Raw genomic sequence first — 99631 nt, 5'->3', positions numbered from 1 at the left:
GAGTTATGGTGATTTCTGGTGTACGAGGGATCTGAAAATTGGGTGGCGTATCCTGTTGGTTGATCACGACCAAGATCACAACCAACAGAAAAGGATACGCCATGAACCAGTCTACTCTTTCGGCGGTAGAGCCGCCAGTTTCTGATCTTTCGGACCCCCTGCACAGCCTGATTCGACAGGGCGCGCGGGAACTGATTGCGGCCGCCGTAGAGTCCGAGCTGGAGGCCATGCTCAAGCACCATCAACATCGATGTGATGACCAAGGGCGTCGGGCGGTGGTGCGCAACGGTTATCTGCCCGAACGCACCATCCAGACCGGCGTCGGCGACGTCGAGGTCCGGGTGCCCAAGGTGCGAGACCGGAGCGGATCCGGGATCAAGTTCAACTCCAGCCTGCTGCCGCCGTATCTCAAGCGTGCACGCAGCCTCGACGAGTTGATTCCGTGGCTCTATCTGCGTGGCGTGTCGACCGGTGACTTCCAGGAAGCGCTGCAGGCACTGGTGGGTGATCAGGCCAAGGGGCTGTCGCCGAACACCGTGGCGCGCCTGAAGGCGGGCTGGCTGGAAGAGCATGTCCAGTGGCGGCGTCAGGATCTGAGCCAGAAGCACTACGTCTACCTGTGGGCGGACGGCGTCTATAGCCGGGTCCGGATGGACGACAAGCTGTGCTTGCTTGTGATCGTCGGGGTCACCGAGCATGGCCGCAAGGAGCTGGTGGCGGTCGAAGACGGCTATCGGGAGTCCGAGGCCAGCTGGCACGAGGTGTTGACCGACCTGCGCAGCCGGGGCCTACAGCGACCACCCAAGCTCGCCATTGGCGATGGTGCGCTGGGCTTCTGGGCAGCGCTGAACAAGGCGTTCCCGGATACTCGTCACCAGCGATGCTGGGTGCACAAGATCGCCAACGTGCTCAACAAGTTGCCCAAAGCGGTCCAGCCGAAGGTCAAGTCCGCGCTGCATGACATCTATCTGGCCGAGACCCGCGAGGCGGCCCACCAGGCTTTCGATCGTGCGCTGGCGCGCTTCGGCACGAAGTACCCCAAGGCCATGATGTGCCTCGAGAAAGATCGCGACGACCTGCTGGCCTTCTACGACTTCCCGGCCAAGCACTGGGTCCATCTGCGGACCACCAATCCGATCGAGTCGACCTTCGCGACGGTGCGGTTGCGAACTCGCAAGTCGCGCAACTGTGGCTCACGCGACACCACGCTGGCCATGGTGTTCAAGTTGTTGCAATCCGCGGGGCGTCGATGGAAACGAATCAAGGGCTTCCAGTTGCTGAGACTGGTCGTCGATAACGTCGAGTTCCGAGATGGAGAACAGGTCGTTGATCAACCAAAGCACGCCGCTGCCTGATCGCTCGTACACCAGATTTGACAATAACTCCGCCACGCTACGCTGAACTGATGATTCAATCGGTCCGCCACAAAGGCCTGACTGAATTTCACGAGACGGGTGCAGTGGCAGGAATTCGGGTGTCCCATGCCAAACGGCTCAGAATGCTTTTGGCAGGTTTGGATGCCGCCGCGTCTGTCCAGGATGTGGGCGTGCCAGGCTTTCGTTTTCATCGGCGCAAGGGAGAGGCCTCTGAATGAAGGTCAGTTCGTGTTCGTGGAAATTGGAGGCTGACTTTTGAGTTTAGAGATGGGCAGGCCCACGTCGTTTATTGCGAGGGCCATCACTAATGGCAATGCATAATCCCCCGCATCCTGGCGAATTCATCCGTGAGGTTTATCTGGAGCCTCACTCCATGACTGGACGCCAGCTGGCCTCGAAGCTGGGTGTCTCACCGTCCACCTTGAATCGTATCGTGCAGGGGCGTAGTGGAATAAGTCCGGAAATGGCGCTTCGCCTTTCCGAAGCTCTTGGCCGTTCGCCCGAGAGGTGGTTGTTGATGCAAGGCAACTACGAGCTCTGGCATGCTCGACAAACAGTAGATCTGGGATCTGTTGAAAAAGTCGGGTTCCGTGCAGCCTGACAAAGGGTTCAACCGGACCCCGGGAAAGCTCAGGGGCGGCAAAGCCGGGCGAATTCGGTGATAGGGCCGGTTAACCCAAACGTCAGGCGCCATAGTCATGCTGCCTTCAAATACAAACCCGCACTTACATGAGTCCGCCAGGTCGCCAAGGACAAGACGTCCATTCCGTGCCTTCGGCGCCCTGTTTATTGCTGTCGCGCTCGTGATTCTTGCCCTCGGACTCTGGACGTACTCTTTTGAGTCCGTATCTGGAAGATTGCTCGATCACCATCATGGTCGGAGCGTGATCGCGGGAGATTATCCAGGCATCCCCCTCGTCGCCAGAGGACAAAGAAGTGTACCGACGCTGTTTGTGAACTATCGATACACGGTGGATGGGCGGCGTTACGAAAGCAGTCGCGTAGGTATGGGCTTTCGATCATGGTCGCTCTCGCCATTCTCGCTGATGGATTGGGAGCGCGATCTTGAATCTCTTCCCGCCAATGTCGAGGTCTGGCACTCTCCTGCAATCCCCGAGATCTCGGTTCTACACCGCGGGCCGGATGTGGTTCTCACGATTTCCTTCGCATTCATGGGGCTGACCTTCCTCAGCCTGTCGAACTGGATTGGCCGTCACAGCAGAGTCTGAAGCGGCAACCGACAAGAAAGACCCGTGCAGGTCGCGCCTCCGATTCGGGTGGGTCGGGCAGCATCGACGCCGACGCCTGTCCCGGTGCGATCAAGGACATCTTGATCCGTGCGGCCCACTGCACGGGCATCGAACGGAGGACCTTTGCCAACCACGCAATCCAGGTCCCACCGGATGGCCACATCCGGCACGAGATCGTCTCGTCGGGTTTCGACGAAGCCGATGACGAAATCGTTCGCCGCTGCAATCCTGGCGACCGAGTGGTGACTGCCGACATCCCGCTGGCCGCCAATGTCATCGAGGAGGGCGGGGCGGTCGTCACCCCGCGCGGCGAGCACTACACGAAAGAGAGCATCAGACCACGGCTGAACATCCGCGGCTTCTTCGCGACTTCATGGGCACGCTTCGATCCAGCGGCGTCCAGACCGGCGGCCCGCCGCGGTAGAGCAACCGGGGCAGGAAGGCCTGTGTCGACCAGCTGGATCGCTGCTGGCGCGTAGCTGGGCTGGGTAGCGCAACACTGTCTCCTTGATTTCTCGAGGCGGCTGCTGCACCCTTCGCCGGGACAGGGGCCGTGTGGCGTTCGGTCTTCGGCTCATGATCCTCCACGATCGGATGTTGGGCTCGAAACTGCGGCTCCGGTCATGCGAGATACCGTTATCGAACGTCGGGCCAACGCCTGGCAATTACCAAGGAAGGTGCCATGCCGAAGATACTGACCATTTCCTTCGCGATCGTTCTTTCGATCGCCGGTCCCGCATCGACCGTTGCCGAAGCGCAGGAGCCGGCCGCCAGCCTGGTCCTGTTCGAGAACGTCCGGATCTTCGACGGTGTCGACGACCGGCTGTCACCGCCGTCCAATGTCCTGGTGCGCGGCAACATCATCGAACGGATCTCGACCGACCCGATTGCGGTCGATCGGTCGGCGCGTGCGCGGATCATCCAGGGTGACGGTCGCACGCTGATGCCGGGCCTGATCGATGCGCACTGGCACGCGATGCTGGCGACGATCTCGGTTCCCGGGTTGTTGACCGGAGATATCGGATACATCAACCTGCGCGCGGGTCGGGAAGCCGAAGCAACGCTGATGCGTGGATTCACCAGCGTCCGCGACCTCAGCGGTCCGGTCTTCGGTCTGAAACGGGCCATCGATGAAGGCATCGTTGCCGGTCCGCGCATCTGGCCGTCCGGCGCGATGATCTCGCAGACCGGTGGCCACGGCGACTTCCGCCTGCCGCACGAAGTGCCGGCGGCCCGGAATGCGCCGCTGAGCCGCGGCGAAGCCCTCAACGGCGGCGTGATCGCCGATGGTGTCGACGAGGTCAGGAAGCGGGTTCGGGAACAGCTGATGCTCGGGGCGTCGCAGATCAAGCTCGCTGCCGGTGGCGGTGTCTCGTCGATGTACGACCCGATCGACGTCGCCCAGTATTCGGAGGAGGAATTCCGGGCCGCCGTCCACGCCGCCGAGAACTGGGGCACCTACGTCACCGTGCATGCCTACACCCCTCGGGCCATCCAGACCGCGATCCGGGGCGGCGTGAAGGTCATCGACCATGCGCAGCTGATGGACGAGGAGACCGCACGAATGATGGCCGAGAACGACATCTGGCTGAGCGGGCAGGCGTTTCTCGACAACCAGTTCTCCAATCCGATGACCGGCGAGGCCAGGGTCAAGCAGCTCGAGGTGAGCGCCGGGACGGACAACGCGTTCCGGCTGGCCAAGGAATACGGGTTGAAGGTCGCATGGGGCAGCGACATCCTGTTCAATCCGACGGCGACAGAGAACCAGGGCGCGATCCTTGCCACGATGACCACCTGGTACTCGCCGGCCGAGGTCCTGCGGATAGCGACCAGCACCAACGCCGAGTTGCTCGCACTGTCCGGACCGCGCAACCCCTATCCCGGTACCCTCGGTGTCGTCGCAGAGGGCGCGCTTGCCGACCTGCTCCTGGTCGACGGCAACCCGTTGGACGATCTCGAGCTGATCGCCGATCCGCACGGCAACTTCCTCGTGATCATGAAGGACGGCGTGGTTGTCAAGGACTCACGCTAGTGGGCCATGCCGCCCATGACGACATCGCACGCCGCTACAGCCCCGGCGACCTGGTCGCGACCGCCGACATGCCGCTGGCCGCCGAGCTCATCGAGAAGGGCGGGGCGGTCGTCACGCCCCGTGGCGAACGCTATACGAAAGAGAGCGTCCGCCAGCGCCCGAACCTCCGCGATTTCATCAACTCGATGCGCGCCAGCGGCGTTCAGACCGGCGGACTCCCGCCGCTGGGCAACCGGGACAGGAAGGCCTTCGCCGACCAGCTGGATCGATGGCTGGCGCAACGCCGAGCAGGGTAGAACCCGCCGCGGCGGGCTTGCCCGCACGCCCGACCTGCGGCATCATCGAGCCAGGCTTGGCAGCTGAGTGGTTCGAACCCGTGACCCCGAAACCCGAGGACTCGATGAGCGATATGCGGCGTTTTCGCCGTGTATTGACGGCGCTGGGTCGGAAAGACTGGCGTCAAAGTAGCCGCTTGACAACATTCCCCTCACCAGGGCGCGCCTTGTTCGTCACTTCCGACGAAATATCCATTACCAGGCGTTTTCGCCTCCTAAATTCTAGTTATGTTTCACTTGGAGGCATAGAGTGGGGATGATGAAGTGGCTGGCGAGAAAGGGCGCGGTCGGCGGCACTGCCAGATGGGCCGCACAAGGCTATGAATCTCTTTCGACCGAAAACCCAGGAATCAGCGGCCCGGAGCTCTATAGGGCGCTAATTCACGTCCGCTTTACAGCACTGCCTAACGCGGACCAAGAGCAGTTTCTAATGAGCATTGCCGACCAGGTTATTGGCCTTAGAGGTTTAGTGGTGGCAATCCTCACCGTGGAAGCTGGGTTCACGGAGAACACACCCCAGAATCAGCGAATGTTCATGGAAATAATCGACGAGGAACTTTTGAAGCACGGCGTTCCTCGCGACATCGCCTTCGGGCAGTCATGAAACATAACAAGTCGCTCAAGTACGTTCCGGCCCTTCGGGCCTCCACCGGACGCGGCTAAAGCCGCGCCGCTTAGCTCAGACGTTGCCCGCAAGGCACAACATGGACGTTAGGCACTATCTTGTAATCAGGGACCACACCAGTGAGTACCCAGAGCCCATTACCTTCGATAAGGGGGCTTCCCTTGTTGTCGGCGAGCGATACGACGGCCCGGAAGGCTGGGACGACTGGCTGTTCTGTGAAGCAAAAGGGCAAAAGGGTGGTTGGGTGCCGGCGCAGATCATCGAAATCGTCAGCGGCACGCACGCTCGCGCGCTCGAAGACTATACAGCGCGGGAACTTGACGTACGAAAAGGCGAGCTGCTTGTCGGTACGAGAGCGCTGAACGGCTGGGCCTGGTGCACGAGGACCGATTGCTCGGAGTCGGGATGGGTTCCGCTCGCGAATCTGCAGCAAGCACATCCGTGAAGTCAGGAATTCCGCCGCAGGCCGACGGCGAGGTCTGCTTCGATGAGTGAGCTGAATGGACACTGAGTGCCAGCCGCCAGGTCCCCGCAAGGGGGTTCGGGGGGTCCTCGATCGGTTCGTGGGCCCCGGCGCCACGCGGGCGGAACTGGTGCTGCAGTTCCTGTTGCCCCTGGTGGCCTCCGGCGCGGCAGTGGCCTATGCGGCCTATGCCGTTGGCGCCTGGTCGGCGGTCCAGTACCTTCTGTGCGCGGTGCTGGCGTTCGATATCGTGGGCGGAATCATCACCAACGCCACTTCTTCGGGCAAGCGCTGGTACCACCGCCCGGGGCAGGGCGTTCGGCAACATTTCGGCTTCGTTCTGGTCCATCTCGCGCATCTCGCCGTCGTGGCGTGGCTGTTTCTCTCCGCGGATTGGCCGTGGCTGGCCACGACAGGGTCGTTCCTGCTGGTCGCGGCCCTGGCGATCCTCGTCTCGCCGCTCTACCTCCAGCGACCGGTGGCGATGGCGATGTATACCGGCAGCGTTGTCCTGGGTCTCTACGTGCTCGCCTCGCCACCGGGCATGGAGTGGTTCCTTCCGCTGTTCTACCTGAAGCTGCTCGTTGCCCACCTGCCGAGGGAAACCGCCTACCGGCCGCACCGGGAAACAGGCAGCGGTATCGATGGAGCCGGGCGAGCGCTGTCGGGTGGCCGCTCGGTACGGGCCGAAGATCACCAGACACGCTGAAGCGCACGGAAGGCCGAGGTCCCGTTACGTCGATGGTTTCGTGTTTCCGATTCCCACTCGCCGTATCGCACGATACCGGTCGATGGCCGAAGCGGTCGCCCGGATCTGGATCGAGCACGGCGCGCTCGCCTACCACGAGTATGCGGGCGACGACATGTCGCTGGAAGGGACGCGCTCGTTCATCGACCTGCTTTCGTCCGGTGAGGACGAGACGATCGGATTCGGCTGGGTGGTCCTGGAGTCGCGCGCGGGCTTCGACGCCGAGCGCATGGCCTACAGGGAGGTACACTGGATACACCTTTCCCGCGAGATCCTTGTCCCCGGTCAGCGCGGCCTTGACCCGGGCGGTGTACCGTTGGCAGGCTCCGAGAATCGCGCGGTCTTCCTGCGCATCGCTCGCTGCCATCCATCCGCAAGCTGCAGGTTCGACATGCAACGATTCAAGGCAATCCTCACGCTCCTGACGGCCGTCGCGTTCCTGGTTTCGCCGGTGCTCAGCAGCGGCTTCAACGGGTTCTCGGCCGGTCAGTTCCCGATTCCGCAGGTCGATCCGCCGGTCCAGCCGGCGGGCTATGCGTTTTCGATCTGGGGTCTGATCTACCTGGCGCTGCTGGCCGGCGCGGTGTTCGGCGTGGTGAAACGCGCGTCGCATCCGGGCTGGGACGCGGCGCGCTGGCCGTTGATCGCCAGCCTTGCGGTCGGCGCGGCGTGGATCCCCGTGGCCAACCGATCGGTGGCGGCCGCGACGGTGCTGATCTGGATCATGCTGGCCACGGCCGTGCTGGCCTTGAGGGCCGCCGGCAAGGACGACCGGGTCGGGCTGCGCTCGCCGATCGCGCTGTACGCCGGCTGGCTGACCGCGGCCAGCTCGGTCGCGTTGGGGCTGATGCTGGCCGGCTACGGGTGGGTCGGCGGCACGACGGCGGCCGTGCTCTGCATTTCCCTGGCGCTGGTGATCGCCGTGTTCGTCCAGCGCGCGCGGCCGGATACGCCGGAATATTCGGCCGCGGTGATCTGGGCGCTGGTCGGCGTCATCGTCTCGAACCTCGATCCGTTGAACGGGGCGGTGCTGGGGCTTTCCGGGGTCGGCATCGCCGTGCTGGGCGGTGTCGCCATCAAGACATACCCACGAGCGGCCGCCGCCTGAACCCGGCCGCCGCCCGATGGACTGCAGGCGTTCGTCGCAGGGCAGGTCTCGAGGGGACGCGGCTTGCCTCGCGCGCGCGTCTGCGGCATGATCAGGTTCGGCTTGGCAGCTGGGGCGTCCGGAACATGACAGTCGATCGAGTGCGACTCACGAAGATTAACCGGCCCATTCGCCGGTTAACGCCGCTTGGTGAAGTTGGTATTGGGTCGAAGATTCAAGTCTCTGCAGTTGCTTGTGGGTTAGCTCCGGACACTATCTGTCATTCTCGACCGAATATCCATTACACGGCATTTCAGCTGCCTAAATTTTAGTTAGGCACATGAACTTGGCGAAGACTGAGATTCCAATTTTTTTGCGACTGTTGGGTGCAGGCTTCTGCCGATTTGCCGCTTTTGCGCCTGGATGGGTTCTCTTCTGGTCTCTCGTCCAACTTGTAGCAGACCCAGCATCACTAAACGCCGTTGCTGTAGTTGTCGTCAGCGCAAGTGCGGGCTTGCTCTACTTTTTCCTTCTTCTGGCCTATCGGTCTCTGACCGGGCGGGGACGTGCTAAGGATGACGGGCTTCTGCCAGCTTGGGTTATGGAGGGGTTCATCCACTCTTTCGGAGCTGTCTCAGTACTCATAATCTGCTTCGGACTTTATGAAAGTCGGATCTTGCCCGTTATCGGCGGAAGTTTGTATCTGTATGTCGCGCACGTTGCATTGCGAGGGCTGAGTGCTCGAGGAGATAGTGAAAGTGCCTAACAAGTCGCTCAAGTACGTTCCGGCCCTTCGGGCCTCCACCGGACGCGGCTAAAGCCGCGCTGCTTAGCTCAGACGTTGGACATGAAAAAACCCCGACGAGCAGGGCTCGCCGGGGCCGGGGTGGGGTGCCTGTGGGCGGTCGTTCAGTCCGCGGCAGGCGTGCCCAGCACGGTGCTGTAGCTGCCGCCGCCCATCTGCGGCGGCAGGCTGCCTTCGACCTTCAGCGTGCGATGCGGTGCCTCGGCGCTGATCCAGTAGGTCTGGTCGCCGCCTTCTCCATCGATGGCGTTGAGGGCGATCCGGAAGGCGTCGAAGGTGCCTTCGGGAACCTCGATGGACTCGGGGCCGGAGACTTCGGCGCGGTAGTAGCGGACGCGCTGCTCGAGGCCGACCACTGCGATCCGGATGTTCGTGCCCAGGCCGTCGCGCAGCGGCAGGCCGGCCAGGGCCAGTTCCAGGCCAGCATCGCCGCCGAAGACCGGGGCGTCGAGTTCGATACTGATCGGGCTCTCGTTGCCGTTCATGTTGATCGCGCCGCTGACTTCACGGTCGTCGAACGCCACGTCGATGGTGGCCGGACCCTGTTCGATCCGGCGGCTGATCGGTCGCAGGGTGGTGCCGTCGAGCACGTAACGATCGCTGGCCTGGCCCATCGGGGAGTTGCTTTCGGTGGTGATGATCAGTACATCGCGGCCGTCCTGGTCGGCTCGCGTTACGGAACGGGTATTGGTGACGACCATTTCCCCCATCGGCGCGGTCAGGGTGGTCGTGTAGGTGAAGTCGCCGGTGGCCACCTGGTCGCCGTTGACGGCCGGCAGCGGCAGCGTTCGCGCGGAATCCAGCGCGTCGGCGACGTCCTCGACCACGACGCTGTCGACGTCCACGGTGATCGCGTCCAGGCGTTCGCGGATGTCGTCGGCCATCTCGGCCTGGTAGCGACCGCCCAGGTGCGTGGCCATGAACTCCTCGCTGCGGGCGTACATCGCCAGCCGGTTCTCGCGGCCGCGGAAGCCGTGGCCCTCGTCGGGCGCGACGATGTACTCGACGTCCAGGTCGCGCTCGCGCATGGCCACGACGATCTGGTCGGCTTCGGCCTGCTTCACGCGCGGGTCGTTGGCGCCGTGGATGACCAGCAGCGGCCGCTGGATCCTGTCGACGTGGTTGATCGGCGACTGGCGCTCCAGCCGGGCGCGGCCTTCCTCGGTGTCGGGATCGCCCATGCGCAGGGTGAACATCTGCCGGGCCGGTCCCCAGTAGGCCGGGATCGAGTTGATCAGGCTGATCAGGTTGGACACGCCGACGATGTTGACGCCGCAGGCGTAGAGCTCGGGCGTGAACACCATGCCGGCCAGGGTGGCGTAGCCGCCGTAGGAGCCGCCCATGATGCAGACCCGCTCCGGATCGGCGATGCCTTGCTCGATCAGGTACTTCACGCCATCGGTGATGTCGTCCTGCATGGCGTCGCCCCATTCCAGGTTGCCCGCGTTCAGGAAGGCCTTGCCGAACCCGGTCGAGGCGCGGAAGTTGGGCTGCAGCACCGCGTAGCCGCGGTTGGCCAGGAACTGCACCAGCGAGCGGTAGCCCCAGGTGTCGCGCGCCCAGGGCCCGCCGTGGATCAGCGCGACCACGGCCAGGTTCTCGGGCTCCACGCCCTTGGGCAGGGTCAGGTAGGCCGGAATCTCCAGGCCGTCGCGCGCGGTATAGCGGATCGGCTGCATCTGCGCCAGCTGATCGCTCGGCAGCTCGGGCCGCGAGCGATAGAGCAGTTCCACCGTGCGCGCCTCGCGATCGAACACGTAGACCGAGCCGGGATCGACGTCCCGGGACAGGCTGACCAGGGCGATCGAGGCGTCCGCGGTCTGCGAGGTCAGGTTGATTTCGCCTTCGGGCAGCGTTTCGCGCAGGAAGTCCAGGTCGGCGCCGAATTCATCGTTCTTCGGATAGATGCGCACGCGGTCGCCGACGTAGACCGTGGCCAGCAGTTCGTTGGTTTCCGGGTGCAGCACCACGCCGCCGAAGTCGACCTCGCCCTCCGGGTCGCGCTCGAACAGCGTCAACTCGTGGCTGTCGAGGTCCATCAGGTACAGACCGGTCAGGTCGTTTTCGTCGCCCTTGTTGGAGATGAACCAGACCTGCTCGCCGTCCGGGTGGAAGCTGGCCGGGCCGCAGGACTCGGTCCAGCTGCACTCGTAGATCACGTCGCCGAGCTCGCCGTCGTCGACGGCCAGGATCTCGGTGCCGCCTTCGCTGTTCATCCGGCTGGCCAGGCGGATGGTCCCCTCCAGATCGGCCGACCAGCCGGCGATGTTCTGGTTGTTCTCGATCAGCAGCTCGCGCTCGCCGGTCGAGATCTGCACGCGGTAGACGTCGTGCAGGGCCGGGTCGCGGTCGTTCAGGCCGATCAGCATGTGGTCGGGCGTGTCCTTCGGCACGCTCAGGATGAACGCGCGCACGCCGTCGTAGTCGGTCAGGTTGCGTGCATCGGGCACACCGGTTTCCGCGTCGCGATCACCGTCCGGATCCACGGCCCAGACGTGGAAGTTCTCGTCGCCGCCCTTGTCCTGGACGTAGAGCACGAAGCGGCTGTCGCGGCTCCAGAAGTAGCCCGGCACGGGCTTGTCGTCGGCGGTCAGCGGGCGGGCGGCATCGAAGTCCTCGTCGATGCCCTTGATCCAGATGTTCCGGACGCCCTCGTAGGGCCGCAGGAAGGTGATGAAGCGACCGTCGGGCGAGAGCTGGGCGCCGGAGATTTCGGGATCGCCGAAGAACAGGTCGCGGTCGAGCAGCGGCGGGAGTTCTTCGAGATAGCCCAGCGGTTCGGCCCGGTCGGCGAGCGCGTTCGAGGCGAGGCCGAGCAACAGCAGGGCGCTCAGCGCGGACTTCAAAAGGGTCATGACCAGATCCTCGGAGCGATATGGGGAGACCACAGGCTATCCGCGTCCGTCGCCGATGACCATAGTCCAGAGGTCACTGGCGGTCAGCGGCAGCTCGGCGCGGCACCGGGTCGGTACGGCCCCACGATGCCGGCGTTGGGGGGGCAGCGGAACAGCCTTCGGACCGTCCATCACGTGCCGGCGACGCAGCCGCGCCTAGATTGCCGCGTCGCAGTTCCGCCCCCTTCTTCTCATGGTGAACCGAGGCCCTGATCGCATGACCGAGTCCAACGAAAGAGCGCGCAGCAGTCTTTTCGAAGTCGTTATCTGGTCGATGGTCGCGCCCATCCTGACGGTCTGGGCGCTGGTCTCCCTGCTGCCGTTCGTCAGCGTGATCCGCGCCTGGGGCGATGTCGCGGCCACGACCGTCGCGCTGTTGTTCCTGGTCACCGGCGCCGTCGGGCTGGCGGCCGTTGCGGTGGCCTACCGGCTCGTCCGCTGGAGCGGCAGCCCGGTCGATGTCGGCACCTCGCAGGAGCGGACGATGCGGGTGGCTGCGCTGTCGGCCTACGCGCTGGTCTGGATGGCGTTCTACGCACTGTAGACGCGCTGCGGGCCAACGGGCCCGGTGGGGGCGAAACGCCGGGCCGGGTCAGCCCCCGAGGAGGTACATCCGGATCGGCATCCACAGGCCCATCAGCATCATGATCAGGTTCTCGGTCAGCGAGACGAAACCCAGCGGCACGTTGCTGTTGCCGCCGACGCAAGCGCACTTGAGTTCGCGCTTCTCCACGTAGACCGCGCGGAAGACCGAGATCGCGCCGACGGTGCCGATGAACAGCGCGATCGGCGCGGCCAGCCAGATCAGCGCGCCGGCGATCATCAGGACGCCGGCCAGCGTTTCGCCGAAGGGATACAGGTAGCCGTAGGGCACCCAGCGGCGCGCCAGCAGGTCGTAGTTCAGGAACATCGTGCTGAAGCTCTCGACGTCCTGCAGCTTCTGGAGGCCGAGCAGGCACATGGCGGTGGCGACGAACAGTTCCGGCATGCGCACGGTCAGCACCGTGCCGAAGGCCATCCAGCTGATCGCCAGGCCGATCAGAAGGGCCGTCGCGAAGATCGCCAGCACGGGGCGGTAGCTGGTCTCCTGCTTGTCCGGCCGGGATTCGCCGAAGTACTCGCGGAGCTCGTCGTAGCCGCCGATCCGCTCGCCGCCGATGAAGGCCTGCGGCGTGGTCGACACGCCGTGCTTCTCCTTGAACGCGTCCGTTTCCTCGCGCGTGGTCAGCCAGTGATCGTCGACCTCGAAGCCGTGCTTGTTCAGCAGGTGCTTGCTCTTCAGGCCGTACGGGCAGACGTGCTTGTCCATCACCATGCGGTGGAGTTCGGCCTGTTTCGCTGTGGAAGTTCCGGACATCTTCGCTGCCCTTCGTTCGAGAGGCCTCCGACCGTAGCATCCATCGGGATCGGTTCGTTAACGAAGATCAATACGGCCCGGCGCAGGGCCGACAGCGGCCGGCCGGGAACGCCCCGGGCCGGCCGTGACGGAGACGTCAGAGGGGTCGGCCGTCGGCATCGACCGCATCGAGCTGTAGATCGTCCGGTGCTTCCTCGGGGGCCGGGGTCCAGCGGCCGTAGCAGGCCGGCTCCAGCAGGCAGGGGTCGGTCAGCGTTTCGAGGAAGGCGACGACGGCGTCGAAGTTTTCCTGGGCGCTGAGTTCGGTCGGGATCGGCGGCATCGCGATGTCCGGCCGCTCGACTCGCTCGTCCTGCATGGTGGCCAGCGCGGCCCGACTGTTGTCGAACGCGACGTCGGCACCGTCTTCGCAATCGGGCTGGGTATCGAACGGCGGAAGGGTGCACCAGGTCCGGCCGATCATCTGGCTGATGACGGTGCCGTCGGGGTTGAAGTAGTGACCCATGACGTTGCCCAGCGAGTTGTACATGCCGCTGTGGCCGTAGGGGGCCGTGCGGTCGATGTTCAGCAGGCTGGGCACGCGGAAGGAGCGATGGTCGGCGGCCTCGCCGGTCTCGCGCTCGCGGCCGAAATCATCATTGACGCCGTCGCCGAACCCGGGACCGACCTGGGGGAAGCCGATCCGACGGTGTTCGAGATTGGTGAACAGGTCGCCCGAGTGGCAGAGGACGCAGTTCATGCCGCCGTCCTCGACGGTACTGAAGAACAGCAGCGCGCCGGTCCTGGCCTGTTCATCGATCGCGTCGAGGTCGCCGCGGACGTAGTGCGACCACGGGCTCTCGACGAACACCGCCGAGCGCTGGTACTCGCCGAGCGCCACGGCGACGTTGTCGAAGGTGATCAGCTCGTCGGCCGGCGCGTCGCTGTCGAAGGCGGCCCGGAACCTTTCCAGCCAGTCCGACGGCGGCAGCAGGCCGGCGCCGTCGCCGTAGTCACCGAGGCGCTCGGCCAGCCACGTATGGACCTCGCCGAGGCTGCGCCCGGGCAGCGCGCCGCCGCGCATCTCGTCGGGCGCGCCGACCGGGAAGCGGGCCTGGGCGGCGAGCAGGTTCGGCCCGGCGTTCGGGTCGGCCTCGCCGAGCGCCGTGGCCGGCGTCCGGATGCCGGCGGGGCTGCCGTCTTCGGCGGTGAGCTGTTCGACGCGCGAATCCCAGAACAGGCCGCGGTCGAACAGGCCGGTGTTGAAGAAGGTCGGCGTGTTGCGGTGCATCGGGATTTCGCCGTCGGCGCGACGGCGGCCGGGGCCGACGACATCGGGATCGACCGCGCCCGGGCCGATCGACAGCGCCAGGCCGTCGGCGCCGGCGAAGGCCGGGTGGTGGCAGGACGCGCAGGCGGCATCGAGCTCGGCCCCGAGGCCCTTGCTGAAGAACAGCAGCTTTCCGAGCTCGGCCAGCGGGGCGTCGATGCCGGGCAGGTCCAGGCCCGCGCTGGGGTCGCCGGTCAGCCCATGCGTCTCGATCAGGCCGGCCAGCCTCTGGTCGAGGCTGCTGGGAGTCACGGGCTCGATCGGGCAGGGCAGGCCCAGCGGTCCGCCGCCGAGCCGGTCCAGGGTCAGGCCGAACGTGACCTTGCCCTCCAGGCGCAGCCGGACCGTCTCGCAGGCCGTGGGATGCAGCGTGGCCAGGCCGGCCGGCGTCCGGACCACGTCGGCCGGGTCGAAGGCGGCACCGAATCGCGCCCCGGAACCCGTGACCAGCGGAATGCGCAGCGGCTGAGCGTCCGGTGCCTCATCGACGGCCGCGAGATCGGCGGCGCCGACGCGCCAGCTCGGATGGCCTTCGTCGTCGAAGGTGAAGTAGTACAGCGTCGCGACGCGCCGGTCGCCGAGCGTTTCGACGGCCAGGAACTGGCCTTCGCCGCCGCGTGCCGGGTCCCACCAGGCGCCGGTGTGCGCGCCGGTCCAGTCGAAGCCGCCGGGTTCGGATCCGGTGCCGTCGCAGGCGCCGCCGGCGTTCGGCCCGACCAGGCGCTCCAGCTCGAACGCCAGGCTGTCGTCGCCCCGCACGTGGCGGAAGCCCATCCGGCCGCAGTCGATGAAGCTCAGTTCGACCCGGCCGGCGTCCTCGGTCACGACGTCGGTCGGGTCGAAGCCCGCTCCGAACCGCGCGCCGCGGGCCGAGATCATCGGCACGTCCAGCGTCGTCGCCCCGTCCTCGAAGTCGACGTTGCCGACCATCCAGTCCGGCCGGCCCTCATCGTCATAGGTGAAGTAGGCGACGATGGCGATGCGTCGATCGCCGCTCTGCTGGATGCCGATGAACTGGCCCTCGCCGTTCCGGTCGGGGTTCCACCAGCTGCCGCTGAGCGCGCCGGTGAATCCATCGGCCCGGGCCGGCGACGTGATGATCGTCAGCAGGGCGGCCAGCAGGGCGGTGCTTCGAATCGTGGTCGTGAACATGGCGCGATTCCAGGTTGGCGTGCCGGCATCTTCGCGTGGAGGGGGCGATAGGTCCTGTGCAAACCCTGAACAAACAATAAAACAGTTCAAGAACATGGGTTTGTGGCCCATCATGAAGTCGGGCCGGCCGGGCTCGCACGCGCAGCGTGTGGCCGGGCGGCCAGCGGCTCGGGCTCACCGGCAAACGCCGGCTTCCTGAACCAGATCAAATTCCGGACGCGGCGCGGTCCGTATACTGGTCGGGAAATCCAGTGGTGCTCCCGTCGAAGCGGGTTCACCGGGAACGGAACCTGTTGTGAATCAAGCACGAGCGTCGACCCGCTTTCGATCGAAAGCAGGACCGCGCTGTGCGCTGGCGAGCCTGCTCGTGCTGGTCGGCGCTTCGGCCCCGGCGGTCGGTCCGCCGGCCCCCGACAGCGAGCTGGTCCTGTCGCTGGAGCGCGCGCTGGACATCGCAGCTCAGGACAATCCGGCGATCGCGATCGGTCGCGCGCGCCGGGCCGGGGCCGCTGGCGCGAGGGTGCGCTCGCGCCAGGGGTTCTCACCCCGGCTGACGCTGGAGGCCTCTCATCTGCGGCTCGATACGTCCACGCTCGACAACATCCCGACCTTCGAGCCACAGCGCCCTCCGGCGATCGTGCGACGCGACGTCGGACCGTTGAACGGCAACGTCGCCAGCCTCGAACTGGTGCAGCCGCTGATCAACGTCGGTGCCTGGAACGCGCGCCGCCAGGCCGGGCGTGCGCTGGAGGCCGCCGAGCTGGATCTGCACCGGGCGCGTCGTGAAGTCGACGTCGCGGTCGTCGAGGCCTATTTCGGTGCACGAACCGCGCGCCGCCAGGTCGAGGCCGAGCGCAAGGGGCTGGCCACCGCACAACGCGCTCTGCGCCAGGCCGAAGCCGGTTTCGAACAGGAACTGGTTGCCCCGGTGGACGTGCTGGTTGCGCGAACGCGGGTCTCGGAAATGGAGGCGCGGGTCGCGGCGGCCCGAGCGAGCGTGATCGGCGCCGACGCCGTTCTGCGCCAGGTGCTGGGCACCGACGAGGACCACGAGTTGATCCTGACCGATCCGGTCCCGCGGCCGAAATCCCCGGCCGCCGACACGCCGGATCGTCGACAGGTTCTCTCCGAACGGCGCGATCTGCGGGCGCTGGAGCAGGGCCTGGAGGCGGCCGAGTTCGGTGTGAAACGTGCCCGCGCAGCGTGGCTTCCCGATCTGAATCTCTACGCCCGCTATGACCGCTTCGACGTCAACGATCCGCTGAATGTCAACGAAACCGGTTGGCTGGTCGCGCTGAACCTGCGCTGGACGCCGTTTCTCGGCTTCGGGCAGGTCGGCGCGCTCGATGAGGCCGAAGCCCTGGCGGCCGAAACGAGGGCGAAGCTGCGCGCCCTGCGCCAGCAGGCCTGGGCCGAAGCACGGACCGAATTCGCCAACTGGGAGGCCGAAGTGCAGGCCTGGCGGACCGCCTCCAGCGGCAAGCTCGACGCCGAGGAAGCGCTGGCGCTGACCGAGGCGCGCTATGCCGAGGGCCTCGACGACATCACCGCGTTGTTGCGCGCCCAGGCCGAGGATCTGGCCGCCCGCACCCGCGAGATCAATGCCCGGTACAACGCAGTGGTCGCCGCTGCGCGCTACCGGCTCGCCGTTTCCGGCGACACGCTGGGCCTACGGCCATGAACGGTTCCTTGATTGCAGCCAGCCGGACGCCTTGCGCTCGCCCGAGCGCATGGCGTTCGATCCTGTCGGCGGTGTTGCTGCTGGTGCTGCTGGCGGGCTGCAGCGGCGAGCCGGAGTCCGACGGACGTTCGGCCGGGCACGGCGACGGCGACGGGCAGGCATCGAGAACCGTCCGGACCGTCATCATCGGTCCACCGGCCGAGGAGGCATCGGTTGTCGCGGCCGGTGTGGTCGCGCCGGTGCGGCGGGCCCGAATGGGAACCCGCCAGGCGGGCAACGTCGAGGAGGTCATGGTCCAGGCCGGCCAGGCGGTGGCGGAAGGGCAGCCGATCCTGCGCGTCGATGCACGCGATCTCGAAGCCGCCCTTCAGGCCGCACGGTTGCAGCGTCAGGCCGCGCGCACCGCCTGGGAGACCGCCCGCCGCAACCGCGAACGGTTCGGCCGGCTCTACGAGGAGCGCCTGATCGCCCGGGCCCGACTGGAAGAGGTGGAGCTTGTCGCCGAGGACGCGCGAGGCCGCCTGGAGCAGGCCGAAGCGGAACTGGCCGCCGTCGAAGTCAATCTCGACTACGCCACGCTGCGCGCTCCGTTCGCCGGTGTGGTCAGCGAAGTACTGGCCGATGTCGGCACGTTCGTCGCACCCGGGCCGCCGCTTGCGGTGTTCGAGGACCGCAGCCGGCTGGAGATCAACGTCGGCATCGGCCAGAAACGGGCGACCGGGTTGGCCGTGGACGATGTGCTGCCGTTCAGGGTCGATGGACTGGAGGACGAGCTGACCGGCCGGGTCGACGCCGTGCTGCCGGCGCTCGAGCCGCCCGGTGTCGGCCAGACGCTTCGGCTGATCGTCGACGCCCCCCCGCCGGCGCTGGCGCCCGGCATGATCGCTGAAGTGCGGCTTCCGGTGAAGGACGCGGCCCCGTCGTTCGTGCTCGTTCCGGCCTCGGCGGTGATCCGGCGCGGTCAGTTGAGCGGCGTGTTCGTGATCGACGAGAGCGATCAGGGCCAGCCACGCGCCCGGCTTCGATGGCTGGCCGTGGCGGCGTCTCCGACCGACGGCGAGGCCGACGACGTCCGGGTCCTGCGCGGGCTGGGGCCCGGGGACCGGGTGATTGTCGGGCCGGCGGTCGGAACGCTGGTCGACGGCCAACCGGTCGCGCCGGTCCGGCCATGAGCGAACTCGGCTTCGCCGGTCGCATCGCCGACCGCCTGATCGATTCGACGCTGGTTCCGTTGATCGTCGTCGGCACCCTGATCGCCGGTGCCTGGGGGCTTGCGCTGATCCCGCGCGAGGATCGCCCGAACATCGAGGTGCCCACCGCACGGATCGTGGTGCCGTCGCCGGGTGCCGGGGTCCAGCGCGTCGATGAATTGATCGCGCGTCCGGTCAGCGCCTGGGCACGGCAGCTCGAGCAGGTCGTGGAGGTCAATTCGGTCGCCTCCAGCGATGCCGCCGTGGTCGAGGTCGAATTCGTCACCGGTCTGAGCGATGCCGAGGCCTACAGCCTCCTGTCCGAGCTTGTTGCAAGCAACGCCCACCGGCTGCCTCGATCGGCCGGGCCGGCCGAGATCCGGACCCTGGGCGACGAGATCCTGACCGGGCTGATGATCACGCTGTCCAGCGGCGAGCTGGACGGTGCGGCGCTTCACCGGATCGGCGACGAGCTGGCGGTGGAACTCGAGCAGGTTCCCGGCGTGCGCAACGTGGAGGTGTTCGGTGGCCAGCCGCGCCAGATCCAGGTTCGACCCGATCCGGTGCTGCTCGCGGCCCGGGGAATCGGTCTGGTCGAGCTGAGCGATGCGATCGAGGCGGCCAGTCTGCGTCTTCCCGCCGAGCCGATCCGCGGCCCCGTCACGCGCAGCGTGCGGGTCGGTACGCTGCCGGCCGCGCCGGCCGACCTCAGGCAGATCCAGGTCGGTGTGGGCCCGGCGGGTATCGTCTACCTGGGCGATGTCGCCGACGTCGTCGACGGCCCGGCTCCGTTCGAGTCGGCCAGCCTGCACTGGCAACGCGACAGGAACGGTGACGGGACGGACGCGGCAATGGGTGAAGTGCCGGCAGTCAGCCTGGCGCTGACCAGTGTCCCCAACGCCAACATCAGCACGGTGACCGAACGCGCGCTGGCCCGTGTCGATCGACTGGCCGGCGAGCTGCTGCCGTCGAGCGTGGAGGTCACGACGGCCTACGACGCCGGGGCCATGGCCACCGACACCGTGATCAGTGTGCTCGAGAACTTCGCGATTGCCGCGTTCACGGTCATCGCGATCATTTTTCTCGGCCTGGGCTGGCGCGCCGCCGCCGGGGTCTCGCTGCAGCTGCCTTCCAGTCTCGCGATCGTTCCGATTGCCTATCTCTGGCTCGATTTCACGCTCAACCCGGTCTCCATCGCCGCGATGATCCTGGCCATCGGCCTGCTGGCCGACGACAACGTCATCATCATGGAGAACATCCGGCGTCACTTCGGCGCGAGCGGGCGACGCAGCCGGGAGGTGGCCGTGCGCGCCGTCGACGAGGTCGGCAACCCGACCATGATCGCTGTTTTCCTGATCATTGCGACGTTCCTGCCGACCGCGTTCATCACCGGCGAAATGGGCCAGTACACTCGCGCCATTCCGATCGGGACGTCTCTGGCCATCGGTTTTTCGCTGGTCATCGCGCTGACCGTGACGCCCTACGTTGCCTATCGCATCCTGCGCCCGCCGTCGAGCCGCAGCCAGGCGTCGGCGGCGAACGGCGACGATGCCGGAGAGCGCGGCGGCGACGACGGAGACAACGACGTACCGACGGGTCGCTGGGCCGATTTCTACCGCGCCATGCTGCGCCCGTTGTTCGACCGAGCGCCGTTGCGCTGGGCGTTCTACCTGGGGCTGCTGGGGCTGTTTCTTGCCAGCATCGCGATGGTGGGCCTGCGCGCGGTGCAGTTGACGCTGGTTCCGACGCTGGACCGGGATGTGTTCGTGATCGAACTGGAACTGCCGCCCGGCAGCCCCCTGGAAGAGACCGTCTCCGCGGCGTCTGCGGTCGGTCGTCAACTGCGCGACGATCCGGACATCGAGGGCTATACCGTGTTTGCAGGCGCCGACGGCCCGCTGTTGCTGCCGCCGCCGGGCCCCCCTGAACTGCCGCGTGCCACTGCCCATCGCGCCAGTCTCTACGTGCAGCTCCACCCCCAGCGGGAGCGGGCGCGGCAAAGCTTCGAAATCAGCCGCGAGCTGGCGTTCTCGACCTTGCCCGGCCTGCTGGAGCGGTGGGGCGCGAGGGCCTGGATCCGCAGTATTCCCTCGGGGCCTTCGAGCGACAACGACCTGCAGGCCGAACTCTTCGGCGACGACGTCGAACGGAGAGACCGGCTGGCCGACACCGTCGCCCGCCTGTTCGAACAGCACGAAGCGGTCGGCGCGATCGAACGGTTTCCGAAACCGGCCGGGCCCGAGCTTCGGCTGGAGGTGGACCTGGCTCGCGCCGCGGCCCGCGGCGTGCCCCCGGCGCGCGTGGCGGCCGCGGTGCAGATTGCCCTGACAGGGCGCGAAGCGACCCGGCTGGACCTGCCCGCGGAGCGCCGGCCGCTGCCGGTGGTGGTCCGTCTCGATCCCGCGCTGCGTGATCGGACCCGGGACCTGGAGGGACTCTACGTCAGGAGCGAATCCGGACAATCGGTGCCGCTGCCGGACCTCGTGACCATGATCGAGCGACCCCGGCAGGCCGCTGTCCATCGTCACGAGCAGTTACCGACCGTGATCGTGGCCGGACGGGTGGACCGTGAACGAAGTCAGCCGATTTCGGTGCAGCGCGATATTGTCCGGCAACTCGAGCGCGAGCCGGTGGTCATGCCCGAAATCCGGTGGATCGGCCTGCCGTCCAGCGATCGGGAAACGACCCTGTACTGGGGCGGCGAATGGGCGATGACGCAGCAGGTCTACCGCGACCTGGCCGTCGCCGGACTGGTGGTCGTGATGCTGATCTACCTCGTGCTGGCCGGCTGGTTCGGCTCTTACAGCGTGCCGCTGTTGATCATGATTCCGATCCCGTTGGTGTTCATCGGGGTGATTCCGGGCCACTGGATCGCGGGACTGGACATTGCGGGACTGGGTGTGCTCGGAGTCATTGCACTGGCCGGGATCGTGGTGCGCAATGCGCTGCTGCTGGTCGATTTCACCCGGCTTCGGCTCGATCAGGGCATGGCGCTGCGCGATGCACTGATCAGCGCCGGCGTGGTGCGCACGCGGCCGATCCTGCTGACTGCCGGCACCGTAGTGCTGGGCAGCGGGGCGCTGGTCTTCGAGCCGGCGCTCAAGCCGCTCGGCGTGACGCTGGTCAGCGGGGTGCTGGTTTCGACCTTGTTGACGCTGGTCCTGATTCCGGCGCTGTACTTCCACATGTACGGCGAGGCGAACGATGCCTGATCGAGCCCTGCGCGGCTGCCCGGCTCGATCGATCGCCGGAGCCGGCGGTTGCGCCCGGTCCATGCCCCCAAGCCCCTTCGCCAGCCGGTGATCGGACGGTCCCGGTCCGAACGGGGAGCCGCAACGGTACACTTCCGAGGATGCCGCCGATGCCCGAGATGCCGATCCGCTACGTCGACCCCGTGTTCCGCCCGCCCAGCGAGGCGCAGTCGCTGATCCTGCCGGTGACCGACGGCTGTTCGTGGAACCAGTGCACGTTCTGCGAGATGTACACCGCTCCGCAGAAGAAGTTCAGGGCGCGCTCCGAGGACGAGGTGCTGGCGATGATCCGCCGCTGCGGCGAGACGTTCGGGCCGGACCGGGTCCGGCGCGTGTTCCTGGCCGACGGCGATGCACTTGTGCTGCCGACGCATCGATTGCTGCGGATCCTGGAGGCCATCGCCGAGCACCTGCCGTCGGTGCAGCGCGTGTCGAGCTACTGCCTGGCGCGCAACCTGAAGCGCAAGTCGGTCGACGACCTGGTGCAGCTGCGCCAGGCCGGGCTGCAGATGGCCTACCTGGGCGCCGAGACCGGCGACGACACGGTGTTCGAGCGCGTCAACAAGGGCGAGACCTACGCGAGCACCCGGGATGCGTTGATCAAGCTCGGCGAGGCCGGGATCCGGCGCTCGGTGATGATCCTCAACGGACTCGGCGGGGTGCGGTTCTCCGAGCAGCATGCGGAGAACTCCGCGCGGCTGGCCAACGAGACGCAGCCGGAGTACCTGGCCACGCTGGTGGTCGGTTTTCCGCAGGGCGAGGAACGGTTCAGGGAACGCTTCCCGGATTTCGAACCGCTGGATCAACCGGGCCTGTTCCGCGAGATGCGTCGTTTCATCGGCGCGCTGGAGCTCGAAGACACCGTGTTCCGCTCCGATCATGCGTCGAACTGGCTGGTGCTGAAGGGCCGGCTCGATCGCGACAAGGACCGGCTGCTGGCCCAGCTCGACGCGGCGATCGCCGACCCGGCCGGCGCGCCGTTGCGCCCCGAGTGGATGCGGGGGCTGTAGTCCGGTGGCACAGCTGCTCGTGATGGCCCACGCGCCTTCGCCGAACCTCGAGCGCCTGCGCGATGCCGCGCTGGACGGTGCCCGCGATCCGTCCATCGAAGGCGTCGACGTGGTCGCGAAGGCCCCACTGGACGCCGGACCCGACGAGGTCCGGGCCGCCGATGCGGTGCTGCTGCTGACGCCGGAGAACCTGGGCTACATGAGCGGTGCGCTGAAGGATTTCTTCGACCGCAGCTTCTACGAACTGCTCGACCGCACCGATGCGCTGCCCTATGCGGTGCTGGTCCGGGCCGGGCAGGACGGCACCGGCACGAAGCGGGCGCTCGAGTCGATCTGCGGCGGCCTGAAGTGGCGGGCGGTCCAGGACCCGCTGATCTGCCGTGGACCGTGGCAGGACGCGTTCGAGGCGCAGGCGCGCGACCTGGGCGCGACGCTGGCCGCCGGGCTGGCCGCCGGGATCTTCTGACCTCTGCGAACCCTGTTGCGGGAACCGGGGCTTGCGTTTGCGGGTCATGTACCGGACGATGGACAGGACCGCGCAGGGTGGCAGCCTGCCCGGACCGTTCGAACCCGAACATGCGATGCCGCGAGTCGGCGCCGAGACGCAACGAGTGCAATGATGAATTCCGGAACATCGTGGACGGGTCGCGCCGCGCTTCGGGATACCGGAGCCGCGGTGCTGGCGTTCGTCCTGAACGTCCATGTGCTGTTCCCGATGTTCGGCGAACTGACGCTGCACCTGGGCCAGGCGGTCAGCCTGCTGGCGCTGCTGCTGTTCGGGGTCCGCGCCGCGCTGATTGCCGCAGTGGCCGCGGGGCTGGGACTGTGGTGGTCGGCCGGGGCCTGGATCATGCCGCTGCTGTTCGTGCTGGAAACCGCGGTGATCGCGGCGCTGGTTGCGCGCGGCCGGGCCATGGTGCCTGCCGCGGTGCTGTTCTGGCTGCTGCTCGGTCTTCCGCTGAACTACCTCATGGCCACGCTCTGGCTGCACCTTCCGGCCGACGTGCTGCACATCAGCGTGATCAAGCAGGCGATCAACGGGCTGCTGAATGCCTCGCTGGCCGCGGGTGCGTTCCAGCTGCTGGTCAACACGGTGATGAAAAGCCCGGCCCACGATCGTCGGCAGACCTCGCTGCTGCGCCAGACCTTCGCGATGAGCGTGACGCTGGTGGTGCTGCCGGCGCTGCTGATCGCGTTGTTCCTGGTCAATCGCGCGGTCGATGCGCTCGGCCAGCAAGTGGAGCGCCGGCTCCAGCAGCAGGCGCAGGGCTATGCCTTGCTGACCGAGATGTATCTCGACCGGCACCAGACGGCGATCCGCCTGCTCGTCGAGCGGTTCCCCGGCGGGCCGGCCTCCTCGCTGAACCAGGCGTTGGACCAGGTCCAGCAGGCCCATCCGGGCTTTCTGACGATGGTCGTGACCGACGCGACCGGGGACGTGGTCCACGGCGCGCCGGCAACGTTCTACGATCGGGTGGCCGACGCTCCGGCGGCCGAGCGCAGCGTTGCCGACCGCGACTGGTTCCGGGTGCCGCGCGAGACCGGGGACGTGTTCCTGTCCGACGGGTTCATCGGGCGAGGCTTCGGCAGCGATCCGATCGTCGCGGTCAGCGCGCCGCTGGTCGCCGACGACGGCCGCTTCCTCGGCGTGGTGGAAGGGTCGCTGAACCTGCCCCGGTTCGCCGATCTCGAAGCGTTCCCGAACAGCGACGACTTCATGCTGATCGTCGACCGGGCCGGTCAGCGGATCCATGCGCCGGATGCCCTGGAGGTTCCGATCCTGGCGCCGGTCGAACTGCCGCCGGCGGCCGATCGGCGGCTGGTCGATATCGCCCAGGTCGAGCTCGGGGGTGATCGCTTCTTCGTTGCCGACGCGTCCACGATCCAGGGCTGGACGGTCTACGCGCTGACCCGCACGCGGGTGCTCGCCGAGCCGGTGGAGCGGTTCGTGGTCGCTTTCGGGCTGGGACTGCTGGGGCTGATCGCGCTGGGCGGCTGGGTCGCCCGGGTCTTCGCCACCGGCGTCACCCGCCCGCTGGCCACGCTCAGCGAGCAGATTCTCGACCCTGAGCTGGAGCGGATCCGGTTGCCGGCCGACCAGCGCATGAGCCCGGAGATCGTGCAGGTCTGCGATGCGCTCGACCGGGCGCGCCAGCTTTCGCTGCGCTTCCAGCACGAGCTGGAAAAGGAGGTCGTCTCGAAGACCGCCGAGCTCCGGGCGCTGAACCGGAAGCTCGGCCGGCTGGCGATCGGCGATCCGCTGACCGGGCTGCTGAACCGGCGCGGGTTCGAGATCAAGGCCGGCGCGATGCTCGATCTCGTCCGTCGCGAATCGCTGGGCCTGGTCGTGGCGATGATCGACATCGATCGCTTCAAGGCAATCAACGACGCACACGGTCATGCAGCCGGCGACGAGTGTCTGCGCAAGCTGGCCGAGCAGTTACGCGAGGCATTCCAGCGCCGCGGCGACCTGATCGCCCGGATCGGCGGCGAGGAATTCGCCGTGCTCGCGGTCACCGACGCGCCGGAGGCACAGTTCGCGCGCCTCGAGCAATTCCGCAGCCGGATCGAGCAGCAACGGGTCGAGCTCGGCGAGCTGATGCTCACCTTCACCGTCAGCATCGGCGCGGTCGCCTCGATCGCGGAGGCCGACAGCGAGATCGACGAATTGCTCGACGCTGCCGACCAGGCGCTGTATGCGAGCAAGCGCGCCGGACGCAATCGCCTGACCGAGGGAAGCGACGGCTGGCCGGCGCGGAGCTGATCCGGCCGTCGCCGCGGCCGGGAGCGGGTATGCTGCCGACTGACGCACCGTGCACCCCGGACGCCCGCATGCCCCGATCGACGCTGCTCGGTACCGCCCGCATTCCCGATACCGATGTCGAACTGAAGCTCCACGAGCACGGTGATCGATTCGCGATCTCGATTCCGGGACGGGGCGAGTTGATGAACACGCGGGTCCACGGCTCGGAGATCGCGCTGGCCGAGCGCACACTCGCGCGGCTGGGCCCGCGCGCAGCCATGCGCATCCTGATCGGCGGGCTCGGCATGGGTTTCACCCTGGCCGCTGCGCTGAAGGCCGTCGATGGCGAGGCCGAAGTCGTTGTTGCCGAACTGGTCCCGGAGGTGGTCGAGTGGATGCGCGGCCCGGTCGGCGAGCCCGCCGGCCATCCGCTGAACGACCCGCGCACGATGGTTCATGTCGGCGACGTGGCCGACGTGGTCCGCGAGCCCGGCGCGGGCTTCGATGCCATCCTGATGGACGTCGACAACGGCCCGGAGGGACTGATCCGGACGGAGAACGACTGGCTGTATGGCGAAGCGGGCCTGCGTGCCGCCTACCGGGCACTGCGCCCGGGCGGCATTCTTGCGGTCTGGTCGGCCTCGCCGAACCCGCGCTTCACCGGCCGGCTGGGCCGCGTGGGCTACCGCGTCGATGCCGAGACCGTTCGCCCGCATCGGCAGGGCCGGGGCGCCCGCCATCATCTCTGGTATGCCTGCCGGCACAACTGAGGGCTCCGGGCTCTGTGCGCGGTTCCGTTCTGCTATGTTCTTGCGGACTGGACTGGGCCGGAACCCGGATGGACCTCGACTTCCAACTGCGTGATATCGCACTGCTCGGCGGCCTGGTGCTCCAACTGGCCGGCCTTGCGGTGGTGATCTATCCGCTTCGCCGAGTGAATCCATCGATTCGCGTCTCGGCGCAGGCCGCCTTGCACCGGCATTCGTCCGGCATCCGGAGCCTGCGGGTCGAACACCCGGAGCCCAGGGCCTATCGGTTCGACGGCGTGGAAATCCGGCCGGACGAGGCCCGGTACTCGCGAGTGCGCACGCTGGCCGAAATGGTGCTCGATGATCTCGAGCCTCTGGTGATCCAGCAGGAATCCCTGCGCCCGGAGGAGCAGGCTGCCCGGAGCCGATTCGTCTGCCGAAGGATCCAGCGCAGACCGATCATGCAGGAACTTCTCCACGAGTGTCCGGAGTCGTACTGCGATGAACTGGTTCGTCTTTGCCACGAAGTCGATCGCGCATCCACGTGAGGGGTCCGAACGCCGAGCGTCGACGCCCGACCGGTCGCATCGACCGCTGGCTGCCATGAGTACCTTGCTGCGCCGCAATCCGTTCATCGTGCTCGGCGTTTCGCTGCCGCTGCTCCTCGTGATACTGGTGCTGGTCGTGCAGACGGTAAAGCGCTGGGGTGGGGAACGGCCGACGACGCCGGTGCTGTATGTCTTTTCGGCCGACCGGGTCGTGCAGCAACACCTGATCGTCGATGTCGCCGACGGGCGCCTGGGCCTCGCGCTCGAGGTCCCCGACAGCGAAGTGCACCGGCGTCGGCGTGCCGGGGCGTCGCTGGAATTGGCAATCCACGACCCGCGCGACGGGTCGCTGCAACGTCATGTGCTCGATGTCGAGGCGCCGGACGATGGCAGCGGACGAACGCCCCTGGTGCTGCCGCCGGCGCTGCGCCGGCTCGAACTGGATCGCTCGCCGATTTCGCCCGGGGGCGCCCGACTGGTCATCGATCGGCGCTCCGGGAGTGGCCTGTTCCGTGACGTGTTCGGCTTTGGCCGCGGCCGGGCTCGCTACCGGCTGGAGCTCGACGGCGTCGGGTTCGACGTGCCGGGTCACCCGCAGCCCTACGGCGCCTGGCCCGGCTTCATCGCCTGGGTGGTCGGCCCATGAGCGCCGGACCCGAGCCAACCGACCGGGCCGAGGCGCTGGCGCGCATCGCCGAGCTGGCCCGACACTTCGAAATCGGCCCGGACGAGATCGGCACGGCCCTGGCCGGCGGACCGCAGGCGCGGGCAGCCGGCGCGCCGGATCGGGTCCGCACGTTGCTGGCGCTGGTTGGCGGGTTGTTCGTGCTGGCCGGTCTGGTCGGCCTGCTGCAGTTGATCTGGTCCGACCTGGCGCCGTTCGCGCGGGTGGTCGCGGTGTTCGGATCCGGCGCGGTGCTGCTGGCGCTCGGCCTGGTCGCCGATCGCGACGAAGCCTTCGAGCGGGCCGCCTCCCCGCTGTTGCTGGTCGCCGGGCTGTTCCAGACCGCCGGCCTGTTCGTGCTGCTTGACGAATACCCGACCGGCTTCGACGATGCGCTGGATGCGATGCTGGTGTTCGGTGCGATGGCCGTGCAGTTCGGCGCGCTGTTCGCCGGCGTCAAGCGCGCCGACCTGCTGTTCCTGCTGTTGGTCGCCGGCACGCTGTTCCTGAGCGCGGCGCTGGCCTGGCTGGATGTGGACGGCGAATGGGTCGCGCTGATGCTGGGCGGTTCGGGGCTGCTGCTGAGCTTCGGGCTGGAGCGTACGCCGTGGCATGGCCTGTGCGGACTGGCCTGGGTGAGCTACGCCGTCATGGCCGCGTTCGGCCTGTTCGAGGTCGTCGAAGGGTCCTTCCCGGCCGACCTGCTGTTGATCGCCTTCGCCGCCCTGATCATCCAGCTCAGCGTCCATGTCGCCCGTCGCGCGCTGCTGGTCGCCGGCGTCGGGATCATGCTGGCCTGCCTCGGGTACTACACCGGCGAATATTTCGCCGACGTGTTCGGCTGGCCGATCGCGCTGATCGCGTTCGGCCTGGTGCTGCTGGCATTGTCGGGCTATGCCTGGCGGGTCGGTCGGCGCATCGCCGCTTCGAATCATGACCGAAGCCACATGCACGGTTCTCCGCCGCGCGAGTAGCATCGTCGAACCCCTGCGTGACGCTGTGGCATGACGATCGTCCGAACCATCAACCGGGAGCGTTGCGGCGTACCGGTCCAGCACGAGGATATCGAGAACATTGAATGAACGAGTCCGGTACCGATTCGCCGGCGCCGAGTTCTGCCCGGCGTCCTGCCATCTGCGCATCGACGGACAGGACGTCGTGCTGGAACAGAAGGTCGCCGACCTGCTGCAGGCCTTCTGCCGGCGGCCGCGTCAGGTGCTGACCAAGAGCTGGCTGCTCGAGGAAATCTGGCCCGGCCGCGTGGTCAACGAGGACAGTCTGTCGGTCGCGGTGAGCAAATTGCGCCGTGCACTCGGTGATCGCGCGGCCGCGCCGCGTTACATCCGCACCGTCACCGGCACCGGCTATCTGTGGTTGCCGGCCGTGAAGCGCGAACCAACGGTCGGACCGCGTGAGCGTCCCGGGCCGCGCGCCTCGTGGCGGCGGAGCCTGCAGCCGGCCGGGGCCGTCGGCGTTGTCGTGGCTGCAGTTGCGCTGGGCGTTGCGATCTGGTGGGCGGCGCCGGACGGCCGGCTTCACGATGCCGGGCCGCCGGCCACCGGTGAGCTGGGCGAACTGGGCGCGCGAGCCGCCCAACGACTGGACAGCGAGGATCCGGCCGAACTGCGCCGGGCCATCGCCGACTTCCGGCTCATCCTGGAGCGACGGCCGGGCGAGGTGTCGGCCTATCTGGGCATCGCCGAGGCCAAGATGCAACTCAGTGCGGCGACCGGTCACCTGGACATCGAACTGTACCGGGACGAGGTGCTGGCGCTGCTCGAGCACGTACTGGACATGGACCCGGACAACGCCCGGGCCTGGATCCGGTTGGCCGAGCTGCGCTTCCTGGCCGACTGGGACATGGTCGGTGCGGAGATGGCGTTCCGCGAGGCGATTCGCGCCGAGCCGGACAACCCGGAACACTACCTGCCGTATACCGAGCTTCTGCTGACGCTGGGCGAGTTCGAGCGGGCCGAGGCCGTGCTGGTGCGGCTGCGTGAGGCCGATCCGGCCTGGTACCGGTTCATCAATATGTCGTTTCTCTACCTGATGCGCGGCGAACTCGAACGTGCGCTGGACGAAACGCGTCGCCTGGCGACGTCCGAAGCCGAATCGGAGTCCACCCACAAGATCCTGCATCGAGTGGCGCTGCTGCTCGGCGACGATCCGCTGGCGTTCCGGCAGCTGCGCATCATCATGCGTGCCGAAGGCGTGGATGCGGCGCGGATTCAGCGCTATGAGGCCCTCTATCGGGAGCAGGGTTTGCAGCGACTGTTCGACGAGCTTCTCGACGATCGTTTCGAAACCAATGTCGGGCACTATCGTCCGCCGATGGCCTGGGCACGCTACGCGGTGACCGCCGGGCGCGAGCAGGAGGCGCTGGACTGGCTGGAGCGCGCCTTCGAAGAGCGCCAGCCCCAGGTCCTGTTGATCGCGGTCGATCCGCACTATGATCCGCTGCGCGAACTGCCCGGGTTCAAGGCGCTGCTGGATCGCCTACCGTGGCAGGTCGACGATCCAGGCAGCGCCTGACCGAGCGGCGCGATATCAGCCGCGCGCGCTGCTGAGGGGAAACTGCTCGGCCGAGAGCACCTGCACCCGCTGGCCGTTTTGCAGCGTTTCGGCGCCGCGGACGATCACGCGCTGGCCTGTCTGCAGCGCACCGGACACCCCGACCCGGTCTCCGTGCTCGGCGACGATGCTCACCGGCACGGCCTGTGCGCGATCGTCGTCATCGAGTACGAAGACATGCGTGGCCGGGCCTTGATCCGCCGGTCGGTCGGATGCCGCCTGGATGATCAGCGCATCGCGCGGCACCACCGGATTGCCGGTCGGCAGGGCGGTGGGCAGGGCCACGCGCACCAGTTGGCCGATCTGCAGCCGCTGGGCGGCATCGACGGGCACTTCGAGAAAGCCGACGAAGGACTGCGACTGCGAATCACTGACCGGAACGGTCGCACGCACCGGCAAGGCCATCGCGTGCCCGTCGGCGGTGACGTCCAGACTGCCGGTCCGGCCGGGCAGGCGGCTGTGCTGCAATGGCCCGTGGAACTTGATTTCCAGCGCGTCGGTGCTCACCAGGCGCGCGACAGGCTGCGTTGCCGAGATCGCTTCGCCGCGCTGCTGCAGTCGTTCGCTGACCACGCCGGAGAACGGTGCGACGATGGTGGTGCGTTCCAGTTCGTCGCGGGCGCGATCGCGCGCGACGCGAAGCAGGGCGAGATCGGTGCGCGCGATGTCCAGCTCGGCGGCAAGTTCGTCCACTTCGCGCGCGGCGATGGAATGCTGCTCGTGAAGTTGCTCGTAGCGCCGAAGGTCCTGCTCCAGTCGGCGGATGCGAATCGAGTTGCGCTCCATCTTCGCGTCCAGCTCTCGCACGGCGTGCTCGAACGGACGTGCGTCCAGGCGCGCGACAGCGTCGCCTTCGGCGATGCGCGTTCCGGGCTCGGCCACCCAGACCAGCGAGCCCGACACGCCGGCCGAGAGCGAAGCGTCGAAACGACTCTGTACGGTGCCCGTGACGCTCAGTGTGGGCGCCAACTGTCTGGATTCCACCGTCCCGACGGACACCACGGGCGCGTCCTGCGCGACGGAGAAGGGCGGGGCGATACACAGCACGGTCAGGACCAGAACGAGGGTCGGCATGGGAAGCGTTTTCATCGTGGATCTCCTTGTGCAACGAGGAATGAAGGAATCAGGACGCGGCAGGCATCGGTTCGAGCGCGCCGCGCCGTACCAGCTGCCGGACCCGCATCCGCAGCCGCAGGGCCGAGGCCATGAACAGACTGGTAAACAGGGTGCTGGCGAGCATGCCGCCGACGATGACCACGGCCAGGCCGCGGTAGATCTCGCTGCCGGCGCCGGGCACGAGGACCAGCGGCAGCATGCCGACCACCGAGGTCAGTGTGCTCATCCAGATCGGACGAACCCGGCTTTCGATGGCCATCCGCAGCGCTTCGTCCTCCGCCAGGCCCTCGGCAACTGCGCGGCGAGCGCGGTCGATCAGCAGGATCGCGTTGTTGACGACCAGCCCCATCAGGATCACGAAGCCGATCATCGTCAGCAGGTCCAGTGACTGGAATGCGAGCAGGTTCAGCGCACGCAGGCCGAGTACGCCTCCGGCCAGTGCCAGCGGCATCGATGCCAGAACCAGCAGGCTGTCCAGCGAGGACCGGAACAGCGCCGTCATGAGAAGGAACAGCACCAGTACCGCGAAGGCGAAATTCCAGGTCATCGTGCGGATGGTCTCGGCCAGGTCGTCGGAGCCGCCGGACAGCGTCAGGTGAACGCCTTCGGACACCGCCTGTCCGGCCTCGGCCATGATGGGACGGATGCGCTCCAGGGCCTCTTCCAGCGACATGTCGTCCGGCGGCGTGATGGCGAGCGTCAGGGCGCGTTCGCCATTGAACCGGCGCAGCTGGGTCGGCCCGGCACCGCGCCGGGTCACGGTCAGCTGGCCCAGGGTCTGTGCGCCGGCCAGCGGCGTGTGGATGGGTACGGCCTGGAGTTCATCGGGCGTTTGCCAGCGCGGCGCCCGCACGATGATGTCACGGCGCTCGCTGCCGTCGAAGAATTCACCGGCGTAGACGCCGCTGGTGACGGCGCGCACCATGGTCCCGACCGTTGCACGATCGACACCGGCCTGCCCCAGCATCCGGTCGTCGGGCAGCAGGACCAATTCCGGCTGTGCTTCGCGCAGACCGGGCAGCGGCCGGATGTTCGCGCCCGGCAGGGCCTCGCCCAGCCGAGTCATGGTGTCGGCGACTACCGCTCGCGAGCCGGGGTCCAGTTCGCCGTTGAAATTCAGGTAGACGCCGCGGCTGCTGCCGGCATTGAGATCGAGCAGCGAGGATTGGAACGAGAAGGCGCGCGTGTCGGGCAGGCCGACGAGGATCTCCTCGCGCAGCAGCCGGAGCACGGCATCGACTTCGCCGGGGTCCTCGGGGTAGACGAACAGGATCTTGCCGCCTTCGGTCATGGCCAGGTTGTAGCCGCGGATGGCGGGGTGGGCCTGGCCGGTGCGGTGCGGCTCCAGCCGCTCGACCAGCGTCCGCCCGATTTCCCGCTCCATGGCCTGGTAACTGGCCCCGGGCGGCATCGAGAACACCGTCATGATGCCTTCCCAGCGAGCTTCGGGCAGAAAGTCCGTGCGCGGGGCGAGCAGCACGATGGCCAGTACCGCACCCGGCCCCAGCAGCAGCAGCCAGGTGACGGCGCGCCGGTCGGTCGCGGTCATGGCCAGGTAGCGCCGCGCCAGCCTGTGCCAGAAGCGCGGCGGCTGCCCGATATCGTCGCTGCGGCGAAGAACCACGCCGGTCACCACGGGAATCAGGAAGAAGGCGGCGGCCATCGACGCGCAGACCGCGACGGCCATGCTCACGGCCAGGTCGTAGAACAGCTGGCCTTCGACGCCCTGCATGAAGACGATCGGCGTGAAGATGGCCACCGTGGTCAGGGTGGATGCGAACAGGGCCGGTGCGACCTGGAGCGTCCCGTTCAGCGCGGCGCGCTTCAGCGGTTGGCCGTGCTGCAACAAGCGCACGATGTTCTCCTGGACCACGATGGCGGCGTCCAGCACCAGGCCGACGGCGAACGCCAGGCCGGCCAGCGAGATGATGTTCAGGCTGCGATCGAGCAGGTCGAGCACCAGCAGCGAGGCAAGCAGCGAGACAGGAATCGTCATCGCGATCAGCAGGGTGGCGCGGAAGCCGCGCAGCATGAGGTAGAGCAGGCCCATGGCCAGCGCGATGCCGAGTCCCAGGTTGCCCTTGACCAGCGCCACGGCGCGCTGGATGTGTTCGGCCGGATCGAAGCTCAGCACCATCGTCATGCCGGCCGGTTCGAGTGTGTCCCGGTTCAGACGGTCGATCCGCCGCCTGACCTCGTCCATGATCGCGACGGTATTGGCATTGGCGGCCGGATAGATCTGGACGTAGAACGCCGGAGTGCCGTCCCGGTAGGCGAACCCTCGCTGCTCCTCGAAGGACTCGCGGACCGTGGCGACATCGGCGAGGTGGACCGGACGGCCGTCGTTCCAGGTCACGATCATGCCGGACCATTCGTCGATGGCGTACTGGCCCTGGAAACGCACCGTGTAATCGCGACGGCCGACCGAGGCGAAACCGCCCGAGACGTTGCCGGCGCTGCGGATTCGAGCAAGAAGGTCGTCCAGCGAAAGACCCAGGGCCGCCATCCGGTAGGGGTCGAACTCGATCAGGAGCTGGGGGCGCCGGAAGCTGTTGAGCTCGACCTTGATCACGCCGGGAATCTCGCGAAGGGCCGGCGCCACGGTCTGCTCGATCAACGACTGTTCAGCGGTGAAGTCGCCGCGGCCGGCCGGGTCGGTCTTGCGGATCATCATGCTGGCCAGCGGCTGCTCGAGTCCGCCGAGGCTGACCATCGGCTCTTCAGCGTCGCGGGGGCGCGAACCGACCTGGTTCAGCGCATTGACCACATCCATGAACTTCGACTGCATGTCGGTGCCGACCGCGAACTCGAGCATCGTGATGCTCATTCCGCCGCGCACCGACGAGCGGATCTCCTCCAGTCCCGGGACATTGCGCAGTTGCTCTTCCTGCGGTTGGACGATTTCCGACTCCAGTTCGGCCGGTGCGGCCGCGCGCCAGAAGTTCAGGATGCTGATCGTCGGACGGTCCAGGTTCGGCGTGAGCTGCACCGGCAGGCGCTGCAGGGCGGCAATGCCGAGAATGCACAGGATGAGGAACGCGACGATGGTCGCGATCGGGTTGGCGTGACTGGCCTTGAAGAGGTTCATGGCGGTGCTTCCCGTGGACGTCGATGAGCCTGGCGGGCAGCATGCGGATCGGGGCCCGAAAGGTCCTGAAGACCGGGCAAAACATTCGGAATCGTTCTGAAGTCGGGCGCAAGAATCGATTCAAGTGCTTGAAAAAATTCAGAAAACCTGTTCCGGACCGTTCCGGGCCGGGGTCTTCGTCCGCGATGGGCTAGTGGGCCATGCGGATCGTTCGCTACCACTCATTGTGTGCGGTGTGGCGAGTCGGAGAGCGTTTGGCTGCAAGGCCTGTCTCGCAGGGAACGGCTGCGTCCTTTCCAGGCGACAGAACGCCGCGGATGAAGGCGCTCGGGCTCGCCCTTCGAGGAGCGCGCCGGAACCGACATTGCGGCCTTGCGTCCCTTGCAGAGGGCTGGCGCTTCACTGCGGGCTACGCCTTGCACTGTCGATTCAGGCGCACTCCGTACGTCACACGACGAGTGGCGGGGTACACTCGCCGGCGCGGCAACGCACTGTCGGCCTCCGGGAATCGAAAATGGACGAGTTGGACTTGCTGTTCGATCTCCACCGCCGCAACCCGCGACAGGGTCCGGGAAGCCGTGCGGCGACGCTTCGGGCCATCGAGCTGGCCGGGCTGACTCCCGATCGGCCGCTCCGGATCGCCGATCTCGGCTGCGGCACCGGCGCGTCGGCGCGGGTGCTGGCCGAAGTCCTTGATGCGTGGGTCACGGCGGTGGATTTCGGCCAGCCGTTCCTCGACGAGCTCGAGCGACACGCTCGCGACGAGGGCGTGGCCGATCGCATCGAGACGGTGAAGGCCTCGATCGACGATCTGCGCGCCGACGATGGACGGTTCCGTGACGGCCGGTTCGATGTGCTGTGGTCGGAAGGCGCGATCTACAACCTCGGCTTCGAGCGCGGCGTGCGGGACTGGCGCCGCCTGCTGAAGCCCGGCGGTGTGCTGGTGGTCAGCGAGATCACCTGGACCACGTCGTCGCGGCCCGACGACCTCCAGGTCTTCTGGGACGAGGTCTATCCCGAGATCGACCTGGCCTCGGCAAAGATCGGCGTGCTCGAGCAGGCCGGGTATTCGCCGATCGGCTACTTCACGCTGCCGCCGGAGTGCTGGCTCGAAGGCTACTACCGACCGCTGGAGAAGGGGTTCGACGCGTTTCTGGAGCGTCACGGCAACTCGCCGGCCGCCCGAGGGATCGTTCAGCGCGAACACGAAGAGATCGAGCGCTATCGGCGCTGCGGCGCGCATTACAGCTACGGAATGTACATCGCCCGTCGCCTGGAGGCGCCCGCGCCGCGATGAAACCGATCCGGATGACCGACAGGAGGACGCGATGACCCCCGAGGCATCGATCGTGCTGGCCGCCGCGGCGCTGGTCTTTTCGACCTTCGCGGTGGCCGCTCGGATGTACATCATGCGCGTCCGGGAGATGAAGGACCGGCGCATCCACCCGCAGGCCGTTGCGCTGTCGGCCGACAGGAGCGCGCGCTTGACCGACACCCGCGCGTCGGACAACTACAACCACCTGTTCGAGCTGCCGGTGCTGTTCTACGCGCTGTGCGCGATCGCGCTGGCGCTCGACCACGTGCCGGCCTGGCTGGCGCTCGGGGCCTGGCTGTTCGTCGCCTCACGCGTCGTGCACAGCGTCATCCAGTGCACGAGCAACCGGGTCATGCATAGACTGGTCGCGTTCGCGTTCGGGCTGGTCGTGCTGTTCGGGGTGTGGATCGGCTTCGTCTGGACCTGGCTGGCCCGCTGAAGCGCGATGCTGGCCGTCCTTTCCCTGCTTGTCGTGCTGGCGATCTCCTTCCTGGTGACCCGGATCGCGTCATCGGCCCTGATCCACACCGGACTGTCGCGGGAGGTGGCACGGTTCCAGGCCCGATCGGCGTTGACCGGCGCCGGCTTCACGACCACCGAGTCGGAACGGGTGGTCAATCACCCGGTTCGCCGGCGCATCCTGATGGTGCTGATGCTGGTCGGCAACGCCGGCATCATCACCGCGGTCTCCTCGCTGCTGCTGGCCTTCATCGGCTCCGAGCAGGATTCGCCGCTGTGGTTGCGCGTCGGCCTGCTCGTGACCGGGCTGGTCGTGCTCCGGGGCGCGGCCAGCAGCCGTTTCGTCGATCGCCACTTGTCGCGCTGGATCGATCGCCTGCTGAAGCGCTACACCACCATCGAGGTGCGCGATTTCGCCAGCCTGCTCGGGCTGTCCGGCGACTATCGCATCGTCGAATCGGCGGTCGACGCCGGCGACTGGCTGGCCGGCCGAACGCTGGAACAGTCGGCGCTGGCCGAGGAGGGCGTCCTGGTGCTCGCCGTCCAGCGCAAGGACGGCACGTTCCGGGGCACCCCGTCCGGCGAGATCGAGATTCACCCCGACGACATGCTGGTGCTCTACGGCCACGTCGAGGCGCTCGAACGCTTGGACGCCCGGCGCAGGGGGCCGGGGGGCGAGCTCGATCATCTCGATGCGGTGGTCGAAGGCGAGCAGCGGCGGTCGGCCGAGGCACGCCGTGACCCCGACGCCGACGCGCCGAACCACTCCGACTGAGTCGCGCCCGGTTCCGGGCCGGATGTAAATCCGCGCGGTTTCGTGCATCCAACCCTCATGAACCCGAACGGAAGCGATCGTGCCCCCCGACTTCGACCAGGTCATCGATGAACACCGAGACCGTCTGACGCGCATCGCGCGCCAGTACGCCGGGCCGAACGATTGGCAGGACCTGCTGCAGGAGATCGCCGTGGCGATCTGGCGGGGCCTGCACGGTTTCGAGGGGCGCTCGACATTGTCGACCTGGATCTACCGGGTGGCCGTCAATACGGCCCTGCAGCATGTTCGCAAGCGTCGGCCCGCCTCGGAAGCGCTGGTCCACGAGCCGGTCGGCGCACTCGGCGCGCAGGACCCGCTCGCGCTGCTCGATGAATTCCTGGCCGCCCTGGACCCGGTCAATCGCGCGGTGCTGCTGCTGGACCTCGAGGGGCTGCATCGCGACGACATCGGCGAGGTGCTCGGCCTGAGTCCGGGCGCCGTCGCGGTGCGTATGACGCGATTGAAGCAACGGTTCTCCGAGACCTACATGGAGGGCGTGTGATGGACTGGAACGAACTCCGCAACGATTGGCAGGCCCGATCCGATCGGGCAGCGCTCGAACTGGACCTGCGGCCGGCTGCGCGCGAGCGACTGTGGCAGCGCGTCCGGGCTCGCGACGGGCTGGAGACGCTGATCGCCGTACTGATGCTGCCGTTCTTCGGCTTCGCCGCGCTGCGCCTGGTCCAGGCGGGGATGTGGGTTCCGGCCCTGTTTGCCGTCGGACTGCTCGCGGCGATTGCCTACGTCCCCTGGCGGCTCTGGCGGGTCCGCCAGAGCATCCCGGAGCCGGACCCGGCCGAGCCGGTGCTGGACTTCCTGCGCGCGGAGCGCAACGCGCTGCTCGGCCAGGCCGACATGCTGCGCTCGGTCGCTCGCTGGTATTCCGGGCCGATCTGTCTCGGTGCGGCCGGCTTCTTCGTCAGCCTGAACGGACCGACGCTCGGCGCCCTGCTGTACGCGCTGCTCGTGGCCGCCGTGTTCGCCGGCATCGAGATCGGCAACCGCGCGGCGGTGCGCAAGAGTTTCGAACCGGCCATCGAGGCCGTCGATCACCAGATTTCCCAACTCGAACAGGAGTCCTGACATGACCTCATCGAGCCTCGCCGCCCCACTTCTCGCCGCCGTGTCGCTGGTCGTTGCCTCGTCCGCCCTGGCGGTCCCCGAGCCGCTGGCCGAACTGGCCGATCGGGCCGTCCGGGACCAACAGGCGCTGTCGGTGGTCGTGGCCTACCGACAGGGCGACGCGACCGAACTCCATGCTGCCGGCACCCGAGCGGTCGATTCGGACCGGGCACCGGACGTCGATACGGCCTACGCGATCGGCTCGATCACCAAGCCGTTCACCCACCTGCTGCTGGCCGAGCAGGTCGACGCCGGCCGGGTCGCCTACGACACCACGCTGGCCGAGTTGCTCGACGGCCAGGTCGAGTTCGCCAATCCCGAGGTCGGCCGGATCACGCTTGAACAGCTGGCCACGCACACCAGCGGTCTTGCGCGGATGCCGGCCAACTTCCAGCCGGCCGATCCGCAGGATCCCTACGTCGACTTCGGCAGCGATGCGCTGCTGCAGGCCGTCGCGGCCACGCGCGAAGGCCAGCCGCTGGGCCGATCCTACGCGTACTCCAATTTCGGCGCGGGGCTGCTCGGCTGGCTGCTCGGCGCACGGGCGGGCACCGGGTACGAGCAGGCGCTGACCGATACGGTACTGGTCCCCCTGGGTCTCGAGGCCACCGGCTTCGTGCCGGGGGACAACCACGCACAGGCCTGGTCGCAGGGCGAGGTCGTGCCGGCCTGGCGTTTCGATGCGCTGGCCGGCGCCGGGGCGCTGTGGAGCACCGCCGGCGACCTGCTGCGCCTGGCCGATGTGCTGCTCGGCGATCGCGACCCTTCGCTGGATCACTCGACGGCCGCCGACTTCGAGCCGGTCGCCGCGGCCGGCGAGTTCGAGGTGACCCGCGTCTGGCACGTCGCTGCGACGGCGCAGGGCCCGCTGTACTGGCACAACGGCGGTACCGCCGGGCATCGAAGCTTCTTCGCGGTCCGTCCGGCGACGGACGAGGCACTGGTGATCCTGGTCGCCGGGGACCTGCAGCCCACCGGGCCGGCCCTGTCGATGTTCGGATTCGATCCACCGGCCGTCGAGCCGGTGGAGATCGACGAGTCGGTGTTCGGCCAGTATCGATTGGAATCGGTGCCGGGCCGCGTGTTCGAGCGCGACGGTGTACTCGTCGCCCAGTTGAGCGGCCAGGCGCCGGTCGTGATGGTGCCTGTCACCGAGGACGTCTATCGACTGGACGTGATCGACGCCAGCCTGCGGGTCGTGCGCGAGGACGACGCGGTAGTGGCCCTGGAGCTCATCCAGAACGGCGCCGTGCAGCGCGCCGAGCGCCTGGGCGATCTTGCCCCGGAGGCCGAGCGCGAGACCGTGGAGCTTGCCGGCGAGGCGCTCGATGCCTACCTCGGCCGGTACGCCCTGACCCCGCAGGTGAAGTTCACCGTGCGCCGCGGCGGCGAGTCCGGGCTGGAAGTCCAGCTGAGCGGCCAGCCGTTCTTCCCGGTCTATCCGAGCGGCGACGACGTGTTCTTCTACAAGGTCGTCGAGGCCGAGCTCCACTTCGAGCGCGATGAGGACGGCGATGTGGTGGCCGTGGTGCTGCACCAGGGCGGCCTGGAACAGCGCGCCGCGCGGGTCGATTCCTGAGACCGTCCTGTCGCAGGGCCTCGACGCGGTGAACGGATCGATGGACCGCCTGGCCCGTGAAGCGCGCGCCTGCCGTGTATGTGCCGAGGCGCTTCCGATGGGGCCTCGGCCCGTTTTCCAGGTCCACCCAACGGCGCGGATCCTGATCGCCAGCCAGGCGCCGGGCCGGATCGCGCACGAGTCCGGCATCCCGTTCCAGGACCCCAGCGGCCGCCGTCTGCGCCACTGGACGGGGCTCGATGAAAAGACCTTCTACGACCCGCGCCTGGTGGCGATCCTGCCGATGGGGCTGTGCTATCCGGGACGGGCTGTCGGCGGCGATGCCCCGCCCCGACCCGAGTGCGCGCCGCTGTGGCGGACCGAGTTCCTGGAGCGGATGTCGAACATCGCGCTGACGCTGGTGATCGGCCGGCACGCCCAGGCCTGGCATCTGCCGGGACCGGTCCGGTCGGTGGCCGAGCGCGCGCGAGACTGGCTCGACGACCCCGGGCCGGTCATCCCGCTGCCGCATCCGAGCCCGCGCAACAACGCCTGGCTCGAGCGCAATCCCTGGTTCGAAGACCACGTCGTGCCCTTGCTGCGTCGTCGAGTGAACCGCGTGCTCGGCAGGCCGCGGTGAGCCCGCGGATCACTCGATCAGGTCGACCTGGAACGACGGCGTGGCCGACTGCAGGCCGAAATGGCCGTAGCCGAACGTGTAGCTGGCCGTTTCGCCGTTGATCCGCGAGCTGTGGATACCGCCGACGGTACACACGCCGGTCGCGCAGACGATCTGATCGGACCAGGACTTGATCGAATAGACCCGGCCGGCCAGCGGTGCGCCGTCCAGCGCGGTCAGAAAGGGGCTGCCCACGGAAAGGCCCCAGTCGCCGCAGGTCGAGGTCCATACGTTCCACGGGTACCGGCCGCAGGACCACAGACCGCGGAACGCACCGGCAATGCCGACGAAGGCGTCGACCGAGGAGGCCAGATCGAACTCGGCCAGCTGCCGGGCCGCCAGCGTGGCGCCCATCGAGTGACCGATGACATCGATCCGTCCGGTGCACGAGGTCTGCAGCGCGTCGGCCAGTGCGATCCGGACCGGCGTCTCCTCGCTGCCCGAATGGTTGTTGCACGCCGCGCAGCCCGATCCCCAGGAGGGAGTGAAGATCTCCGACGAGGCCCAGCCGCGCTGGAGAAGTTCGGCAACGGTGGTGGTCCAGTCCGACGGGCTGCCGGTATTGCCGTGAACCAGCACGACGGCGTCGCGGCAGCCCCAGGCCCCGGAGGCCGCGGTCAACAGCAGCAGCGCGCCCAGCGCGCGAAGCACGGTTCGGTTCATCGACGACGCTCCCTCGTGGTTCGGCGACCAGCCTGACGGCTCGGCCGGCCGCGCGCCACTGGACCAAAGGGAAGGCGGTGCGCCCGCGGTCAGACGCCGAGCGGAATGCCGAGGGTGAAGAAGCCGATCAGCAGCGCCGTCCAGACGGCCAGGAACACCATGGAATACGGCAGCATGATCATCAGCATCTCGCCGAAGCCCATGTCCGGCCTGTACTTGCGCATGAAGGCCAGGATGACACCGGCGTAGGTCATCATCGGGGTGATGATGTTGGTCGAGGAATCGGCCACGCGGTACGCCGCGGCGACCAGGTCCGGGGTCATCGCCGGGTTCACGAAGTAGAGCATCGGCACGAAGATCGGGCCGAGCAGCATCCACTTCGAGGTCAGCCCGCCGATGAAGATGTTGATGATCGCGGTGGTCAGGATGAACCCGATCAGCAGCAGGATCGGGAACTGCTGCAGTCCGAGCGCCTGCAGGGTTTCGGCGCCGAGATAGGTGATGTACGACCCCAGGCCGCTGTAGCCGAGCAGGCCGAGGAAGTTGTAGCAGAAGAAGGTCAGGACCAGGATGTAGCCCATGGTGTTCATCTGGCCGACCATGGCCAGGACCACGTCGAAGACCTTGCGGAACTTGCCCACGGCCACGCCGTAGAACGTGCCGGTGACGACGAAGAACAGCGAGATCAGCAGGATGATGTTGTTCTGCCAGGGGCGCACGACCGTGCCGCTTTCGTCGGTGAACGCGGCCAGCGGGCCCAATGCCAGGCCGAGAATCATCAGCAGGGCGACCAGCGTGCCCAGGCCGGCTGCGCGCAGGCCCCGGCGTTCTTCGTCGGTGACCTGGAACTCGCCGGGTTTCATCTCGGCCGGCACGACGAAGTCCTGACCGTCGAGCCGCGGTTCGATGAACCGCCGGGTGACCCAGAATCCGGTGGCCGACAGCACGAAGGTCGAGGTGATGATGAACCACAGGTGCATGGTCACGGGATTGAGGGCCTGGCCGGCTGCGTCGACGAACGGCACGCCCTGCGCTTCGGCGAAGACCTTCGCGTTCAGGCCGATGATGGCGTCGACCGGGCCGGGAATCAGGTTGGCGCTGAATCCGGCCGAGACACCTGCGAAGGCCGCGGCCATGCCGATCAGCGGGTTGCGGCCGATGCCGGCATACAGCAGGCCGGCCAGCGGGATCAGGACCAGGTAGCCGGCGTCGGTGGCCATCGAACTCATGATGCCGAGGAAGATCAGCAAGAGCGGCAGCACCGACTGTGGCAGGTGGGCGCCCGCGCGCTTGATCAATGCGCCGAACATGCCGGAGTTTTCGGCCACCCCCACCGCCAGCATCACCACCAGGATCACCCCGAGTACGCCACCGCCGAAGCCCAGCCAGTTGGCGAGCAGGGCGTTTTCGAAGATCCAGCGCACGTGTTCGGCATGATGCATCGGCAGAATGCTGTATTCGACCGGCTCGCCGCCGGCGCCGAGGGTTTCGAAGCTGTGGCCGCCCATCAGCACGGTCAGCAGGAAGGCCGCCGGATAGAACGCCATGAAGATGATCACCGGGTCCGGAATCCTGTGTCCGACCCGCTCGACGAAGCTCGCGAAACGCGTGTTGCTGGAAGGCATTGGCTGAAGAGGCGCGGGGTGATCGGCGAGTATACTGATGCAGTCCAGGCATGTCCTCCTTCACGATTCCCGCCGGCCTTGGCCGGCAGTCCCGCTGACAGCGGCCCGATCGCTCTTTGTCATGCCGCTTCAACGCCTTGGGCGGATTCGTCGGGGGCCCGGGCGACTTCAACCCGGGACTCGCTTCGTGGCCGGCCATCCGAACCGCCCACGAGGGAGCACGCGGCTGCGGTACGATCGAGCATCCAATCATGCTGTTCGCGAGGTGCCGACAATGAACCGGAATTCGACCTGCTCCATGATCGCCGCGCTGGCGTTGCTGCTGGCCACGGTGCTGGTGCTCGGCGGTTGCGCGTCGTTGGGCGCCACGCCGGCGGAGAAGCGCGCCACGATTCTGGACATGCGCGATCAGGCCCTGGCGCAGCTGTACCGCGAACGACCGGAGGCCCGCGAGCGGATCGCGTCGGCGGCCGGATACGCGGTGTTCGACGCGGCCAGTCAGAACCTGATCCTTCTGCAGACCGAAGGCGGCTACGGCGTGCTGACCTCGGCCAGCGGCGAAACGACGTTCATGAAGGCCGGCGGTGCCGGGGTCGGTTTCGGGGTCGGGCTGAAGGACTACCGCGAGGTCATCGTGTTCCGCGATGTCGAGGACTTCGAGCGCTTCCGCGACGTCGGATGGGATGCGTCCGGCCGCGCCGAAGCCACGGCCAAGAGCGGCAACATGGGCGGGGCCGCCGCCGGTCGGCAGAGCGTGGATCTCGACGTGGTCACCTACCAGCTGCTGGATTCGGGAATCGCGCTGCAGGCCACCGTCGGTGCGACGCGCTACTGGAAGTGGCGGGCCTTGAACGAAGAGTGATCCACTCGCTGGCGGGGTGCACCCGGGTTCAGGGCTCGGGATCCCGCCGGCCCGAGGCGGAGAGCAGCAGCACCCAGTCGGTCAGCCCGAGCGCGACGGCGGCCACGATCAGCACGCTGAGACCCGGGCCGACCGCATACAGGACGGTGGCCGGCGCAAGCAGCAGCGCGCCGAGCAGGTGATGTCTGCGGATGAATTCCAGCACCATGTCGGACGGCTCGCTCCGTGCCCCTTGTTGCCGTTGCATCCGCGCGCGCATCCAACATCGATGACAGCGAGAATCAAGCCGCTCCGATCGGCCGGACGGGCCGCTCAGGCCGGTTCGGCGAGCGCCACGGCGTGGTGGCGGAGATGGTCTTCGACGAAGCTCTGGATGAAGTAGTAGCCGTGGTCGTAGCCGGCGTGCCGGCGCAGTTCCAGGGCCTGGCCGGCCTCGGCGCACGCGGCCTCGAAACGTTCCGGCTGCAGCTGTTCGTCCAGGAACGGGTCGTCCAGCCCCTGGTCGATGAGAATCGGGCTCGGGTGCGGGCGACGCCGAACCAGCGCGCAGGCATCGTAGCGCGCCCAGTCGTCGCGATCCTCGCCGAGATAGCGGGGCAGGGCCTTGTGGCCCCAGGGCACCCGGCCGGGCGCGACGATCGGCGCGAAGGCCGAGATCGAGCGGTAGCGTTCCGGATTGCGCAGGCCCAGCACCAGCGCGCCGTGGCCGCCCATCGAGTGGCCGAAGATGCCGCAGCGCGCGGGGTCGACCGGGAAGTCGTCCTCGATCAGTGCCGGCAGTTCGCGGGTCACGTAGCTGTACATCCGGAAGCGGGCCGACCACGGCGGCTGGGTCGCGTCGAGGTAGAAGCCGGCGCCCTCGCCGAAGTCCCAGTCCTCGGTCGCGCCCTTGATGCCGGTGTCGCGCGGGCTGGTGTCGGGGCAGACCAGCACCAGGCCCAGCTCGGCCGCCACGCGCTGCGCCCCGGCCTTGATCGGGAACACGTCGGGACCGCAGGTCAGGCCCGACAGGTAGTAGAGCACCGGCAGCCGGTCGCCGGCGGCATGCGGCGGCACGAACACCGAGAAGCGCATGTCGCCGCCGCATTCCGCGGAGCGATGGCGGTAGAAGCCCTGGCGGCCGCCATGGCAGTGATGGAGCTGTTCGAGTTCGATCGGCATGCGGGAGGGTCCGGTCCGGGTCAGTAGACGACGACCGAGCGGATCGACTCGCCGGCGTGCATCAGGTCGAAGCCGTCGTTGATCTTCTCCAGCGGCAGCGTGTGGGTGATCAGGCTGTCGATGTCGATCCGGCCATCCATGTACCAGTCGACGATCTTCGGCACGTCGGTCCGGCCCCGTGCGCCGCCGAAGGCGCTGCCGCGCCAGTTGCGACCGGTGACCAGCTGGAACGGCCGGGTGGCGATCTCCTCGCCGGCACCGGCCACGCCGATGATCACCGAAGTGCCCCAGCCCTTGTGGCAGCACTCCAGCGCCTGGCGCATGACCTCGACATTGCCGATGCACTCGAAACTGTAGTCGGCGCCACCCCCGGTCAGGTGAACGAGATAGGGCACCAGATCGCCGTCGACGTCCTTCGGGTCGACGAAATCGGTCATGCCGAATCGCTCGGCCAGTTCGCGCCGCCGGGGGTTGAGGTCGACCCCGACGATCTGCTCGGCACCGGCCATCCGGGCGCCCTGGATCACGTTCAGGCCGATGCCGCCGAGCCCGAAGACCACGACCTTCGAGCCGGGTTCGACCCCGGCGGTCCAGATCACCGCGCCGATTCCGGTGGTCACGCCGCAGCCGATGTAGCAGACCTTGTCGAACGGCGCGTCGGGATGGATCTTCGCCAGCGCGATCTCGGGCAGCACGGTGTGGTTGGCGAAGGTCGAGGTGCCCATGTAGTGGTACAAGGGCTCGCCGTCGAGGCTGAATCGCGACGAGCCGTCGGGCATCACGCCCTTGCCCTGGGTCTCGCGAATGGACTGGCACAGGTTGGTCTTCGGATTCAGGCAGTACTCGCACTCCCGGCATTCGGGGGTGTAGAGCGGAATGACGTGGTCGCCGGGCTGCAGCGACCTCACGCCGTCGCCGACCTCGAGCACGACCCCGGCGCCTTCATGGCCGAGGATGGCGGGAAACAGGCCTTCGGGATCGCGCCCGGACAGCGTGTAGGCGTCGGTGTGGCACAGGCCGGTGGCCTTGATCTCGACCAGCACCTCGCCGGCGCGCGGGCCGGCCAGGTCGACGGTTTCGATCGAGAGCGGCTGGCCGGGTTCGAAGGCGATTGCGGCACGGGTCTGCATGGTCGGGGCTCCGTAGTACGAGGCCCCGATGATACCGGTCCGGCGAGCCGGGTTCAGGCCGCCTTGCGGCGGCCGCCGCGCTGCGATCGGCCTTGCTGGCCGCGACCGTTGCCGGAACCGCCGCCGCGCTTGCGCGGGCCGCCGCTGCGCGCGGCGCGAGCGTTGCCGCCGCGGTTTCCTGCCTGATTGCCGGTCCGATTGCCGGTCCGCTGGCCGCCACCGCCGCCACCGCCACCTCGCTTCGACTTGGTCGAATGATTCAGCGGCTCGGTCGGCTCGTACCCGTCCATGATCTCGGTCGGAATCTCGACCTTGACCAGCTTGCGCACGGCTTCGAACTTGCCGTGTTCGGAACCGGCGACCAGCGACACGGCCAGGCCGTCGCGGCCGGCGCGGCCGGTGCGGCCGATCCGGTGGACATAGTCTTCGGGCACTTCCGGGATGTCGTAGTTGACCACGTGCGGCAGCTGCTCGATGTCCAGCCCGCGCGCGGCGATGTCGGTGGCCACCAGGGCCCGGATCTTTCCGGACTTGAAGTCGCCCAGGGCCCGGGTGCGTGCTCCCTGGCTCTTGTTGCCGTGGATGGCCGCGGCCGAAACGCCGTCGGATTCCAGCTGCTTGGCCAGGCGGTTGGCGCCGTGCTTGGTGCGGGTGAACACCAGCACCTGGTGCCAGTCGTTGCTGCCGATCATCCACGACAGCAGCTCCCGCTTGCGGTCCTGGTCGACCGGGATCGCTTTCTGTGCGATCGCTTCGACCGTGGAGTTCGGCGGCGCGGTCTCGACGCGCACCGGATCGTTCAGGAACCGGGCGGCCAGGTTCGTGATCTCGGCCGAGAACGTGGCCGAGAACAGCAGCGTCTGGCGGCGGGCGGGCACGGCCTTGAGGATGCGCTGGATCGCCGGCAGGAAGCCCATGTCGAGCATCCGGTCGGCCTCGTCGAGGATCAGCACTTCGAGCTGGTCCAGCTGGACGCAGCGGCGCTCCATCAGGTCGATCAGGCGACCGGGCGTGGCGATCAGGATGTCGACGCCGCGCTTGAGCGTGTTGATCTGCGGGTTGATGTTGACGCCGCCGAAGACCACTGCCGATTTCAGCGGCAGGTGCCGACCGAGGTCGCGGAAGTTCTCGTGGACCTGGGCCGCCAGCTCACGCGTCGGCGCCAGGACCAGGGCGCGAACGGCCGGTCGGCCCGCACCGTTCCGGCTGCGCCCATCGGCCAGCCGCTGCAGCGTCGGCAGCGCGAACGCGGCGGTCTTGCCGGTGCCGGTCTGGGCGCTGGCCATGATGTCGCGCCCCTCCATGATCACCGGAATGGACCGCTGCTGGATCGGGGTCGGAGAGGTAAAGCCCTGCGCGTCGATGGCGCGCAGGAGTTCGGCTCGGAGGCCGAGAGGTTCGAATGTCATCGGATGAAGTTCCTTGAGCACCAAGGCGAAAGGCCATCGAGGTCGACGGCGAACTACGAATCGGGGAGGGCCTTGGTGGGAGTACATCCGCGAAGCGAGCCACCGAGAGTCGATCGGAACGATCCACCCTCAGCGCCGACGGCACTGTATCACGTTTTGCGTCTTCGCGGCGCTCATCGGCGAGTCCCGGCCCGAGACCAGGCTGCCGTTGCGGAGCACCCCGGCGATCTCGCCGAGGGGGCGCCGGTCATCCGCGCTGCGGTCCCGGTCGGGCGCAGGTCCGTGCGGCGATAGAATGCGCTCCATGGCCCTGGTCGAGCTCTATCAGCAGGTGATCCTGGATCACAACCGAACGCCGCGGAATCGGCGCGAGTTGCCCGCAGCGACCCATCGGGCGCGGGGACTGGACGCGCTGTGCGGTGACGACCTCATCGTCGAGCTCACCGTCGAGGACGGCCGCATCGAGGACGCCGGCTGGCACGGCGAGGCCTGTGCCGTGACCACCGCATCGGCGTCGATGCTGACCGAGTGGTTGCGCGGACGGTCGGTCGACGGACTTGCCAACGACGCGGCCAGATTCCGGGCCCTGCTCGAGGATCCCGAGCATCCGGATGATGGCGAGTTCAATGAAATCAACTGCCTGCGAGCGGTATCGAAGTTCCCTTCGAGGGTAAGAAACGCCTTGTTGCCGTGGGAGACGGCGCTCGACGCCGTCTCCCCGCGGCGCTGACCGCCCGCGGCGGTCGTCGGGACTCGCGGGCGGCGCGTCGCGGGGCCCCTAAGGGGCCGGGCTCAGCCGCAGCAGGCGGCCCTCGGCGGCATCGGTCAGCACGTAGACCAGCCCGTCGGGGCCGACCCGTACGTCGCGAAGCCGCTCGCCGAGCTCCTCGAGCATCAGGTGCTGGCCGACGATCTCCTCGCCGTCGAGTTCGACCCGGCGGAGCTGTCGCGCGGCCAGCGCGCTGACCAGCAGGTCGCCGTCCCAGTCGGCGAACGGCTCGCCGCGGTAGATGGCCAGCCCGGCCGGGGCGATCGACGGCGTCCAGACCAGCCGTGGGTCGACCATGCCGGGTCGCTCGGTGTACGGCGAGATCGATGCACCGGAGTAGTCGATGCCGTGGGTGGCGACCGGCCAGCCGTAGTTCGCGCCGGCTTCGATCACGTTGATCTCGTCGCCGCCGCGTGGACCGTGCTCGTGCTGCCACAGCACGCCGCGCCGGTCGTCCCAGGCCAGGCCCTGGACGTTGCGGTGGCCGTAGCTCCAGGTTTTGGGCCGGGCATCGGCTCGGCCGACCAAGGGGTTGTCGGCGGGCACCGAGCCGTCGGCACCGATCCGCACGATGCTGCCCAGGTGGCTGTCCGGCTGCTGGGCCGATTCCCGGAAGTCGAAGCCGTCGCCGAGGCCGAGCACCAGGCTGCCGTCCGGCAGCCAGGCCATCCGGCCGCCGTAGTGGACCGGCGTGTCCTTGGTCGGCCGGGCCGTGAACAGCACTTCGAGATCGACCAGCCGGTTGCCGTCCAGGCGGGCCCGGCTGACGCGAGTGGTGTTCGCCTCCGGCGTGCCGTGCGCGTAGGACAGGTAGACCCAGCCGTTGGTCGCGTGGTCCGGGTGCGGCAGCGCTTCGAACAGCCCGCCCTGGCTGTTGGCGTAGACTTTCGGAAGGCCGGCGACCGGCGCGTCCTGAAGCCGACCGTTGTCGATGATGTGCAGGTCGCCGCCGCGCTCGGTCACCAGCATTCGCCCGTCGGGCAGGAAGGCCAGCGACCACGGCCAGTTCAGCCCGTCGGTCACGGTGTCGATCTGGTAGTCTCGCGCCGAGGCCGCGGTGGCGAGCAGCACCAGCAGCCACGGCAGCAGCGCAATGAACGAGCGGGGAAGGATTCGCATGGGCAGGGACGATCGGGCCGGGTGTACGGCCGAGAATACCAGCGCGACGCGCGCAGAGAAACCATGACGCGGCGCGTCCGTGTGGTGCTGGGCTGGGTACTGGCGGTGGTCGTCGCCGCGCTCGGCGGCACGCTGGTCCAGGTTTGGACGAACGCCGCGGCGCTGGTCGCACTGGGTGTGCCGGTACCGCTCGGCGAGCGGCTGGGGATGCTGGCCCACGACCTGGTCCGGTTCGCGCCGCTCTATGCTGCGTTGATCGCGGCCGGATTCATCGTGGCCTGGCCGGTGGCGGCCGGGCTGGCCCGGCTCCGGCCGGGCTGGCGCAGCGCGCTGTTCCCGCTGGCCGGGTTCACCGCCCTGGCGACGCTGTTGCTGGCCATGCAATGGGCGCTGCCGATCACCGCGATCGCCGCGGCGCGCACGCCGCTGGGTGTCACGCTGCTGTGCCTGGCCGGCGCCCTGGCCGGCCTGGTGTACGTCGTCGTGACCCGTCCTCAGAAGTCCTCGTCGGCGTAGCCCTGTTCGACCAACCAGTCGCGGTCGGAGTCCTCGTTGACGTTCTCGAACAGGAAGGTCGAGAGGTAGCGCTCGCCGGTATCGGCGACGATCGCGACCAGGGACGAGCCCTCGGGAGCCTGCTCGGCCACCTTGACCATGGCCGCCACGGTGCCGCCGCCGGAGATGCCGGTGAAGATGCCTTCCTCGCGGGCCATCCGCTGGGCCATGTCGCGCGCTTCTTCGTCGGTGACCGGAACGATGCGGTCGGCCATGTCGCGGTCGAGCACCTCGGGCACGAAGTCCGGGGTCCAGCCCTGGATCCTGTGCGGCGTCCAGTCCTTGCCCGACAGCAGCGCGGCGCCGGCCGGTTCGGTGGCGATGACCTGGATGTCGGGCCGCCCGGCCTTCAGCACGCGGCCGGCGCCCGACAGCGTGCCGCCGGTGCCCCAGGCGGTGATGAAGTAGTCGAGTCGGCGGCCGGTGAAGTCGCGCAGGATCTCCGGGCCGGTGGTGTTGGCGTGGTACTCGGGGTTGGCCGGGTTCTGGAACTGGCGGGCCAGGAACCAGCCGTTGCGCTCGGCCAGCTCGGCGGCGCGCCGGACCATGCCGGTCCCTTTCTCTTCCTTCGGCGTCAGGATGACCTTCGCGCCCAGCGCCCGCATCAGCTTCCGTCGCTCGACCGAGAAGGTTTCGACCATCAGCGCGACGAACGGATAGCCCCTGGCGGCGCAGACCATGGCCAGCGCGATGCCGGTGTTGCCCGAGGTGGCTTCGACCACCGTCTGGCCCGGCTTCAGCGTTCCGCGCCGCTCGGCGTCTTCGATGATGCCGATCGCCAGGCGGTCCTTGACCGAACTCATCGGGTTGAAGAATTCGAGCTTGGCGTAGAGGTCGACGTGCGACGGGCCGATGCGGTTCAGGCGAACGACCGGGGTGCGGCCGATGGTGGTGAGAATATCGTCGTGAATCATGAGTAGAGCCTCGCGCGCTTGGACGATGGAGGGTTGGGAGTGTAGCTTCGGTCGATCGGTGGCGAAGTCAATGGGGGGGGTGGCAGGAGCGAGGAGAGAGGGTCGAGGGGCCGTCGAGGGCCGGGCCAGGGGCGAGCGCTGGAAGAGGGCGCCGTCCGGGGACGGTCCGGGGGTTCATCGATAGACCAGGCGCGCGGCTTCCACGGCGTCCAGTCCGCCGACGGCGGCCAGCAGTTCGGTGCAGGGTCGCACGCGCCAGCCGGGACCGAGCTTCAGCGTGGCCTCGGCGCGGCCGTTGGTGTAGTGGACGACGACCGGCACGTCGCCGTGCCGGTACGGACGCAGCGCGGCGGCCAGGTCTTCGGACAGGTCCCGGGTCGACCGGCCCGCGGCCAGGCGGAGCTCGAGGTGGTGGGCGAAGCGTTCGCGGGCCTGGTCCAGCGTCTCGACGTGTTCGGCGACCATCCGGTAGCCGCCGTTGAAGTCGTCGATATCGACCTTGCCGCTGACCACCACGACCTCGTCGTTGACCAGCACGTCGCCGGATTCCTGCATGACCCGGTCGAACACCGCGACCTCCATCCGTCCGCTGCCGTCGTCGATTGCGGCGAACACGCCCTTGCCTGGCCGGCGCCGAAGCGCCACGACCAATCCGGCCAGGGTCATCGGCACTCCGACCCGGCGACCGCGCCGGCCTTCGCCGTTGCCGCCGCCGTTGCCATCGAGTCGCTCGCCGACGGCTTCGATCCGGCAGCTGACGAAGCCGCCGAGTTCCTCGACCAGGTCGTCCATCGGGTGACCGGTCAGATACAGGCCCAGCGTTTCGCGCTCGGCGCGCAGCCGCTGGCGGGCATTCCAGGCCGGGACTTCGGGCAGCGGCGGATCGTCGTCGGCAACGGCGGCCGGCCCGCCTCCGCCGCCGAACAGGCTGGCCTGGCCGGCGGCGGAGTCGGCCTGGTGCCGCTCGGCCGCCGCCCAGGCGTCGGGCAGTGCCTGCATCAGCGCGGCGCGGTTGTCGCTGATCGGGTCGAGCACGCCGGCCCGGACCAGCGTTTCCATCGTGCGCTTGTTCAGCTTGCCGAGATCGAGCTCGCGCAGCAGTCCGGTCAGCGAGCGGAACGGCCCGGTGCGCTCGCGGACCTGGACGATGTTCTCGATCACGCCCTCGCCGACGCCCTTGACCGCGCCCAGGCCGTAGCGGATATGCCCGTTCTCGACCTCGAAGCGATAGACCGAGGCGTTGATGTCCGGCGGCAGGATGCTCAGGCCCATGACCCGGCAGTCCTCGATCAGGTTGGCGACCTTGTCGGTCTTGTCCATGTCGGCCGAGAGCACCGCGGCCATGAACTCGGCCGGGTAGTGGGCCTTCAACCAGGCGGTGTGATACGCGACCAGCGCATAGGCCACCGAGTGCGACTTGTTGAAGCCGTAACCGGCGAAGGTCTCGATCAGGTCGAACAGGTGGCCGGCATCGTTGGCGTCGACGCCGTTGTCGGCCGCGCCGGCGCAGAAGATCTCGCGCTGCCTGGCCATCAGCTCGCGGTCCTTCTTGCCCATCGCGCGCCGCAGCAGGTCGGCGCCGCCGAGTGTGTAGCCGGCCACGACCTGGGCGATCTGCATGACCTGCTCCTGGTACAGGATCACCCCGTAGGTCGGCGCCAGGATCGGCTCCGTAAGCGGGTGCGGGTACTTGACCGTGGCACGGCCGTGCTTGCGCTCGACGTAGTCATCGACCATCCCGGCGTCCAGCGGACCGGGCCGGAACAGCGCGACGGCCGCCACGATGTCGTCGAAGCTGTCGGGGACCAGCTTGCGTAGCAGGTCCTTCATGCCGCGCGATTCCAGCTGGAATACCGCCGTCGTGTGGGCCTTCTGGAGCAGCTTGAAGGTCGGTGCGTCGTCCATCGGGAGCCGATCGAGATCGACCTCCGGCTCGCCCTGCGCGCGACGCTGCCGGTTCACCGATTTCAGCGCCCAGTTGATGATGGTGAGGTTGCGCAGGCCGAGGAAGTCGAACTTGACCAGGCCGACCGATTCGACATCGTTCTTGTCGAACTGGGTCACCACCGAGCCGGTGCGCGGATCCGTGTAGAGCGGGGTGAAGTCGGTCAGCGGGCCCGGTGCGATGACCACGCCGCCGGCGTGCTTGCCGGCGTTCCGGGCCACGCCTTCGAGCTGCAGCGCCAGGTCGTAGATGCTGCGGGTGTCGTCCTCGCGCTCGAAGCGCTGATTGAGCTCCGGCTCCTGCTTCAGCGCCTTTTCCAGCGTCATGTTCAGGTCGGGCGGAATGAGCTTGGCGATCGAGTCGACGAAGCCGTAGTTGTAGCCCAGCACGCGGCCGCAGTCGCGCACCGCGGCCTTGGCCGCCAGCGTGCCGTAGGTGATGATCTGGCTGACGCTCTGGCGGCCGTAGTGATCGGCCACGTAGTCGATCACGCGGTCGCGGCCCTCGACGCAGAAATCGATGTCGAAGTCGGGCATCGACACGCGCTCGGGGTTCAGGAATCGCTCGAACAGCAGGTCGTAGCGCAGCGGATCGGGTTCGGTGATGCCGATGCACCAGGCCACCAGCGAGCCGGCGCCGGAGCCTCGTCCGGGCCCGACCGGCACGTCGTTGTTCTTGGCCCAGGCGATGAAGTCGGCAACGATCAGGAAATACCCCGGAAAGCCCATCGAGATGATGACCTCGAGCTCCTGCTCGACGCGCTCGCGGTAGTCGTCCTCGGTATGGCCTTCGGCCGGGCCGTACTGCGCCAAGCGCTGCTCGAGGCCCTCGAAGCTCTTGCGGCGCAGGAACGCGTCGGCGGTTTCGCCCTCCGGCAGCGGAAAGTCGGGCAGGGCGTACTCGCCGAGGGTCAGCTCCAGGTTCAGCCGCTTGGCCAGCTCGACCGTGTTTTCCAGCGCCACCGGCAGGTCGGCGAAGACCTCGCCCATCTCGGCCGGTGATTTCAGGTACTGCTGATCGACGAACTCGCGCGGCCGGTGCTTGTCGTCGAGCAGACGCCCCTGGTGGATGCACACGCGGGCCTCGTGGGCCAGGAACTCCCCGGGCGTCGAGAAGCGCACATCGTTGCTGGCCACCACCGGCACGTCGGCGTCGATTGCCGCGGCGATCAGCCCCGACTCGACCGCCTGTTCGCCGCTGCGGCCGGTGCGCGCCAGCTCCACGTAGAGCCGGTCCGGGAAGCGCGCGGCCCAGGCATCGAGCCGGCGCCGCGCCTCGTTCGGATGACCCAGGGCAAGCGCCTGGCCCACGTCGCCGGCCCAGCCGGTCAGCGCGATCAATCCGCTGCAGGCCTCCGGGGTCAGCCAGTCTTCGTGGACCCGCGGCTGACCCTGGTGACGACCCTCGATGAAACTGCGCGAGATCAGGCGGCACAGGTTCAGATAGCCTTCGCGGTCCATCACCAGAAGCGTGGCGACATGCGGCTCCGGCCGGCTGGGCGTGAGGATGCGCAGGTCGGTACCGACCAGCGGCTTGATCCCGGCCCGGTTGGCCTCGCGGTAGAACTTGACCAGCCCGAACAGGTTGTGCCAGTCGGTCATCGCGATCGCCGGCATGCCCAACTCGCGCGCGCGGGCGACCAGCGCGGCCGGCTTGGCCAGTCCGTCCTCCAGGCTGTACTGGGAGTGGACCCGCAGGTGCACGAAGGACGCGGCCCGGGCGGGCGTCTCCGGCGTGGGCTCGTCGGCGGGCGATTCGGTGGGGTCGGCGGGCATCCGGAAAGTATAGGCAAGCCCGCAGCGGGGCACCGGGGCGCGTTCGATCCGGAGTGAAAAAATTCACCGGAGTGTTGCCAAATTCGGGGCGGTTTGGTATCTTTGCGGGCTTGGCTGTACGGGCGATTAGCTCAGTTGGTTAGAGCGCTGTCTTGACATGGCAGAGGTCGCTGGTTCAAATCCAGCATCGCCCACCAAATTTCCCTCTCAGGCTTCCTTGGGCACACGGCCAGCAGCGCCGTTCGGTGCTCACGATCCTCATGTGCCATATAGGCACACTGCGGTCGCTGCGCTCCGCGCGTCACTGCTGTCCGCGCACCCAAGAAACCCCGAGAAGGAAATTTCATTCCCGTCATAACTGTCTTCTACGCCACCTCCGCCATTTCTCTGGATTCGGGCACGATGGAGAAATCCCTCCGAAGGCCCGTTTCATCGTCTTGTCCAGTTCCGGTTCTTCATGTTCCACGAAAAATTCGAGCAGGTGACTCATGTCCGAGCAAAGCCGTGATTCGCGAGGCTCACCGCTTGGCTCGCTGATCCTCCGGCTCTGTGTTGGACTGATCATCGTGCCTTACGGCCAGGAGTTCGCCGTCGGCGCGATGTCGCCGGTGATTTCGACGCCGGCCGATTTCCAGCTCGATCCGGCCACGGTCGATGGAGTGGCCGCGGTGCGCTGGATGCTCGATGCCGAAGTCATCAGTGCGACGATGGTTCCGCCGGAGCAGGGTATTTTCGCGCAACTGGTGATGTTCCAGCCGCAGGCGGACGGCTCGGTCCTGGCATTCGCCGACGCCGGGAGTTTCGTCCAGGCTGGCCAGTCGCAGGTGCTGGACCGGGTGCTGCTCGAAGCCGAGTTCGGGCTGCCCGGCCAGCACCCCGATTTCCGCGCGGTCGGGCGTCCGATGTCGTTCGGGCTGCAGTTCGGTGCCAGTTATCCATGGGGGGTCCAACCCGATGCGTTCTTCGTCGATGGCCGGATGACCGGAGACAATTGGCGGGTCGAGATCCTCGGCGGTGCGGGCATCTTCGACGACGGTTTCGAGGCGGCCGCACCGGCCACGACGGCGATTGCAGGGTCCGGTGCCTGCAACTGCACGGTGCCGTTCGCAGTCGGGCGTCGAGCGACCGTGGCGCGGCCGGCGTCAGTCGGGCGCGTCGTGGTTCCTGCAGAAGGTTTCGAACGCTTCGACTTCGAGCGGGCGGGCGAACCAGTAGCCCTGGATGGCGTCGCAGCCCTGTTCGCGCAGGAACTCGACCTGGGCGCCGCGCTCGACGCCTTCGGCAACGGTGCGCATGCCGAGGCTGTGAGCCAGCTGGATGATGGCGCGGACGATGGCCCGATCGTCCTGGCTGGATTCGAGGTCCTGGATGAAGGCGGCATCGATCTTCAGGCAGTTCACGGCGAAGCGCTTGAGGTAGTTCATCGACGAGTAGCCGGAACCGAAGTCGTCGATGGCCAGCGAAAAGCCGTTCTCGCTCAGCGCGCCGATCGTCTGTTCGGCGAGCGTCGGGTCCTTCAGCGCGGCAGCCTCGGTCAGCTCCAGCTCGAGGCACTGTGGAGCGATGCCGGCGTGGTCCACGGCGTTGTTCAGTCGGTCGATCAGGTCATGCTGGGTGACTTGTGAGGCCGACAGGTTGATCGCCAGCACCGGCACGTCGAGACCTGCGTCGCGCCAGGCTCGCGCCTGGTGGGTGACCGCGTCGATGACCCAGCCGCCCAGCGTGTTGATCAGGCCGCCCTGTTCGGCCAGCGGAATGAACTCCGACGGCGGAATGTCGCCGAGCTCGGCGTGCCGCCACCGGATCAGGGCCTCTGCGCCGATCAGTCGGCCGTCGGCCAGGTTCATCTGCGGCTGGTAGACCATCCGCATCTCGCCGCGCTGCAGCGCCGGTCCGATGCCGCTGATCAAGCGCAGCGTGCGCTCGCTGACGCTCTGCAGGCGGCGGGAATAGAACCGCAGGTTGTTCCGCCCTTCGCGCTTGGCGTCGTACATGGCCGCTTCTGCGTAGCGCAGCAGCCGATCGACGTTGTCGGCATCGTCCGGCGCCAGTGCTGCACCGACCGAGGCGGTGACCGCCAGTTCCCGCCGGCCGACGCGGGTCGGGGTCTGGATGATGTCCATCAGGCGGTGGGCGCACAGTGCCGAGTCGCTCTGGCTTGCCCGCGGAAGGGCCACCAGGAAGCTGTCGCCGGATTGGCGGCCCAGCAGCGCGTTTTCGTCGAGTTCGACGCGCAATCGGTTGGCCGTTTCGAGCAGGAACAGGTTGCCGACGTCACGGCCGAGGCTCTCGTTGACCAGCTTGAAGTTGTCGAGGTTGATCCAGAGCACGGCCAGCCGCGGATCGGGCGCCGAGAGCAAATGCTCCAGGGTTTCCTCGATCGCGGTCCGGTTGGGCAGGCCGGTCAGCTGGTCGAAGCGGGTCAGCCGGTCGACGCGCGACTCGATTTCGCGCCGCTCGGTGATGTCGCGGATGTGCGCCAGGTAGTGCGTGACCTGGCCGTCGGCGGCGCGGACCGGGTAGATCAGCGCCTGCTCGAGAAAACGCTGGCCGTTCTTCCTCTGATTGATCAGCTCGCCCCGCCAGGGCTGACCGGTCGACAGGGTCTGCCACATGTCCCGATAGGTCGACTCCGGCGTCTGGCCGGACGCGAGGATCGAGGGGTTCTGTCCGATCACCTCCTCGCGGGTATAGCCGGTCACGGCTTCGAACGCGGCATTGACGTACTCGATGCGGGAGCGGGCATCGGTGATCAGGATCGGGTTCGGGCTCTGGTCGACTCCGATCGACAGCAGCCGAAGACGGCCATCCTGCCGCTTGCGCTTGACCGCCGACCAGGCGGCATTGGCCAGCACCTGCAGAGCGAGTACGTCACGATCGCAGTAGGCCGTGTCGCGGTTGCCGACCACCAACAGCAGGCGCGCTTCGTCATCGTCGCTCACCGGCAGGCTGATCCACCGCATCAGCTGACCCAGCGGGTCCGATCCGGCCTCGGGCTCCGGTGCGGGCTGGTTGCTGACGATCGGTCGTTGCTGGCGCAGCCCGTCGGCCCAGACGCCAGCGCGAGCGAGTTCGATCGGCTGCGCAACCGTGGTGTCGCCGGTTCCGGTCTGCGCCGTGCACGGCGTCAATCGGCCATCGGCTCCGATCCGGAACAGGCGCGCGATCGGGCTTCGGGTCAGTTGCTCGGCCATCGACGCCGCCGAGACCAGCAGTTCGTTCTCGCTGGCCGATGCGCTCTGACGGTGCAGTTCCAGCAGCGCTGCGTTGAGCCGCGATGGCGCGCTGCCGGCGTCGGTCGCCGCCGGGGTGCTCGGACGGCCGTCGCTGCGCGCCAGCAGCGTGAAGGTCGGCTCGCCTCCGGCCTGCGGCGTCCGGCGCGAAACCGAAACCTCGATCCGCCGGCGCCCGGCCGGCAGCCCGACTTCGATCGAGGCGCGCTGCGGAATGCCGCTGCGTTCGACCTGCGCGAGTGCTGCGCGACAGGTATCGACGGCCTCGTCGGGCAGGATCTCGTCGAGTCGGCGGCCGCGCAGCGCGTGGGCGGCGCCCGTGAGCACGTCCGGCGGATTGGCCTGCAGGTGCAGGATTCGGGTCGACCGATCGATTTCGGCCAGCAGGTCCGGCAGTTGCTCCGGGCCGGCGGCCGGGTCGCCGGCGACGACGCCGGGCAGCCGCAGCCGCGTCCGCGGGATTTCCAGCAGCAGTGCGCGAATGAGGAACAGCGCGCCGATCACCCGGAAGGCATGTCCGAGCAGTTCGCCGACACCGGGGTCGGCGGGTGCGGTCGCGATGGCGGCCTCGCCGAAGGCCAGGACCACCCCTGCGGCGACGAGGTAAGCATGGCCGCTGGGTGCCGGGCGAAGCAACCACGCCGCGTGCAGCGCGGCCGCCGACAGGTACAGCGCGATCAGCAGCATCGAACCGGGGGTCGGAATAGGCGCGGCCCGGCCGGTGCTTTCGGCGGGTGCAAGCAGGATCAGCGTCAACAACAGCAGCCAGGCCAGCAGCCCGATCAGCAGGACGGCCGGCGGCGAGAGCGCACGGAACCAGCGTTCGGGCAGCGCAGCGGCGATCAGCACCATGCCGGCCAGGGTCCGCGCGGCGCCGAACCAGTACGAGCCATTGGCGTGGCCGCGGGTCGTATCGAGGAGATTGACCTGCAGTGCGTGCACGAGTTCGAACGAGAACACGCCGGCGAACAGTGCACCGAACAGGGCGATGCGGTCCGAGGCGCGGGTCAGGTAATGCAACCATGCGGCGCCGGCGATCATGGCCGAGACGGCCACGGCGATCAGGTCGATGGTGATCCAGGCCAGGGCCGAGGCGGCCAGGCGCGAGATCGGCTGGGAGAGGGGGGTCAGCATCAGGGCTGCAGCGACCAGCACGCACAGCGCCACACCGGTTGCGGCTCGAACGGCGGTACTGCGGTGGATCGGATGGACCACGTGCGTTCGTTCCCCCGTGTTCTTCTTTCCCCGGCTCGACTGTACCCAAGCAAAGCGCCGGAATCCAGTGGAATCTTCGCGGGTAATGGATTGTTTCAACATTAGATTTCCTGAATCAAACGGGTTCCGAACCAATGGCTTCCGAAGGCCGGACCCGCTCGGCCAGGCAGCGCGGGACGACCCCTTCCCGGCGATGCCGGAGGCCGCGCGCGCAACGCCCGGCAACAGCGCCCGCAGGCGCCGCGGCGCGGTACAATGGTGGGTCATTACACGCTCAGGATCACGGCAGAACCGATGCCCGAAATCACGCTCCCGGACGGAAGCCGGAAATCATTCGACGCGCCGGTCACGGTGCATGAAGTGGCCGAGTCGATCGGACCCGGTCTGGCCCGCGCCGCGCTGGCCGGCGAGGTCGACGGCCGGCTGGTCGACACCGACTACCGGATCGAGAACGACACCCGCCTGCGGATCATCACCGGGCGTGACGAGGAGGGCGTGGAGGTCATCCGTCATTCGACGGCCCACCTGATGGCGCAGGCCGTCAAGCGATTGTTTCCGGATACCCAGGTGACCATCGGGCCAACGGTCGAGCACGGGTTCTACTACGATTTCGCCCGCGACACGCCGTTCCATCTCGATGACCTGGAGGCGATCGAGAAGGAAATGGCCAGGATCGTCGACGAGGACCTCCCGGTCGAGCGAAGCGTTCTGCCGCGGGACGAGGCCGTGGCCTTCTTCCGCGACCAGGGCGAGGAGTACAAGGCGAAGATCATCGAGGACATTCCGGCCGACGAGGCGCTTTCGCTGTATCGACAAGGCGATTTCATCGACCTTTGCCGAGGGCCGCACGTGCCGTCGACCGGCAAGCTGGGCGCGTTCAAACTGACCAAGCTGGCCGGTGCCTACTGGCGCGGCGATTCCGACAACGAAATGCTGCAGCGCATCTACGGCACGGCCTGGGGCGACAAGAAGCAGCTCAAGGCCTACCTGAAGCGCCTCGAAGAAGCCGAGAAGCGCGATCATCGCAAGATCGGCAAGAAGCTGGGGCTGTTCCATTCACAGCCCGAAGCGCCGGGCATGGTGTTCTGGCACGACCACGGCTGGCGGATCTACATGCTGATCCAGGACTACATCCGCCAGCGCCTGCGCGACGCCGACTACCAGGAAGTCCACACCCCGCAGATCGTCGACCTGAGCCTGTGGCAGAAGTCGGGCCACTGGGACAATTTCGCCGACAACATGTTCATCACCTCGTCGGAGGACCGCACCTACGCCGTCAAGCCGATGAACTGCCCGTGCCACGTGCAGATCTTCAACCAGGGCCTCCGGAGCTACCGCGACCTGCCGCTGCGCATGGCCGAGTTCGGTTCCTGTCACAGAAACGAGCCGTCGGGCTCGCTGCACGGACTGATGCGGGTGCGCAATTTCGTCCAGGACGATGCGCACATCTTCTGCACGCCCGAGCAGATGCGCGACGAGGTGCTGGCCTTCAACGCGCTGGTCTTCGACGTCTACAAGGATTTCGGCTTCGACGACATCCAGGTCAAGCTCTCGACCCGTCCGGAGCAGCGCGTGGGCTCCGACGAGGTCTGGGACCGCGCCGAGGCCGCACTGAAGGAAGCGCTGGAAGCGGCTGGAATTCCTTACGAAATCCAGCCCGGCGAGGGCGCCTTCTACGGCCCGAAGATCGAATTCTCGCTGACCGACTGCATCGGCCGGGTCTGGCAGTGCGGCACCATGCAGGTCGATTTCTCGATGCCGGGTCGGCTCGGCGCGGCCTATGTCGACGAGAACGGCGAAAAGCAGGTGCCGGTGATGCTCCACCGGGCCATCCTCGGCTCGGTCGAACGCTTCATCGGCGTGCTGATCGAGCATTACGCCGGCAACCTGCCGGTGTGGCTCGCGCCGGTCCAGGTCGTGGTGATGAACATCACCGACGCCCAGGCCGATTACGCCAGCTCGGTGGCGCGCCGGCTCGGAGAGCTCGGTTTTCGCGCTGATGCCGACTTGAGGAACGAAAAGATTGGTTTTAAAATCCGCGAGCAGACCCTGGCCAAAGTGCCGTTCCTGCTCGTGGTCGGCGATCGCGAGGTGCAGGAGGGGACCGTGGCCGTGCGCCAGCGCGACGGCAACGATCTCGGCTCGATGCGGCTCGAGGCCTTCGCCGACAAGCTCGGCCAGTGGGTCGATCAGCGAGGGCGGGCCAGCGCGACGGACTGATCCGGTCCGGGAGCGAACCCTGCCCGATGCAATTCACCGAAAGGAGACATTCACATCGCAACCGACAAGAAGACGCGCCGCAATCAGGACATCACGGCGCCCAAGGTCCGGGTCGTAGGATCCGATGGCGAACAGGTCGGCATCCGCAGCCTGCGCGATGCCATCCAGCTGGCCGAGGACGAGGGCATGGACCTCGTCGAGATCGCGCCGCAGGCCGATCCGCCTGTCTGCCGAATCATGGACTGGGGCAAGTTCCGCTTCGAGGAATCCAAGAAGCAACAGGTCCAGCGCAAGAAACAGAAGCAGATCCAGATCAAGGAGATCAAGTTCCGCCCGGGGACCGACGACCACGATTACGATGTCAAGATGCGCAACCTTCGCCGGTTCATCGATGAAGGCAACAAGGTGAAGGTCACGCTGCGCTTCCGCGGCCGAGAAATGGCGCATCAGGACCTCGGTCGGGATCTCCTCAAGCGGGTCGAGAGCGACATGGAAGGCGAGATCACCGTCGAGCAGTATCCGCGCATGGAAGGGCGGCAGATGGTGATGATGCTCGCGCCGAAGAAGACCTGACGTACGGTCGGGCGGCGGCGGTTCGCCTGGGCCGCGACGGCGTCATGGAAGAAGGGGCCGAACGGCCCCTTTTTCGTGCCCGGACAGTACTGCGGCGGGTTCCGCTGGGGCGGCATCGTGCGATCGACGGCGTGTCCGACGATCATGACGCGCGCCTGGTCGAAGACTGCAGCGGCCGCCGCCGCGGCGCGGGCCATCCACCCATGCGGGCGGGCGAGTGCGACGTGCCAGGCATGAAAAAAGGGGCCGAAGCCCCTTCTTTCCCGGCCGCGGCAGCGGCCGACGGTAGATCGTCGCCTGTTCGCGGTTCAGACCACGTAGACGAACAGGAACAGCACCAGCCAGACCACGTCGACGAAGTGCCAGTACCAGGCCACTGCCTCGAAACCGAAGTGGTGGTCGGGCTTGAAGTGGCCCTTCATGCAGCGAAACGCGATGACCAGCAGCATGATCGAGCCGACCGTCACGTGCAGTCCGTGGAATCCGGTCAGCATGAAGAAGGTCGACCCGTAGATTCCCGAACCCAGCGTCAGGCCCAGGTCGCGGTAGGCGTGGACGTATTCGTAGGACTGCAGGAACAGGAAGATCACGCCCAGCGCCACGGTCGCCAGCATCCAGCCCACCAGGGCCTTGCGCTGCATCTTCTTCAGCGCCCAGTGGGCCATGGTGATCGTCCAGCCGGAGGTCAGCAGGATCAACGTGTTGATCAGCGGCAGTTCGAAGGCGCCGATGGTCTTGAAATCACCGCCGAGTCCGGCCGGACCGTTGGTCGGCCAGGCGGCCTGGAATTCCGGATACAGCAGGCTGTTGGTCATGACTCCGGTGCCCTCGCCGCCGATCCAGGGCACCGCGAAGATCCGGGCGTAGAACAGCGCGCCGAAGAACGCGCCGAAGAACATGACTTCCGAGAAGATGAACCAGATCATGCCCTGACGGAACGAGGCGTCGACCTTGTCGTTGTACAGGCCGGCCTCGGATTCCCGGATCACGTCGGCAAACCAGCCGAACATCATCAGGATGACCGTGGCGGCGCCGGCGATGGCCATCCAGGGGCCGATCGTGCTGCCGTTCATCCAGTTCGCGAAACCCGATACCAGCAGGAACAGACCGATGGATCCGACGATCGGCCATTTCGCGGTATGGGGAACGTAGTAGTTTGCGCTTGCCATGGTGGTGTTGACTCCCGATGGATTCCGGACGTTGAGCCTCAGGGTCCGACGGCGGCGACCCGTTCGGTCTCGTCCTCGTTCTTGTAGATGATGTAGGAAAGGGTGATCAGGTCGATCTTGCCGGGCAGGTGATCGTCGACGAAGAACCGCACCGGCATCTCACGCGACTCGCCCGGACCCAGCAACTGCTTTTCGAAGCAGAAGCACTCGGTCTTGTTGAAGTACAGCGACGCCTGGCCGGGCGCGACGCTCGGCACGGCCGCGGCGACGATGGTCTGGTTCGTCCGGTTGTGGGCGATGTAGGTGGTCTCGTACATCCGGCCGGGCTGGACGTCCATGAATTTTTCGACCGGCTTGAACTCCCAGTCCAGCGCCGAATTGACGTTGGAGTCGAAATGGACCTGCACGGTGCGGTCCGAGTCCGGCGCGTCGACGATTTCGGCGACCGCGTCGCCGGTGCGCCCGCCCAGTCCGGTGACCTCGCAGAACTTGTCGTAGAGGGGGACCAGGGCGTAACCGAACCCGAACATGCCCACGGCGAGCAGCGCGAGCTTGGCTACCGTTCGTGTCGTACTCTGTGGTGCGTCGTTACTCATGCGATTCCTCGATTCAGCCTCCGAACACGCCGCGCCCGATGAACGCCGCATAGATGATTCCGGCAATCACCGCCAGCACGACGGCGGTGCGCCTGGCGCCCCGCCGTCGTGTGACCGGTGCTTCACGATTGCTGTCCTGCCGCGCCATGTCAGCTCGGCAGCCGGTCCTTGTGCTCGAGCGAATCGTCGACGAGCGGCGGCGTGTCGAAGGTGTGCAGCGGGGCCGGCGAGGGCACCGTCCACTCCAGGCCGCGGGCACCTTCCCAGACCTGGGCGGTGGCTTTCTCCCCGCCGCGCACGCACTTGATCACGATGTAGACGAACAGCAGCTGGGCCAGACCGAACGCGAAGCCGCCGATCGACGAGATCATGTTGAATTCGGCGAACTGGACCGCGTAGTCCGGAATCCGTCGTGGCATGCCGGCCAGGCCGAGGTAATGCTGCGGGAAGAACAGCACATTGACCGAAATCGTCGACCACCAGAAATGGATCTTTCCGAGTCGCTCGTCGTACATGTGGCCGGTCCACTTCGGCAGCCAGTAATACGCCGCAGCCATGATCGCGAACACCGCGCCGGTGACCAGGACGTAGTGGAAGTGGGCCACCACGAAGTAGGTGTCGTGGTACTGGAAGTCGGCCGGAACGATGGCCAGCATCACGCCGGACAGGCCGCCGATGGTGAACAGGATGACGAAGGCGATCGCGAACAGCATCGGGGTTTCGAAGGTCATCGAGCCTCGCCACATGGTCGAGACCCAGTTGAAGACCTTGATCCCGGTCGGCACCGCGATGATCATCGTTGCGTACATGAAGAACAGGGATGCACCGAGCGGCATGCCGACGGTGAACATGTGGTGCGCCCAGACGATGAACGACAGGAACGCGATCGAGGCGGTGGCGTAGACCATCGCGGTGTAGCCGAACAGCGGCTTGCGCGAGAAGGTCGGAATGATCTCCGAGATGATCCCGAACGCAGGCAGGATCATGATGTAGACCTCGGGATGGCCGAAGAACCAGAAGATGTGCTGGTACATCACCGGGTCGCCGCCGCCGGCCGCGTTGAAGAAGCTGGTGTCGAAGAAGCGGTCGGTCAGCAGCATGGTGACCGCGCCGGCAAGCACCGGCATCACGGCGATCAGCAGGAACGCGGTGATCAGCCAGGTCCAGACGAACAGCGGCATGCGCAGCAGGGTCATGCCGGGTGCGCGCATGTTCAGGATGGTGGCGATGATGTTGATCGCGCCCATGATCGACGAAATGCCCATCAGGTGAATGGCGAAGATCACGAACGCGAAACTGTTGCCACCCTGCAGCGACAGCGGCGGATACAGCGTCCAGCCCGAGGCCGGCGCGCCCGACGGCATGAACAGCGTCGAGAGCAGCATCAGGAACGCGAAGGGCAGGATCCAGAACGACCAGTTGTTCATTCGTGGAAGGGCCATGTCCGGCGCGCCGATCATCATCGGCACCATCCAGTTGGCCAGGCCGACGAAGGCCGGCATGACGGCGCCGAAGATCATCACCAGCGCGTGCATGGTGGTCATCTGGTTGAAGAATTCGGGGTTGACCAGCTGCAGGCCCGGCGAGAACAGTTCGGCGCGGATGATCATCGCCATCGCACCGCCGACCAGGAACATGGCCAGCGAGAAGATCAGGTACAGCGACCCGATTTCCTTGTGATTGGTCGTGAACAGCCAGCGCGCCAGGCCTTTCGGCGCCTCGTGGTGATGGTCGTCTGCGTGTGCGGTTTGCGTCGTCATTGCCTTCCCTTGCGTAATGCTGCGAGCGTTTCGGGTTCGTCGGAGACGGGTTTCAGAGGCCTGCCGGGCCGGTGTCGGCCACGCCGCCTTCGACAACCCCGTTCTTCAGCTTCAGGATGCGCATCGGCTGGACCATGTCGCCGGTTTCGTTGCCGAATGCGTTGCGCGTGTAGGTCAGCGCCGCGGCGATGTCCTCGGCCGCCAGGCGCTGTCCGAAGCCGGCCATCGCGGTGCCCGGACGGCCGTTCATGATCAGATCGATGTGGTCCTCGATCGCACCCACGGTCACGGCGCTGCCGGCCAGGGCCGGGAAGGCCGGTTCGAGGCCGCTGCCGTCGCCCTGGTGGCAGCTGGCGCACTGCGCGGCATAGACGTCGGCACCCAGCGTCATCAGTTCGTCCCGGGTCCAGGTGCGCTCGGCGGCGTTGTCGTTGGCGGCCATCTCGGCCTTCTGGCTGTCGACCCAGGCGCGGTATTCCTCCGGCGTGACGGCTTCGATGACCACCGGCATGAAACCGTGGTCCTTACCGCACAGCTCGGTGCACTGGCCGCGGTAGATGCCCGGCTCTTCGATCAGCGTCCAGGCCTCGTTGACCATGCCCGGGATCGCGTCGCGCTTCCAGCCGAGGTCCGGCACCCACCAGGAGTGGATGACGTCATTGGAGGTCAGCAGGAAACGGATCCGGGTGTCGGTCGGCAGGACCACGCGCTTGTCGACTTCCAGCAGGTAGTTCTCGACCTCGCGAGGATCGCGGGTCGCGCCGATCTGGCGGGCATAGTTGCTGTCGCGATCCAGCGCCGAATAGAACTGGATCTCGTCTTCGATGTACTCGTATTCCCACAGCCACTGGTAGCCGGTGACCTTGACGTTCAGCTCTGCCCCGCTGGTGTCCTCCATGTCGATCAGGACCTGGGTGGCCGGGACCGCCATCACCACCAGGATCAGGATCGGGATCACGGTCCAGGTGACTTCGGCCTTGGTCGAGTGAGTGAACTGGGCCGCCTTGGCGCCGCGCGATTTGCGGTGCAGGTAGATCGACGTGAACATCGCCGCGAACACCAGCACGCCGATCACGGTCACGATGCCGAGGATGATCATGTGCAGCTGGTAGACGTCCTTGCTGAACGGCGTCACGCCCGGCGTCATGTTGTCGCCGACCGCGAACAGGGCCCAGGTGATCACGGAGATCACCGCGACCATCGCGAGGCCGACGATCATTTCATTGGTTCTCTTCATCCTGAACTCACTCGTTGGTCTTGTGTACGTCGTGGGTGGTCGTGTTGCCGTTCCAGGCCGAACGCGGCGCCAGCGTCCGCTCCAGCCACTGCGCGGCCTCGAGCCGCTCTTCGACCGGCGCGAAGTCACCGAGCTCGACCCGCTCACCGTGGAGCCGGAGCAACAGCCGGGGCTCGCGCCCGCGGCGATCGACTTCGACCCGCACCCAGCCGGTCGGCCAGTGCTGTTCCCGGGTTCCGCGAGCCGAACAGTCGATCAGCGTCACTTCATCATCGGTGACGCAGACATGCTGACGGCGCCAGAACCCGCGCCAGGCGAGCCGGAAACACCAGCCCACGATGGCGAGGTGAACGATCGCGATCACGAAGATCGGCCAGTAGCCCATGAGCGTCGGCAGCAGGGCCACGAGAAGCGTGACCGCGCTGAGGACCAGGAAGATGCCGGCCAGCCTGTCCAGGGTCAGCGACAGATTGGACAACAGTTCCAGGCACTCACCGTCCGGGTTCTGGCAGGAAACCTCCGTGCGAAGCATCGGGATCCGGTCGTTTCACCATCGGCGTATTGTAGCGGAATCGCATTTCCCGGGGAGGTCTGAACCTTCACGCAAATGCATTCTCGAGCGTCCGGTATGGCGCCCGCTTCGCGTTGCGTTACACTGGCGCGCACCGCGTCCGCGCGGGCCCTGAAGCGACGTCTCCGTCCTGGTGCCGTCGTGCGTTCGAACCTGCTTTTTCTGGAGTGGCATCAGCCGGGAGAACCTGAAGCGATGAGCGCGGAGTTTCCGTTCGTGATCCGGGAGCCGTTTCCCGACGAGCCGCTGCGGCGGGCGATGGACCAGGCCTGGGCCGTTCCCGAGGACGACCACGTGCCCCGGATGCTCGCCGCGATCGGGCTCGACGAAGCCGCGCGCGCCGCGATCGGCGACCAGGCGGTCGCGCTGGTCGAGCAGGTTCGCCGGCGCGCCGACGACCAGGGCGCGATGGAAGCCTTCATGCGCGAGTACGACCTCTCCTCCGAGGAGGGCGTGGTGCTGATGTGCCTGGCCGAAGCACTGCTGCGGATCCCCGATTCCGACACCGCCGAGCGCCTGATCGCCGACAAATTGTCCGACGCCGACTGGGAGTCCCATCTCGGCAAGAGCGAGTCGCTGTTCGTCAACGCCTCCACCTGGGGCCTGATGCTGACCGGCCGGCTGGTCCGGGTCGGCCGCTCGACGCGCCGCGATGTCTCCTCGGTGCTGGCCCGGATGGCCAACAAGTCGGGCGAGCCTGTGGTGCGCATGGCGATTCGCCAGGCCATGCGGATCATGGGCCACCAGTACGTCATGGGCCGGACCATCAAGGAGGCGATGGAACGTGCCGGCCGGAAGGGCAATCGGCAGTTCCGCTATTCCTTCGATATGCTCGGCGAGGCCGCGTTGACGGCCGACGACGCCGAGCGGTATCGCCGGGCCTATGCCGATGCGATCGACGCGATCGGCCAGCGCCACGACGGTCGCGACGTGTTCGACGCGCCGAGCATTTCGGTCAAGCTGTCGGCACTGCATCCGCGCTACGAGCCGGCCCAGCGCCAGCGCGTGCTCGCGGAACTGACCCCGGTCCTGCTCGATCTCGCGCAACGGGCCCGGCAGGCCGGCATCGCGCTGACCGTCGATGCCGAGGAGGCCGAGCGCCTGATGCTGTCGCTGGATGTGTTCGCCGCGGTGCTCGAGGACGAATCGCTGGCCGGCTGGGACGGGTTCGGACTGGCCCTGCAGGCCTACCAGAAGCGCGCCTGGACGGCGATCGCCTGGCTGGAGGCGCAGGCCGGGCGGACCGGCCACCGGATTCCGATCCGGCTGGTCAAGGGCGCCTACTGGGACACCGAGATCAAGTTCGCCCAGGTCGAAGGCCACGAAGGCTACCCGGTGTTCAGCCGCAAGCCGAATACCGACGTCAGCTACCTGGCCTGTGCGCGGCGCCTGCTCGAGGCTCGCGACGCGTTCTATCCGCAGTTCGCCACCCACAATGCCCACACCATCTGTGCGATCAACGCGCTGGCCGGCGAGCGGACCGATTTCGAATACCAGCGACTTCACGGCATGGGCCGTGAACTGTATGAAGAGGTGCTCGACAGCGGCCGGTTCAACGGCCACTGCCGGGTCTACGCCCCGGTCGGCAACCACAAGGACCTGCTGCCCTACCTGGTCCGCCGGCTGCTCGAGAACGGGGCCAACACGTCGTTCGTCAATCGCATCGTCGACGAGAAGCTGCCGCCGGCCGAGGTGGTGTCCGACCCGATCGAAGCCGTGCGCGGCTTCGAGACCCTGCGGCATCCGCGGATTCCCCTGCCGGTGGACCTGTTCGGCCGCGAGCGGCGCAATTCCTCCGGAATCAACTTCGCCAGCCAGACCGCGCTGGAGTCGCTGGCCGAGCAGATGCGCGGCGATGGCCGTTCGACCTGGACCGCCATTCCGATGGGCGTCGACGGGCTGCCGTCGGAACCGCCGCGCCGGGTTCGCTCGCCGGCCGACCGCGATGACGAGGTCGGCGAAGTCGCCGTCGCCACGGCCGACGCCGCGACGCCCGCGATCGACGCCGCGCTGGCGGCGCAGCGCGAATGGGACGCCACCCCGGCGATCGAGCGGGCCGAACTTCTCGACCGGATCGCCGACCGGCTCGAGGCGCACCGCGGTGAGCTGATGGCACTGTGCGTGCGCGAGGCCGGAAAGTCGCTGCGAGACGGCGTCGCCGAGGTTCGCGAGGCGGCTGATTTCTGTCGCTATTACGCGATGCAGGCGCGCCAGCAGTTCGCCGAGCCGACGGTGCTGCCGGGGCCGACCGGCGAGCACAACGAGATGTCGCTGCACGGTCGCGGCGTGTTCGTCTGCATCAGTCCATGGAATTTTCCGCTGGCGATCTTCACCGGCCAGGTGGTCGCGGCGCTGGTCGCCGGCAACGCGGTGATCGCCAAGCCGGCCGAGCAGACCCCGCTGATCGCCGCCCGGGCCGTGGAACTGATGTACGAGGCCGGTGTGCCGAAGCCGGTGCTGCAACTGCTGCCCGGCGACGGCGCGCTGGGCGCGGCGCTGACCCGCGATCCGCGCATCGCCGGGGTCGCGTTCACCGGCTCGACGGGGACCGCACGCGCCATCAATCGCACGCTGGCCGAGCGCGACGGGCCGTTGGCCACGCTGATCGCCGAGACCGGCGGTCAGAACGCGATGATCGTCGATTCCTCGGCGCTGGCCGAGCAGGTCGTGCGCGACGTCATCCAGTCGGCGTTCCTTTCGGCCGGTCAGCGCTGCTCGGCGCTGCGCATGCTCTATGTACAGGACGACGTGGCCGACCACGTGTTCCGGATGCTCGCCGGTGCGATGCAGGAACTCCGGGTCGGCTGGCCGGGCACGCTGGACTGCGACATCGGCCCGGTCATCGATGGCGCGCAGCACGACATGCTGCAGCGGCATGCCGACCGGATGGAGCGCGAGGCGAGTTGCCTGGCCCGCGTGCCGATGCACGGCGCCCGCCCGCAGGGGTACTGGTTCGCACCGCGCGCCTACGAGATCCGCGGTATCGAACAGCTCGACGGCGAGGTGTTCGGTCCGATCCTGCACGTGGCCCGCTACCGCGCCCGCGACATCGATCGGGTCGTCGAGGCCATCAACGGCACCGGCTTCGGTCTGACCTTCGGGGTCCACAGCCGGATCGATCGGGTCCAGCAGACGCTCTGTCGCCAGGTCCGGGCCGGCAACGCCTACGTCAACCGCAACATGACCGGCGCGGTCGTCGGCGTGCAGCCGTTCGGCGGCGAAGGGCTGTCCGGTACCGGGCCGAAGGCGGGTGGGCCGCACTACCTGCCGCGGTTCGCGGTCGAGCGCACCCGGACGATCAACACCGCGGCGGTCGGAGGCAACGCTTCGCTGATGGTGCTGTCGGACTGACCATGACGCAACGACCCGGGCGTGAACCCATCTGCCATGTATGAACAGTTCTACGGACTCGAAGAGCGGCCGTTCTCGATCACGCCGGATCCGCGTTTCGTCTATCTGAGCCAGCGCCACCAGGATGCGCTGGCCCACCTGCTGTACGGCATCGGTCGGGGCGGCAGCGGGGGATTCGTCCAGCTGACCGGCGAAGTCGGGACCGGCAAGACCACCTTGTGCCGCCTGCTGCTCGAGCAGGTGCCCGAGAAGACCCACATCGCGCTGGTGCTCAACCCGATGCTGGAGCCGCGCGAACTGCTGCGCGCGGTCTGCCGCGAGCTGGAAGTGCCGCTGGACGACTCCGACGGCAGCCTGGAGGATCTCAACGAGCGGCTCAACCGCCGGCTGCTGGCAATCCACGCCGATGGCGAGCGAGCGGTGCTCATCGTCGACGAGGCCCAGAACATGAGCCGCGAGACGCTGGAGCAGGTGCGCCTGCTGACCAACCTCGAGACGGCCACCGACAAGCTGCTGCAGATCATCCTGCTCGGCCAGCCCGAGCTGCGCGAGCTGCTTTCGCGACCGTCGTTGCGCCAGCTGGCCCAGCGAATCACCGCGCGCTATCACCTGGCGCCGCTGGGGCAGGCCGAGACCGCCGAGTACGTGCGCCACCGGATTCGCATCGCCGGCGCTGCGCGCTGTCCGTTCACGCCGGCCGCCCTGCGCACGCTGCACCACGTTTCGGGCGGCGTGCCGCGCCTGATCAACATCATCGCGGATCGGGCGCTGATGGCCGGCTACGCCGAGGAAACCGACCGGATTTCGCCCAAGCTGGTCAACCGGGCCGCCGGCGAGGTGGTGGTCGGCGACGAGGAGGGCGGCCGGCGGCGCCTGACCGGCACCCTGTCGCTGGTCGCGGTCGTGCTGGTCCTGGCGGTCGCCGCCGGCATGGTCTGGTCGCTGAACCGGATGCCCGAACCCCCGGCCGACGATCCGGTGCCGACCTGGAAACCGGTGCTCGACGCGGCGACGGCCCGGGACGCGTGGCGCGAAACCGCTGCGCTGTGGCCGGACGTCGACGTCGAGCTGGTCCGCCGGGCCTGCGACGAGCAGTTTGCCGAAGGCCTGGCCTGCCACCGGCTGCGCGGCAACCTGGCCTTGATCCGCACGCTCGGCCGGCCGGTGGTGCTGCGCCTGACCGAGCCCGACGATGCGCTGGTGCTGTTGGTGGCGCTCGGTGAGCGCCAGCTGCGCATCCGCCAGTCCGGCCAGGAATTCCGGGTCCCGGCCGATGCGGTCGAGGCCCGGTGGCTCGGCGATTTCCACGTGGTCTGGCCGGATTCCGGCCGGGTCTGGCGCAACGGCGATGTCGATCCGGCCATCGGCGAGATCAAGCAGGCCGCCGCCGCGCTCGCCGACCGGCCGTGGACCGGCGCCGTCGGCCCGGACTACGATGACGAGTTCGAGACCTGGGTGCGCGGCTTCCAGCGCCGCCATGGCCTGCGCGTCGACGGCATGGTCGGCCCGGTCACCCGGCTGTACCTGACCGCGCCGAACGATTCGGCCGGGGGGGACGCCTGATGTCGCTGCTGCTCGATGCCCTGCGCAAGTCCGAACAACGCCGCCAGCGCAGCTCCTCGCCTCCGCTGGGCTTGCCGACCGGGCCCTCGGCCGGGAGATCGGCGCCGCCGCCGGGCCGATTCGGTCGGCGCACCATGCTGCTGCTGCTCGCTGCGCTGGTCGTGGCGGCCGCGGCCTGGTGGATGCTCGGCGCGCCGGGATTGCCGGGCGGCAACGAGCCGGCGCCGGCCAACGGTTCGTCGCTGGCCTCCGCGCCGGCCGTCGTTGCCACCCCGGACGAGCGCGCGCTGCGCGCCGATGCCTACCGTCGCCCGCCGGCGGTCGAAGCCGTGCAGGATCCGGCACCGACGGTCGCGGCGGCGGAAACCATGCGGCGAGCCGCCGAGCCCGACGCTCCGGGTCCGGAAGCCGCCGGCCCGGCACCCGACCGGCTCGCCGGGCGGAACGATTCCGGACCGGGCGTTGTTCCTGCCGGTGCCGCAGAGCCGCCCCCACCCGCCGAGCCCGAGCGCGCCGGGCGCTGGTCGGAGCCGTCGCGGTCCCAGCCGCCCGACCTGTCGCCGGAGTCGGCCGCGCCGGTCGGACCGAACGCATCGGCATCGCCTCCGATACCGGCTGACCCCGCGGTACGGGATCCGCGCGCCAACGCGATCAACCCGTGGGAGCTGCCGGCCGCGCTGCGCGGCGAATTTCCCGATATCGATCTCGCGGTGCATGTCTTCGCCAGCGATCCGGCGGCCCGCTTCGTGCTGATCGGCGGCGAGCGCTACGGCGAGGGCGACACCGTGGCCGAGGGCGTGCGCCTGGCCGAGATCCGCAGGGGCGGTGTGGTCGTCGAGTTCCGCGACTACCGGATCTGGATCGAGTGAACGTGGTCCGCGGTACCGGGGATCGGCGTTCGGACGGCCGATTCCCGGTCAGCGTGATCGGGCTGTCCGTGGTGCTGGTGGCGGTGGCCGTGTTCGATGCCGTACTGCCGGTCGAAGGCGCCGCGACCCGCCAGGCGGCGCTCGGCTTCTCGCCGGTCGATCTGGCCGAGGTGCTGGGCGGGCAGGGTGAACCGCTGCGCGCACTGGGGCTGCTGACGGCCCTGTTCGTGCACGGCAGCGGGCTGCACCTCGGCGGCAATCTTGCCTATCTGTGGGTGTTCGGGATTCCGGTCGAGCGGGCGATCGGGGGCTTCCGTTTCCTGGTCGCCTTCGTGCTGCTCGGTGGCGTGGCCAACCTGTCGGTGGTCGTCGGCACGCCGGAACTCGAGCGCGTGGTGGTCGGTGCCAGCGGCGGTGTCTCGGCAATCATCGGCCTGTACCTGGGGCTGTTCCCGACCCGGCGCCTGGGCGTGTGGCTGCCGCTGGGGCTGTTCTTGCAGTTCGCGCGGATCCCGGCGCTGCTGGTCATCGGTTCGTGGTTCACGCTGCAGTTGCTGTACTGGGTGTTCGGCCCCATGTCGGGTGCCGTGGCGTGGTGGACCCACGTCGCGGGCTTCTTCGCCGGTCTGACCACGGCCGGCCTGTTCCGACTGTTCGGCCGGCGTTGACGCCGGCTCGATCGACCCTGCGAATCCGCATCGGAGACTGTCATGTACAAGATCGTGTTCTTCAATCAGGGCAAGGTCTACGAACTGTTCGCTCAACGCGTCGACAGCGCACACCTGTACGGCTTCATCACTGCCGCCGGGCTGCAGTTCGCCGACAGCGGCGTGGTCGTCGACCCGGTCGAGGAGCGGATGCGCGAGGAATTCCGCGACACCGAGGAGTTGCTGCTGCCGATACAGTCGGTGGTCCGGGTCGAGAAAGTGCGCAAGCGCGGAACCAGCGTGATCCGCGACCGGACCAGCGGCGAGAAGGTCACGCCGTTGCCGCTGGACGGTCCCGGCCGCAAGCGGTAACCCGTCCGTCCGGGCCTGCGGTGGCCCGGGGCGACCGGTTGTGGTAGTTTTTCCGCCGCTCGATGTCGTCCGGCGTCGGGCCCGACCCATCCACAACAACGACTCCACGGGGAACCTGCCGGAATGAATACCACCGAACCCACACCGGCCGATCGGCCCGGTACCAACGACGGCTGGCTGAATCGTGCGCTGAATTTCATCGAAGTCGTCGGCAACAGGCTGCCCGATCCGGCGGTTCTGTTCTTCCTTCTGATGATCGTGGTCTGGATCGCCTCGGCCATCCTGGCTCAATTCACCTTCAACGCGATTCACCCGAGTACCGGCGAACCGATTCAGGTGGTCAACCAGCTCGCCGGCGACCAGATGGTGAATTTCCTGGTCAACATGGTCTCGGTGTTCGTCAACTTCGCACCGCTCGGGATCGTTCTGGTGGCGCTTCTCGGGGTCGGCGTCGCCGAGCACACGGGTTTCGTCAGCGCGGCCCTGCGCAAGCTGCTCGGCTGGACCTCGATTCGGCTGCTGACCCCGATGCTGATCCTGATCGCGATTCTGAGCAATATCGTGGTCGATGCCGGCTACGTGGTGGTCATTCCACTCGGGGCGGTCATGTTCTACGCCGCCGGACGTCATCCCCTGGCCGGGATCGCAGCGGCCTTCGCCGGCGTGTCGGGCGGATTCTCCGCCAATCTGGTGCCCTCCGCGATCGATCCGTTGCTGGCTGGCATCACCCAGGAAGCCGGGCAGGTCCTCGACCCGGATCTCTACATCAATCCACTGGCCAATTGGGGCTTCATGGCCGCATCGTCGCTACTGATCGTCGCGGTCGGTTGGTGGCTGACCGACAAGGTGATCGAACCGCGCCTGGCCAAGGACACGCCGGTCGACGGCGATATGTCCGACATGCCCACACTCGAAGAATTGACGCCCGCCGAGTCGAAAGGCCTGAAATGGGCGACTGCAAGCATCGCGCTTGCCGCGATCCTGGTGACCGTCGCGGTCCTGATCCCCGGGTCACCACTGCGCGATCCGGATCCCGCGCTGACCTTCTTTCAGAGTGTGACCTCGTTCGGCTCGCCGCTGATGCGCTCGATCGTGCCGCTGATCTTCCTGTTCTTCCTGATTCCCGGCGTGGTCTACGGCTACGTCGCCGGAACGATCGATAGCCACAGGGACATCGTCACCGGGATGAGCAAGTCCATGGAATCGATGGGCTACTACATCGTGATGGCGTTCTTCGCCGCCCAGTTCATCGCCGCCTTCACCAATTCGAACCTCGGTCTGCTGCTCGCGATCAACGGCGCCGACTGGTTGGGCAGTCTGGAGCTTCCAGCTCAGTTCACGATCGTCGGCATCATCGGGTTGACCATCATGGTCAATCTGTTCGTTGGCTCCGCCTCGGCCAAGTGGTTGATCATCGCGCCCATCTTCGTGCCGATGCTGATGCGGCTGGGGATTTCCCCGGAGTTGACTCAAGCCGCATACCGCGTCGGGGATTCGAGCTCCAACATCATCACGCCGCTGCTGCCGTACTTTCCGCTGATCGTGGTGTTCTGCACGCGCTATTCCAAGGGCGCGGGCATCGGCACGCTGATCTCCATGATGTTGCCGTACGCGATCGCGCTGGCGGTGCTCTGGACCGCATTCCTGCTGCTGTACTGGGCGCTGGGGCTGCCGCTGGGTCTGCAGGCCGGCTACGTCTACCCGTAACGCAGCGGGGCGAATCAGCGATCCAGCCAGCCGGCCGGGTCGACCGGCTCGCCCTGGTGGCGCAGCTGGAAGTACAGCCCGGTGGCGCCCTCGCCACCGGAGGCCCCGGCCAGGGCGACGGCCTGGCCCGGTTCGACCCAGTCGCCGACATCGGCCAGCAGCGCCTGGTTGTGCCCGTACAGGGTCATCCAGCCGTCGCCGTGGTCGAGGATCAGCATCATTCCGTAGCCGCGCAGCCAGTCGGCGTAGGCCACCCGACCATAGGCGACGGCGCGCACCTCGTCGCCGGTCTCGGCCTCGATCAGCCAGCCCAGCCAGGCGCTGTCGGCGTTGCGACGATCGGCATAGGCGGCCCGGACCGGGCCGTCCAGCGGCATCGGCAGCGCGCCGCGCAGGTCGCCGAACGGGCGTGCGGCGAGTTCCGGCGGGATGTCGGCCAGCACACTGGAAAGTCGCTCGAGCAGGTCCTGCAGTTCGGCCGCGGCCGCCCGGCGCTCGGCCAGCTGTGCCTCGTCGCTGCGGATCCGCCGGGCCAGGTCGGCCAACGCCCGTTCGCGGGCTTCGCGGGCGTCCTGCTGTGCGGCCAGCGCCGCGCGCTGACGTTCGCCGAGCTGCTCGAGTTCGAGCTCACGCTCGCGGGTGGTGGTCAGCACCCGGGCCAGTTCGCGCTCGTTGTCGACCAGCGCGTCGACCAGCTCGGCGCGGGCCCGGCCCAGGTAGCCGTGCATCGCCAGCTGGCGCGAGATCCGGTTCGGGTCCTCGGCATTGAGCAGGGTGCGCAGGCGTGACTGGGAACCCAGCCGGTAGGCGGCCTGCAGCTGGTCGGCCAGTCGCTCGCGCTGGGTTTCGATCGCCGATTGCAGCGATCCGGCCTCGTCCTGCAGGTCCTGGATCTCGCCGCGCACCCGGGTCAGCGCGGTCTCGGTTTCGCGCAGGGTGCGGGCCAGCCCGGCCAGTTCTCGCTCGATCCCGGCCAGCGCGGCCTGCTCGGCCTGTTCGGTTTCGCGCTGTTCGGCGAGCTGGGCGGCGATGGACTCGATCTGGCTGCGCAGTTCGGCCAGCTCGGCTTCGACCTCGGCCGGGTCGCGCGGCTGGGCCAGGGCGAGCCCGGGCAGCGCCAGCGCGGCCACCAGCGCCCACGCGGCGCAGCGCTTCATTCGTCGGGATGGACCAGGGGTCGGCCGGTCATCGCCTCCGGCACCGGCAGGCCGAGCAGGTGCAGCATCGTCGGTGCGATGTCGCGCAGGCTGCCGCGGTCGTCGATGCGCGCGCTGCGGCCGAAGTGGACCAGGGGCACCGGGTTGACGGTGTGAGCGGTATGCGGCTGGCCGGTCTCGGGGTCGGTCATCTGCTCGACGTTGCCGTGATCGGCGGTGACCAGCAGTTCGCCATCGACCTCGCCGATCGCCTCGACGACCCGGCCGAGCAGCCGATCGACCGCCTCGGCCGCCGCCACCGCGGCGTCGAAGATGCCGCTGTGGCCGACCATGTCCGGGTTGGCGACGTTGCAGACGATTACTGCATGGGTCCCGCGGTGGATCGCCTCGACCAGTCGTTCGGTCAGCTCCGGTGCGCTCATCTCGGGCTTCAGGTCGTAGGTAGCCACGTCCGGCGACGGGATCAGCACGCGCTGCTCGCCGTCGAACACCCGCTCCTCGCCGCCGTTGAAGAAGTAGGTGACATGGGCATATTTCTCGGTCTCGGCGATCCGCAGCTGGGCCAGGCCGTGACGAGCGAGTTCCTCGCCGAGCAGGTGGTCCATGCGCGCGGGCGGAAACGCAACGTCGACCGGCAGACCGTCGAGGTAGGCGGTCATCGTGGTCATCGCCGCGAGCGCCGGCCGGCGCGCCTCGAAGCCGTCGAAGCCGGGTTCGACCAGCGCTCGGCAGAACTGGCGGGCCCGGTCGGCGCGGAAGTTGAACCAGATGACCGCGTCGCCGTCGCGGACCGCTGCGCCATCGTCGATCAGCGTCGGCTGGACGAATTCGTCGTTTTCGCCCCGCGAGTAGGCCGACTCCAGTGCGTCGCGTGCCGATCCGGCCTGCTGTTCGGCGCGGCGCTCGACGATCGCATCCCAGGCCCGGCGGACGCGGTCCCAGCGGTTGTCGCGATCCATTGCGAAGTAGCGCCCGCCGACCGTGGCGATGTGTGCCTGCCCGATGCCATCGACGGCCTGCTGCAGGCGCTCCAGCGACGCTGCGGCCGAGCGCGGCGGCGTGTCGCGACCGTCGAGGATGGCGTGGACGGCGATCGGGCCCGGGTGCCGCTCGGCGGCCATGGCCAGAAGCGCGAACAGGTGGTCCTCGTGGCTGTGAACCCCTCCTGGCGACAGCAGACCGACCAGGTGCAGCGTGGTGTCGGGCGCGGCGGTCATTGCCTTGCATAGCGCCGGATTGTCGTGGAAGCTGCCGTCGGCGATCGCCCGGGTGATCCGGGTGAAGTCCTGGTAGACGACCCGGCCGGCGCCGATGTTCATGTGGCCGACTTCGGAATTGCCCATCTGGCCGTCGGGCAGGCCGACCGCCTCGCCCGAGGTGTCGAGCAGCGCGTGCGGACAGGTGGCCCACAGCCGGTCCCAGTTCGGCGTGTCGGCGGTACTGATGGCGTTGTCGGGCGCGGCGTCGCGGACGCCCCAGCCGTCGAGAATCAGGAGCAGCAGCGGAGTCTTGGCAGTCATCCGGAACCGATTCGGGGGGGCTTCAGCGCCGAATTATCCCACAGCGCAGACGAGGTAGCAGGGCCGGCGGGAATGCGAGATAATGGCGGTTTTGCACGGACAGCTGCTTACGCATGGAACAGGTTCTCGTCTTCATCGGTAACCACCCGCTGCTCACCGGCGCGTTCGCGGTCGTGCTGGCCGCCCTGATCGCCACCGAACTGGGCCGCATGGCGCGCCGCTGGAAGGAGCTCGAAACCCACCAGGCGATCCTGTTGATCAATCGTCAGGATCCGCTGATCCTCGATGTTTCGAACAGCAAGGATCACGCCGAAGCGCACATCCTGAACGCCCAGCACATGCCGCCGTCGCGGATCGAGGCCGGCAACCAGGCGCTGCTGAAGGCCCGGCAACGGCCGATCCTGATCTACTGCAAGAACAACCAGGTCGCCCCGCAGATGGCCACCCGGCTGACCAAGCTGGGCTTCGAGCAGGTCCACGTGCTCAAGGGCGGCCTGACCCAGTGGCGCGCCGACAACCAGCCGGTGACCCGCGGCAAGGGCAAGAAGAAGAACCGCGACAAGCAGAAGTCCGCCGATCGCGCCTCCGGCGCGACGCCGAACAGGCCGACCGAAGGATCCACCGGGCCGTCGAAGGACGAATCGGCCGACTGACCGCTCCGCCCGCATCGGAACCCCCGGGGCCGCGGCGCGGAATCCGACCCTTTTTCGAACAAGCGAACCGCTAAGGAAAGAAACGACATGGCAGAACAACCGAGCGACGCCGCGACCGGCGCCGAGAACCAGCAGCAGGCCAGCATGACCGTCCAGCACGTTTTTCTGAAGGATGCCTCCTTCGAAGCGCCGGGCGCGCTGGGCCTGGACGGCGCCGAAGGGCAGCCGGACATGAACCTGAATCTCTCCCAGCGCGTCAACACGCTGGAGGATGGCCGCTACGAGGTCATCCTGACGGTGACCGTGACGGCCAAGCAGGGCGACAGGACCGCGTTCATCGCCGAGGTGCACTATGCCGGCATCTTCCAGCTGGTCGGCTTCAGCGAGCAGCAGCTGCCGTACGTGATCAACGTGCTGTGCCCGAACCTGCTGTTCCCGTATGCGCGCACCCAGGTCGGCCAGATGATCGCCGCCGGGGGCTTCGTCGCCCCGCCGCTGCAGCCGATCAACTTCGAGCAGATCTACGCACAGCGCATGCAGCAGGCTCAGCAGGGCCAGGGCCAGGCGCCGAACGGCGCGGCCGAGTGAACCGCTCGGGGGCGCTGCGGTGACGCCGAACGGGGTCAACGGAGACGGGCAGGCGCAGGGATCGGTCGCGGTGCTGGGGGCCGGTTCCTGGGGCACTGCGCTGGCGATCCAGCTGGCTCGCGTGGGTCGGTCGGTCCGGCTGTGGAGTCGCGACCTCGAGCACGTCCGCGCGATGCGCCGGGCGCGCTGCAATGCCCGCTACCTGCCCGGCGTCGAGCTGGATCCGGCGATCGAGCCGATCGCCGATCCTGCCGCTGCGATGCAGGGCGCGTCTCGCATCCTCGTGGTCACGCCCAGCCACGCCTTCGGTGAAACGCTGGACGCGATCGCCGATCATGTGACGACCGAGACCGGGCTGGCCTGGGCGACCAAGGGCTTCGAGCCCGGCACCGGCCGTTTTCTCAGTGCGCTGGCCCGCGACCGACTGGGCGATGCGATTCCGCTGGCCGCGGTGTCGGGCCCGTCGTTCGCCGGCGAAGTCGCACGCGGACTGCCGACCGCCGTGACGGTCGGCGCATCGACACCGGAGTTCGGCCGGGCCTGGGCGGAACTGCTGCATGGTTCCAGCTTCCGCGCCTACTACACCGCCGACCTGAACGGCGCCCAGCTCGGCGGGGCGGTCAAGAACGTGCTGGCCATTGCCTGCGGCATGGCCGACGGCCTGGGCCTGGGCGACAACACCCGGGCAGCGCTGATCACCCGCGGCCTGGCCGAGATGATGCGCCTGGGTGAAGCACTGGGCTGCCAGGCCCGCACTCTGACCGGCCTGGCCGGCATGGGCGACCTGGTCCTGACCTGCACCGGCGACGCCTCGCGCAACCGGCGTTTCGGCCTTGCGCTCGGGCGCGGCGGCAGCGCCGACCAGGCCCGGGCCGAGATCGGCCAGGTCGTCGAGGGTGTCGATGCGGCCGAGGAAGTGATGCGGGCGGCCGAGCGGGCCGGCGTGGAAATGCCGATCTCCGAGCAGGTCCACGGGATCCTGTTCAAGGGCTGGAACGCGGCCAAGGGCGTGCGCGTGCTGATGGAACGCGAGCCCAAGGCCGAGACCGACTGACGATTCGATGCGGGAATGCTGATGGAAACGCTGGACTACAACGAGCTGGCCGTACCCGGCGTGCGCCGGCTCGAGCCCTACACTCCGGGCAAGCCGATCGACGAACTCGAACGCGAGTACGGCGTCACCGATTCGATCAAGCTGGCGTCCAACGAGAACCCGTTGGGTGCCAGCCCGCTGGCGCTCGAGGCAGTCCGCGGCGCGGCCGAGGACCTGTGGCTGTATCCTGACGCCAACGGTTACCACCTGAAGGCGGCACTGGCGGCCAGGCACGGCGTCGACCCGGCCTGCATCACGCTCGGCAACGGCTCCAACGACGTGCTGGTGTTCCTGGCCCAGGCCTTCCTGCGGCCGGGTCTCAAGGCGGTGTTCTCGCAGTACTGCTTCGCGGTGTATCCGATCGCTACCCGGATGGTGGGCGCCGAAGCCTCGGTGGCGCCGGCGCTGCCGGCCGATCACCCGATGGCATTGGGCCACGATCTGCGCGCGCTCTACGAACGGGTCGATCCGGACACCCGGATCGTGTTCCTGGCCAATCCGAACAATCCGACCGGCACCTGGCTGCCCGGTGAGCGCGTGCGCGATTTCCTCGCCTCGCTGCCCGGCCACGTGATCTGCGTGGTCGACGAGGCCTATACCGAGTACGCCGAGTCCGACGAGCTCGGTGATGCCTCGACCTGGCTGGAGCGGTTTCCGAACCTGGTCGTGACCCGGACCTTCTCCAAGGCCTACGGCCTGGCCGGGTTGCGGGTCGGCTACGCCTTGTCCAATCCCGGCGTGGCCGACCTGCTCAACCGCGTCCGGCCCGCGTTCAACGTCAACTCGCTGGCGCTGGCCGCGGCCGAGGCGGCGCTGAAGGACCAGGCGTTCATCGACGAGTCGCGCAGGATGAACGCCGCTGGCCTGGTCCAGCTGCGCGACGGGCTGGCCGCGCTGGGCGTGGGCGTGGTGCCGTCGGCGGCCAACTTCGTGCTGGCCCGGTTCGACCGCAGCGGCGCCGAGCTCAACGAGGCGCTGCTCCAGCGCGGGATCATCGTTCGCCCGGTCGGCAACTACGGTCTCGACGACTATCTGCGGATCACCGTCGGCACCGAGCGTCAGAACCAGCGCCTGCTCGGCGCACTCGGCGAAATCCTCGGGAGCTGAGCGCATGCGTCTTCGCGTCCATCCGGCGCGCTCCCCGTTGGCGGGCACGATCCGGGCCCCCGGCGACAAGTCGATCTCGCACCGGGCGGTGCTGTTCGGCGGCCTGGCCGAGGGCACGACCGAGGTCAGCGGGTTTCTCGAGGGCGAGGACACACGCGCCACCCTGGCCGCGATGGAAGCGCTCGGTGCCCGCGTGGAACGCGATGGCGCCACCCTGAGGGTTCACGGCGGCGGCCTGCAGGCCCCGCCCGAGGCGCTGGACCTCGGCAATGCCGGCACCGGCATCCGCCTGCTGGCCGGCGCGCTGGTCGGCCACCCGGACCTGCACGGCGGTGTCGTCACGCTGACCGGCGATGCCTCGCTTTCGCGCCGACCGATGGACCGCATCATCGAGCCGCTGGCGCGAATGGGCGCGCGGATCGAGAGCCGGGAAGGGCGGGCCCCGCTGGTCCTGCATCCCGGTCCGCTGCGGCCGGTCGACCTCGAGTTGTCGATTGCCAGCGCGCAGGTCAAATCCGCCGTACTGCTGGCCGGCATGAACGCTCCCGGCACTACGCGCATCACCCTGCCGGCGCCGTCGCGCGATCACACCGAGCGACTGCTGCCGGCCTTCGGCGTCGCGGTACGGGTCGATGGCCTGAGCGTCGAGATCGACGGTCCGGTCCGTCTCGGTGGGGCGCGCGTTGCGGTGCCCGGCGACTTGTCGTCGGCCACGTTCGCGCTGGCCGCGGCGCTGCTGGTTCCGGGCTCCGAGGTCCGGATTGCCGGGGTCGGCATCAATCCGACCCGGGACGGCGTGCTCCGGATCGTCGAGCGGATGGCGCCCGGGAGCGTCGATCGCCGGGCCGCGGCCGACGGCGATGCGGCCGGCGATGAGCCGGTCGCCGACCTGGTCGTGCACCATGCCGGTCGGCCGGTCGGCATCGAGGTGCCGGTCGAGTGGGTTCCGCTGGCCATCGATGAGTTCCCGATGCTGATGGCGCTGGCTGCGGCCAGCGACGGCGTGACCGAGATCCGCGGCGCCGAAGAGCTCCGGGTCAAGGAGTCCGACCGCATCGCGGTGATGACCGAACAGCTGCGCCGGCTGGGCGTGGCGATCGATGAGCGTCCGGACGGCGCACGGATCGTCGGCGGCGGCGTCGCCGGCGGCCGGGTCGATGCCGGCGGGGATCACCGCGTGGCGATGAGCCTGGCGGTGCTGGCGCTGGTTGCCGACGGTCCGGTCGAGATCGACGGTGCGGACTGGATCGCGACCAGCTACCCCGGCTTCGTCGACGATCTGCGCACGCTCGGCGCGGACGTGGAGGAGCAGCAGTGAACGGCGACGTGCCGGTGCTGACCATCGACGGCCCGTCGGGCGTCGGCAAGGGCGCGGTCTCGGCCCGCGTCGCCGCGGAACTCGGCTGGCAGGTGCTGGATTCCGGCGCCGTGTATCGCGCCGTGGCGCTGGCCGCGCTGGAGCAGGGGCTGGGCGAGGACCAGCGCGACGCGCTGATCGCGCTGAGCCGCCGACTGCCGCTGTCGTTCCGCCCCGGCGACGACGGCATCGACGTGCTGCTCGACGGTCGCCCGGTCGGACCGCAGCTGCGCACCGAGCCGGTCAGCGCGATGGCCTCGAAGGTGGCCGCGATCCCCGAGATCCGCGCCGCGCTGCTGGCGCTGCAGCGCGACTGTCGCCGGCCGCCGGGCCTGGTCGCCGACGGTCGCGACATGGGGACCGTGGTGTTTCCCGACGCGCCGGTCAAGGTGTTCCTCGACGCCAGCGTCGACGAACGGGCGAAGAGGCGCTATAAGCAGTTGAAGGAAAAAGGGGAACCTGTTATTCTTGCGCGTCTTTTTCGGGACATGCAGGAGCGGGACCGCCGCGATCGCGAGCGGGCCATCGCGCCGACCGTGCCGGCCGAGGATGCGGAGGTGATCGACACCACCCATCTGGCGCTGGACAAGGTCGTTGCGAGCATTCTCGAACGGGTCCGCTCGCGGATCCGTCTGCCTTCCCGGGAAGACTGATCGCAACCGACGACGCCTGGACCGGGTCGTTCGAACGATCCCATGCGAGTGCGCCGTGGCGGCCGGATTCCGGCACCGCTGGCGTGTTTTTTCAACGAGCGTCCGTTGGGGACGCAGACGACAGGACGCCGGGCCCGACCTTTTCAGACCTGGAACCCCTTGCACCGGCATCCTGCAGGAAAATCGTACTTACACATGACTGAATCCTTTGCCGAACTTTTCGAAGAGAGCCTGAATGAAGCCCACCTCCGTCCGGGTGCGATCGTCACCGGACGCGTGGTCGAGATCCGCAACGACGTTGTGGTGATCAATGCCGGACTGAAGTCCGAAGGCATCGTGCCCATCCACCAGTTCCGCCAGCCCGACGGCGAGCTGGAAGTGGAAGTGGGCGACGATGTGGAAGTGTCGCTGGACGCCGTCGAGGACGGTTTCGGCGAGACCCGCCTGTCGCGTGAAAAGGCCAAGCGCGCTCGGATCTGGGACAAGCTCGAAGCGTCCTCGGAAGAAGAGCAGAACGTCATCGGCCAGATCACCGGCAAGGTCAAGGGCGGCTTCACCGTCAGCATCGACGGCATCCGCGCCTTCCTCCCGGGCTCCCTGGTCGACGTTCGGCCGGTGCGCGATCCGACCTACCTCGAGGGCAAGGACCTCGAGTTCAAGATCATCAAGCTGGATCGTCGCCGCAACAACCTGGTGGTGTCGCGCCGCGCCGTGGTCGAGCACGAGTTCGCCGCCGAGCGCGAAGACCTGATCGAACGCCTGGACGAAGGCGCGGTGGTCAAGGGTGTGGTCAAGAACCTCACCGACTACGGTGCGTTCCTGGACCTGGGCGGGATCGACGGCCTGCTGCACATCACCGACATGTCCTGGAAACGCGTTCGTCACCCGTCCGAAGTGGTCGAGGTCGGCGACGAGCTGGAAGTCCGCGTGCTGCGGTTCGACCGCGAGCGCATGCGCGTCTCGCTGGGCCTCAAGCAGCTGGGCGAGGATCCGTGGGACAACATCGATCGCCGCTACCCGCCGAGCTCGCGCCTGTTCGGTCGCGTCACCAACATCACCGACTACGGCTGCTTCGTCGAGATCGAGGATGGCGTGGAAGGCCTGGTCCACGTGTCTGAAATGGACTGGACCAACAAGAACGTCAACCCGAACAAGGTCGTGCACATCGGCGAAGAAGTCGAGGTCATGGTGCTCGACGTCGATCCGGAGCGCCGCCGCATCTCGATGGGCATGAAGCAGGTCAAGCCGAACCCGTGGGAAGCCTTCGCCGCGCTGCACAACAAGGGCGACAAGGTCTCCGGCACGATCAAGTCGATCACCGACTTCGGCATCTTCATCGGTCTGGAAGGCGATATCGATGGCCTGGTCCACCTGTCCGACATCTCCTGGATGACCCCGGGCGAGGAAGCGATCCGCAACTTCCGCAAGGGTGAGGAAGTCGAGGCCGTCGTGCTGGCCGTCGATCCGGAACGCGAGCGCATCTCGCTGGGCATCAAGCAGATGGATCAGGACCCGTTCGCCACCTACATGGCCGAGCATCCGCGCGGCTCCATCGTCACCGGCCGGGTCCGTGAAATCGACGAGCGCGGTGCGGTGGTCGAACTGGCCGACGGCGTCGATGGCTATCTGAAGGCCAACGACATGCTGAAGGAACGCGTCGACGATGCGACCAAGCTGTACAAGGTCGGCGACGAAGTCGAAGCCAAGTTCGTCGCGCTGGACCGCAAGTCGCGCAACCTGACGCTGTCGATCCGGGCCAAGGACGAGGACGAACTCGCCGAAGCCGTCGATCAGTACCAGGCGCCGAAGGCCGGCGGAACCAAGCTGGGTGAACTGCTGCGCGAGCAGCTCGGCAAGGACTGATCCACTGCACCAACCGTCGGGCCGTCGCCACGCGACGGCCCGTTCTTCTTAGCGGTTGAGGGAACCGCCCGAGGGAATCTTCGTCGACCATGACCAAGTCGGAACTGATCGAAAAGCTTGCCGCTGAGCAGAAGCATCTCAGCCAGGCCGACGTCGATCTGGCGGTGCGTACGATCATCGAGCAGATGAGCGCGGCCCTGTCCAGCGGCGAACGCATCGAGATTCGCGGTTTCGGCAGCTTTTCCCTGCATTTCCGTCCGCCGCGCATGGGGCGCAACCCCAAGACCGGTGAAGCGGTTGCCCTCCCGGGCAAGCACGTCCCGCATTTCAAGCCCGGCAAGGAACTCCGCGAACGCGTCAACGCGGCCGCCCAGGCCGTACAGGACTGAGTCGTGCTGCGCTGGCTCTTCGCGCTGATCGTCCTCGCCGGCGTCGCGCTCGGCCTGGTGCTGGGTGTGCTCAACGCCGACCCCGTCACGCTGGATCTCGGTCTGGTTCGCTGGACCACCTCGCTGGGTGCCGTGGTGGCGGCCGCGTCCGGCGCCGGACTGCTCGTCGGCCTGCTGCTTGGCGGGCTGGTCGTGCGAACCGGGCGACGACGCGCATCGTCGACCGCCGGGCGCGATCTGCGCGTCTCTTCGTCCACGGATGAGTGAACTGACGTGGGCTGCGCTCGCGCTGCTGCCCGTGGCGGCCGGTTGCGGGTGGTGGCTGGCTCGTCGGCAGCTCGGTCGCGGTGAGCGCCGGCAGCGAAGCGACCTGTCGTCGAACTACTTCCGGGGTCTGAACTACCTGCTCAACGAACAGCCGGACAAGGCCATCGAGGTCTTCCTGCGGCTGGCCGAGATCAACACCGAGACGGTCGAAACCCACCTGGCCCTGGGCAACCTGTTCCGGCGACGCGGCGAAACCGACAAGGCCATCCGCTTCCATCGCCACATCATGAGCCGACCGCAATTGTCCGAGCAGCACCGCACCCAGGCGCTGCTGGAGCTGGGCGAAGACTACATGCGCGCCGGGCTGCTCGATCGGGCCGAAAAGCTGTATTCGGAGCTGGCCGAACAGGGCCGGTTCTCGGAGACCGCGGTACGCAACCTGCTGGCGATCTACCAGCAGGAAAAGGACTGGCCACGGGCCATCGTCCAGGCCCGGACCCTGGCCCGGGTCACCGGCGAATCGAGCGACGCGCTGATCGCCCAGTTCCACTGCGAGCTGGCCGAGGCGGCGCGCGAAGACGGTGACCGCGACACCGCGATCAGTCAACTGGCCTCGGCGCGCGGCTATGTGCGCGATTGTGCGCGCGCGGCGCTGATCGAGGCACGCCTGGCGTTCGACGAAGGACGATTCGACGACGCCATCCGCGCCGACCGGGCCGCCTGCGAACGCGACCCGGAGCTGATCGCGCTGGTGCTCGACCGGCTGATCGAGACCCATCGCCGCCGGGATCGGGTCGACGAACTGCGTGCCTGGCTGGCGCAGCTGTCGGAGCGGACCCCGATCATTGCGCCGCTGCTGGGCCTGGCCCGTCTGGACGTCGAGCGGGACCCGGGGCGTGTGATCGAAATCCTGCTCGAGCGGCTCGAACAGCGGCCCAGCGTGCGCGGGTTGCAGTACCTGGTCGATCTACTGAACCAGCACGGTCATCGGCTCGATGCGATCGAGCCGGACCTGCTGACGCGCCTGATGGATCGCCTGATGCAGGGGCAGCCGCGGTTCCGCTGCGAGCAGTGCGGCTTCAGCGGCAGCACCTGGCACTGGCAGTGCCCGAGCTGTCGGCAGTGGGAGACCACCCGTCCGGTCAGCGGGGTGCTGGGCGAATGACGGCGACGCTGTCGGCCGTGATCGCGGCCGTCCTGACCCTGCTCCTGCTGCCGATCGTGCATCGCTATGTGTCGCGGCGCGGTCTGATCGACCGACCCGGCCCGCGGCGGAGTCACGACCGTCCGGTCGCCCGCGGCGGCGGCGTGGCGCTGGCGCTCGGCCTGCTCGCGGCGCTGATGCTGATCGGCGCCGGTGGCGCGGCCGGCAGCGAGCACGTTGTCATCTGGGTCGTCCTGACCGTGGGCATCGCAGTTGTCGCGTTGCTCGGGGCCTGGGACGACCATCGCCCGCTGCCGGTGCGGGTGAGGCTGCCGGTGCAGCTTGCGGTGGCCTCGGTCTCGGTGGCCGCGGTCGGTGGGGTGCCGTCGATCTCGCTCAACGGCGTCGAGGTCGCGGTGCCGTTGCTCTGGTCGCTGCTGGCGGTGCCGGCGGTGGTCTGGATGATGAACCTGTTCAATTTCATGGACGGCAGCGACGGGTTGGCCGCGCTCGAAGCGCTTGCGGCCGGCCTGCTGATGGCCTGGGCGTTCGATCGCGCCGGCGCCGCGCTGCCGGCGGCCACGGCCGCTGCGCTGGCCGCAGCGTCCGCGGCATTCCTGGTCTGGAACCGCCCGCCGGCGCGCATCTTCCTCGGCGACTCCGGTTCGCTGACGCTGGGCTTCGTGCTCGGGGCCCTGGCGCTGATCGGCAGCGCCGCGGGGCACCTTTCGGTCTGGGCCGCGTTCATTGCGGTCTCGCCGTTCGTCGTCGATGCCACCGCGACCCTGGTCTGGCGTTCGGTTCGCGGGGCCCGGTGGTATACTCCGCACCGCGAGCACGCCTACCAATGCCTGATCAGGAGCGGTTGGACTCATCGAAGGGTTCTGATCGCGTTGGCCGGGCTCAACGTCTTGGTCGTTGCGCCGGCTTTCGTGGTCGCGGTGGTCCGGCCGGACCGGGAGGGGTGGGTCGCATTGACGACAGGGGTCTTCCTGCTCGCGGTCTGGTTTCTGGCCAGGCAACGGGCACAGGCAGAGAGAGAAGACGAATGAATCTTCGTGCACTGCGACGGGCGCCCCGGTACCACAACATCCGAGCCTTCGTGATCGTCCACGACCTGCTGGCCCTGGTGGTCGCCTGGCTGGCCGCTCGCTGGGTCGCCGCCGCCGCGTTCGAGGTGGCCTGGCCCTCGCTGCTTCGGTCGGGCGCCGAAATCGCACTCCTGCTGGGCCTGCAGGCATTGATCTACTGGCGCGTCGGTCTGTACCGCGGGCTGTGGCGCTTCGCCAGTCTTCCGGATCTGGGCAACCTCGTTCGCGCCTCGCTGCTCGGGGCGGTGGCCGCGGCCGCGGTGCTGCTGACCATGGATGTCGCGGTGCGCGAGCTGGCCCCGATGCTTTGGCTGTATCCGACCCTGCTGCTGCTGGCCCTCGGCCTGCCGCGACTGGTGTTCCGCACCATCAAGGACATGCGCACCGAAGTCCGCTGGCGCCGCGCCAGCCAGCGCACGCTGATTCTCGGCGCCGGCCGTTCGGCCCGGTTGCTGCTGCCCGAGCTGCGTCGCCGGGGCGGGTTCGAAGTGGTCGGCTTCCTCGACGACAGCAGCCGCCTTCGCAACACCGAGATCGACGGTGTGCCGGTGATCGGCGGTATCGATCGACTGCCCCGTGTGGTTCGCGAAGCGGCGATCGACCTGGCGGTGATCGCGATCCCGTCGGCCACCAATACCCAGATGCAGCGCATCGTCGAGCGCTGCGAGCAGGCCGGGGTGGAATTCAAGACGCTGCCGACGCTCAAGGAGCTCGGCGCCAGCATCACCCGCTTCGAAGATCTCAAACCGGTCGCCATCGATGACCTGCTCGGCCGCGATCCGGTCTCACTGGACTGGAACGCGATCCGTTCGGGCCTGGCCGGCAAGCGCGTGCTGGTCACCGGCGGAGGCGGATCGATCGGCGCCGAGCTGTGCCGCCAGATCGCGCGCCTCGATCCGGCCGGCCTGGTCGTGCTCGACAGCTCCGAATACAACCTCTACAGGATCGACTACCGGCTGCGCAAGGAATTCCGCGACCTGGTCGTCGACACCGTGCTCGGCGACGTCTGCGATCCGGCCACGGTCGAACGCATGGTCTCGCGTCACAAGCCGCAAGTGATCTTCCACGCGGCCGCCTACAAACACCTGCCGATGCTGCAGAACCAGGTCCGAGAGGCGTTCCGCAACAACGTGATCGGCACGGTCCGGATGGCCGACGCGGCCCAGCGTCACGGTGTGTCCACCTTCGTCCTGATTTCTACCGACAAGGCGGTCAATCCATGCAACGTGATGGGCGCCACCAAGCGGGTCGCCGAACTGTACTGCCAGTCGTGCAACCGGGAATCCTCGACCCGATTCATCACGGTTCGTTTCGGCAACGTGCTGAACTCGACCGGCTCGGTGGTACCGCTGTTCAATGAACAGATTCGGGCCGGGGGGCCGGTCACCGTCACGCATCCGGAAATCTCGCGCTATTTCATGACCATCGCCGAGGCCGGTCAGTTGATCATGCAGGCCGCGGTGCTGGGCGAGGGCGGTGAAGTGTTCGTGCTCGATATGGGCGAGCCGGTCCGGATCAGCTACCTGGCCGAGCAGCTGATCCGGCTGGCCGGCAAGGAGCCGGGCCGCGACATCGAGATCGTCTACACCGGGTTGCGGCCCGGCGAGAAGCTGTTCGAGGAGTTGTTCCACGAGCACGAGGCCTATGCCAAGACCGGCCACGAAAAGATCCTGCTGGCCCGCAATGCTCACACCGGAGTGTCCGGGCTGGCCGACCTGGTCAAGCGCGGCGAGCGGGCGGTACGCGAGTACGACTCCGAAGCGATCCGCGACGTGCTGATGGCGCTGGTGCCCGAGCTCGAGCGCGTTCCGCCGCGCGAGCGCAAGGTGATTCCGCTGGGATGACGCCACCGGACGCGCCGCACGAGGTTCCGCTGCGCCCGGCGCGCCCCGCTTCGGTCGGCCGGGTCGATCGCTTCGCGCTGGATTCGGCCTGTCTGGCCGGCAATCCGCTCGGCGATCCCTCGACGCGGGACGTACACGTCTACCTGCCGCCGGGCTACGACGACACCGACCGGGCTTTTCCCGTGCTGTACTCGCTGGCCGCCTACACCAGCTCCGGTCAGGCGCAGGTGGCCTGGAAGAACCACGGCGAGTCGCTGCCCGAGCGCCTCGACCGACTGATCGCCGGCGGCCGCCTGCCGCCGCTGTTGTGCGTGATGCCCGACAGTTACACCGCGCTGGGTGGCAACCAGTTCGTCGACTCACCGTCGATCGGCGACTACGCCCGGCACATCGCCGAAGAGCTGGTGCCGAGCGTCGACCGCCGTTACCGCACGGTCGCCGAGGCCGCCGGGCGCGCCGCGTTCGGCAAGTCCTCCGGCGGCTTCGGCGCGCTGCACCTGGCTCGCACGCGGCCGGGCCTGTTCGGTGCCGTGGCCAGTCACGCCGGGGACGCCGGCTTCGACCGCGTCTACCAGCGCGACTTCGCCGCGGTCTGCGACGAACTGGCCCTGTACGACGGTGACGTCGAAGCTTTCGTCCGTGCCTTCTGGCGTGCCCGCCGCCCGTCCGGGCGATCGTTCCATGCGCTGATGACGCTGTGCCTGGCCGCCAGCTATTCGCCGGAGCCGGACCGCCCATTGGGTCTGGCGCTGCCGTTCGACCTGCACACCGCGAGATTGGACGATGCGATCTGGGCGCGCTGGCTGGACTTCGATCCGGTGCGCTGGAACGGCGAGGCGCTGGAGGCGCTGGGTGAGCTGCGCGGTCTCTGGATCGACGCCGGTCGGCGCGACCAGTACTTCATCCACTACGGGACCCGGCAATTCCATCAGCGTCTCGACGCGGCCGGCATCGCCCACCACCACGAGGAGTTCGATGGCACCCACAGTGGGCTCGATTGGCGGTTCGACCATTCGCTGCCCTGGATTGCGGCCCGTCTCAAACAGGACTGAATCGGTGCGATATACTGCGGGCGGACTTCAACCTCTGCCACGCCGATGCTGACCGTCACTCCCAGTGCTCGCGATTATTTCAACCACCTGCTTTCCGAACAGCCGCCGCACACGGGGCTGCGACTGGTGGTCCATCACCCCGGCACGCCGAACGCCGACGTCGAACTGAACTACTGTCCGGTCGGCCAGGAGCAGGCCGAGGACGTCGCGATCGACTGCGGCGACTTCACGCTGTTCGTCGAGCCCGCCAGCGGGGAGTCGCTGCGCGGTGCGATGATCGACTTCGAGCGCGACGACACCGGCGGTGAGCTGAGCATCCGTGCGCCGGGCCTGAAGGGGCAGGCGCCGGCCGACGATGCGCCGCTCGACGAACGCGTGGCCTGGGTGCTCGATACCCGGGTCAACCCGATGGTGGCCAGCCACGGTGGCCGGGTCGGGCTGGTCGAAGTCACCGAGCAGCGGGACGTGGTGCTGCAGTTCGGCGGCGGCTGCCACGGCTGCGGCATGGTCGACGTTACGCTCAAGCAGGGCATCGAGACCCAGCTGCGTGAGGCCGTCCCGGAGATCCGCGAGGTGCTCGACGCGACCGATCATTCGTCGGGGCGCAACCCCTACTACTGATACGCGAACGCCCCGGTCGAAGCCGGGGCGTTCATCGCGCGTGGTCGCGGTGCCCGAACGGGCCGACCCAGGCCTGGAGATTAGCCCGCATTATTCATGAATGAGCTCGCGCCCTTGCTTGGTCCTTGTCCGCACAGCGAATCGTCCTCGCTCGGAAATACAGCATGCCATTCCCTGCGAAACGCGCCTTGATTCGCGCCGGCCCAGTGGCTCTGAGCGTTACCTGATTTGTTGCATGGCCCGCTAGTCGAAGGAAAGCTCGGTCAGGCCGTCCTGGCTGGCGTACCAGGCCGCCAGGTCGGCGATGTCCTGATCGCTGAGGGTGGCCGCGAAGCCGGCCATGATCGCGTTCTCCCGCGTGCCGTCCCGGTAGCTGCGCAGCGCATGCTCGAGGTAGTCGGCATGCTGGCCGGCCAGGATCGGATAATCGTCCTGAAGCGCTTCGTCGCCGTTGCGGCCATGGCAGGACTGGCAGACCTGCGATTTCTCGAGCCCGCGCTGCGGGTTTCCGGCCACCGCCGTGGTCGCGGTGCCGACAAGCAGCAGGGCGGCGGTCAGCGCGGAAAGCCTGCGGATCGTCGTATCCAGCGTCGTGCCCGTGTTCATGCGTCCTCTCCCAGTGCGGTCAGGTAGGCGGCGATGTCGGCGATGTCCTGGTCCGACAGCGTATTGGCCTGCGCCTGCATGCTCGGATGCTTGCGTTGACCGGCACGATAGGCCTTGAGGGCGCTGACGATGTAGCCCTCGTTCTGCCCGCCGAGTCTCGGCACCGTGTAGGTCGGATAGGTGTTGTTGTAGAACGGGATTCCGTGGCAGCCGGAGCAGGTGTAGGCCAGGATCCTGCCGCGGGCCTCGTCGCCTTCGGCGGCAGCAGTGATCGGGGCCCCGAGCAGCAGCGCGAGGGCAATCAATGAGCGTCGCATCAGAGTGGTTTCCGCATGTTCGAGCAATCGCGACATTATAGCCGGCGTCCACCTTGCATGCAGGTGCTGCGTGTACAATTCCATCCCAGAATCCGGCGGTCCGCCGGGCGACCCTGCCGCAACCCGGGCCCGCACGGCATCGACCGTAAATCCGCACGTCATCGGAGCGTTCCGACCCATGCATTCTCTCGATCCCCTCGACCTGTATTCCATTGCCGACGAACTGACCGACGAGGAGCGGATGATCCGCGAATCGGTGGCCCGTTTCGTCGACCAGAAGGCGCTGCCGATCATTGCCGAGTGCTTCGACGAGGGGCGCTTCCCGACCGAGCTGATTCCCGAGATCGCCGACCTGGGCCTGCTCGGATCCAGCCTCGAGGGCTACGGTTGCGCGGGACTGAACGGCGTCAGCTACGGACTGATCTGCCAGGAACTCGAGCGCGGCGATTCCGGGCTTCGCAGCTTCGTGTCGGTGCAGTCCTCGCTGTGCATGTATCCGATTCACGCCTTCGGCTCGGAAGAGCAGAAGGAAACCTGGCTGCCGAAGATGGCGGCTGGCGAGGTGATCGGCTGCTTCGGTCTGACCGAACCGCACGGCGGATCGGATCCGGCCAACATGAAGACCCACGCCAGGCGCGACGGCGAGGACTGGATCCTCAACGGCGCCAAGATGTGGATCACCAACGGGACGCTGGCACAGATCGCGATCGTCTGGGCGCGCACCGAGGACGGCATCCAGGGCTTCATCGTCGAGACCGACTCCAGGGGCTTCGAGGCACGCGACATCAAGGCCAAGATGTCGCTTCGCGCGTCGGTGACCTCGGAACTGTATTTCGATAACGTCCGGGTGCCGGAGTCCAATCGGCTGCCCAAGGTCAAGGGGCTGAAGGGGCCGCTTTCGTGCCTGAACCAGGCCCGCTACGGCATTACCTGGGGTCCGATCGGGGCCGCCCAGGCCTGCCTCGACGAGACCCTGCGCTACACCGCCGACCGCGAACTGTTCAAACGCCCGCTGGCCGCCAACCAGGCCGTTCAGCTGCGCCTGGCCGACATGGCCCGCCGCATCACCGCCGCCCAGCTGATCTCGCTGCGCCTCGGCCGCCTGAAGGACGCCGGCAGGATGCACCCGACCCAGGTCAGCCTCGCCAAGTGGAACAACGTGCGCATGGCGCTCGACATCGCCCGCGAATGCCGCGACCTGCTCGGCGGCTCCGGCATCACCCTGGAATACGTTCCGATCCGTCACATGCTGAACCTGGAGTCGGTGATCACCTACGAGGGCACCGAGACCATCCATCAGCTGGTGGTGGGGCGGGAATTGACCGGATTGAATGCGTTCTGAGGGGCAGCGTCGACGGTCGAGTCGAGCTCGATCGGCGCCGATCCAGTCGATCTGACTCGAACTGAGCCTGGCTCGCGGTCTGGATACGGCCGAGGGGTGTTTGCTTTCTGCCGGTTTCGTTGAAGCCGCGTCTGGCGGCTTTGCCGGGGTTCTGGCTACAAGCATTTCGCCACGCGCTTCGCGCTTTCTGGCGACCTGTTTTTGTCAGTCGCGACAAAAGTAGGCAAAAGCGCTCTTACAGGCGGCGGAACGGGCAGTGGCTTGCGGGCAATGATGGTGGGCCGGTGTCTGCGAAGCGGCCGGGCTCGCTCCGGCTGCGGGTTACAGTGGCCCCGGATGCATCCGCGAAGCCAGGGCCAGGCCGGTGTGTCGCTGGTCGGCCACAACCGTCGAGCGAAGCGGCCTGTGTTCGAACCGAGCCACCGGCAATGATCCGGCTTCGCTTCAGGTTCCAATGCCTCTGTACCCAGGCAAGCCCTTCCTTCTCCGCGGCACTGCGCGATTTTCCGCGCCACGACCCTCACCGGAGGGCAAACCCCCACCGGTACGCGCGCTTGTAAAAAAGCCCTTTTGGGTACGTTTGTGGCGTTTGACAAAAGTACCTCGCCAGAAAGCGGGCGAAGCCCGCGTGGCGAAACGCTTGTAGCCCGGGGCAGCAACAACCGGAAGGCGAGCAAGACACGAGAAGCACAGCTGCCACGGATGCACTAGCGAAGTCAGGGCCAGGCCATGTCGTCGCTGGTTGGCCACGACCATCGACCGAAGCGGCCTGTGTTCGAACCGAGCCAGCAGCAACGATCCGGCTTCGCTTCGGGTTCCAATGCCTCTGTACCCCGGCAAGCCCTTCCTTCTCCGCGGCACTGCGCGATTCTTCGCGCCACAGCCGTCACCGGAGGGCAAACCCCGACAGGTGCGCGCGCTTGAAAAAACCCCTTTCGGGTACGTTTGTGGCCATCGACAGAAGCGCCTCGCCGGAAAGCGGGCAAAACCCGCGTGGCGAAACGCTTGCAGCACCGGGAAGCACCCAGTCCGAATTCGGGAAAGGCGCCGGCGGAAGGCCTCGTTCCTAGATCGCTCGCGACGGGTCCGTCGCTGCAGCAGCGGCGTGCGCCCCCCGAGCCGCAGGTCAATGAAAAACAGTTGGTGCCGAGGAGAGGACTCGAACCTCCACGGGATGCCCCACCAGAACCTAAATCTGGCGCGTCTACCAGTTCCGCCACCTCGGCACGGGCTGCATTCTAGTGTACCCCGCCACTCATTGTGTAACGTATGGTGAGCCGGAGAGCATTCATCTGCGGCGTTCTGCCGCCTGGAAAGGATGCTGCCATTCCCGGCGAGACAGGCCTTGCAGCCAAACGGCCTCCGACTCGCTATACGTTACACAATGAGTGGCGGGGTACACTGGCGCGACCTCTCATGCCAGGGGCAAGCAGGACCGCGCCCCGGCACGAGGCCGGGCGGTCGATTCCAACAGGGACTTGTCACCAGGAGATTTCCGTTCTTGCCGCACCATCCCGGGGCGGGAATGGTGCCGAGGGGGAGACTCGAACTCCCACGTCCTAACGGACACTAGCACCTGAAGCTAGCGCGTCTACCAATTCCGCCACCTCGGCAAAAAGAAGTGGCCGAGGCAAGGGGGGAACCTCGGCCACAATTCCGGCTCGGGGAAGGGGGGAACCCCAGACCGGAATGCAAAATTCTACCTTGTACTCGCTGCATGTCAAGCGAAGCGTGTCACATTTCAGCGTTTCCGGCCGCGCGATCGGGCCGTTCGCCGGCGCTGCGTGGCGGCCCTTCGTGCACGGGCCGAATTGTCGGTCGATGCTATACTTCAACGCTTTGTTTCGCGGTGCGCGCAGCGGGTCGATTCCGGTTCGTCGAGGCGCTTGTCCGCGGTTCCAGACCGACGCTCGAGGATTGCACTGACCATGGATTTCAACCTGACCGAAGAACAGCAGATGATCCAGGCCGCGGCGCGTGATTTCGCCCGCGAGCGCATCGCCCCCGTGGCCGCCGAATTCGACGAATCCGGCACGTTTCCCATCGACAACATCCGCGCGATGGGCGAACTGGGGCTGATGGGCATCGAAGTGCCCGAGGCCTACGGTGGTGCCGGGCTGGACACGATCGGGTATGCCCTGGCGCTGATGGAGATCTGCGAGGCCGATGCCGCCCACGGGACCATCATGAGCGTCAACAACTCGCTGTTCTGCAACGGCATTCTGAAGCACGGCACCGAGGACCAGAAGCAGAAGTACGTGCGGGCCGTGGCCAGCGGTGAGGCCATCGGCGCCTACGCGCTGACCGAGCCGCAGTCGGGTTCGGACGCCTCCAACATGAAGTCGCGCGCGGTCCGGTCCGACGATGGCAGCCACTACGTGATCAACGCGCGCAAGTCGTGGATCACTTCCGGCCCGTACGCCGACTACCTGGTGCTGTTCGCGATGACCGATCCGGAGGCCGGCGCCAAGGGCGTGTCGGCGTTCATCATCGACACCCGGGTCGACGGTTTCTCGCGCGGCAAGACCGAGCCGAAGCTGGGCATTCGGGCCTCGGCGACCTGCGAGGTCGAGCTCGACGACTACAAGTGCCCGGCCGACTGCCTGCTCGGTGAAGAGGGGCAGGGCTTCAAGATCGCGATGGGCGTGCTCGACGCTGGTCGCATCGGGATTGCCGCCCAGGCCGTCGGCATTGCCCAGGCCGCCTACGATGCCAGCCTGGCCTGGTCCCGCGACCGCAAGGCCTTCGGCCGCGAGATCGGCAGCTTCCAGATGATCCAGGCCAAGATCGCCGACATGAAGTGCCGGCTCGAGGCGGCCCGGCTGCTGACGCTGCGCGCGGCCTGGGCCAAGATGCAGGCCCAGCGTACCGGCGCCCGGTTCACGGTCGACGGCTCGATGGCCAAGCTGGTCGCCTCCGAAGCCTGCATGTACATTACGCACCAGGCCGTCCAGATTCACGGCGGTATGGGCTACAGCAAGGAAATGCCGGTCGAGCGCTACTTCCGCGATGCGAAGATCACCGAGATCTACGAAGGCACGAGCGAAATCCAGCGGATGGTGATCGGACGCACGGAAACCGGCCTGCGCTGACGCGGGCCGAGGACCATCACGGGAGCCAGAGACACACGTCGGGGTAGACGAGATGTCGGAGTCAGGGCAGAAAAAAATCAAAAAAACCAATGATCTGGAAAAGATTCTTGAAGCAGTGAAGAACATCCCCGACAAGGTCGATCCGACCTTTGCCGGGGCTTTCTTCCGCAACCTTCCTGCAACCGATCCGGAGGAGCTGACGCCAGAGGCGCTGGCCCGGATCGCGGCCGGCTTCCAGGCGTTCAGCCGCGAGCGGCGCCCGGGGGAGCTCAAGTTCCGGATCTTCAATCCCGGCGAGAACGAGCAGGGCTGGACGTCCAGCCACACTGTCGTCGAGCTGGTCAATGACGACATGCCGTTTCTGGTCGATTCGGTGGTGATCGCGTTGACCGCGCTGGATCTGTCGGTGCACCTGATCATCCACCCGGTCATCCGGCTCAAGCGTGATCCGGGCGGCCACGTGCTCGAGGTGGTGACCGACGGAGACGAGGGCCGGCCGGAGTCGCTGATGCATCTGCAGATCGATCGCCAGACCTCGCCGGACATGCTGGCGCGGATCGAGCGACGAATCCGCTCGACGCTGGCCGACGTCCGTCGTTCGGTCGAGGACTGGCGGGCGATGACCGCAAAAGCGACCGAGATTGCCGACGAGCTGGCCGAAAGCCGGTCCGGGCTGGACGCCGACGAGGTCGAGGAGGCGCGCGAGTTCTTCCGCTGGCTGGCCGACGACCACTTCACCTTCCTCGGCTATCGCGAGTATGCGATCCGCTCGACCGACGCCGGTCGCGTGCTCGAGGCCGTGCCCGGCAGCGGCCTGGGGCTGATGCGCGACGAGCACCGTGCATCGCCGACCCGGCCGGTCCGTGCGCTCGAGGACGGCCAGTCGTCGATCCACCCGATCATCATCACCAAGACCAACGGCCGATCGACCGTCCACCGCGACGGCTACATGGACTACATCTCGATCCTGCGCTTCGATGACGAGGGGCGTGTGACGGGTGAGAAGCGGATCATCGGCCTGTTCACTTCCGGCGCCTACATCCGCCGCTGCCAGGACACGCCGCTGGTCCGGCGCAAGGTCGAGAAGGTGCTGGCCGCCTCCGGACTGCGGCCGGGCAGCCACGCCGGCAAGGCGCTGCTGCACATTCTCGAGACGCTGCCGCGTGACGAGTTGTTCCAGGCCGCCAGTAGCGACCTGCTCGAACTCGGTACCGGCATTCTCGACCTGCAGGAGCGGGTCCAGACCCGTCTGTTCGTGCGCCGGGAGCGCTTCGGGCGCTTCTATTCCTGCATGGTGTTCATTCCGCGCGATCGATTCAACACCGAGAACCGACAGAAGGTCCAGGCCATCCTGAAAAGGGCGCTGAAGGGCGAGCGGCTGGATTTCTCGGTCCAGGTCGGCGAGTCCAAGCTGGCCCGGATGCACGTCATCGTCCGGCCGCGGGCCGATCGCGTCGCGGCCTTCGATCCGTCCGAAATCGAGGATCGGATCAAGCAGGCCATCCGCAGCTGGGACGACGAGCTCGGGGAAATCCTGATCCGCCAGTGCGGGGAGGAGAAGGGGCTCGAGCTGTTGCGGCGGTTCGGGCGCGCCTTCCCGCTGAGCTACCAGGGCGACGTTGCGCCGCACGTTGCCAGTTTCGACGTGCTGGCGGCCTCGCGGCTGAAGAGCGTCGAGGACCTGCAGATGAGCCTGTATCGGCCGCGCCGTCGGACCCAGGGCATCCTGCGCTTCAAGATCTTCAAGTACGACGAGCCGATTCCGCTGTCCGACGTGCTGCCGATGCTCGAGAACCTCGGCATGCGGATCGTCTCCGAGCGCCCGTATGCGATGGAGCTGGCCGACGGCAACACGATCTGGATCCAGGACTTCGACATGCAGCCGCCGGGCTCCGGTCCGTTCAACCTGGAGCTGATCCGCGAGCACTTCCAGGAGGCCTTCGAGCAGACCTGGCGCGGCCACAACGAGGACGACGGATTCAACCGCCTGGTGCTGCTGGCCAAGCTGAGCTGGCAGCAGGCCAGCGTATTGCGGGCCTGCGCGAAGTACCTGCTGCAGACCGGAACACCGTTCTCGCAGAGTTACATGGAGCAGACCCTGGCGGCCTGGCCGCTGGTCGCGCGGCTGCTGGTCGAGTACTTCGAAGCGCGCTTCGATCCGGCCCGCCTCGACGAGCCGGTCAAGCGGCGTGCGGCCAGCCGCAAGGCGCTGGAAAGCCAGTGCCGCGAACTGGCCGAGGGTATCGACGACCCGGTGCTCGAGGATTACCTCGACGAGGTGTTCGTGGCCCGCGAGACGCCGGACCCGGACGATGACGCGCAGACCGTTCGACGCGCGATCCTGCGGGTGATGGACTCGGTCTCCAGCGCTGACCAGGACCGCATCCTGCGCAGCTTCGCCGATGTGATCCGGGCGATGCTCCGGACCAACGCGTTCCAGCGCGACGTCCGCGGCCAGCCGCGTGCCTACATGAGCTTCAAGTTCGACTCCGCCCAGCTGCCGGAGCTGCCGAAGCCGCGTCCGTTCCGCGAGGTCTGGGTCTACTCGCCACGGGTCGAGGGCGTGCACCTGCGCGGCGGGCTGGTCGCGCGTGGGGGACTGCGCTGGTCGGACCGGCGCGAAGACTTCCGCACCGAGGTGCTGGGCCTGATGAAGGCGCAGACGGTCAAGAACACCATGATCGTGCCGGTCGGCGCCAAGGGCGGCTTCTTCCCCAAGCGCTTGCCGGAGACCGAGGACCGCGACGCGATCATGGCGGAGGTGGTCTACTGCTACCGCTCGTTCATCAACGGGCTGCTCGACCTCACCGACAACCTCGACGGCGATCGGGTCGTTCCGCCGGCCGATGTCGTGCGTCACGACGGTGACGATCC

The 99631-nt window shown here is 67.5% G+C and carries 82 protein-coding genes, 3 tRNA genes and 1 pseudogene (1 of these 86 cut by a window edge); 58 read left to right on the top strand and 28 right to left on the bottom strand.

All coding sequences use genetic code 11. The features are described from left to right. Positions 1-101 precede the first annotated feature (101 nt). The 10 genes and pseudogenes from HFP89_RS10525 (at position 102) to HFP89_RS10480 (ending at position 7937) form a co-directional block, all read left to right on the top strand. A complete protein-coding gene (locus tag HFP89_RS10525) occupies positions 102-1355 on the top strand; it encodes an IS256 family transposase (RefSeq protein ID WP_168716478.1) in 1254 nt (417 codons plus the stop codon). Positions 1356-1683: 328 nt separating this feature from the next. Then, positions 1684-1977, top strand: coding sequence for a HigA family addiction module antitoxin (locus HFP89_RS10520; RefSeq protein ID WP_168717615.1), 294 nt, complete (start codon positions 1684-1686; stop codon positions 1975-1977). Between the two features lie 97 nt (positions 1978-2074). Beyond that, positions 2075-2605, top strand: coding sequence for a DUF3592 domain-containing protein (locus HFP89_RS10515; protein ID WP_168717614.1), 531 nt, complete (start codon positions 2075-2077; stop codon positions 2603-2605). Between the two features lie 62 nt (positions 2606-2667). Continuing rightward, a pseudogene (locus tag HFP89_RS10510) lies at positions 2668-3050 on the top strand (DUF188 domain-containing protein). 258 nt (positions 3051-3308) lie between these two features. After that, complete coding sequence (locus HFP89_RS10505) at positions 3309-4658, top strand: amidohydrolase family protein (protein WP_168717613.1); 1350 nt, start codon at positions 3309-3311, stop codon at positions 4656-4658. Beyond that, the gene (locus tag HFP89_RS10500) at positions 4658-4954 is read left to right on the top strand and encodes a DUF188 domain-containing protein (protein WP_168717612.1); all 297 of its coding nucleotides are present in this window, start codon (positions 4658-4660) and stop codon (positions 4952-4954) included. Before HFP89_RS10505 ends, HFP89_RS10500 begins: the two co-directional genes overlap by 1 nt. A gap of 295 nt (positions 4955-5249) precedes the next feature. Further along, entirely contained in the window at positions 5250-5597 is a 348-nt protein-coding gene (locus HFP89_RS10495; RefSeq protein WP_168717611.1) for a hypothetical protein, read from the top strand. 100 nt (positions 5598-5697) lie between these two features. After that, entirely contained in the window at positions 5698-6063 is a 366-nt protein-coding gene (locus HFP89_RS10490) for an SH3 domain-containing protein (RefSeq protein ID WP_168717610.1), read from the top strand. Positions 6064-6211: 148 nt separating this feature from the next. Further along, positions 6212-6790, top strand: coding sequence for a hypothetical protein (locus HFP89_RS10485; protein ID WP_206212317.1), 579 nt, complete (start codon positions 6212-6214; stop codon positions 6788-6790). Then, the gene (locus HFP89_RS10480; protein WP_277347507.1) at positions 6726-7937 is read left to right on the top strand and encodes a DUF1428 family protein; all 1212 of its coding nucleotides are present in this window, start codon (positions 6726-6728) and stop codon (positions 7935-7937) included. The genes HFP89_RS10485 and HFP89_RS10480 overlap by 65 nt, the downstream gene beginning before the upstream one ends. A gap of 888 nt (positions 7938-8825) precedes the next feature. On the opposite strand, the gene HFP89_RS10475 is transcribed toward HFP89_RS10480, so the two are convergent. Then, positions 8826-11576 carry a S9 family peptidase gene (locus HFP89_RS10475; RefSeq protein WP_168717608.1) on the bottom strand — a complete coding sequence of 917 codons (2751 nt, stop codon included), beginning with the start codon at positions 11574-11576 and terminating at the stop codon, positions 8826-8828. Positions 11577-11832: 256 nt separating this feature from the next. Between HFP89_RS10475 and HFP89_RS10470 the strand changes: the two genes are divergently transcribed. Further along, entirely contained in the window at positions 11833-12159 is a 327-nt protein-coding gene (locus HFP89_RS10470; RefSeq protein ID WP_168717607.1) for a hypothetical protein, read from the top strand. A gap of 48 nt (positions 12160-12207) precedes the next feature. Here the strand turns inward: HFP89_RS10470 and HFP89_RS10465 are convergent, their stop codons facing one another. Further along, complete coding sequence (locus tag HFP89_RS10465; RefSeq protein WP_206212316.1) at positions 12208-12972, bottom strand: glutaredoxin; 765 nt, start codon at positions 12970-12972, stop codon at positions 12208-12210. A 136-nt stretch (positions 12973-13108) separates the two neighbouring features. Then, a complete protein-coding gene (locus HFP89_RS10460) occupies positions 13109-15433 on the bottom strand; it encodes a cytochrome c peroxidase (RefSeq protein ID WP_168717606.1) in 2325 nt (774 codons plus the stop codon). A 295-nt stretch (positions 15434-15728) separates the two neighbouring features. Here HFP89_RS10460 and HFP89_RS10455 point away from each other — a divergent pair, with 295 nt between their 5' ends. The 11 genes from HFP89_RS10455 to HFP89_RS10405 all read left to right on the top strand — a co-directional run bounded on the left by HFP89_RS10455 (position 15729) and on the right by HFP89_RS10405 (position 29801). Next, complete coding sequence (locus HFP89_RS10455; protein ID WP_168717605.1) at positions 15729-17114, top strand: TolC family protein; 1386 nt, start codon at positions 15729-15731, stop codon at positions 17112-17114. Continuing rightward, positions 17111-18286: an efflux RND transporter periplasmic adaptor subunit gene (locus HFP89_RS10450; protein ID WP_168717604.1), complete on the top strand. Its 1176-nt coding sequence runs from the start codon at positions 17111-17113 to the stop codon at positions 18284-18286. The genes HFP89_RS10455 and HFP89_RS10450 overlap by 4 nt, the downstream gene beginning before the upstream one ends. Next, positions 18283-21516 (top strand): efflux RND transporter permease subunit, encoded by a 3234-nt coding sequence (locus tag HFP89_RS10445; RefSeq protein WP_168717603.1) that lies wholly within the window; start codon positions 18283-18285, stop codon positions 21514-21516. Before HFP89_RS10450 ends, HFP89_RS10445 begins: the two co-directional genes overlap by 4 nt. A 149-nt stretch (positions 21517-21665) precedes the next feature. Continuing rightward, positions 21666-22565: a radical SAM protein gene (locus HFP89_RS10440; RefSeq protein WP_168717602.1), complete on the top strand. Its 900-nt coding sequence runs from the start codon at positions 21666-21668 to the stop codon at positions 22563-22565. 4 nt (positions 22566-22569) lie between these two features. Next, entirely contained in the window at positions 22570-23031 is a 462-nt protein-coding gene (locus HFP89_RS10435) for an NAD(P)H-dependent oxidoreductase (RefSeq protein WP_168717601.1), read from the top strand. A 153-nt stretch (positions 23032-23184) separates the two neighbouring features. Next, on the top strand, positions 23185-25329 hold the full coding sequence (locus tag HFP89_RS10430) for a diguanylate cyclase (RefSeq protein ID WP_168717600.1): 2145 nt from the start codon (positions 23185-23187) through the stop codon (positions 25327-25329). 68 nt (positions 25330-25397) lie between these two features. Beyond that, positions 25398-26078 (top strand): hypothetical protein, encoded by a 681-nt coding sequence (locus HFP89_RS10425; RefSeq protein WP_168717599.1) that lies wholly within the window; start codon positions 25398-25400, stop codon positions 26076-26078. A 68-nt stretch (positions 26079-26146) separates the two neighbouring features. After that, on the top strand, positions 26147-26605 hold the full coding sequence (locus tag HFP89_RS10420) for a hypothetical protein (protein ID WP_168717598.1): 459 nt from the start codon (positions 26147-26149) through the stop codon (positions 26603-26605). A gap of 55 nt (positions 26606-26660) precedes the next feature. Beyond that, positions 26661-27251, top strand: coding sequence for a hypothetical protein (locus HFP89_RS10415; protein ID WP_168717597.1), 591 nt, complete (start codon positions 26661-26663; stop codon positions 27249-27251). Beyond that, positions 27248-28243: a hypothetical protein gene (locus tag HFP89_RS10410; RefSeq protein ID WP_168717596.1), complete on the top strand. Its 996-nt coding sequence runs from the start codon at positions 27248-27250 to the stop codon at positions 28241-28243. Before HFP89_RS10415 ends, HFP89_RS10410 begins: the two co-directional genes overlap by 4 nt. Positions 28244-28343: 100 nt before the next feature. After that, on the top strand, positions 28344-29801 hold the full coding sequence (locus tag HFP89_RS10405; protein ID WP_168717595.1) for a winged helix-turn-helix domain-containing protein: 1458 nt from the start codon (positions 28344-28346) through the stop codon (positions 29799-29801). A gap of 15 nt (positions 29802-29816) precedes the next feature. Here the strand turns inward: HFP89_RS10405 and HFP89_RS10400 are convergent, their stop codons facing one another. After that, complete coding sequence (locus HFP89_RS10400) at positions 29817-30887, bottom strand: efflux RND transporter periplasmic adaptor subunit (protein WP_168717594.1); 1071 nt, start codon at positions 30885-30887, stop codon at positions 29817-29819. A gap of 76 nt (positions 30888-30963) precedes the next feature. Further along, complete coding sequence (locus HFP89_RS10395) at positions 30964-34044, bottom strand: efflux RND transporter permease subunit (protein WP_168717593.1); 3081 nt, start codon at positions 34042-34044, stop codon at positions 30964-30966. Positions 34045-34558: 514 nt separating this feature from the next. Here HFP89_RS10395 and HFP89_RS10390 point away from each other — a divergent pair. From HFP89_RS10390 to HFP89_RS10360, 7 genes are all read left to right on the top strand, one after another. After that, on the top strand, positions 34559-35341 hold the full coding sequence (locus HFP89_RS10390; protein WP_168717592.1) for a class I SAM-dependent methyltransferase: 783 nt from the start codon (positions 34559-34561) through the stop codon (positions 35339-35341). 31 nt (positions 35342-35372) lie between these two features. Next, entirely contained in the window at positions 35373-35798 is a 426-nt protein-coding gene (locus HFP89_RS10385; protein WP_168717591.1) for an MAPEG family protein, read from the top strand. A 6-nt stretch (positions 35799-35804) separates the two neighbouring features. Then, the gene (locus HFP89_RS10380; RefSeq protein ID WP_168717590.1) at positions 35805-36593 is read left to right on the top strand and encodes a TrkA C-terminal domain-containing protein; all 789 of its coding nucleotides are present in this window, start codon (positions 35805-35807) and stop codon (positions 36591-36593) included. Between the two features lie 79 nt (positions 36594-36672). Beyond that, complete coding sequence (locus tag HFP89_RS10375) at positions 36673-37134, top strand: sigma-70 family RNA polymerase sigma factor (protein WP_168717589.1); 462 nt, start codon at positions 36673-36675, stop codon at positions 37132-37134. Continuing rightward, on the top strand, positions 37134-37715 hold the full coding sequence (locus tag HFP89_RS10370) for a hypothetical protein (protein WP_168717588.1): 582 nt from the start codon (positions 37134-37136) through the stop codon (positions 37713-37715). Before HFP89_RS10375 ends, HFP89_RS10370 begins: the two co-directional genes overlap by 1 nt. 1 nt (position 37716) lies before the next feature. Next, entirely contained in the window at positions 37717-39333 is a 1617-nt protein-coding gene (locus HFP89_RS10365; protein WP_168717587.1) for a serine hydrolase, read from the top strand. Between the two features lie 97 nt (positions 39334-39430). Next, on the top strand, positions 39431-39952 hold the full coding sequence (locus HFP89_RS10360) for a uracil-DNA glycosylase family protein (RefSeq protein WP_240956286.1): 522 nt from the start codon (positions 39431-39433) through the stop codon (positions 39950-39952). A 9-nt stretch (positions 39953-39961) separates the two neighbouring features. Here the strand turns inward: HFP89_RS10360 and HFP89_RS10355 are convergent, their stop codons facing one another. Further along, positions 39962-40654 (bottom strand): alpha/beta fold hydrolase, encoded by a 693-nt coding sequence (locus HFP89_RS10355; protein WP_168717585.1) that lies wholly within the window; start codon positions 40652-40654, stop codon positions 39962-39964. 89 nt (positions 40655-40743) lie between these two features. After that, a complete protein-coding gene (locus HFP89_RS10350; RefSeq protein ID WP_168717584.1) occupies positions 40744-42279 on the bottom strand; it encodes an AbgT family transporter in 1536 nt (511 codons plus the stop codon). Positions 42280-42553: 274 nt separating this feature from the next. Between HFP89_RS10350 and HFP89_RS10345 the strand changes: the two genes are divergently transcribed. Continuing rightward, the gene (locus HFP89_RS10345; protein WP_168717583.1) at positions 42554-43141 is read left to right on the top strand and encodes a hypothetical protein; all 588 of its coding nucleotides are present in this window, start codon (positions 42554-42556) and stop codon (positions 43139-43141) included. Positions 43142-43169: 28 nt separating this feature from the next. Here HFP89_RS10345 and HFP89_RS10340 read toward each other — a convergent pair whose 3' ends face one another. The 4 genes from HFP89_RS10340 to HFP89_RS10325 all read right to left on the bottom strand — a co-directional run bounded on the left by HFP89_RS10340 (position 43170) and on the right by HFP89_RS10325 (position 46841). After that, a complete protein-coding gene (locus HFP89_RS10340; protein ID WP_168717582.1) occupies positions 43170-43388 on the bottom strand; it encodes a hypothetical protein in 219 nt (72 codons plus the stop codon). Between the two features lie 65 nt (positions 43389-43453). Beyond that, entirely contained in the window at positions 43454-44296 is an 843-nt protein-coding gene (fghA, locus tag HFP89_RS10335) for an S-formylglutathione hydrolase (RefSeq protein ID WP_346775227.1), read from the bottom strand. Positions 44297-44322: 26 nt separating this feature from the next. Next, positions 44323-45432 carry an S-(hydroxymethyl)glutathione dehydrogenase/class III alcohol dehydrogenase gene (locus HFP89_RS10330; RefSeq protein WP_168717580.1) on the bottom strand — a complete coding sequence of 370 codons (1110 nt, stop codon included), beginning with the start codon at positions 45430-45432 and terminating at the stop codon, positions 44323-44325. 53 nt (positions 45433-45485) lie between these two features. Beyond that, entirely contained in the window at positions 45486-46841 is a 1356-nt protein-coding gene (locus HFP89_RS10325) for a DEAD/DEAH box helicase (protein WP_168717579.1), read from the bottom strand. 295 nt (positions 46842-47136) lie between these two features. On the opposite strand from HFP89_RS10325, the gene sufU reads away from it, so the two are divergent. Continuing rightward, entirely contained in the window at positions 47137-47571 is a 435-nt protein-coding gene (gene sufU, locus HFP89_RS10320; RefSeq protein WP_168717578.1) for a Fe-S cluster assembly sulfur transfer protein SufU, read from the top strand. Positions 47572-47619: 48 nt separating this feature from the next. Here the strand turns inward: sufU and HFP89_RS10315 are convergent, their stop codons facing one another. Then, positions 47620-48729, bottom strand: coding sequence for a PQQ-dependent sugar dehydrogenase (locus HFP89_RS10315; RefSeq protein WP_168717577.1), 1110 nt, complete (start codon positions 48727-48729; stop codon positions 47620-47622). A gap of 63 nt (positions 48730-48792) precedes the next feature. Between HFP89_RS10315 and HFP89_RS10310 the strand changes: the two genes are divergently transcribed. After that, positions 48793-49245 (top strand): hypothetical protein, encoded by a 453-nt coding sequence (locus HFP89_RS10310; protein ID WP_168717576.1) that lies wholly within the window; start codon positions 48793-48795, stop codon positions 49243-49245. Here HFP89_RS10310 and cysK read toward each other — a convergent pair. Next, positions 49224-50198: a cysteine synthase A gene (cysK, locus tag HFP89_RS10305; protein ID WP_168717575.1), complete on the bottom strand. Its 975-nt coding sequence runs from the start codon at positions 50196-50198 to the stop codon at positions 49224-49226. The genes HFP89_RS10310 and cysK overlap by 22 nt on opposite strands. 174 nt (positions 50199-50372) lie before the next feature. After that, entirely contained in the window at positions 50373-53918 is a 3546-nt protein-coding gene (gene dnaE / locus HFP89_RS10300; RefSeq protein WP_168717574.1) for a DNA polymerase III subunit alpha, read from the bottom strand. 120 nt (positions 53919-54038) lie between these two features. On the opposite strand from dnaE, the gene HFP89_RS10295 reads away from it, so the two are divergent. Beyond that, positions 54039-54115 (top strand) — tRNA-Val (locus HFP89_RS10295). Between the two features lie 321 nt (positions 54116-54436). Here the strand turns inward: HFP89_RS10295 and HFP89_RS10290 are convergent. Further along, on the bottom strand, positions 54437-54793 hold the full coding sequence (locus tag HFP89_RS10290; RefSeq protein ID WP_168717573.1) for a hypothetical protein: 357 nt from the start codon (positions 54791-54793) through the stop codon (positions 54437-54439). Between the two features lie 267 nt (positions 54794-55060). Beyond that, positions 55061-58366 carry an EAL domain-containing protein gene (locus HFP89_RS10285; protein ID WP_168717572.1) on the bottom strand — a complete coding sequence of 1102 codons (3306 nt, stop codon included), beginning with the start codon at positions 58364-58366 and terminating at the stop codon, positions 55061-55063. 294 nt (positions 58367-58660) lie between these two features. On the opposite strand from HFP89_RS10285, the gene thrS reads away from it, so the two are divergent. Both thrS and infC read left to right on the top strand, forming a co-directional pair. Continuing rightward, positions 58661-60586: a threonine--tRNA ligase gene (gene thrS, locus HFP89_RS10280; protein ID WP_168717571.1), complete on the top strand. Its 1926-nt coding sequence runs from the start codon at positions 58661-58663 to the stop codon at positions 60584-60586. 48 nt (positions 60587-60634) lie between these two features. After that, positions 60635-61159, top strand: a complete 525-nt coding sequence (gene infC / locus HFP89_RS10275; protein ID WP_168717620.1) for a translation initiation factor IF-3 — start codon at positions 60635-60637, stop codon at positions 61157-61159. Positions 61160-61467: 308 nt separating this feature from the next. Here the strand turns inward: infC and HFP89_RS10270 are convergent, their stop codons facing one another. Genes HFP89_RS10270 through HFP89_RS10250 form a run of 6 tightly spaced genes read right to left on the bottom strand, consistent with a single transcriptional unit; the run spans position 61468 to position 66453 of the window. Then, a complete protein-coding gene (locus tag HFP89_RS10270) occupies positions 61468-62328 on the bottom strand; it encodes a cytochrome c oxidase subunit 3 (RefSeq protein WP_168717570.1) in 861 nt (286 codons plus the stop codon). Between the two features lie 38 nt (positions 62329-62366). Then, positions 62367-62924 carry a cytochrome c oxidase assembly protein gene (locus HFP89_RS10265; protein ID WP_168717569.1) on the bottom strand — a complete coding sequence of 186 codons (558 nt, stop codon included), beginning with the start codon at positions 62922-62924 and terminating at the stop codon, positions 62367-62369. 13 nt (positions 62925-62937) lie between these two features. After that, positions 62938-63072, bottom strand: a complete 135-nt coding sequence (locus HFP89_RS16175; RefSeq protein WP_277347506.1) for a hypothetical protein — start codon at positions 63070-63072, stop codon at positions 62938-62940. Between the two features lies 1 nt (position 63073). After that, a complete protein-coding gene (gene ctaD / locus HFP89_RS10260; RefSeq protein WP_168717568.1) occupies positions 63074-64684 on the bottom strand; it encodes a cytochrome c oxidase subunit I in 1611 nt (536 codons plus the stop codon). Positions 64685-64736: 52 nt separating this feature from the next. Continuing rightward, a complete protein-coding gene (gene coxB, locus HFP89_RS10255; protein ID WP_168717567.1) occupies positions 64737-65921 on the bottom strand; it encodes a cytochrome c oxidase subunit II in 1185 nt (394 codons plus the stop codon). 7 nt (positions 65922-65928) lie between these two features. Next, positions 65929-66453 carry a DUF2244 domain-containing protein gene (locus tag HFP89_RS10250; RefSeq protein ID WP_168717566.1) on the bottom strand — a complete coding sequence of 175 codons (525 nt, stop codon included), beginning with the start codon at positions 66451-66453 and terminating at the stop codon, positions 65929-65931. A gap of 234 nt (positions 66454-66687) precedes the next feature. On the opposite strand from HFP89_RS10250, the gene putA reads away from it, so the two are divergent. From putA to HFP89_RS10220, 6 genes are all read left to right on the top strand, one after another. Next, positions 66688-69843, top strand: coding sequence for a bifunctional proline dehydrogenase/L-glutamate gamma-semialdehyde dehydrogenase PutA (gene putA, locus HFP89_RS10245; protein ID WP_168717565.1), 3156 nt, complete (start codon positions 66688-66690; stop codon positions 69841-69843). A gap of 21 nt (positions 69844-69864) precedes the next feature. Further along, positions 69865-71406 carry an AAA family ATPase gene (locus HFP89_RS10240; RefSeq protein WP_168717564.1) on the top strand — a complete coding sequence of 514 codons (1542 nt, stop codon included), beginning with the start codon at positions 69865-69867 and terminating at the stop codon, positions 71404-71406. Continuing rightward, positions 71406-72275, top strand: a complete 870-nt coding sequence (locus tag HFP89_RS10235; RefSeq protein WP_168717563.1) for a general secretion pathway protein GspB — start codon at positions 71406-71408, stop codon at positions 72273-72275. Before HFP89_RS10240 ends, HFP89_RS10235 begins: the two co-directional genes overlap by 1 nt. After that, positions 72272-72943 (top strand): rhomboid family intramembrane serine protease, encoded by a 672-nt coding sequence (locus HFP89_RS16025; RefSeq protein WP_168717562.1) that lies wholly within the window; start codon positions 72272-72274, stop codon positions 72941-72943. The genes HFP89_RS10235 and HFP89_RS16025 overlap by 4 nt, the downstream gene beginning before the upstream one ends. Positions 72944-72985: 42 nt before the next feature. Continuing rightward, positions 72986-73294 carry a DUF1820 family protein gene (locus HFP89_RS10225; RefSeq protein ID WP_168717561.1) on the top strand — a complete coding sequence of 103 codons (309 nt, stop codon included), beginning with the start codon at positions 72986-72988 and terminating at the stop codon, positions 73292-73294. A gap of 123 nt (positions 73295-73417) precedes the next feature. After that, on the top strand, positions 73418-75001 hold the full coding sequence (locus HFP89_RS10220) for an AbgT family transporter (protein ID WP_168717560.1): 1584 nt from the start codon (positions 73418-73420) through the stop codon (positions 74999-75001). A gap of 14 nt (positions 75002-75015) precedes the next feature. Here the strand turns inward: HFP89_RS10220 and HFP89_RS10215 are convergent, their stop codons facing one another. Together HFP89_RS10215 and gpmI are read right to left on the bottom strand one after the other, a co-directional pair. After that, positions 75016-76158, bottom strand: a complete 1143-nt coding sequence (locus HFP89_RS10215; RefSeq protein WP_168717559.1) for a peptidoglycan DD-metalloendopeptidase family protein — start codon at positions 76156-76158, stop codon at positions 75016-75018. Beyond that, complete coding sequence (gene gpmI / locus HFP89_RS10210; protein ID WP_168717558.1) at positions 76155-77678, bottom strand: 2,3-bisphosphoglycerate-independent phosphoglycerate mutase; 1524 nt, start codon at positions 77676-77678, stop codon at positions 76155-76157. Before gpmI ends, HFP89_RS10215 begins: the two co-directional genes overlap by 4 nt. Positions 77679-77791: 113 nt before the next feature. Here gpmI and HFP89_RS10205 point away from each other — a divergent pair, with 113 nt between their 5' ends. The 14 genes from HFP89_RS10205 (at position 77792) to HFP89_RS10140 (ending at position 91400) form a co-directional block, all read left to right on the top strand. Then, positions 77792-78331 (top strand): rhodanese-like domain-containing protein, encoded by a 540-nt coding sequence (locus HFP89_RS10205; RefSeq protein WP_168717557.1) that lies wholly within the window; start codon positions 77792-77794, stop codon positions 78329-78331. An 87-nt stretch (positions 78332-78418) separates the two neighbouring features. After that, entirely contained in the window at positions 78419-78919 is a 501-nt protein-coding gene (secB, locus tag HFP89_RS10200) for a protein-export chaperone SecB (RefSeq protein ID WP_168717556.1), read from the top strand. A gap of 19 nt (positions 78920-78938) precedes the next feature. After that, complete coding sequence (locus tag HFP89_RS10195; RefSeq protein ID WP_346775226.1) at positions 78939-79973, top strand: NAD(P)H-dependent glycerol-3-phosphate dehydrogenase; 1035 nt, start codon at positions 78939-78941, stop codon at positions 79971-79973. A gap of 15 nt (positions 79974-79988) precedes the next feature. Then, positions 79989-81119 (top strand): histidinol-phosphate transaminase, encoded by a 1131-nt coding sequence (gene hisC, locus HFP89_RS10190; RefSeq protein ID WP_206212315.1) that lies wholly within the window; start codon positions 79989-79991, stop codon positions 81117-81119. Between the two features lie 4 nt (positions 81120-81123). Then, on the top strand, positions 81124-82437 hold the full coding sequence (gene aroA, locus HFP89_RS10185) for a 3-phosphoshikimate 1-carboxyvinyltransferase (protein ID WP_168717554.1): 1314 nt from the start codon (positions 81124-81126) through the stop codon (positions 82435-82437). Next, positions 82434-83129 (top strand): (d)CMP kinase, encoded by a 696-nt coding sequence (cmk, locus tag HFP89_RS10180; protein ID WP_168717553.1) that lies wholly within the window; start codon positions 82434-82436, stop codon positions 83127-83129. Before aroA ends, cmk begins: the two co-directional genes overlap by 4 nt. 195 nt (positions 83130-83324) lie before the next feature. Further along, entirely contained in the window at positions 83325-84992 is a 1668-nt protein-coding gene (gene rpsA / locus HFP89_RS10175) for a 30S ribosomal protein S1 (protein WP_168717552.1), read from the top strand. An 89-nt stretch (positions 84993-85081) separates the two neighbouring features. Further along, on the top strand, positions 85082-85381 hold the full coding sequence (locus tag HFP89_RS10170) for an integration host factor subunit beta (protein WP_168717551.1): 300 nt from the start codon (positions 85082-85084) through the stop codon (positions 85379-85381). Between the two features lie 3 nt (positions 85382-85384). Next, positions 85385-85648 carry a lipopolysaccharide assembly protein LapA domain-containing protein gene (locus HFP89_RS10165; protein WP_168717550.1) on the top strand — a complete coding sequence of 88 codons (264 nt, stop codon included), beginning with the start codon at positions 85385-85387 and terminating at the stop codon, positions 85646-85648. Continuing rightward, positions 85641-86813, top strand: coding sequence for a lipopolysaccharide assembly protein LapB (lapB, locus tag HFP89_RS10160; protein WP_168717549.1), 1173 nt, complete (start codon positions 85641-85643; stop codon positions 86811-86813). The genes HFP89_RS10165 and lapB overlap by 8 nt, the downstream gene beginning before the upstream one ends. Beyond that, positions 86810-87844 (top strand): glycosyl transferase, encoded by a 1035-nt coding sequence (locus HFP89_RS10155; RefSeq protein ID WP_168717548.1) that lies wholly within the window; start codon positions 86810-86812, stop codon positions 87842-87844. Before lapB ends, HFP89_RS10155 begins: the two co-directional genes overlap by 4 nt. Next, positions 87841-89727, top strand: coding sequence for a nucleoside-diphosphate sugar epimerase/dehydratase (locus HFP89_RS10150; protein WP_168717547.1), 1887 nt, complete (start codon positions 87841-87843; stop codon positions 89725-89727). The genes HFP89_RS10155 and HFP89_RS10150 overlap by 4 nt, the downstream gene beginning before the upstream one ends. After that, a complete protein-coding gene (locus HFP89_RS10145; RefSeq protein WP_168717546.1) occupies positions 89724-90779 on the top strand; it encodes an alpha/beta hydrolase-fold protein in 1056 nt (351 codons plus the stop codon). The genes HFP89_RS10150 and HFP89_RS10145 overlap by 4 nt, the downstream gene beginning before the upstream one ends. Positions 90780-90824: 45 nt before the next feature. Further along, positions 90825-91400 (top strand): NifU family protein, encoded by a 576-nt coding sequence (locus HFP89_RS10140; protein WP_168717545.1) that lies wholly within the window; start codon positions 90825-90827, stop codon positions 91398-91400. Positions 91401-91643: 243 nt separating this feature from the next. On the opposite strand, the gene HFP89_RS10135 is transcribed toward HFP89_RS10140, so the two are convergent. Beyond that, positions 91644-92006 (bottom strand): cytochrome c, encoded by a 363-nt coding sequence (locus HFP89_RS10135; RefSeq protein ID WP_168717544.1) that lies wholly within the window; start codon positions 92004-92006, stop codon positions 91644-91646. Next, the gene (locus tag HFP89_RS10130) at positions 92003-92323 is read right to left on the bottom strand and encodes a cytochrome c (protein WP_168717543.1); all 321 of its coding nucleotides are present in this window, start codon (positions 92321-92323) and stop codon (positions 92003-92005) included. The genes HFP89_RS10135 and HFP89_RS10130 overlap by 4 nt, the downstream gene beginning before the upstream one ends. Positions 92324-92501: 178 nt before the next feature. Here HFP89_RS10130 and HFP89_RS10125 point away from each other — a divergent pair, with 178 nt between their 5' ends. Next, the gene (locus HFP89_RS10125; protein ID WP_168717542.1) at positions 92502-93665 is read left to right on the top strand and encodes an acyl-CoA dehydrogenase family protein; all 1164 of its coding nucleotides are present in this window, start codon (positions 92502-92504) and stop codon (positions 93663-93665) included. A 1141-nt stretch (positions 93666-94806) separates the two neighbouring features. On the opposite strand, the gene HFP89_RS10120 is transcribed toward HFP89_RS10125, so the two are convergent. Further along, positions 94807-94891: transfer RNA gene (locus tag HFP89_RS10120), tRNA-Leu, on the bottom strand. Positions 94892-95191: 300 nt separating this feature from the next. Next, a tRNA-Leu gene (locus tag HFP89_RS10115) sits at positions 95192-95278 on the bottom strand. A 315-nt stretch (positions 95279-95593) separates the two neighbouring features. On the opposite strand from HFP89_RS10115, the gene HFP89_RS10110 reads away from it, so the two are divergent. Continuing rightward, positions 95594-96757, top strand: coding sequence for an acyl-CoA dehydrogenase family protein (locus HFP89_RS10110; RefSeq protein ID WP_168717541.1), 1164 nt, complete (start codon positions 95594-95596; stop codon positions 96755-96757). 115 nt (positions 96758-96872) lie between these two features. Next, on the top strand, positions 96873-99631 hold the 5' portion of the coding sequence (locus HFP89_RS10105; RefSeq protein WP_168717540.1) for an NAD-glutamate dehydrogenase. Its footprint extends 2113 nt past the window's final position; 2759 of the gene's 4872 nt are visible here — the first part of the coding sequence; it begins with the start codon at positions 96873-96875; the stop codon falls past the right edge of the window.

Origin of the sequence: Wenzhouxiangella sp. XN79A (assembly GCF_012272825.1) — a bacterium.
GTDB lineage: Bacteria > Pseudomonadota > Gammaproteobacteria > Xanthomonadales > Wenzhouxiangellaceae.
The sequence above is the reverse complement of the archived record's forward strand: the minus strand, read 5'-3'. Positions and strand labels throughout refer to the sequence as shown.

Excerpts from the sequence above, each read along its gene's own strand:
- HFP89_RS10525 (WP_168716478.1), top strand. The coding sequence starts at position 102 with ATGAACCAGTCTACTCTTTCGGCGGTAGAGCCGCCAGTTTCTGATCTT.
- HFP89_RS10520 (WP_168717615.1), top strand. The coding sequence starts at position 1,684 with ATGGCAATGCATAATCCCCCGCATCCTGGCGAATTCATCCGTGAGGTT.
- HFP89_RS10515 (WP_168717614.1), top strand. The coding sequence starts at position 2,075 with ATGCTGCCTTCAAATACAAACCCGCACTTACATGAGTCCGCCAGGTCG.
- HFP89_RS10505 (WP_168717613.1), top strand. The coding sequence starts at position 3,309 with ATGCCGAAGATACTGACCATTTCCTTCGCGATCGTTCTTTCGATCGCC.
- HFP89_RS10495 (WP_168717611.1), top strand. The coding sequence starts at position 5,250 with ATGATGAAGTGGCTGGCGAGAAAGGGCGCGGTCGGCGGCACTGCCAGA.
- HFP89_RS10490 (WP_168717610.1), top strand. The coding sequence starts at position 5,698 with ATGGACGTTAGGCACTATCTTGTAATCAGGGACCACACCAGTGAGTAC.
- HFP89_RS10480 (WP_277347507.1), top strand. The coding sequence starts at position 6,726 with ATGGAGCCGGGCGAGCGCTGTCGGGTGGCCGCTCGGTACGGGCCGAAG.
- HFP89_RS10475 (WP_168717608.1), bottom strand. The coding sequence starts at position 11,576 with ATGACCCTTTTGAAGTCCGCGCTGAGCGCCCTGCTGTTGCTCGGCCTC.
- HFP89_RS10470 (WP_168717607.1), top strand. The coding sequence starts at position 11,833 with ATGACCGAGTCCAACGAAAGAGCGCGCAGCAGTCTTTTCGAAGTCGTT.
- HFP89_RS10465 (WP_206212316.1), bottom strand. The coding sequence starts at position 12,972 with ATGTCCGGAACTTCCACAGCGAAACAGGCCGAACTCCACCGCATGGTG.
- HFP89_RS10460 (WP_168717606.1), bottom strand. The coding sequence starts at position 15,433 with ATGTTCACGACCACGATTCGAAGCACCGCCCTGCTGGCCGCCCTGCTG.
- HFP89_RS10450 (WP_168717604.1), top strand. The coding sequence starts at position 17,111 with ATGAACGGTTCCTTGATTGCAGCCAGCCGGACGCCTTGCGCTCGCCCG.
- HFP89_RS10445 (WP_168717603.1), top strand. The coding sequence starts at position 18,283 with ATGAGCGAACTCGGCTTCGCCGGTCGCATCGCCGACCGCCTGATCGAT.
- HFP89_RS10440 (WP_168717602.1), top strand. The coding sequence starts at position 21,666 with ATGCCCGAGATGCCGATCCGCTACGTCGACCCCGTGTTCCGCCCGCCC.
- HFP89_RS10430 (WP_168717600.1), top strand. The coding sequence starts at position 23,185 with ATGAATTCCGGAACATCGTGGACGGGTCGCGCCGCGCTTCGGGATACC.
- HFP89_RS10425 (WP_168717599.1), top strand. The coding sequence starts at position 25,398 with ATGCCCCGATCGACGCTGCTCGGTACCGCCCGCATTCCCGATACCGAT.
- HFP89_RS10420 (WP_168717598.1), top strand. The coding sequence starts at position 26,147 with ATGGACCTCGACTTCCAACTGCGTGATATCGCACTGCTCGGCGGCCTG.
- HFP89_RS10415 (WP_168717597.1), top strand. The coding sequence starts at position 26,661 with ATGAGTACCTTGCTGCGCCGCAATCCGTTCATCGTGCTCGGCGTTTCG.
- HFP89_RS10410 (WP_168717596.1), top strand. The coding sequence starts at position 27,248 with ATGAGCGCCGGACCCGAGCCAACCGACCGGGCCGAGGCGCTGGCGCGC.
- HFP89_RS10395 (WP_168717593.1), bottom strand. The coding sequence starts at position 34,044 with ATGAACCTCTTCAAGGCCAGTCACGCCAACCCGATCGCGACCATCGTC.
- HFP89_RS10390 (WP_168717592.1), top strand. The coding sequence starts at position 34,559 with ATGGACGAGTTGGACTTGCTGTTCGATCTCCACCGCCGCAACCCGCGA.
- HFP89_RS10385 (WP_168717591.1), top strand. The coding sequence starts at position 35,373 with ATGACCCCCGAGGCATCGATCGTGCTGGCCGCCGCGGCGCTGGTCTTT.
- HFP89_RS10380 (WP_168717590.1), top strand. The coding sequence starts at position 35,805 with ATGCTGGCCGTCCTTTCCCTGCTTGTCGTGCTGGCGATCTCCTTCCTG.
- HFP89_RS10370 (WP_168717588.1), top strand. The coding sequence starts at position 37,134 with ATGGACTGGAACGAACTCCGCAACGATTGGCAGGCCCGATCCGATCGG.
- HFP89_RS10365 (WP_168717587.1), top strand. The coding sequence starts at position 37,717 with ATGACCTCATCGAGCCTCGCCGCCCCACTTCTCGCCGCCGTGTCGCTG.
- HFP89_RS10360 (WP_240956286.1), top strand. The coding sequence starts at position 39,431 with ATGGGGCCTCGGCCCGTTTTCCAGGTCCACCCAACGGCGCGGATCCTG.
- HFP89_RS10355 (WP_168717585.1), bottom strand. The coding sequence starts at position 40,654 with ATGAACCGAACCGTGCTTCGCGCGCTGGGCGCGCTGCTGCTGTTGACC.
- HFP89_RS10350 (WP_168717584.1), bottom strand. The coding sequence starts at position 42,279 with ATGCCTTCCAGCAACACGCGTTTCGCGAGCTTCGTCGAGCGGGTCGGA.
- HFP89_RS10345 (WP_168717583.1), top strand. The coding sequence starts at position 42,554 with ATGAACCGGAATTCGACCTGCTCCATGATCGCCGCGCTGGCGTTGCTG.
- HFP89_RS10340 (WP_168717582.1), bottom strand. The coding sequence starts at position 43,388 with ATGCAACGGCAACAAGGGGCACGGAGCGAGCCGTCCGACATGGTGCTG.
- HFP89_RS10330 (WP_168717580.1), bottom strand. The coding sequence starts at position 45,432 with ATGCAGACCCGTGCCGCAATCGCCTTCGAACCCGGCCAGCCGCTCTCG.
- HFP89_RS10325 (WP_168717579.1), bottom strand. The coding sequence starts at position 46,841 with ATGACATTCGAACCTCTCGGCCTCCGAGCCGAACTCCTGCGCGCCATC.
- sufU (WP_168717578.1), top strand. The coding sequence starts at position 47,137 with ATGCGCTCCATGGCCCTGGTCGAGCTCTATCAGCAGGTGATCCTGGAT.
- HFP89_RS10315 (WP_168717577.1), bottom strand. The coding sequence starts at position 48,729 with ATGCGAATCCTTCCCCGCTCGTTCATTGCGCTGCTGCCGTGGCTGCTG.
- HFP89_RS10310 (WP_168717576.1), top strand. The coding sequence starts at position 48,793 with ATGACGCGGCGCGTCCGTGTGGTGCTGGGCTGGGTACTGGCGGTGGTC.
- cysK (WP_168717575.1), bottom strand. The coding sequence starts at position 50,198 with ATGATTCACGACGATATTCTCACCACCATCGGCCGCACCCCGGTCGTT.
- dnaE (WP_168717574.1), bottom strand. The coding sequence starts at position 53,918 with ATGCCCGCCGACCCCACCGAATCGCCCGCCGACGAGCCCACGCCGGAG.
- thrS (WP_168717571.1), top strand. The coding sequence starts at position 58,661 with ATGCCCGAAATCACGCTCCCGGACGGAAGCCGGAAATCATTCGACGCG.
- HFP89_RS10270 (WP_168717570.1), bottom strand. The coding sequence starts at position 62,328 with ATGGCAAGCGCAAACTACTACGTTCCCCATACCGCGAAATGGCCGATC.
- HFP89_RS10265 (WP_168717569.1), bottom strand. The coding sequence starts at position 62,924 with ATGAGTAACGACGCACCACAGAGTACGACACGAACGGTAGCCAAGCTC.
- HFP89_RS16175 (WP_277347506.1), bottom strand. The coding sequence starts at position 63,072 with ATGGCGCGGCAGGACAGCAATCGTGAAGCACCGGTCACACGACGGCGG.
- ctaD (WP_168717568.1), bottom strand. The coding sequence starts at position 64,684 with ATGACGACGCAAACCGCACACGCAGACGACCATCACCACGAGGCGCCG.
- coxB (WP_168717567.1), bottom strand. The coding sequence starts at position 65,921 with ATGAAGAGAACCAATGAAATGATCGTCGGCCTCGCGATGGTCGCGGTG.
- HFP89_RS10250 (WP_168717566.1), bottom strand. The coding sequence starts at position 66,453 with ATGCTTCGCACGGAGGTTTCCTGCCAGAACCCGGACGGTGAGTGCCTG.
- putA (WP_168717565.1), top strand. The coding sequence starts at position 66,688 with ATGAGCGCGGAGTTTCCGTTCGTGATCCGGGAGCCGTTTCCCGACGAG.
- HFP89_RS10235 (WP_168717563.1), top strand. The coding sequence starts at position 71,406 with ATGTCGCTGCTGCTCGATGCCCTGCGCAAGTCCGAACAACGCCGCCAG.
- HFP89_RS10225 (WP_168717561.1), top strand. The coding sequence starts at position 72,986 with ATGTACAAGATCGTGTTCTTCAATCAGGGCAAGGTCTACGAACTGTTC.
- HFP89_RS10220 (WP_168717560.1), top strand. The coding sequence starts at position 73,418 with ATGAATACCACCGAACCCACACCGGCCGATCGGCCCGGTACCAACGAC.
- HFP89_RS10215 (WP_168717559.1), bottom strand. The coding sequence starts at position 76,158 with ATGAAGCGCTGCGCCGCGTGGGCGCTGGTGGCCGCGCTGGCGCTGCCC.
- gpmI (WP_168717558.1), bottom strand. The coding sequence starts at position 77,678 with ATGACTGCCAAGACTCCGCTGCTGCTCCTGATTCTCGACGGCTGGGGC.
- HFP89_RS10205 (WP_168717557.1), top strand. The coding sequence starts at position 77,792 with ATGGAACAGGTTCTCGTCTTCATCGGTAACCACCCGCTGCTCACCGGC.
- secB (WP_168717556.1), top strand. The coding sequence starts at position 78,419 with ATGGCAGAACAACCGAGCGACGCCGCGACCGGCGCCGAGAACCAGCAG.
- hisC (WP_206212315.1), top strand. The coding sequence starts at position 79,989 with ATGCTGATGGAAACGCTGGACTACAACGAGCTGGCCGTACCCGGCGTG.
- aroA (WP_168717554.1), top strand. The coding sequence starts at position 81,124 with ATGCGTCTTCGCGTCCATCCGGCGCGCTCCCCGTTGGCGGGCACGATC.
- rpsA (WP_168717552.1), top strand. The coding sequence starts at position 83,325 with ATGACTGAATCCTTTGCCGAACTTTTCGAAGAGAGCCTGAATGAAGCC.
- HFP89_RS10170 (WP_168717551.1), top strand. The coding sequence starts at position 85,082 with ATGACCAAGTCGGAACTGATCGAAAAGCTTGCCGCTGAGCAGAAGCAT.
- lapB (WP_168717549.1), top strand. The coding sequence starts at position 85,641 with ATGAGTGAACTGACGTGGGCTGCGCTCGCGCTGCTGCCCGTGGCGGCC.
- HFP89_RS10155 (WP_168717548.1), top strand. The coding sequence starts at position 86,810 with ATGACGGCGACGCTGTCGGCCGTGATCGCGGCCGTCCTGACCCTGCTC.
- HFP89_RS10150 (WP_168717547.1), top strand. The coding sequence starts at position 87,841 with ATGAATCTTCGTGCACTGCGACGGGCGCCCCGGTACCACAACATCCGA.
- HFP89_RS10145 (WP_168717546.1), top strand. The coding sequence starts at position 89,724 with ATGACGCCACCGGACGCGCCGCACGAGGTTCCGCTGCGCCCGGCGCGC.
- HFP89_RS10140 (WP_168717545.1), top strand. The coding sequence starts at position 90,825 with ATGCTGACCGTCACTCCCAGTGCTCGCGATTATTTCAACCACCTGCTT.
- HFP89_RS10135 (WP_168717544.1), bottom strand. The coding sequence starts at position 92,006 with ATGAACACGGGCACGACGCTGGATACGACGATCCGCAGGCTTTCCGCG.
- HFP89_RS10130 (WP_168717543.1), bottom strand. The coding sequence starts at position 92,323 with ATGCGACGCTCATTGATTGCCCTCGCGCTGCTGCTCGGGGCCCCGATC.
- HFP89_RS10125 (WP_168717542.1), top strand. The coding sequence starts at position 92,502 with ATGCATTCTCTCGATCCCCTCGACCTGTATTCCATTGCCGACGAACTG.
- HFP89_RS10110 (WP_168717541.1), top strand. The coding sequence starts at position 95,594 with ATGGATTTCAACCTGACCGAAGAACAGCAGATGATCCAGGCCGCGGCG.